General features: G+C 58.5%; 93 protein-coding genes (1 of these 93 only partly in view). 43 read left to right on the top strand and 50 right to left on the bottom strand.

The features are described 5' to 3' along the window. The 9 genes from HCG46_RS25270 to HCG46_RS25230 all read right to left on the bottom strand — a co-directional run. Nucleotides 1–181, bottom strand: partial view of a sugar ABC transporter permease gene (locus HCG46_RS25270; RefSeq protein ID WP_022999582.1) — the start only. Its footprint begins 680 nt before the window's first position; the window shows 181 of its 861 coding nt (coding positions 1–181); it begins with the start codon at nucleotides 179–181; its stop codon lies off the left edge, out of view. Nucleotides 182–238: 57 nt separating this feature from the next. Further along, nucleotides 239–1,567 (bottom strand): extracellular solute-binding protein, encoded by a 1,329-nt coding sequence (locus HCG46_RS25265; protein ID WP_077293872.1) that lies wholly within the window; start codon nucleotides 1,565–1,567, stop codon nucleotides 239–241. A 47-nt stretch (nucleotides 1,568–1,614) separates the two neighbouring features. Continuing rightward, on the bottom strand, nucleotides 1,615–2,679 hold the full coding sequence (ugpC, locus tag HCG46_RS25260) for a sn-glycerol-3-phosphate ABC transporter ATP-binding protein UgpC (RefSeq protein WP_168687807.1): 1,065 nt from the start codon (nucleotides 2,677–2,679) through the stop codon (nucleotides 1,615–1,617). Continuing rightward, on the bottom strand, nucleotides 2,679–4,175 hold the full coding sequence (locus HCG46_RS25255; RefSeq protein WP_205838681.1) for a xylulokinase: 1,497 nt from the start codon (nucleotides 4,173–4,175) through the stop codon (nucleotides 2,679–2,681). The genes ugpC (HCG46_RS25260) and HCG46_RS25255 overlap by 1 nt, the downstream gene beginning before the upstream one ends. Continuing rightward, the gene (locus HCG46_RS25250) at nucleotides 4,168–5,628 is read right to left on the bottom strand and encodes an FAD-binding oxidoreductase (protein WP_161633227.1); all 1,461 of its coding nucleotides are present in this window, start codon (nucleotides 5,626–5,628) and stop codon (nucleotides 4,168–4,170) included. The genes HCG46_RS25255 and HCG46_RS25250 overlap by 8 nt, the downstream gene beginning before the upstream one ends. A 114-nt stretch (nucleotides 5,629–5,742) precedes the next feature. Beyond that, complete coding sequence (locus HCG46_RS25245; protein ID WP_168687805.1) at nucleotides 5,743–6,759, bottom strand: LacI family DNA-binding transcriptional regulator; 1,017 nt, start codon at nucleotides 6,757–6,759, stop codon at nucleotides 5,743–5,745. Nucleotides 6,760–6,914: 155 nt separating this feature from the next. After that, the gene (locus HCG46_RS25240; protein ID WP_168687804.1) at nucleotides 6,915–8,255 is read right to left on the bottom strand and encodes a HAMP domain-containing sensor histidine kinase; all 1,341 of its coding nucleotides are present in this window, start codon (nucleotides 8,253–8,255) and stop codon (nucleotides 6,915–6,917) included. Then, nucleotides 8,252–8,740, bottom strand: coding sequence for a molybdopterin-dependent oxidoreductase (locus HCG46_RS25235; RefSeq protein ID WP_209009620.1), 489 nt, complete (start codon nucleotides 8,738–8,740; stop codon nucleotides 8,252–8,254). The genes HCG46_RS25240 and HCG46_RS25235 overlap by 4 nt, the downstream gene beginning before the upstream one ends. 374 nt (nucleotides 8,741–9,114) lie before the next feature. Then, a complete protein-coding gene (locus HCG46_RS25230; protein ID WP_168687802.1) occupies nucleotides 9,115–10,095 on the bottom strand; it encodes a hypothetical protein in 981 nt (326 codons plus the stop codon). Between the two features lie 201 nt (nucleotides 10,096–10,296). Here HCG46_RS25230 and HCG46_RS25225 point away from each other — a divergent pair, with 201 nt between their 5' ends. The 3 genes from HCG46_RS25225 (at nucleotide 10,297) to HCG46_RS25215 (ending at nucleotide 13,394) form a co-directional block, all read left to right on the top strand. Next, on the top strand, nucleotides 10,297–11,418 hold the full coding sequence (locus HCG46_RS25225; RefSeq protein ID WP_168687801.1) for a response regulator: 1,122 nt from the start codon (nucleotides 10,297–10,299) through the stop codon (nucleotides 11,416–11,418). 203 nt (nucleotides 11,419–11,621) lie between these two features. Further along, entirely contained in the window at nucleotides 11,622–12,593 is a 972-nt protein-coding gene (locus HCG46_RS25220; RefSeq protein WP_353621839.1) for an ATP-grasp domain-containing protein, read from the top strand. Between the two features lie 129 nt (nucleotides 12,594–12,722). Continuing rightward, entirely contained in the window at nucleotides 12,723–13,394 is a 672-nt protein-coding gene (locus HCG46_RS25215; protein WP_168687800.1) for an HAD family hydrolase, read from the top strand. A 25-nt stretch (nucleotides 13,395–13,419) separates the two neighbouring features. On the opposite strand, the gene HCG46_RS25210 is transcribed toward HCG46_RS25215, so the two are convergent. The 20 genes from HCG46_RS25210 to HCG46_RS25115 form a co-directional block, all read right to left on the bottom strand. Continuing rightward, nucleotides 13,420–14,565: a glycosyltransferase gene (locus HCG46_RS25210; protein ID WP_205838680.1), complete on the bottom strand. Its 1,146-nt coding sequence runs from the start codon at nucleotides 14,563–14,565 to the stop codon at nucleotides 13,420–13,422. A gap of 4 nt (nucleotides 14,566–14,569) precedes the next feature. After that, on the bottom strand, nucleotides 14,570–15,400 hold the full coding sequence (locus HCG46_RS25205; RefSeq protein WP_075283062.1) for a sulfotransferase: 831 nt from the start codon (nucleotides 15,398–15,400) through the stop codon (nucleotides 14,570–14,572). Continuing rightward, on the bottom strand, nucleotides 15,393–16,586 hold the full coding sequence (locus HCG46_RS25200; RefSeq protein ID WP_168687799.1) for a glycosyltransferase family 4 protein: 1,194 nt from the start codon (nucleotides 16,584–16,586) through the stop codon (nucleotides 15,393–15,395). The genes HCG46_RS25205 and HCG46_RS25200 overlap by 8 nt, the downstream gene beginning before the upstream one ends. A 13-nt stretch (nucleotides 16,587–16,599) precedes the next feature. Next, nucleotides 16,600–17,769 carry a polysaccharide biosynthesis/export family protein gene (locus HCG46_RS25195; RefSeq protein ID WP_168687798.1) on the bottom strand — a complete coding sequence of 390 codons (1,170 nt, stop codon included), beginning with the start codon at nucleotides 17,767–17,769 and terminating at the stop codon, nucleotides 16,600–16,602. A 240-nt stretch (nucleotides 17,770–18,009) separates the two neighbouring features. Then, entirely contained in the window at nucleotides 18,010–19,269 is a 1,260-nt protein-coding gene (locus tag HCG46_RS25190; RefSeq protein ID WP_168687797.1) for an O-antigen ligase family protein, read from the bottom strand. Next, on the bottom strand, nucleotides 19,266–20,603 hold the full coding sequence (locus HCG46_RS25185) for a lipopolysaccharide biosynthesis protein (protein WP_168687796.1): 1,338 nt from the start codon (nucleotides 20,601–20,603) through the stop codon (nucleotides 19,266–19,268). Before HCG46_RS25185 ends, HCG46_RS25190 begins: the two co-directional genes overlap by 4 nt. Further along, nucleotides 20,603–22,006 carry a hypothetical protein gene (locus HCG46_RS25180; protein ID WP_168687795.1) on the bottom strand — a complete coding sequence of 468 codons (1,404 nt, stop codon included), beginning with the start codon at nucleotides 22,004–22,006 and terminating at the stop codon, nucleotides 20,603–20,605. Before HCG46_RS25180 ends, HCG46_RS25185 begins: the two co-directional genes overlap by 1 nt. Then, complete coding sequence (locus HCG46_RS28715) at nucleotides 21,999–23,771, bottom strand: hypothetical protein (protein ID WP_168687794.1); 1,773 nt, start codon at nucleotides 23,769–23,771, stop codon at nucleotides 21,999–22,001. The genes HCG46_RS25180 and HCG46_RS28715 overlap by 8 nt, the downstream gene beginning before the upstream one ends. A 293-nt stretch (nucleotides 23,772–24,064) precedes the next feature. Further along, a complete protein-coding gene (locus HCG46_RS25170; protein ID WP_022999561.1) occupies nucleotides 24,065–25,975 on the bottom strand; it encodes a polysaccharide biosynthesis tyrosine autokinase in 1,911 nt (636 codons plus the stop codon). Nucleotides 25,976–26,107: 132 nt separating this feature from the next. Then, nucleotides 26,108–27,235 carry a glycosyltransferase family 4 protein gene (locus tag HCG46_RS25165; protein WP_168687793.1) on the bottom strand — a complete coding sequence of 376 codons (1,128 nt, stop codon included), beginning with the start codon at nucleotides 27,233–27,235 and terminating at the stop codon, nucleotides 26,108–26,110. 3 nt (nucleotides 27,236–27,238) lie between these two features. Next, nucleotides 27,239–28,228: a glycosyltransferase family 2 protein gene (locus tag HCG46_RS25160; RefSeq protein WP_022999559.1), complete on the bottom strand. Its 990-nt coding sequence runs from the start codon at nucleotides 28,226–28,228 to the stop codon at nucleotides 27,239–27,241. Next, on the bottom strand, nucleotides 28,225–29,187 hold the full coding sequence (locus HCG46_RS25155) for an NAD(P)-dependent oxidoreductase (protein WP_168687792.1): 963 nt from the start codon (nucleotides 29,185–29,187) through the stop codon (nucleotides 28,225–28,227). The genes HCG46_RS25160 and HCG46_RS25155 overlap by 4 nt, the downstream gene beginning before the upstream one ends. A gap of 9 nt (nucleotides 29,188–29,196) precedes the next feature. Continuing rightward, entirely contained in the window at nucleotides 29,197–30,441 is a 1,245-nt protein-coding gene (locus tag HCG46_RS25150) for a class I SAM-dependent methyltransferase (protein WP_022999557.1), read from the bottom strand. Nucleotides 30,442–30,605: 164 nt separating this feature from the next. Beyond that, the gene (locus HCG46_RS25145) at nucleotides 30,606–31,838 is read right to left on the bottom strand and encodes a DegT/DnrJ/EryC1/StrS family aminotransferase (RefSeq protein ID WP_022999556.1); all 1,233 of its coding nucleotides are present in this window, start codon (nucleotides 31,836–31,838) and stop codon (nucleotides 30,606–30,608) included. A 30-nt stretch (nucleotides 31,839–31,868) separates the two neighbouring features. Next, nucleotides 31,869–33,005 (bottom strand): CDP-glucose 4,6-dehydratase, encoded by a 1,137-nt coding sequence (rfbG, locus tag HCG46_RS25140; protein WP_168687791.1) that lies wholly within the window; start codon nucleotides 33,003–33,005, stop codon nucleotides 31,869–31,871. Nucleotides 33,006–33,015: 10 nt separating this feature from the next. After that, the gene (gene rfbF, locus HCG46_RS25135) at nucleotides 33,016–33,822 is read right to left on the bottom strand and encodes a glucose-1-phosphate cytidylyltransferase (RefSeq protein WP_022999554.1); all 807 of its coding nucleotides are present in this window, start codon (nucleotides 33,820–33,822) and stop codon (nucleotides 33,016–33,018) included. A gap of 112 nt (nucleotides 33,823–33,934) precedes the next feature. Next, nucleotides 33,935–35,587, bottom strand: coding sequence for a hypothetical protein (locus HCG46_RS25130; RefSeq protein ID WP_168687790.1), 1,653 nt, complete (start codon nucleotides 35,585–35,587; stop codon nucleotides 33,935–33,937). After that, the gene (locus HCG46_RS25125) at nucleotides 35,584–36,012 is read right to left on the bottom strand and encodes a GtrA family protein (RefSeq protein WP_168687789.1); all 429 of its coding nucleotides are present in this window, start codon (nucleotides 36,010–36,012) and stop codon (nucleotides 35,584–35,586) included. The genes HCG46_RS25130 and HCG46_RS25125 overlap by 4 nt, the downstream gene beginning before the upstream one ends. Beyond that, complete coding sequence (locus HCG46_RS25120; protein ID WP_168687788.1) at nucleotides 36,009–37,298, bottom strand: glycosyltransferase family 4 protein; 1,290 nt, start codon at nucleotides 37,296–37,298, stop codon at nucleotides 36,009–36,011. The genes HCG46_RS25125 and HCG46_RS25120 overlap by 4 nt, the downstream gene beginning before the upstream one ends. Next, a complete protein-coding gene (locus HCG46_RS25115; RefSeq protein ID WP_168687787.1) occupies nucleotides 37,298–39,328 on the bottom strand; it encodes a nucleoside-diphosphate sugar epimerase/dehydratase in 2,031 nt (676 codons plus the stop codon). The genes HCG46_RS25120 and HCG46_RS25115 overlap by 1 nt, the downstream gene beginning before the upstream one ends. A gap of 1,053 nt (nucleotides 39,329–40,381) precedes the next feature. On the opposite strand from HCG46_RS25115, the gene HCG46_RS25110 reads away from it, so the two are divergent. The 4 genes from HCG46_RS25110 to HCG46_RS25095 are packed head-to-tail and all read left to right on the top strand — an operon-like array spanning nucleotide 40,382 to nucleotide 43,813. Next, nucleotides 40,382–41,002, top strand: a complete 621-nt coding sequence (locus HCG46_RS25110) for a sugar transferase (protein ID WP_168687786.1) — start codon at nucleotides 40,382–40,384, stop codon at nucleotides 41,000–41,002. Further along, nucleotides 40,999–41,919: a methionyl-tRNA formyltransferase gene (locus tag HCG46_RS25105; RefSeq protein ID WP_168687785.1), complete on the top strand. Its 921-nt coding sequence runs from the start codon at nucleotides 40,999–41,001 to the stop codon at nucleotides 41,917–41,919. The genes HCG46_RS25110 and HCG46_RS25105 overlap by 4 nt, the downstream gene beginning before the upstream one ends. Then, nucleotides 41,916–42,605, top strand: coding sequence for a PIG-L deacetylase family protein (locus HCG46_RS25100; protein WP_022999547.1), 690 nt, complete (start codon nucleotides 41,916–41,918; stop codon nucleotides 42,603–42,605). Before HCG46_RS25105 ends, HCG46_RS25100 begins: the two co-directional genes overlap by 4 nt. Nucleotides 42,606–42,616: 11 nt before the next feature. Beyond that, complete coding sequence (locus HCG46_RS25095) at nucleotides 42,617–43,813, top strand: DegT/DnrJ/EryC1/StrS aminotransferase family protein (RefSeq protein WP_168687784.1); 1,197 nt, start codon at nucleotides 42,617–42,619, stop codon at nucleotides 43,811–43,813. A gap of 102 nt (nucleotides 43,814–43,915) precedes the next feature. Here the strand turns inward: HCG46_RS25095 and HCG46_RS25090 are convergent, their stop codons facing one another. Continuing rightward, nucleotides 43,916–45,007 (bottom strand): acyltransferase, encoded by a 1,092-nt coding sequence (locus tag HCG46_RS25090; RefSeq protein WP_286185518.1) that lies wholly within the window; start codon nucleotides 45,005–45,007, stop codon nucleotides 43,916–43,918. Between the two features lie 1,120 nt (nucleotides 45,008–46,127). On the opposite strand from HCG46_RS25090, the gene HCG46_RS25085 reads away from it, so the two are divergent. From HCG46_RS25085 to HCG46_RS25075, 3 genes are all read left to right on the top strand, one after another. Further along, entirely contained in the window at nucleotides 46,128–46,784 is a 657-nt protein-coding gene (locus tag HCG46_RS25085; RefSeq protein WP_168687782.1) for a glutathione S-transferase family protein, read from the top strand. A gap of 135 nt (nucleotides 46,785–46,919) precedes the next feature. Beyond that, nucleotides 46,920–47,366: a VOC family protein gene (locus HCG46_RS25080; RefSeq protein ID WP_168687781.1), complete on the top strand. Its 447-nt coding sequence runs from the start codon at nucleotides 46,920–46,922 to the stop codon at nucleotides 47,364–47,366. Nucleotides 47,367–47,636: 270 nt separating this feature from the next. Continuing rightward, a complete protein-coding gene (locus tag HCG46_RS25075; RefSeq protein ID WP_168687780.1) occupies nucleotides 47,637–48,074 on the top strand; it encodes a PACE efflux transporter in 438 nt (145 codons plus the stop codon). 70 nt (nucleotides 48,075–48,144) lie between these two features. Here HCG46_RS25075 and HCG46_RS25070 read toward each other — a convergent pair whose 3' ends face one another. The 3 genes from HCG46_RS25070 to HCG46_RS25060 all read right to left on the bottom strand — a co-directional run bounded on the left by HCG46_RS25070 (nucleotide 48,145) and on the right by HCG46_RS25060 (nucleotide 51,645). After that, the gene (locus HCG46_RS25070; RefSeq protein WP_168687825.1) at nucleotides 48,145–48,765 is read right to left on the bottom strand and encodes a YdeI/OmpD-associated family protein; all 621 of its coding nucleotides are present in this window, start codon (nucleotides 48,763–48,765) and stop codon (nucleotides 48,145–48,147) included. A 289-nt stretch (nucleotides 48,766–49,054) separates the two neighbouring features. Continuing rightward, entirely contained in the window at nucleotides 49,055–50,380 is a 1,326-nt protein-coding gene (locus HCG46_RS25065) for a four-carbon acid sugar kinase family protein (protein WP_168687779.1), read from the bottom strand. After that, a complete protein-coding gene (locus tag HCG46_RS25060) occupies nucleotides 50,377–51,645 on the bottom strand; it encodes a ribulose-bisphosphate carboxylase large subunit family protein (protein ID WP_168687778.1) in 1,269 nt (422 codons plus the stop codon). The genes HCG46_RS25065 and HCG46_RS25060 overlap by 4 nt, the downstream gene beginning before the upstream one ends. 116 nt (nucleotides 51,646–51,761) lie before the next feature. Here HCG46_RS25060 and HCG46_RS25055 point away from each other — a divergent pair, with 116 nt between their 5' ends. From HCG46_RS25055 to HCG46_RS25020, 8 genes are all read left to right on the top strand, one after another. Beyond that, the gene (locus HCG46_RS25055; protein WP_168687777.1) at nucleotides 51,762–52,586 is read left to right on the top strand and encodes a phosphogluconate dehydrogenase C-terminal domain-containing protein; all 825 of its coding nucleotides are present in this window, start codon (nucleotides 51,762–51,764) and stop codon (nucleotides 52,584–52,586) included. 110 nt (nucleotides 52,587–52,696) lie between these two features. Next, on the top strand, nucleotides 52,697–53,635 hold the full coding sequence (locus HCG46_RS25050) for a D-ribose ABC transporter substrate-binding protein (RefSeq protein ID WP_022999528.1): 939 nt from the start codon (nucleotides 52,697–52,699) through the stop codon (nucleotides 53,633–53,635). Nucleotides 53,636–53,747: 112 nt separating this feature from the next. After that, nucleotides 53,748–54,416, top strand: a complete 669-nt coding sequence (locus HCG46_RS25045) for a DUF2291 domain-containing protein (RefSeq protein WP_168687776.1) — start codon at nucleotides 53,748–53,750, stop codon at nucleotides 54,414–54,416. Beyond that, complete coding sequence (locus HCG46_RS25040; RefSeq protein WP_168687775.1) at nucleotides 54,413–55,975, top strand: sugar ABC transporter ATP-binding protein; 1,563 nt, start codon at nucleotides 54,413–54,415, stop codon at nucleotides 55,973–55,975. Before HCG46_RS25045 ends, HCG46_RS25040 begins: the two co-directional genes overlap by 4 nt. Beyond that, entirely contained in the window at nucleotides 55,972–57,036 is a 1,065-nt protein-coding gene (locus HCG46_RS25035) for an ABC transporter permease (RefSeq protein WP_055660605.1), read from the top strand. The genes HCG46_RS25040 and HCG46_RS25035 overlap by 4 nt, the downstream gene beginning before the upstream one ends. Nucleotides 57,037–57,046: 10 nt before the next feature. Next, nucleotides 57,047–58,072, top strand: coding sequence for a Gfo/Idh/MocA family oxidoreductase (locus HCG46_RS25030; RefSeq protein WP_168687774.1), 1,026 nt, complete (start codon nucleotides 57,047–57,049; stop codon nucleotides 58,070–58,072). Nucleotide 58,073: 1 nt separating this feature from the next. Next, the gene (locus HCG46_RS25025; RefSeq protein ID WP_168687773.1) at nucleotides 58,074–59,903 is read left to right on the top strand and encodes a hypothetical protein; all 1,830 of its coding nucleotides are present in this window, start codon (nucleotides 58,074–58,076) and stop codon (nucleotides 59,901–59,903) included. 72 nt (nucleotides 59,904–59,975) lie between these two features. Further along, nucleotides 59,976–60,728 (top strand): transcriptional regulator NanR, encoded by a 753-nt coding sequence (locus HCG46_RS25020; protein ID WP_286185517.1) that lies wholly within the window; start codon nucleotides 59,976–59,978, stop codon nucleotides 60,726–60,728. Nucleotides 60,729–60,949: 221 nt separating this feature from the next. Here HCG46_RS25020 and HCG46_RS25015 read toward each other — a convergent pair whose 3' ends face one another. From HCG46_RS25015 to HCG46_RS25000, 4 genes are all read right to left on the bottom strand, one after another. Then, a complete protein-coding gene (locus tag HCG46_RS25015; RefSeq protein WP_022999521.1) occupies nucleotides 60,950–62,161 on the bottom strand; it encodes a biotin/lipoyl-binding protein in 1,212 nt (403 codons plus the stop codon). After that, nucleotides 62,158–62,640, bottom strand: coding sequence for a hypothetical protein (locus tag HCG46_RS25010; protein WP_168687772.1), 483 nt, complete (start codon nucleotides 62,638–62,640; stop codon nucleotides 62,158–62,160). The genes HCG46_RS25015 and HCG46_RS25010 overlap by 4 nt, the downstream gene beginning before the upstream one ends. A gap of 375 nt (nucleotides 62,641–63,015) precedes the next feature. Continuing rightward, nucleotides 63,016–63,708, bottom strand: coding sequence for a thioredoxin family protein (locus HCG46_RS25005; protein ID WP_168687771.1), 693 nt, complete (start codon nucleotides 63,706–63,708; stop codon nucleotides 63,016–63,018). 2 nt (nucleotides 63,709–63,710) lie between these two features. Continuing rightward, nucleotides 63,711–64,004, bottom strand: a complete 294-nt coding sequence (locus tag HCG46_RS25000) for a hypothetical protein (protein ID WP_168687770.1) — start codon at nucleotides 64,002–64,004, stop codon at nucleotides 63,711–63,713. A 104-nt stretch (nucleotides 64,005–64,108) separates the two neighbouring features. Between HCG46_RS25000 and HCG46_RS24995 the strand changes: the two genes are divergently transcribed. Both HCG46_RS24995 and HCG46_RS24990 read left to right on the top strand, forming a co-directional pair. Beyond that, entirely contained in the window at nucleotides 64,109–65,329 is a 1,221-nt protein-coding gene (locus tag HCG46_RS24995; protein ID WP_168687769.1) for a helix-turn-helix domain-containing protein, read from the top strand. Between the two features lie 9 nt (nucleotides 65,330–65,338). After that, entirely contained in the window at nucleotides 65,339–65,983 is a 645-nt protein-coding gene (locus HCG46_RS24990; protein WP_168687768.1) for a PQQ-binding-like beta-propeller repeat protein, read from the top strand. 106 nt (nucleotides 65,984–66,089) lie between these two features. On the opposite strand, the gene HCG46_RS24985 is transcribed toward HCG46_RS24990, so the two are convergent. After that, the gene (locus HCG46_RS24985) at nucleotides 66,090–66,797 is read right to left on the bottom strand and encodes a GntR family transcriptional regulator (RefSeq protein WP_022999515.1); all 708 of its coding nucleotides are present in this window, start codon (nucleotides 66,795–66,797) and stop codon (nucleotides 66,090–66,092) included. 175 nt (nucleotides 66,798–66,972) lie between these two features. On the opposite strand from HCG46_RS24985, the gene HCG46_RS24980 reads away from it, so the two are divergent. The 6 genes from HCG46_RS24980 (at nucleotide 66,973) to HCG46_RS24955 (ending at nucleotide 73,791) form a co-directional block, all read left to right on the top strand. Next, the gene (locus HCG46_RS24980) at nucleotides 66,973–68,010 is read left to right on the top strand and encodes a C-terminal binding protein (RefSeq protein ID WP_168687767.1); all 1,038 of its coding nucleotides are present in this window, start codon (nucleotides 66,973–66,975) and stop codon (nucleotides 68,008–68,010) included. An 84-nt stretch (nucleotides 68,011–68,094) separates the two neighbouring features. Then, nucleotides 68,095–69,111: a TRAP transporter substrate-binding protein gene (locus HCG46_RS24975; protein WP_022999513.1), complete on the top strand. Its 1,017-nt coding sequence runs from the start codon at nucleotides 68,095–68,097 to the stop codon at nucleotides 69,109–69,111. Nucleotides 69,112–69,342: 231 nt separating this feature from the next. Then, nucleotides 69,343–69,939, top strand: a complete 597-nt coding sequence (locus tag HCG46_RS24970; protein WP_168687766.1) for a TRAP transporter small permease subunit — start codon at nucleotides 69,343–69,345, stop codon at nucleotides 69,937–69,939. Next, nucleotides 69,932–71,260: a TRAP transporter large permease subunit gene (locus tag HCG46_RS24965; RefSeq protein WP_055660624.1), complete on the top strand. Its 1,329-nt coding sequence runs from the start codon at nucleotides 69,932–69,934 to the stop codon at nucleotides 71,258–71,260. Before HCG46_RS24970 ends, HCG46_RS24965 begins: the two co-directional genes overlap by 8 nt. A gap of 36 nt (nucleotides 71,261–71,296) precedes the next feature. Next, nucleotides 71,297–72,904, top strand: coding sequence for a GMC family oxidoreductase N-terminal domain-containing protein (locus tag HCG46_RS24960; RefSeq protein WP_168687765.1), 1,608 nt, complete (start codon nucleotides 71,297–71,299; stop codon nucleotides 72,902–72,904). A gap of 38 nt (nucleotides 72,905–72,942) precedes the next feature. Further along, nucleotides 72,943–73,791 carry a fumarylacetoacetate hydrolase family protein gene (locus tag HCG46_RS24955; protein ID WP_168687764.1) on the top strand — a complete coding sequence of 283 codons (849 nt, stop codon included), beginning with the start codon at nucleotides 72,943–72,945 and terminating at the stop codon, nucleotides 73,789–73,791. A 255-nt stretch (nucleotides 73,792–74,046) separates the two neighbouring features. On the opposite strand, the gene HCG46_RS28710 is transcribed toward HCG46_RS24955, so the two are convergent. The 3 genes from HCG46_RS28710 to HCG46_RS24940 all read right to left on the bottom strand — a co-directional run bounded on the left by HCG46_RS28710 (nucleotide 74,047) and on the right by HCG46_RS24940 (nucleotide 77,745). Next, on the bottom strand, nucleotides 74,047–74,295 hold the full coding sequence (locus tag HCG46_RS28710; RefSeq protein WP_168687763.1) for an integrase core domain-containing protein: 249 nt from the start codon (nucleotides 74,293–74,295) through the stop codon (nucleotides 74,047–74,049). Between the two features lie 13 nt (nucleotides 74,296–74,308). Beyond that, nucleotides 74,309–76,951, bottom strand: a complete 2,643-nt coding sequence (locus HCG46_RS24945) for an autotransporter domain-containing protein (RefSeq protein ID WP_168687762.1) — start codon at nucleotides 76,949–76,951, stop codon at nucleotides 74,309–74,311. Nucleotides 76,952–77,547: 596 nt separating this feature from the next. Further along, a complete protein-coding gene (locus HCG46_RS24940) occupies nucleotides 77,548–77,745 on the bottom strand; it encodes a hypothetical protein (RefSeq protein WP_168687761.1) in 198 nt (65 codons plus the stop codon). Nucleotides 77,746–77,845: 100 nt separating this feature from the next. Between HCG46_RS24940 and HCG46_RS24935 the strand changes: the two genes are divergently transcribed. Continuing rightward, on the top strand, nucleotides 77,846–78,088 hold the full coding sequence (locus HCG46_RS24935) for a WGR domain-containing protein (protein WP_055661078.1): 243 nt from the start codon (nucleotides 77,846–77,848) through the stop codon (nucleotides 78,086–78,088). 80 nt (nucleotides 78,089–78,168) lie between these two features. On the opposite strand, the gene HCG46_RS24930 is transcribed toward HCG46_RS24935, so the two are convergent. Then, nucleotides 78,169–79,326 carry an RHE_PE00001 family protein gene (locus HCG46_RS24930; protein ID WP_209009617.1) on the bottom strand — a complete coding sequence of 386 codons (1,158 nt, stop codon included), beginning with the start codon at nucleotides 79,324–79,326 and terminating at the stop codon, nucleotides 78,169–78,171. Between the two features lie 236 nt (nucleotides 79,327–79,562). Between HCG46_RS24930 and HCG46_RS24925 the strand changes: the two genes are divergently transcribed. Beyond that, entirely contained in the window at nucleotides 79,563–80,744 is a 1,182-nt protein-coding gene (locus HCG46_RS24925) for a tyrosine-type recombinase/integrase (protein ID WP_168687759.1), read from the top strand. 1,990 nt (nucleotides 80,745–82,734) lie between these two features. On the opposite strand, the gene HCG46_RS24920 is transcribed toward HCG46_RS24925, so the two are convergent. After that, nucleotides 82,735–83,529 (bottom strand): IclR family transcriptional regulator, encoded by a 795-nt coding sequence (locus HCG46_RS24920; RefSeq protein ID WP_168687758.1) that lies wholly within the window; start codon nucleotides 83,527–83,529, stop codon nucleotides 82,735–82,737. 372 nt (nucleotides 83,530–83,901) lie between these two features. On the opposite strand from HCG46_RS24920, the gene HCG46_RS24915 reads away from it, so the two are divergent. After that, the gene (locus HCG46_RS24915) at nucleotides 83,902–86,004 is read left to right on the top strand and encodes a TonB-dependent receptor (protein ID WP_168687757.1); all 2,103 of its coding nucleotides are present in this window, start codon (nucleotides 83,902–83,904) and stop codon (nucleotides 86,002–86,004) included. A 144-nt stretch (nucleotides 86,005–86,148) separates the two neighbouring features. On the opposite strand, the gene HCG46_RS24910 is transcribed toward HCG46_RS24915, so the two are convergent. The 5 genes from HCG46_RS24910 to HCG46_RS24890 all read right to left on the bottom strand — a co-directional run bounded on the left by HCG46_RS24910 (nucleotide 86,149) and on the right by HCG46_RS24890 (nucleotide 91,745). Continuing rightward, complete coding sequence (locus HCG46_RS24910) at nucleotides 86,149–87,192, bottom strand: methyltransferase (protein WP_168687756.1); 1,044 nt, start codon at nucleotides 87,190–87,192, stop codon at nucleotides 86,149–86,151. Nucleotides 87,193–87,265: 73 nt separating this feature from the next. After that, nucleotides 87,266–88,021, bottom strand: coding sequence for a 2,3-dihydro-2,3-dihydroxybenzoate dehydrogenase (gene dhbA / locus HCG46_RS24905; protein ID WP_168687755.1), 756 nt, complete (start codon nucleotides 88,019–88,021; stop codon nucleotides 87,266–87,268). A gap of 19 nt (nucleotides 88,022–88,040) precedes the next feature. Further along, entirely contained in the window at nucleotides 88,041–88,907 is an 867-nt protein-coding gene (locus HCG46_RS24900; RefSeq protein WP_168687754.1) for an isochorismatase family protein, read from the bottom strand. Nucleotides 88,908–88,916: 9 nt separating this feature from the next. Further along, a complete protein-coding gene (locus HCG46_RS24895) occupies nucleotides 88,917–90,551 on the bottom strand; it encodes a (2,3-dihydroxybenzoyl)adenylate synthase (protein ID WP_168687753.1) in 1,635 nt (544 codons plus the stop codon). Between the two features lie 33 nt (nucleotides 90,552–90,584). Then, nucleotides 90,585–91,745: an isochorismate synthase gene (locus HCG46_RS24890; RefSeq protein WP_286185528.1), complete on the bottom strand. Its 1,161-nt coding sequence runs from the start codon at nucleotides 91,743–91,745 to the stop codon at nucleotides 90,585–90,587. A 101-nt stretch (nucleotides 91,746–91,846) separates the two neighbouring features. Here HCG46_RS24890 and HCG46_RS24885 point away from each other — a divergent pair, with 101 nt between their 5' ends. The 3 genes from HCG46_RS24885 (at nucleotide 91,847) to HCG46_RS24875 (ending at nucleotide 98,074) form a co-directional block, all read left to right on the top strand. Next, nucleotides 91,847–93,505, top strand: coding sequence for a condensation domain-containing protein (locus HCG46_RS24885; RefSeq protein ID WP_168687751.1), 1,659 nt, complete (start codon nucleotides 91,847–91,849; stop codon nucleotides 93,503–93,505). A 16-nt stretch (nucleotides 93,506–93,521) separates the two neighbouring features. Then, entirely contained in the window at nucleotides 93,522–96,611 is a 3,090-nt protein-coding gene (locus HCG46_RS24880) for an AMP-binding protein (protein ID WP_168687750.1), read from the top strand. Between the two features lie 77 nt (nucleotides 96,612–96,688). After that, nucleotides 96,689–98,074: a condensation domain-containing protein gene (locus HCG46_RS24875; RefSeq protein WP_205838676.1), complete on the top strand. Its 1,386-nt coding sequence runs from the start codon at nucleotides 96,689–96,691 to the stop codon at nucleotides 98,072–98,074. Between the two features lie 88 nt (nucleotides 98,075–98,162). Here the strand turns inward: HCG46_RS24875 and HCG46_RS24870 are convergent, their stop codons facing one another. After that, on the bottom strand, nucleotides 98,163–99,182 hold the full coding sequence (locus HCG46_RS24870) for a LacI family DNA-binding transcriptional regulator (RefSeq protein WP_075281880.1): 1,020 nt from the start codon (nucleotides 99,180–99,182) through the stop codon (nucleotides 98,163–98,165). Nucleotides 99,183–99,322: 140 nt separating this feature from the next. Here HCG46_RS24870 and HCG46_RS24865 point away from each other — a divergent pair, with 140 nt between their 5' ends. The 11 genes from HCG46_RS24865 (at nucleotide 99,323) to HCG46_RS24815 (ending at nucleotide 108,481) form a co-directional block, all read left to right on the top strand. After that, nucleotides 99,323–100,354: a Gfo/Idh/MocA family oxidoreductase gene (locus HCG46_RS24865; RefSeq protein WP_152507769.1), complete on the top strand. Its 1,032-nt coding sequence runs from the start codon at nucleotides 99,323–99,325 to the stop codon at nucleotides 100,352–100,354. A gap of 17 nt (nucleotides 100,355–100,371) precedes the next feature. Then, nucleotides 100,372–101,304: a sugar phosphate isomerase/epimerase gene (locus HCG46_RS24860; protein WP_168687749.1), complete on the top strand. Its 933-nt coding sequence runs from the start codon at nucleotides 100,372–100,374 to the stop codon at nucleotides 101,302–101,304. Between the two features lie 47 nt (nucleotides 101,305–101,351). Next, on the top strand, nucleotides 101,352–102,560 hold the full coding sequence (locus HCG46_RS24855; protein ID WP_168687748.1) for a sugar ABC transporter substrate-binding protein: 1,209 nt from the start codon (nucleotides 101,352–101,354) through the stop codon (nucleotides 102,558–102,560). 115 nt (nucleotides 102,561–102,675) lie between these two features. Beyond that, nucleotides 102,676–103,578, top strand: a complete 903-nt coding sequence (locus tag HCG46_RS24850) for a sugar ABC transporter permease (RefSeq protein ID WP_168687747.1) — start codon at nucleotides 102,676–102,678, stop codon at nucleotides 103,576–103,578. Nucleotides 103,579–103,589: 11 nt separating this feature from the next. Further along, a complete protein-coding gene (locus HCG46_RS24845) occupies nucleotides 103,590–104,405 on the top strand; it encodes a carbohydrate ABC transporter permease (RefSeq protein WP_023001536.1) in 816 nt (271 codons plus the stop codon). After that, nucleotides 104,402–105,478 carry a sn-glycerol-3-phosphate ABC transporter ATP-binding protein UgpC gene (gene ugpC, locus HCG46_RS24840; RefSeq protein ID WP_168687746.1) on the top strand — a complete coding sequence of 359 codons (1,077 nt, stop codon included), beginning with the start codon at nucleotides 104,402–104,404 and terminating at the stop codon, nucleotides 105,476–105,478. Before HCG46_RS24845 ends, ugpC (HCG46_RS24840) begins: the two co-directional genes overlap by 4 nt. A 580-nt stretch (nucleotides 105,479–106,058) precedes the next feature. Beyond that, the gene (locus HCG46_RS24835; protein WP_168687745.1) at nucleotides 106,059–106,676 is read left to right on the top strand and encodes a DsbA family oxidoreductase; all 618 of its coding nucleotides are present in this window, start codon (nucleotides 106,059–106,061) and stop codon (nucleotides 106,674–106,676) included. Between the two features lie 64 nt (nucleotides 106,677–106,740). Then, nucleotides 106,741–107,061: an SMR family transporter gene (locus HCG46_RS24830; protein WP_168687744.1), complete on the top strand. Its 321-nt coding sequence runs from the start codon at nucleotides 106,741–106,743 to the stop codon at nucleotides 107,059–107,061. Between the two features lie 59 nt (nucleotides 107,062–107,120). After that, a complete protein-coding gene (locus HCG46_RS24825) occupies nucleotides 107,121–107,492 on the top strand; it encodes a multidrug efflux SMR transporter (protein ID WP_055660707.1) in 372 nt (123 codons plus the stop codon). Continuing rightward, nucleotides 107,492–107,980 (top strand): nucleoside deaminase, encoded by a 489-nt coding sequence (locus HCG46_RS24820; RefSeq protein WP_209009615.1) that lies wholly within the window; start codon nucleotides 107,492–107,494, stop codon nucleotides 107,978–107,980. Before HCG46_RS24825 ends, HCG46_RS24820 begins: the two co-directional genes overlap by 1 nt. Nucleotides 107,981–108,061: 81 nt before the next feature. Beyond that, nucleotides 108,062–108,481, top strand: coding sequence for a MarR family transcriptional regulator (locus HCG46_RS24815; protein ID WP_152507774.1), 420 nt, complete (start codon nucleotides 108,062–108,064; stop codon nucleotides 108,479–108,481). Between the two features lie 38 nt (nucleotides 108,482–108,519). Here the strand turns inward: HCG46_RS24815 and HCG46_RS24810 are convergent, their stop codons facing one another. Beyond that, the gene (locus HCG46_RS24810; protein ID WP_168687743.1) at nucleotides 108,520–115,236 is read right to left on the bottom strand and encodes an autotransporter outer membrane beta-barrel domain-containing protein; all 6,717 of its coding nucleotides are present in this window, start codon (nucleotides 115,234–115,236) and stop codon (nucleotides 108,520–108,522) included. Nucleotides 115,237–115,343: the final 107 nt, after the last annotated feature.

Below are 115,343 nucleotides of genomic sequence, written 5' to 3'. Positions count from 1 at the left end.
AGAACTCTGCGCTTGCAAGAACCTTGGCGTATTTTGCGAAACCGACCCAGACCGGATCGGCCGTAAGCGACGGCATGTCATAAAAGCTGAGCGAAACCGCATAAAGCGCAGGCCCGACGATCAGGACAAGGGTCGCAAGAAACCCGATACCGAGAAAACCCGGCAACAACCAGCGAGTCATTCACGAACTCCAGATGGTGTGAAAGTGAGGGGAGCTTCCACTCCCCTCTCCGTTTCGTCACTTGATCACTTCACGCATTTTGGCTGCGGCCTGATCCACGGCCTCTGCAGAATCCATCTCGCGAAGGATCTTGTTCTGCAGCATTTCAGGCATGACGAAGGACTCGAACACCTTGCCGGGTCTGACGTCAGGCGCCGGGCCTTGCGTATCAATTGAGGTGAGCACAACAGACTCGTCGGTCACAAGTTCTCGCATCTGCTCGACCACACCAGAGTATTTCTGGATCATTGCGTTGTCGCGCCAACGCTGGTCTTCATAGATATCAAGTCGCGTCGGCTGGAAGTGCACCGGTGCGGTGTGCAGGAAGTCGACCATGCGATCAGTCGTAAGCCACCGCATGAAATCCATCGCCGGACCAGTGTTGTCCGTCTTCAGGACCACCCAGCCGTCGTAGCCGTGGCTGACCGCCTTTTGCTTTCCGGACATATCCATGTAGGGCATGACGCCAAGGTTCTCGGCCAGGGTCGGGTTGTCCCGCTCTGCAGCTTCCAGAACACGTCCGGCATAGGCTCCGTGGGCCACGGCACCACCAACCAGGTTGGACAGGACATCGGAATAGCTGGCCTGAAGAGCACCTGGAGGCATCGTGCCGTAGAGCTTGGTCATGAAGTCGAGGTAGGCGGCTACCCGAGGCTTCATCTCGTCGTTGTCCAGGATCACGTTCCATTGGTCGTCGAACAGCTTGACGCCCTCGGCCCACAGGAAGGCAAACGACATCCAGTTGGTTGCCCCGTTCGATCCGATCGGGAACAGCGCGCCTTTCTGGCGGCCCTGGACAAGCGCCTCGCTGTTCTGGACGAACGCATCCCACGTGTTCGGCAGGGACAGACCGTTCGTCTCATAAAGATCCTTGCGGTAATAGATCAGCGCAAGGTTGTAGTCGAACGGGTACCAGTACACCTTGTTGTCGATGGGGAAGAGGATGTTGTTCCCCCACTGGTATTCGTCCGTCAGCTCGTTCAAGGGGACGATTTGTTCCTGCTCGGCCAATAGCAGCACGTGGCCGATGAAACCGACGTTTGCCACGTCATAAGGGGTTCCGGAGCGAATGCCATTGGTGATCTTGGTGAAGCTTTCGCCAAGCGGTACGGAATCGATGACGACCTCGACGCCTGTCTTTTCCTGGTATTCCTTGGCCACCTTCGAGAAAAAGGCGAGCGTGTCCTTGCCTGTTTCGCAGTTCAAAAATCGGATGGGCTTGTTGCCCTGGGCGCGGAGCGCCGGGGCCGCAAGGGACGAGGCTGCCAGCCCGGCGCCGGCGATACCCATGGTCTTGAGGGCCTGGCGTCTAGTCCAGAGACCTGTCTCGAATTTGCTCTTAGTCATGTTTCTCCTCCAATTGACCGCTTTCAGGTGCGGCTAAACCCTTTTGTTCAAGCTGCCCCTCCCGGCATCTCGAGGCGTTCACCGCTGGCGCGGTCAAACAGGTGGATTGCTGCTGCGGGAAGAGCGAGGTGAACGCTCTCACCAACCTTGATGTCGTCCCTGCGCTGGGTCATGACCCGCAGGCGATGACCAGCCGTCTCGCCGATGAAAAGCGTTTGCGAGCCGAGCTGTTCGATGCCCCGGACCGCGAACTCCGGACCTTCGTCGGAAATCGTGATGGCTTCGGGCCGAATGCCGGCAATCACCTCCCGCTCACCGGTATCGCTGCCGGCAGGAATGGAGACATCAGCCGACAGGCTGAGGAAACCGTTCTTTAGGTCAGCTTCAACGAGGTTCATTTCGGGCGAGCCGATGAAGCCCGCGACGAAGGCGTTTGCCGGCCGGTCGTATACCTCCAGCGGCGAGCCGATCTGCTGCACATGTCCGTCGCGCATGATGACGATCCGGTCGGCAAGGGTCATTGCCTCCGTTTGATCGTGCGTGACGTAAAGCATTGCCTTGCCGATGCGCCGCTGAAGAAGGGCGATTTCCTCTCGCATCCTGGAGCGAAGCTTCGCATCCAGGTTGGACAGCGGTTCATCGAGCAGAAACACCGCCGGGTCGCGAACAAGGGCACGACCGAGTGCGACACGCTGCATCTGTCCGCCTGAAAGCTGGCCGGGCTTGCGGTTGAGCAGGTGCGTGATGTCCAGCATTTCCGCTGCAGCGTCGACCCGCCTGGAGATCTCGTCCCCTTTCATGCCGCGCATCTTGAGACCAAACGACATGTTACCGCGAATGGTCTTGTGCGGATAAAGCGCGTAGTTCTGGAACACCATGGCGATGTCACGGTCCTTGGGCTCCAGCGTGGTCACGTTCCGGCCACCGATATGCAGTTCCCCGGCGCTGATCGTTTCCAACCCCGCGACCATGCGCAGGGTTGTCGATTTTCCGCACCCGGAAGGGCCAAGCAGAACGATGAGTTCGCCCTTGGCGATCTCAAGGTCGACGCCTTCCACCGCAACCACGGCTCCATAGGTCTTGCGCAGTTTGCGCAGACTGACTTCCGCCATTACTTGGCCTCCCCGGTTGCCCGCACGGTTTTGTGGTTGATCGGTGTGAGGGCTTCCTTTGCCTCCCGGAACCGAACGAAGCCTTCGTCGTAAGTCGCCGCGGCCCGGGCGTTGGGCGTCAAAGTCTCTGCCACGCGGATGACGCGGGCAGCGTCATCCGTGTCCGAGAAAACGCCCGCACCAATGCCCGCGATAAGCGCTGCACCGAAGGACGCGTCGCCTTCGGCGGGAACTTCGATCGTCAGTCCTGTGACATCCGCAATGATCTGCCGCCACAAGGCACTGCGTGTCCCCCCGCCGACGAGACGGGCGGTGGTGAAGCCCATGCCGCGCTGTTGCAGAACGGAGAGGCAATCGCGCAGCGTATAGGCAACGCCTTCATAGAGAGCCCGGCAGAAATGCGGTGCTCCATGCTGGAACCCCAGCCCTACGAAAGAGGCGCGCAAGTCGGGGTCCCAGTAGGGGCTCCGCTCGCCGTTGAGGTAGGGATGAAAGAGCAGACCTTCCGACCCTGCAGGGGCTTCGGCAGCTTTGGCATCCATGCCCTCGAAACCCATGTCCGAGAAAAGCGCGTCACGCAGCCAGCGATGGGCCGAGGCGCACGAGTTGGTTCCCAGGATCGAGTAGTGATGATCGGACACCAGGTGCGGGTAATGTATGACATCGTCGGAAAACCGGGGAGCGTCCGTCAATGTAGAGACCGTGCCTGCCGTGGCGAGCTTCAGGGCTCCGATGCCTTTGCGCGTCATGCCCGCTGCATAGGTTTCCGCATTGGTATCGGAGGTTCCGCAAATGACCGGTGTGCCTTCCTGCAAACCGGTTTCCTGAGCGGCCCCTGATGTCACGGTCCCCGTCGTCGCCGTCGATGCAACTATTTCCGGAAGAACATCGGATTCAAGCCCTCCCATCGCGCAGAGTTCAGACGACCAGCCCCCTGAACGTGCATCGGCAAGCATGAGCCCCCAGGCATCCGTGATGTCGGTTGCATCGCTGCCGTCGAGACGACGGCGCAGCCAATCCTTGGCCGGGCGAAGCCGGCGGATGCGGCTGTGTGTTTCCGGCTCTTCTTCCTGCAACCAGATCAATTGCGGCAGCGTCCAGGTGGGGCTGATGCGATTGCCCGAAAGGTCAAGGATCTGAGCCCCGCGTGCTGCTCTTTCCCGCACAACCTGAGAACCGGAACGCTGGTCATTCCACATGATCGCGGGCCGCAATGTGCTGCCTGACTCGTCTTCGAGCACGTGGGTGTGCGCTCCGGCCGTCACGGAAACCGCAACGATGCGATGCGGCTCCAGGCCGCCCTGCCAGATCTTCTGCAGGGATGTGACGAGTGCCGACCACCAGCCTTCCGGATCCTGTTCGCTGAATCCGGGTTTCGGTGTGAGTGTTTCGACCGGACAGGAGGCCGAAGCCACGACCTTCCCGTCCGTGGTGATGACCGTCGACTTGAGCGATCCTGCTCCGAGGTCGATCCCAAGCAAAAGGGCGTCAGACATTGGCACCCCTGTCCCGGTACGGATCGATGGAGCCGGCGCGCGGTGGAAAGCCGAGTTTGCCGGGATTGAAGAGGTTTTGCGGATCAACGGAGGCCTTGATACAGCGCAGAATATCCATTCCGACGCCGTGCTCTCCGTCCATCCAGGGGCCGCGGAAAAGGCCGCTTCCATGGTGGTGAGCGATCGAGCCGCCATGCGCGAGCGTTTCACCGTTGACGATGTCCCACATTTTTTCATGCAGCGGCAAGGCTGCAGACTGATCCATGGGAGGTAGGCGCAAGGTCATGTATTGGCACACGCCTTCCGGATAGACATGCGACCAGTGGGCACTGAAATGAGCGTCCTTGGAGACTTCCGCAGCAATCCGGGCTGCGATCGTGTCGTAAAGCGACGAAGCCTTGCTCCAGTTCACCGAGACTTCGAGCGTGTCGTTGTAGTAGCCTTTATCAAGCCACTGTTTCGTAATGGAGACGTAGCGCTTTGCCCGCCATTCGTCGAAGGGACGTGTTTCCGTTTCCACGGCATCGACGCTCTTTGCAAACTCGCGTACCAGTGCCGCTTCTGCAGCCACAATGGCTTCTTCGCCGCAAACCACGATGTTGGCCATCACTGGGCGCGTTTCAAAAGCACTGATGCCTTCGGTGCGCGAGGCGGTTTCCTTTTCGTCATAGAGACGAACGATGCGCGGATGCAGCCCCGCCTGCATGATGCGCTTGGCAAGCGAGAGGGCTGCGGTGCGATCGGGAAGTGCCAGCACGATCGCTTCTTCGGCGGGCGGCAGCGTCCAGATGCGCAGGGTCAGTTCCGTTATGACGGCAAGCGTGCCTTCACTGCCGACGATGATATCGAGAACCGATGGTCCGGAGGCCCGCTTGGGAAGCGGCCTGATTTCCAGCACGCGCCCATCCGGCATGACCGCCTTGAGACCAACGACAATGTTCTCGATTTTACCGAAGCGGCTCGATTCCTGACCACCGCCGCGGCAGGCGGCCCACCCGCCGACCGTCGAGATGGTCAGCGATTGCGGCAGATGACCGGATGTAAACCCTTCTGCGTTCAGCGCGTCTTCGAACACTTCGCCGTTCATGCCGGCTTCGACCGTCACCAGATGGTTGTCCCGGTCGATCTTCAGGATGCGGTTCATGCGCTGCATGTCGAGCATGACTTCGCCGCCCAGGGGAATGATCCCGCCGAGAACTCCGGAGCCGCTACCATAGGGAATGAGGGGGTGATCGGCCTTGCTTGCCTTCCCGACAATTGCCGAGACCTGTTCCGTTGTGGCGGGGCGCACGACGAGGCCTGGCAGCGTACCGACCAGGGCGCCTTCCCTTGCACGGAAGTTCGCATAGGGCAGACGGTCGTGTGCATAGCCGGCGCGCGAACCTTCGTCCACCAGGACGTTTTCCGCACCGACCAGCTCCGAAAGCTCGGAAACGAGATCACGATTACTCAAAGATTTTTCCTCCTCCATGCCCAATCGGATTGTTAGAAATCGCGTTGGGCAAACGTTTGCTCAAACACAAACAATTGCACTTTGGTCTGGATGTCAAGCCCGGTTTGCTGAATTTCAGATGGAGGCGACCGATGCGCGCACGATGAGATCGCCTGGAGGAAGAAGGAGACTTTCGAGCGCTGAGCCCTCGTCAGGCGCAGTTCCCTGGATCAGGTCGATGAGCCGGCTGGCTGCCGCGCGCCCCATTTCCTGGGAGGGTAAAGCCACTGTGGTCACCTGGGGATAAACGACCCGGGCAAGCAGGTCGTCATGCATCGTGACGACGGAAACATCTTCCGGCACACGGAGCTTGAGTTCGTGCAATCTGGCAATGGCCGCAGCTGCGGTCAGCAGTGTCGCGGCGTGAATTGCGGTCACGCTGCAGGCCAGCAGTTTGTCGACGGCCGCAGGTACGGCTGCAGGATCGTAGCCTGCCTGGGCAACGAATTCCTCGCCGTGGTCGAGGCCGGCGGCTTCAAGAGCCTGTTGCCATCCCTGACGCCGCATGTCGCCATTGAACCGGCCGAGCCGCCCGGCCAGATGCCCGATCCGGCGATGCCCCATGGCGATGAGGTGCTCAACCCCGATGCGGGCTGCCTCGCGGGTATCGATCGCAACGCAATTCCGGTCACCGGCCAGATGTCGGTTGAGGATCACATGCGGCAATCCCGTGCTGTTAAGCATCTGTCGCAACCGGTCATCCTCATCGAAACTCGCGATGATGACACCCTCGATGATGCTTGATCGAGAAATGTCCGTGATGATCTCGCGCCCATCCCCCTTGTCATAGGAGACCAGAAGGGCAAAACCATTCTCGCGTGCCTCGATTTCGGCTCCCACAATCGCCGACGCAAAGATCGGGTTTTCGATCTGGGGAACAACCATCAAAAGTGTCGAGGACTTTGCGGTTTTCAGGGCTCTCGCAACCGGGTTGCCGTGGTAACCGAGACGTTCGGCTGTTTCCAGAATATGGGTTCTGGTCTTTTGGGAAACACGTCCCTTGTTCTGAAGCACGCGCGAAACTGTCGACACGTTGACACCGGTTGCCTCTGCCACATCGCGCAGGGTTACAAGTGGTTTTTTGCGCTTCATTTCCCCTCCCCTGGAAACTGATGGATCGCGAGCTCAGAACCTGATTTCGCAAAATTTGCGCAAGTAGGTTTGTGCTCAGATCAATGTTCGCGCTTCACATGCGAACAAAAGCCGTGAATCCAGTCTCATAGCAGTTTTGGTGACAGGAACGCCATCTATTGCACACCCGGCCATTTCTCCGGCAGTTTCAAAGTAAAGGCCGATCCTATTCCCGCCTGACTTTCAAAAGACAACTCTCCCCCGAGCAACCTTGCAACCTGGGAAGAGATGTTCAGCCCGATACCTGTGCCGGGAGTTCCCGCCGTGCCCTGACCGCGAAAGAAGCGGCTGAACACGCGCTCCTGCTCCTCCGGCGGAATACCAACACCCCGATCGTGCACGGAGATGAAAATGGACCTGTTCTGCGCCCGGACACTCACTGAAACCGGCTCGGTAATCGGCGAATACTTCACCGCATTCGATAGAAGATTGTTGAGGATCTGTTCCGCCAGCAACCGGTCCGTCTCGATCGTTTGGGGAACCTTGTTGCCAATTTCCAGGGAAAAAGCCCGCTCCGGTGTCTCTTCACTCTGACGGGCGACAACCCGTTGAATGAGATCCTCGACATGGCAGTTTCCGGGTCTGGCCGTCACCTGTCTTTCTTCGAGGCGAACGACATCCAGCGTCGCTTCCAGCAGGCTTGTCAAACCCCGGACCTCGGAGCGCACCTGGCTTGCCCGTTGCCTGATTTCGTCGGTTGGCATCTGGCTCCCGCTTCGCAAGACGCGCTGCATCGCGGAATCGATGACGGCGAGCGGGGTTCGAAACTGGTGAGAAACCAGGGCAACGAAACTGCGATAGATCTCGGCGGTTTCGCGTTCACGCAAGAGCGACAACCGGATGCGTTGCTGTTCGGCCATCGCCCGCAACATCGTGAAGGACAGAAAGGCGCCGAGAACAATGATCGCCACGATGGAAATGATGACCTGCACGATTGCGGCACGTTGATTGTCGAGCCGCGCACCCGTTGCCTCCCATTGCCGGACCATGGACTGGTTTCCGGCGCGGCCGAGATCCTCAATCAAGGGCTGGAGAAGGTCGTGAACGGCAGACGCCGTCTGGACGTCGCCATATGACATGTCCAGGATTTTTGCCTCAAGCGCTCGTAGCGCCCCAGCCACCTTTTCCAGCTTTCCGTCCAGGCCAAGCTCTCGCATGTAGCGTCGTTGAGGCCCCTCCGATAACAGGTTCAAGCGGCTAAGCATCACGTTGTAACGCTTGTCCAGTTCAGCCGCCTTGCGGGAGATGGTCCCGACATGGCGGGAAACCTCGGCATCCAGCAGGAGCGCCGCGGATTGCGTTCGTGAGATCGCCCACAACATGTTGTCCCCCTCGTTGCGCCGCAATTCCGCTTCGGTATCGAGAAGCCGTGCGAGGGAAAATACGAGCAGCAAGACGAAGGCAACGGATGCAGTGCCTGCGACGATATAGGCGACAAGATCGCTTCTGCGCGTCATTTGATCTTCAGTTGGATTAACTGCCACACCCAGCGATAGTCGTAACGGATGTCCTGAAGGTCGGAATGCTCGTCCCGGGGATAGACGATCCAGAAAGGGCCCTTGTCCGAGGGCTGTAGCCGTTCGCCATCCATATGGGTTGCGACAAGAACATCGTACCGCACGAAGTCTTCCATCGGGATGTCGATGGTATAATCGTTGAGCGCACTGGCGGTAACCGTCTTGCCGTCGGCGCCGACGAATTCAAGCAGGTCTCGCATCAGGAAGCCGTCGAAGCGTTTTACGCCGTCCGTGACGACAGTTGAGGTCTCGAGGGTGTGACGGGGCAGTGCTTCCAGCATTGCATCGTCAAGAAGCGCGGCGCCCTCTGAGTTTGTCTTGCGGATTTTGCCGGTGACCGTCAGCCGGACCTCGCCTGCTGGGGCGGTCAATGACACGTTTTCCGATCGAGCTGTCGGAACGGATAAACCGACACCGATCAGCATGAGCATTGTCCCTGCAAATGCCTTTGACGGTTTGAGGGAAAAAAGCAGATTGGTGAACCTGAAGGAGCAGCGAAGGTGACTGCAACACCGGAACAGCGCCGCTGCCATGTCTTTTCGTCTCGTTGCCGGTAACGCTTGTTTTTCAAATGCTTCAATCAATGATCGGGCCCGCAAAGGTCAAAAAATCATTATGGCACCGGTTGTCGATGTTGCAAACATTCAACCGATGCCAGACCTCCGATGTTGCCCACGCCGAAAATTGTGCATTTCGCCCTGTCCCGAGTTCCCGCGACGCGAACAACAAGAAACAGGGCGCTGATTTGCCGGATGCCGGTGCAGACAGGACAAGGCAGTCCTGACTGCGTGAGTGATGATCAGCCAGCCGCCTTGACAGGATCGTTGATCCGGGGAGGCTGATAGGACGCCGCCTTTTCCTTCAGACTGGAAAATTTTGTCGAAAGCTGTTCGAGCTTGGCTTCCCAGGCCGGATCAGGCTGTTGCCCTTCAATTGTCCGGAAGTAGACCTCCATGATGCAGGTGACTGCAAAAGGCTCCAGCAAAGCGGACTTGACGGACCACGCGAACAAAATTGCAAACACGATGCCGCCCGCAGACCAGCTGCCTGGAACGAGATATGCGATCAGGGCGGCCGGAGCCAACATGACGAGGAAGACAAGAAACGACAGGCCGTAGACGATAAGAGTGAGCCAGGCGGCATTCTTGAGCATCGGTTTGTAATTCTGGGCGTAAAGCACCAGCCCGCTCCGGGACGAAGCCCACACGTTGTCCGAATTTGTCCGGATCGTATAGGCGAGGATGACTTCATCGATGAAACCGACGGCAATGCGCAGGAAGGCCTCGGCAATCGAGATCAGTTGCCGTGCACCGGGGATCGGCAGAAGCGTGAAGACGCCCCGCACCAGGCCCGTGATTGCGCGCAGCACACCCTTTATCAGCTGGTCCACGCCGAAAAGCACACTGGCCTGCATAAACCTTTGAGAGACTTCTTCGCGGGCGTAGGAAATCTGGGACCGCCCACCCGGCATCTCCTTGCCGTCGAGCAGCTTGACCAGAACGGCAATGTGCCCGGCCTTGACGACATAGAGAACGTATTCTCTCAGTAAGTACATCACGACGGCGACTGCACCGAACCCGATGACGCCGCCCCAGGTCGTGGTCGTTGCCTGGAAATCGGCATCGCCGAACCCGCCAATGCCCCAGCCGATGCCGGCCCCGACACCCGTTGCAAGAATGTAGGCAACGGCAGCTCCGAAATAGACCGCCATGCGCAAGATGATGAAAGGCAGTGTCTGAAACATCAGGCCTAATGCACGGCCAATAGAAAAATCCCACATATTTGGCGTCTCCTTGAACGCTCTGTTGCAATATGGCGGGAGAATATTGTCGAACGTGAGTGCTGTCCCCCTGCGTTTGAACGGGGACAGGAGAATGAAATCGCGTCAAGAAAGACCGCCCATTGACGCCGCCATCCATGGAACCGACTATCGGGCCCATCACGGTCAGATTTCAACGTGGTCTGGTTCAAAGAGCAGTTGATGCAATCGATGCCCAAATCCCGTTCGAAACTGACGGTTCTCTGTGTTGAGGACCAGTGCCATCTTCGCCAGGACATCATCGATGAACTTTCCGCTGCTGGCTATGACGCAGTCGGTGCAGCGGATGGCCGTGAAGCGCTGGACGTGCTGGAAACGGTCCGCCCACATCTCATCTTGTGCGATATCTCCATGCCCCGGCTCGACGGTTACGGCTTGCTCGAAACCGTCAGAGGCAGGCACACGCATCTCGCAGATGTTCCTTTCGTTTTCCTGACGGCTCTAAACCAGCGCGACGAGATCATTCATGGCAAGCGCGCGGGTGCGGACGATTATCTGGTCAAACCGATAGACTATGACCTGTTGCTGGCGACGATCGAGGCTCGCTTGCGCCAGGTCAGCCGGATCGATGACAGGCAAAAAAACGAACTGGAAACGCTTCGGCAGGCCCTGGCAGGCAGCAGATCGGACCGACCGCTTGGAATGAACGGCATGGAGAGCGTTCTCAACGTGCTTTCCTTCGGTATCGTGCTGGTGTCGTTGTCCGGTGTTGTCTTCGCAAATAGAGCAGCTCGGGAGATACATATGGCCAGGGACGGGCTGGTGATCGACCGGACGCTCCATACCGGTTCATCGCAGCTCGCCAACGATATCAGGAAACTGCTGGCGAATGCCTGTGAGGCTGCCTGCAAGGGCCAGGACCACCTTGCCAGCCTGACGGTGCAAAGACCGTCCGGACGCCGTGATTTTCTGCTTACGGTCTGTTCACTCCCGGACAGTACGGGACTGCCGAACGATGACGCGAAGGCGGTGATATTCATTTCGGATCTCGCGCATCGGCCAAGGATGCCGGACGAGATCCTGGCAGGCCTGTTCGATCTGACGCCGACTGAATCGGAGGTCGCCCGTGCGTTGGCGCAGGGTCGGCGAAAGGAAGACATTGCGCAGGAGCTTTCAATCGCACCGACGACAGTCGCTTTTCATTTGCGCAATCTCTTCGAAAAGACCGGAACCAATCGTCAGGCAGACCTCATCGCACTGCTTCTCACCGGCCTTGTCTCGATCAAGGAACCGCAGGGGGACGTTGAGAAACGTGGAAAGGCTGAAGCGCTTCCAACAACGTGATGACACCAAGATGAGCATGCCGGCAAATTTGTTACGCAGGTGAATTTCAACAATCAAAAAGATCACGCTGACTTCATTACGTTCGTGAAACTGAATTCACAAACTAGCCAAGGCTGGTTATATTCTCTCTGCGGTCGAAATTGCCGCGTATACTGAATTGATATTCCATTTGAATTGCCTCTCACATTTCCGGAGAATTTGTTGTGCCGGTCAAAAAATTACGATTGCTGCTTTGTTCTGCGGGACGCCGCGTTGGTTTGCTTCAATGTTTCCGATCTGCTGCCGACCATCTGGGAATCCAGCTGGAAATCCTCGCCTGTGACCTTGCTCCGGATTTAAGTGCAGCATGCGCAGCTGCGGATCGGGCGTTTGCCGTGCCGCGTTGCGACGACCCGAGTTATGCCAACGCCATTCTCGACATTGTGCGTGACAACCGGGTCGATCTGGTGGTCCCGACGATTGACACGGAGTTGATGGCGCTTGCCTGCGTATCCGACGCGTTCACCCGGCTGGGAGCGCGGGTGCATGTGGCGTCGACTGAAGTCATCGAAATTGTGAGGGACAAGCGGCTGACGTCGGAGATGCTCGAGGCGGCAGGCGTGCCGGTGCCGAAATCGCTGGGACATGAAGCGTTGCTGTCCGATCCGGATGCACTCGGCTGGCCGGTGTTTGCCAAGCCGAGCGGCGGTAGCGCCAGCCGGGGACTGCAGGTCTTTCAGGCAATCGAAGAGCTGCCCGGCCGGTTTGAGGAACCAATGGTCTTTCAGCAGTTTCTGCGTGGCCCGGAATACACGATCAACATGTTCGTCGATTCAGGCGGCAGCCTGCGAACGGTGGTTCCTCATCTGCGCATCCAGATCCGCGCGGGTGAAGTCGAGAAGGGAAGAACTGTTCGACGGGATGACTTCCGGCAAATCGCCGAGGGCGTGCACCGGGCTTTGCCGAGCCTGACCGGCGTCGCCTGTTTCCAGGTGATCGACGACCCGGAGCTGGGACCGCGTGTCATTGAAATCAATGCAAGATTTGGGGGCGGGTATCCCTTGGCCGACCATGCGGGTGCGCGTTTTGCACAATGGCTTCTTGAGGAAGTGTCGGGCCTCCCGTGCAGCGCAAACGATGACTGGCGAGAAAATGTCAAAATGCTCCGATACGACAGCGCGATCTACGACGGCTGATCGTCGCAGGTTTGCCGGAGCCGCAATGGTCTTTTGTCAGGACCTGCACCTCGGCTCTGTTCTGGCAGTAGAAGCCCTGGCCGGTAGCGTTGTCCGGTCGACCTCACATTCGTTAACTGGCGGATTGCGATGATTGTTTTTGATCTGGACGATACGCTCTATCTGGAGCGGGAGTTTGCGTTCAGCGGCTATCGTTTTCTCGACGGTTGGGTGAAAGAACGCGAAAGCCTGGAAGGCTTTGGCAACGCCTGCAGGGTGTTGTTCGAGGAAGGCGAGCGGCGTCAGATCTTCAACCGCGCGCTTGAAAGGCTCGGACACTGCGGCGACAGCCATTTGATCGCTGATCTTGTTGCGGCTTACCGTGGCCACCCGCCGCAGATTTCGCTGGCTCCGGATGCGGCGCGTTTTCTCGAGCGTCACCGCGGTCCGTTCGGCCTGATTACGGATGGACCGGCGGAAACTCAAAACGCCAAGATCGTTGCCCTTGGTCTTGACCGCTGGATTGAGAATATCCGCAAGACCGGAGACTGGCCTCAAGGATATGGCAAACCACATCCCCGCGCTTACGAGGAAATGGAAGGACTTGCGGCAGACGACGGGCCGATGGTCTACGTCGCCGACAATCCCGCCAAGGACTTCGTGACGCCAAAAGCGCGCGGCTGGATCACCGTTCAGATCCGGCGGGCGGGCGCCGTGCATCCGCCGCATGCGAAAGATGATGCACACGCGGCCCATGTCGAAATAACGTCGCTGGATGAACTCGACGGCGCGTTGATGGTCCAGCCGGTTTCGATGAAATAGCTAACTGCGGGCCGCAAGTGTGTCTTCAGGCTGGACCACGCTGCGACAGAACCTCCTGGTATTCACCGAGAATGTGCTTCACCTGGTAGTTCGCGACGATGCGCTGCCGAGCCTTTTTGCCGAGATCGGCAAGCTGATCGGGGGGCATTCGGGCAAATTCGGCCATCGCATCGCACAGCGCATCCGGATCGCCCGGTGAAACAACCTTGCCGGTATCCGCAACAACAAGTGCCGCGTCGCCGACGTTGGTGGTGACCACCGGACGGGCATGGCTCATGGCTTCGGCCACGACATTCGGGAACCCTTCCGTTCTGGACGACAGGACGAGAACATCTATCTGCGAATAGAAATCCCCCATGTCACGCAGCTCTCCCAGCATTTTCAGACGTGCCGGATCAAGCCCTGCGTCTTCAATCATGGCCATAACTTCGCTGTTGCGGTCATCAAGACCGAAACCTGCGGCAACAAAGCGTGCATCGGGAAATTGTGCGGCGATCTGCGCTGCGGCCCGAAAGAAGTTCAAGTGGTCCTTTTGAGGATGAAAACGCGCGGCTATACCGAACACACGGGCCTTGCGCGGCGTGGGGTCCGCCTGCTCGGGAACCACGACGCCGTTCGGGATGACCTTTCCGAACCGCGCGGCATAGCCATACTGTTCGTGCTGCTCTCTTGCCCGTGCCGAATTGTAAACGATGCCGGCAGCGCGAGACGATAGCATGCGAGCCCCTGCAACGGCGAGGCGCGTGCTTCGCGTCAGGCTGCGCGGATCGTCAAGTGCCTGGCGCACCGTCCAGAAGACGGGCGGCGCCCCAGCCAGGCGCGCCGACAAGGTGCCGACAACCATTGCATGATACATCCAGCACAGCACCGCTCGCGGGCGCTTCTCCCGCATCAGCCCTGTCAGTTTCATGATTGCACCCGGCATGTGCACCGCCCCGCGTGCGTTGAGCGGATGATATTCCACGTCCGGCCGTCCGGCCAAACTCAGGTTGCGCTCTGAAACGCCGATCAAAGGGACCACGATTGTCGGTTCGGATGTCGCTGCCAGGAGTCTTGCCAGCATCGTTTCCGCTCCGCCGCTGGCGGCGAAATTCGTAATCACATGCATGACCGGCGCGGCAGTGTCCGTTCCAACCTCCAGTCCAGCACCTTCGCTGCCAACGTAGTCCATCAGGTCATGCCTTTCGTGCACCCTGCCAGACGTCGAGCGGTCTGCCGATCCGCTGTTCAAGTTCACTGACTTCCGGAGCGAAAAAGTCCTGCAGCCTTTTTTCCAGATCGGGGCTCAACGGCGGGTATTCCTGTGGCCGGGCGACGGCATCGCGAAGCACCCTCATTGGCCTGGTATGCCGAACGCCGTCCAGGACGGGGCGAAACGGCTTCAGGACCTTGCGCAGGGGCAGTGGAACGATGGCGGCGTTCTTGTCTTTCACCTTGCTGTCCACCGGAGGAGCCAGCGGTGCCTCGTGACCGATATGCGTGGCGAGGCGGGCGAGCTGATTTTCAGGCTGTCGCCGGATATCCTCGAACAGCAGCAGCAGGATCTGCTCCGGCGGGAACAGATCGTAGAACCGGCGAAGATGCAGGGCATAACGGCCGTCGTTGATGAAACGCTGGCCCGCGGCCTTCGCCGGGTCGAGATGATCCTCGATGTTTCGAGACACCTCCCCGCGTCGCAAGAGCATGCAATAATCGGAGTAGGCACGCGCCGACGGTTCCCGCATCTGAACGATCAGCCGGACATCGGGAAGGTCCCGCCGGATGCGCTCTGCCGCCTCGGGCTGCGTGAGATAGGTATTCGACTTCTCTCCGACGATTGCGTCCGGTTTACTGAAGTCGAATTGAGACAGGTACCAGTCCGCTCCACGGTGATACTCATCGGAAAAGTAATGAAGCTCCGGGCTGGGCATCGATATCGTCGGACTGCGCTCCAGAGATCTTTGCAGCCAGGTTGTTGCGGACTTGGCCGCGCCGAAAATCAGAAATCGTATGTTTGAGTCAAGCATATGCGGTACCTGCTACCTGGGTGCCTTCGACGAGCTGTTCGTAAAGGCGGGAAATTTCGGAAACATGGCGTTCGGCGCCATACTTGGCCGCGGCATCTGCCTGCGCCGCGTCGGCAATCCGGGTTTGCAACAAAGGGTCACTGAGCAGTTTGCAAATAGGTTCGACAAAGCTCTCCGGATCGTCCGGCTCAACAAGGAACCCCGTCAGACCGTCCGAGATCGCTTCGATGTTGCCACCGTGCCGTGTCGCGACGACAGGCGTCCCCAGATACATGCTTTCGATCAGGGTCCGGCCGAATGGCTCGTTGACAGCCGGAACAAGCATGACATCGACACCGCTCATTGCCTCGAAAACCGGTGAGCGGAAGCCCATGAAATGAAAATTGTCGTTCAGTCCCAGGCTACTGACCAACGCCTTGCAGGTTTCGTCCAGGCCCCGGGTTGCATCGACGGTATCGCCGAACAGCAATCCGTGTACCTGACGCCCCGGCAAGGCGCGGCGAACCGCATCGACCACCCGAACAAAGCCGTCGGGACGTTTGCGTTTGATGATCGAGCCGAAATACCCGAGCAGCACCGCGTCCCTCGGCAGGCCGAGTTCGTCGCAAAGCTTGTCATGGGAATTTGTGCGATCGGGCCGTATGGCTGGAAAATCGAAAGGACTTCGGATCACGCTTGCACGGTCGCCAATCGGCCGGATCGGACGTGATGGCATGGCGTAATGTGAAACGCTCACGATATGGTCGGCAAGCAAGGGGGCGAGCGTGTTCGCCCCTTTCGCGGCCGGATCCTGGCGATGATGCCAGAGGTGGCGACAACCAGACAGTTTGCTCGGCATGATCCAGTTGGCGTGCATGCGTCCTTCGTTCGTATGCACGATATCGGGATCGATCTTTTTCAGCGTTCGTCGCAAGGCCGGCAGTGTTCGCGTCAGATAGCCAAGCCCGCCTACGCGGCCGGGCAGAGGCAGGCCGGGCGACGACATCAGTGGCGTGTCCTCTAGCACCTCGTAATCGAGCCCCAGCTCCCGCGCCTTTTGGCCAATGGCGCCAGGCTCGAAATGGACGAGGACACGCGCCTCGAAACGGTTCGGATCCAGGGCGGCGGCAAGGCTGAGCGCCGAAATGTGGCTGCCGCCCAGGACAGGTCCGCCTACGAACGGAAATAATACTCGAATGCGTCTCATCACTGCTCCGGACCTACTTGGACGCTGGTTCAGAAATCGTCAGGTTGATCGTCAGACTGTCGCCCGGACGCATGAAGGCGTTCAGGTCGACGTCCAGGCTCTGCATCTCGCCGTTCTCGAGCCGCGATATCCTGTAGGAAGGTGTGACAATGCTGTCCTGGGCGGTGGTATCAACCGAGTTCGCGGACAGCGTCTCGGCGTAGACCTTTCGGGCCAGCTCAAGACGGGATTCGACCTCGAAACGCTTTGATTTCACCTCCGTGAGTTCGGAGAGCTTTTCCCCGCGGGTCCGGTCGAACAGGGTCGCGGCGTCTCTCGATGCAAGATTGAGACGCTGCTGTGCGTCGAGACGGGCGACTTCGAGCTGCAGACGTTTTGCCTCCAGATCGTTGAGCGCCGTATTGGCAGAGGACACGCGGGTCGTCACGGCCAGCCCCTTGTCCTTCAGATGCTCCATCGATGCGAGATCCTTGCGGGCCAGTTCGATCTGGTTGTCACGCAGGACGATTTCTTCGGACAGTTGAGAGATTTTCTCGGTCAGCAGGACACGAAGATCCTTGAGGCTCTGGAGCTCGGCCTTGATCACCTTGATGTTGGCGGAAAGGATCTTCGACTGCACAGGGTCGGATGATTGCGACTCCACGGCGTCTGGCAATGTCTCTGCCGAAAAGAGCTGCACTTCCTGCTCGAGCCTTGTCTCCTGCTGCAACAGTTTGGATGCGGTTCCGCGAAGCTGATTGATCTCCCCCGTTACTCGGGTGAGCGAGGTCTGTTGTGTCCCCTCTTCGTTCGGCAGGCGATAATAGCCACCGGCAATTGCCAGGGCCTTTTCGACCGTCATGCCGGGGATGAAGTCGAATTGTCCGGGAGCCGTAACCGCTCCGCCCACGAACACCGGGGCATACCGGGATACTTCGACGGAGACCGCGGGTAATTCCGTCAAGCCGACGATGCGCTGCATGCGGCTGGCAATAGTATCCGCGACCTCGTCCAGGGTCTTGCCGACAACTTCCACGGCTCCCGCAATCGGGACATGAATTTTGCCGTCCGGTGCCATCTTGTAGGAACCGGCCACGCCATCCCAGTTGGCAAAGGTCTTGTTTCTGGCATCCCAGGCGCCAGCACGCAGCTCCAGTGTCTCACCGCCGGACAGCCTGTACTGTTCGGCCGAGAGACCCGACACAAGAAAAGTCGATAATGAAAGTACGGCAATTATAAACCGAATACTCAATGCGCGATCTCCCATCTTTTAACTTAAAGAAACAAAATTATTATCAATATATCCAAGATTATCACGGAAATCGGAAAACAACGAAAAAGAAATTTTTCCCGAAATAGCGTTCATGATTCTTTCGGGATGCTTTAGTTGCATCCGGTTTATTCGATGGTCTCGACGAACGTTGGTAAGGACATTTTTCATGGGTCATCTGTGCTCCCGTCTCTGGTGCCGGCGGACCCGGTAACCCGACAGACAGATCGCCGCCGGAAGCAAAAGGGGAACGGACAGGAACCTGCCGTAAACGTGGGTCACTCCGTTGAGGGCAACCGCGAACATGAGCAGTATCGTGAACATCAGGACCCCGGACCAGCGCGTGTCGGGATTGCTGAATGACCGCCAGCCGACGAATGCCAGTGTAAGCAGCAAGCAGACGAAGCCGAGCAGCGAAACGAGGCCGCCTTCGGAAAACAGCAACAGATAGGTATTGTGAACCGGCGCTCCGTACTGGCTGATCAACCGGTGCTGATCCACTCCGACCCCTAACCAGATCGACCGATCGATCAGGTAAATTGCCTCCTGGATGAGAAGCAGTCGCCCATCGAAGGTTCCCGCCTCACTGGAATCGCCGGTCGTCAATGCGCCGTAGACCCGCTCCTGAAACACCTCAGGCAGGAAATACTGTCCGAACAGGAACAGGGCCGCCAGTGCAAGCGCTCCAATCCCGATGAAAGCCAGGATATGTTTGGCGGAGCCGTGGAAAAAAGAGATTCCAAATATCCCGACAACCGCGACGATGAACCCTGAATTCGATGCGGACAACAACAGGCCGTAGGCAACGGGTGCCACCAGTGCCAGGAACACGATGCCGGATATCTGGGAGATGAAGTAAAGCCACATCACGTAGACGATCCCTACTCCAGCCAGGAGACCGACCCCGTTTTCCCGCTCGATCAGTCCGGTCAGTCGACCGTTTCTGGAAAAGAAACGCGCATCGTCCGGGCTGAACACCGAATAGAGCACTCCGTGCAACATCACGAACACAAGGGAAAACGCCATCACCTTGCAAAGGAACATCGTCTCCCGCGCAGGACGCCCCAGAAGCAGCAGCGGTATGCATACAAACGAAAAGACGTACTGGATGACGCCAACCGCACCCGTAAGCGGATCGCCGTTCAACAACGATCCGGCAATCAGGCCACTGCAAAGAAGCAATACCGAGAACAGCCAGAAAGACGTCATGTCCGCGAACGGGCGAAGCGGCACGCGCCTGTTTGCAATCATCACGACGAAAGCGGCGCTGGCGACGAGATCGGACAGCGTGAAGAACACGATGTCGGTTCGAAGATATGTCATTGGCGACAGGAACACCGCGGCGATGACAAGCAGGCGTTCGATTTCCTGGCTCGTCGTGCTCCGGACAGGGGAACCGCTGTGGGAAGAGATCGGTATCGCGCTTGGGGTCAAGCCGGCCTCCTCACGCTGGGCTGTCGGCGCGACCAGTAAAGGACAAACAAGGTGCCTGCCACGAGCGTGCCATTAAACAGAACATGAGCGACCGAAGCCCCGACCGGCCCCAGCATCCCGACCAGTGGGGCGAAACAGGCCAGGAACATGACGCTTCCGAGCAAGGTCACCCACAGAAGCTCGCGGTCGCGCCCCATGCTCAACATTGCCGGGTTGAGCACCATGGTTGCCAGGAGAAGTATGACCGCCAGCAACTGGACGTTGACCATGTTGGCGGCTTCGTTGAAGCCCGCGCCGAACATGACCGACAAGACGTATGGCATCAGGAAAGCGGCAGGAACCAGCACGACCATGCAAAGGCCAGCGATTGCCAGCAGCACGCCATTGACGAGCTTGTAAAACCCGCGTTCCTCGCCGGAACTCCATTTGCGGGCCAGTTCCGGAAAGATCGCCTGGTTCAGCGGCCGTCCCAGCTTGAGCGCGCTGTCGGCAACCCGGCGGGCTATATGGAAAAATCCGACGAATTTCTCGTCAACGAGAACCGACAGCAGGATCACGTCAAGACGCTGGACTGTCTGGCGGATGATGACATTGAAGTTCGAATTCCAGAGAAACCGCAGAATTCCGGGGTTCTCTTCGCGTATGCCCCTGATCGGCAATCGCATGAACTTGCCGTAGCCACGCTGATGGACATATCGGAGCGAATAGACGAACGGCAGCAGGCTGTTTGCCAGGCCTTCGATCACCGCAACGAGGACAAACCCCCAAAGGCCGTAGCCCATCAACCACACGCCGGCCGACAGCACCAGACGCAGCAGGGCGATACCGACATCGACCTTGGCAAGAACATCAAACCGGTCGAAAATCCTCAGGACCGCGACCGCGGTCGGCTTGAGGTTCAAGAGAAGCGCCAGGGAAAACAAAGCCAGATAAGCGGCACTGTCCTCCGGCCAGCCCATCATTCGGGCGGTCACCTGAGCGGCAAGGATCGAAACCCCGGCAGCCAGCGTGCTGCCTGCAAGGTTCACGTAAACCGAACCCTTCAGCAACCGCATGAACCTGTCGCCGTCATCATCTGACAGAGCGTCGACACCGTATTTGATCACGGCTTGCCAGGGCTCCAGCCGCAGCAGCCGGTCGACAATGCGAACATAAGCCTGGAATATCGCAAACAGGCCGAGGCCTGCCGGACCAAGCGACTGGGCCATGATGGCGAGGGTCCCGATGCTGATCACCCCGCTGACCGCCTGGGACGAGAAGACCCATGAAAAATTGCGCATGAGCCGGCCGGCGGTCTGGCTGTCTTCAGCAGAGAGGTTGATCAGGCGGGCCATCAGTCATCCAGCTCCCGGTCGCCGGCAAGCTCTGCCAGCCAAAGCTGTATGTAGGACTTGTCCGTTCCTGCAACGATCTGCCAGGGATCGTCCGGCTGGCCGGCATCAAGCCCCGTTGTTGACTGCTCCCAAGTGTCAGGAAACCCGTCGCCGTCACTGTCCACGACCCGTTCTTCCGGTTGGAGGTCCGGCCAACCGCCGACTTCGGATGGGGAATCGATCACCTTGCCTTTGCAATCGCGAACGGTTTCGACAAGTTGCTGGTCGAGCGAGTCCCGATGTTCGCCCGATGGCAGGCGGTCGCCGACCCCTTCAAGCACAAGGTCGAGCACTTCGCTTGCCTTCACGCGCGGGACGGACAGTGTGCCGGTCACACCCTCGATGATCTCCGCTCCGGGATCGGCATCGACTTGCCGAAAGGGGCGGTCTTGGTCGCAGCGTCCACGGTCGATTGCGAGAATGTCATCGACCTGAACTTCAAGTCTGTACTGGTCGCTTGCCATGATTGCTTCAACTGCTGCGGGCCGTCTGTCGACGGTGCTCGGGCCGGTCAGCGCAACATTGCCGGCATAGACGATAAACGCGTTGCCGTAGTAGTTTCGAAACTCTCCGAATTGACTGATCGGATTGTAGAATACGCTGTTCACGACCTCGACCGGCCCGTCATCATGGCCGTATATATCGGGATTTCGGTCCCGATTGTGAGCGAAGAGGTTTCGCCAGAGGCTCACGCGTCCGCAATCGAAATCCCGGCCGTCTCCAGAGCAGATCAAGGCCCCCTTGGAGTGGCGCCCTTTCGGGTGGTTGGCATGATCCAGAGCCCAGGCGGAAATGCTGTTGGCGACCGTAATGTCGCTGGATCGTTCGCGGGAAACGTGGATGCCGAGGTTCTCGTCGGTCGAAAACATCAGGGACAGATGATCAAGATAAACGCGCGTCGCGTTTTCAAGCGTCACCGCATCGACCGACGACGAAGGTTGCTCGCTCGGTCCCGGGCGTACCTTGAGAAACCTGACGACGACATCGCTGGCATTCTTGATGATGACGGGTGTGGCGCGGGATTTGCCCAGTCTGATCTGGATTCCCTGCCCGGGTGCCGTCTGACCTGCGACGTAGAGGTTTGAGCGAAAAAAGAGGGGGGTGTCGAGCGTGATCGTTCCGCTCACCTGAAAGACGCAGATCCGAGGCATTTCGCCCTTTTCCACACAGGCTCGCAGAGAGCCGGCGCCAGCATCTGCCAGCGTTGTGACGGGGATGACCTCCCCTCCGGTCCAGCCGGTTGCAGATGCTCCGAACCCGACCGCCCCCGGAAAAGCTCGAGGCGCGGCCTCGGCCGCCAGCGATTGCGACATCAAGAGGCCGAAGACGATAAGGACTGCAGCCTGTGTTCTGTTCCTAGCCATCATTCACCACGATCCCGACGTTTGAGGCGTTGTTCAGTTCGAGTTGCTGAGCGGCTTTCGAAAGGTCTTCGAAGTGAGTCTTCTTCATGCGCGCGACCAGCAGCACTGCCTGCGCGACACTGCCGAGGCGGCATGTCGTGTCGTCGTTCAGTACCGGTGGGCAATCGACCACAATTAACGAGTACTTGCGGCGTAGAACGCTGAGTGACGCTTCGACGCTGGACATGTTGTTGAACCGCATTGGTACAGGCCCCGGTGCAGGGGCGACTATTGACAGATGCGGATGGCCGGGCAGATGCCACGCGGCTGCATCGATCCGCAGAGGGTTGCTTAGAAGATCGAGAAATCCGTTCGCAGTGCGTTTGCGCGAGAGGGTCGAGATCAAGTCCCTCGGCGAAGGATCAAGATCGACCAGCAGAACATCTTCACCTCCCGCGGCTGCATATGCGGCAAGTGCGAAACTGAGTGTACTCCGGCCCTCCCGGCTCCCCGGTGAGGTGATCAGAACCATTGCACCGGTCCCATTCTCGGTCCTGTTGTCCGCCCCGGTGTTTGTTCGTACGGCGGTGTGCAGGGGTGCGATCTTGTGCAGCGCCCGCCGCAAGTTCCCGCTCCTGGTCGTCCATGCCATACGGTTTACGAATTTCCGTGAAAGGGGAGGCAATTGTCCCAGAACCGGTGCGCGGAACGCGGTTATCTGCTGCGGCCACCGCAGACGTCCGCGAAGGTTTTCCCGCAAGAGCGCCAGAAGGAAACCGAAAGTGAGCCCGCTGATCAGCGCGCCCACCATTTCGGTATTGGGAGAAGGCGAAACAGGTCTGGTCGTTGGGATAGCGATCGACACTTGCCGCGCGACCGGGGTCAGTAGCGCTTCCTGCAATGCGAGTGCTTCAAGCTGATCGAACAGAAGATCATCCTGTCTTCGCATCGATTCCAGTCTCCGTTCGAAGCCGGTTTTCTCAACTTCGGCCGCCGAACGTGCGTCGAGTTTTGCCAGCGTCGCATCCAGGTCGGCCTTGAGCTCTGCAGACTCTTGAAAGGGTACTCCGCGTTCTTCTGCCAGCGCCAATTGCGCCTGCAGGCGGCGAAGATTGTTGGTCAGGGTTTCCGTCTCGGTCAGATCGTCGAGATTGTTGGTTCTGGTGAATTCCAGAAGATTGGCTTCCGCATCTTTCAACGTCTCTTGCAGCGCGGATTGGCGCGACAAGATCGACATCTTGGTTCGTTCGACATCGGCGCGCTGTATCTCAAGCGTGTAGTCGACATAGTTCCGGGCGACAGCATTCGCGATGTCTGCTGCCAATTGCGGGCTGGCGTCCGTGGCGAGGATGTCCAGGGCGAAGGTCGTGGGATGCCAGATGATCTGATAGCTCTCCAGAATACGATCGATCGTGCTTTCCCTTCCGGACAAGACGTTCTGACCTGTTCCGGAAATCTCATCAGGAACGACCTCCTCCGCTACGCGAGCGGCGAATTCCCGTGACTTCATGACTTCGATTTCGGTGGCCAGTTGAAGCATCGACAAGGTTCTGGCCCGCAACCGGGCACCGAATGGATCGAGACGCAGGACCGCGTCATCAAGCACCAGCGTGGCCTGCGCACTGTAGGTCGGCACAACGGTGGTGAGCCGGAACCACATCAGGGCGCCAGAGGCCAGTATGCACAGGACGATCAGAACCGCATTTCTGAAGATCAGAGTCAGAATCTGGAGATTCTCTGGTCTGAAATCGGCAGCACCTTCGGCATGGCGATCACGTTTTGACACCTGATCAGCCACCTTGCCGGCGGTTTGAGAGCTGGTGTTGATCAAAAACAGGGATCGTCTCCTTCATTGTGTCGCGCGTGTGCGCCGAACCATGCGATCGCTTGAAAGTGCGGAACACCAGATCAGAACTTGAGCGGCGCCGCGGCACTTGATGCAATTTTCAATAAGCTGCGCGTGAAACACTGGTGCGCAGCGAAATGTCGATAAACTCCAGATAAAACAGCATGTCAGACACGGTTTTTTCGGTGGATCGTGTCGACTGAAAGGGTCGCGCCAACGCGACGGAAGCTGTTTCAACTTGGCGGTTTGTAGATGTAGCCGTTGTTATAGGCGTAGTATCCTCCTGCCCGGTGAGCTCCATAGTCGCGGAGCGAATATCGCCGCATGTCGATGTCGTTCAACACGACGCCAGCGAGTGGGATCTGATTGAACCGCAAGGCTTCTGCCGCCGTTCCAAGCGCATCTTCCGAGGTGCGTCCCCAGCGGGCGATGAGGATCACGAAGTCCGCAAGCGACGCCAGGCGGTTTGCTTCGTCGGCTGCCAAAACGGGGGCCGTATCAATCAGGATGACGTCATAGGACGCGCGCAATTTTCTCAAAATCGCCTTGCCACGAGGCGTATTGAACACGCGCCTCGGAATGATGGAATCCTGAGCGAACGACAGGAGATTGATCTGTCCGAAACGGGTGCAAGGCACTATCTGCGCGTCGAAGACGTTCTGATCCTCCCAGATTTCCTGAGGCGTTTCCTTTGGGATTTCGCAACCTGACATGCGTGTCAGGCCATGCCGGTGGATGTCGAGGTCGATCAACAGTACCCGGTGTCCTTCCTGGGCGGCGGAAACCGCGAGTGAGAACGTCAGGGTCGTCTTGCCTTCGTTGGCAAGTGCCGACGTTACGGCCATGACCATGCTGTCCTTTTTCCGGATCTGGTTGGAAAGCAGTGTGAGCAGGCTCCGCAACGCCAGCTGGTACGGTGAATTCTCCTGCCTGGAGGTTCTGCTCAGAAAGAGTTCCTGCTTGTCTCGCTTCCGCCAGTACCGGATCCGCGGAACGTAGCCGATGGTTCGCAGGCCCAGGTACTGCATCGTCTGGGTACCGGTCCAGACCCGGCGGTCGAACAATTCGCGCAACAGCACCAAGGCCAGACCGACAATCAGGCCGCCAGCAATCCCAAGCGCAAAAATGACGGGACGGTTGGGTGTCGCCGGTTTCAGCGGAGCGGAAGCCACCGTCACCTGCCGGGCATCGGGCTGAAGAAAGTCGATCTGTGTTTCCAGTGCGTTACGCCGGTCTACAAGTGCCTGGTACCTGGCAAGATCCGCATCCAGTGACCTCTGCAGCTTGGACTGTGTCAGTTCGGCGCGCGTTCGCTCCTCAAGCTTCGTTTCCACCTCGGCAAGACGCTGTTTGCTTTCATTGATCCGGATGGAAGACGCATTCTGGTCGCGCGCCAGATTGAGGATAGACGTCAATCTGTTCAGCTCTGCCCTCAACTCGTCGCCGAGGCTGGTGTCGTCCAGTTCGTTTTCGCGAATGAGTTCCGCAAGACGCGCTTCCATCTCGCTAAGGCGACCGCCGAGTAACGTTATCCGGTCCCACAATTCTGAGATTGAATACTGTACGGCTTTCTTCTTGTCCCGAAGAGAGTCATCGATGTAGGTGCTTGAGAGTGTATTGGCCAGTTGCGCAGCCATGACGGCATCAGGATGCCGCACACGAATATCGAGCGCCAGGCTCTCGCCTCGCCGTTCAACCGTGTAGCTGTTGAGCATGCGTACCAGGACCGCTTCGAATTGCTGTTCATCGGTGGGAACCGGTGTTTCGGTCGCCGAAAGGTACGGATTGAAATAGGTGTCTGAGATCAGGTTCAGTTCGCTGGCGACCTTGCGGGCGAATTCGACTGAGCGCAGAAAATCGATCTCGGTCTCGATGTGGATAAGCGACGTGTCGGAATTCTCGATTGTCGTCTCTGTCGGATTAATTCTCGTTTCGACCTTCGCCAGAATGATGGTCGACCGTGCGGCATATTTTGGCTGAATGACCTGAAGGGCAAGATAGGCGGCCCCCAGACCCAGCAACATGGCCAAGGTCAGCCAGATCCAGTTCCTTCGCAACACCTTGAAAATGGCAAAGAAACCGAACTGTATCGGACGTTCAGCGAATGCATATTGCTCCTGCTGCGAGTCAACAATACTGCTCATGAAGATCCCCCAAATGCCGACGAATTCCGCCGGATTGTCCTGGTATTGAAGTCGATTTTGCCGGGCGCTCCGATATCGGTTCGCGCCAGGTCCGTTGCCACGGACATCGCGGCACTTGCAGAGCTGAAAGGCTCACGCATTCGCATGTGAATAGCCCTCCCCTGCCGGTTTGCCGCGGTTGAATGCTTCCTTCCGAGCCGCGTCGGAAATCGTCCGGTCCCAGAGGGCTAGAATGGTCTCAGGTGCCAGCTTTTGCTGCAGGCGGACATTCGCATCCGCCATTGCGGCCCTCAGGGTCGGGTTGGACATCAGACGGCCAATCGCGTCGGCCAGTGCCCCGATATTGCCGTCCTGAACCAGAAGTCCGTTCACGCCATCGAAGACCAGTTCCCGTGGGCCGTAGGCGCAGTCGAACGCCACGACGGGAAGCCCGCTGACGACAGCTTCGGCAACAACGTTCGGAAATCCTTCGAAACGGGACGATAGAACCAAAATGTCGGAAGTCCGGATCCATTCTCCGTGCCTTGCGCTCTTGCCCGGCAGGGAAACAATATCCTGAAGACCAAGACGGTCACGCTGCGCTTCCAGGGAAGCACGGGCGGCGCCTTCTCCATAGATCGTCAGTCTTGCATCCGGCTGTTTTTCGCGCAGCAGAGACATGGCGTCGATGAGCAGATCAAAGCCTTTCTGGTGATCCAGTCGTCCAACGGCAACGAGCCTCTTTCCGCCAGGTGAAGGGGCCACACCGTCGATCGGCGCACAGGGGTTCGGGATCACCTGGGCACAGGGTTGTACTCGCGCCGGCAGGTCCTGCCGTGCCCGCTCGGTCTGCATGACCATCGCGGCGGCTCTGGGCATCAGGGCATTCTGGGCACGGCGCCAGAGCGGGTGGGCCTTTTGTGCCAGCGGATTGTTGCGCTCGGACGCGATCACAGGCACCGACGAACCGGTGGCCAGAAGGGTTAGAACGTTGACCTTGGTCAGGAACGAAAGGCACACATTCGGCGATAGAGCCCGCACCAGCTTGCGGATACTGGCAAGCCGGCGCAACGGCAGGGGAAGCAGCCCTCTGCCGTTCTCCCGATCGAGAACGTGCAGGACGACGTTGTCCGGATAGTCGAAATACGATCCTGCATCGGGGCAGGTCATTGCCGCGACGTGCACTTCATCGCCAAGCTCAGCACGATGTGCCGCCAGCATGGCAACGATCTTTTCCGTGCCGCCTGCGCCAAAACTAGCCTGAACGAAGAGCAGTTTCATGGTTTATTCCGCAGCCTCCACCATGGTACGTCGACCCTTCGGAACCGCATCATTCCGTTGTCCGTTGCCATTCAGTTCGATTTCAACCAGTGGCCGGTTCAGGTTCTTCGACTGCAGGAATATCCGTCCGACATATTCACCCAGAATGCCGAGAAACATCGCGTTCACCGTCATCGAAAGCAGGATCAGCGTCGTGGTCGTCGCAAAACCGGCCGGCCACTCCTGGCCGAAGACCAGTTTGCCGATGAGGTAGCCCGAAAGCAGCAGGAAGGCGCAGAGGCCGCCCAGAAGGCTGATCAGGGAAGCCAGCCGTAACGGCACAAGCGAATGGTTGATCAGGCCATCGACCGCGAGGGAAATCATCGCACGAAGCGGGAACTTGGAATCTCCAGCCACGCGAGCGTTTCGGTCGTACTCAAAACCGGTCTGGTTGAAACCCATACCGCTGATCAGACCGCGAACATAGGGCGAGCGGTCTTCCACACGGCGCAGCTCATCGAGAATGCGCCGGTCGGTCAGCCGGAATTCACCTGCGTTCCGGGGAAGGTCGTCCTCGCTGATCGCGTCGATCAGTGCATAGAAGGTTCTGCGCAGCCACGCGACGACTGGACCGTCCGGCAGGCTCCGCCGGATTCCGTAGACGACGTGGTAGCCCTTGCGCCAGGTATCGAGCATCTGCGGGATCAGTTCGGGCGGATCCTGGAGGTCGCAATCAAGCTGTATGGCGCAGGCGCCCTCGGCAGCCCGGTAGGCGGTCAGCACCGAAGCCTGGTATCCGACATTCCGAGAGAACCGTATCACGCGAACCCGTGGGTCCTCGGCAGCGATTTCCGTGAGAATGGAAAAGGTCTCATCACTGGAATGATTGTCGGTGAAGATGAGTTCCGGCTCATAGTCGGGAAGCTGCTCGAACACGTCCATGACACGTTTGTAGGTGTTGCGAACGTTGTCCTCTTCATTCAGTGCCGGGATCAGGATCGAGACGAGAGTCATGCCTGCATCTCCGTTGCAAGGTTTGGAATGATGTTCTCTCGTGCCCATTTCACGGTCCTTTCGAGGCCATCTTGAAGCTTGATTTCCGCTGACCAGCCAAGGCGTTCGCGGATGCGTTCGGCAGAGACGATCAATTCGACGGGATCGCGGACTTGATCGCTGAATTTCACGAGATCGAGGTCGGCGTCGGTCAATTTGATCAAGGTCTTCATGACCTCAGCGACCGTCGGGGAATCCCCTGTCCCCACATTGACCACCGGCCCGGCACCTTCGGGATTGTCGCCCAGCAACATGAGCGCCGTGGTCACGTCATCGACATGGATCAGGTCACGGCGATCCAGCGGGCTGCGGACACTCACTTTCTGGCCGACCAGCAACTGAGTGATGGCGCGCGGGATTAGGAAACTTTCCGACTGCCCGGGCCCATAGGTCAGGGCCAACCGTGCGGTAACGGCAAAAAACGGCAGTCGCGGTTGCGCCATCTCCAGATAATGCGTCCCGGCCAGAAGTGAGGCGGCATAGGATCCGCCCGGTCTTTCTCGCTCGGTTTCTGTAAAGGGTGTCGGACAGTCCCCGTATTCGGCGATCGTCCCCGTCCTGACGAAAGTCCGGGGCGGGCAATCGCAAGCGGCAAGGGCCGACAGGAGCGCGATCAGCGGCGAGACGTTCTCCTCGACACTGTCGGCGAGATCCTGCAAGTCCGGCCGGTTTTCGAAACGGGTACGCGCACCCACATGGAAAACGATCTCCGGCCTGGCTTTTGCCAGACAGCTGCGAAGAGCCCGAGCGTCGGTGACGTCGAGCCTGTAGAGGCCAACGCGCGACGCGATATCGGCGATCCGGCCCGTGGACGAACGGGGCCGCAAGATCACACTGACCTCGTCACCTCGCTTCAGGCAGGCCCGGGTCAGGTTTGATCCTATAAAACCGGAAGCTCCGGTTATGAGAACGCGCGCCATAGTTCTGCCTCAGGGAACGATTTTCGGCACCGGAAGGGGAACGATGAACTTGCCGCCCTTCGCTTCGAATTCGGCCATCTGTTCGCGGATTTCATCCAGGAAATTCCACGCAAGAACCAGCAGGTAATCGGGTTGCCTCTCGGCGACGGCATCCGGCGAGAGAACCGGAATATGCATGCCCGGAGAGAAGAGGCCCTGTTTCAGCGTGTTCCTGTCGACCAGGAAATCGAGTGTCTCCGTGCCGATCCCGAAAAAGTTGAGCAATGTATTGCCCTTGGCGGGAGCGCCGTAGCCGGCAATTGATTTGCCTTCTGCCTTCAACTCCGCCAGCAGCCCGGTCAGATCGTTGCGGATCTGGTGAACCCGCTCGGCGAAATCCTGATAGGTCGCGGCCTCCGTCATGCCGGCCTGGCGTTCATCTTCAAGCATCTCGTCGACGATTGCCGCGCGTTCCACCTTCAAGGCGGCCGGTTGCATGAATACGCGCATCGAGCCCCCGTGCACCGGAAGCTTGGTGACATCGACCACATCGAGGCCGACGCTTTCGCCCAAACGGACAATCGAAAGCAGGCTCAGTTCCGACAGATGCTCATGGTAGACATTGTCGAATTCATTGGTCTCGAGGATCTCCTTGCCCCACGGCACCTCGATGATGAAGACACCGTCGTCGTCAAGAAGCGTCAGCACGCCCTCGGTGAAGCCGTGCAAGTCATCGATATGGTTGAAGGTGTTCGAAGTCGTGATCACGGCGGCGGGACCTTCGGACGCCCTCAATTCCGCTGCCGTCTCGGGGTTGAAGAATGCCGTGTGCACCCTCACGCCGCGCTCCTGCGCAATTGTTGCAAGGTTCGCAGCCGGGTCCACACCGAGCGTCTTGCCGCCCAGCCGGTTGGCGTGGGACAGCATGAGCCCGTCGTTGCAGCCGATATCGACGATCAGCCCACCGTTCGCCTTGCCGACGGCAACCTCCGCAAGCTCCGCGAAATGGGAATGCATGGTCGCGGCGCCGGAAGGTACATAAAGGTAGTTGGTGAAGAAATCGGCCGGCACCTGATCCGCAACCTGGATCAAGCCGCAATCGAGGCAGGCTTGCGTGTTGAGCGGAAAGGCAACCTGGGGCTGGTCGCGATCAGCCGCGCTGGCAAACAAGTTGGCCGGCGGATGAGCTCCCATGGGAAGGAACAGCAAAAGATCCTCGGAACCGCAGGTTCTGCAGGTACGGCGAATGGACTTGTCTAGCTCGAACTTATTCATTTTTTTCAATCGCTCTTAAAATGACTTGCATTGTCAGGTTCAGGTTCATTGCGAACTCCACCAGGCAGAATTCGCGGCAATTCAAGCTTTCGGCGCCGCTCCTCCCCGAAAGTCCCTGCCCATCACCCGACAGACACCTCCTGAAGGGTGCGGTAGGCTCGGCGTCATCCCACCCTCTCGTTGCCCGCTGCCATGGCACCGAAGCCGGCGGAAAACCGGTTCAGGAAATCGGATACGCGCGCGTGCATGTATTCGACGTGATCGTCGTTGAGGCCGTGATGGCAGGCCAGAAGGATGCCGCCACGCATCACCTTGTCGGCAATCGGATAGCCGGACGGATCGACGCGGCAGTCGATGTTCTTCATTGCCGGCTGGCGCAGAATATTGCCGGTAAAGACCGGGCGGGTCTGGATGTCCGCCTTTTCGAGATAGATCTGAAGCTCGCGCCTGGTAAACGGCGCGTCGTCCCGAATTGTCAGCGGGAAAGCCAGCCATCCCGTCCTGGCACCTTCCAACTGGCGCGGCAGGACAAACCAGTCTTCATAGTCGGCGAAGAACCGCTTGTGGGCTTCAAAATGCCGTTCGCGCACTGCAATGTTGTGTTGCAGCTTACCGAGTTGCACGAGGCCGAACGCCGCGCTGATTTCCGAAGGCTCCAGATTGTACCCCAGCGCTTCGAAGACGAACTTCGCGTCATATTCGATGTCATCGAGGCGGACATTGAACCGGTTCTCGATTGCTTCCGATTCAACAAAGAGCGATGAACTGCGTCCCCACGAACGCAGCAACAAAGCCTTGCGCGCCAGCTCGGGGGTGTTGACGCAAAGCATGCCGCCGTTGCCGGCTCCGTTGATGACGTGCGAACCGTAAAAGCTCGTCGTCGAGACATCCGAGTAGATACCCGTGCTTTCACCGGAAATCGTCGCGCCCAGAGTATCGGCACTGTCTTCGATCACCTTGAGGCCGTGGGCATCGGCGATCTCGCGAATGCGCTTCCAGTTCGGCAGATTGCCGATCAGGGACGGGATCATCACTGCGGAGGTCGCAGGTGTGATCATGCGTTCGATGGCTGTCTCGTCGATGTTGTAGGTGCCTTCGGCAGCGTCGACAAATGCCGGCACAAGGCCCTGGCGCACAAGCGGGGCAACCGTGGTGGCAAAAGTCAGCGCCGGTGTGATGACCTCGCTGCCTTTGGGTAGATCGAGGATTTCCACGGCCAGGTAATTGGCCGAAGAACCCGAGTTGACCATGATCCCGAAGTTCTTGCTGAAAAGCTCGGCGACCTTCTGTTGCATGTCACGGACACGCGGACCCATCTGGGTCGAGGTCTTGAGCACTTCGACCACGGCGTCGATCTCTTCCTGTCCGTGTACTGTCTGACCGTAATTAACTCGCATGTGTCAATTTCTCCGGTGATCTCGCGCTGTCTATTCAGCGACCATCGCGTAGCGCGTGAGACTGCTGCCAGCCATCAGGGCGCTGTAGCCGGCAAGCTGCTGTTCGGTGCAGTCGCTCATGTCGTCGCCAAGCGCGTGTGCCTTGTACCAGTCGATTGTCATTCCGATTGCCTCGGCAAGCCTGAGCTGCGGCCGCCATCCGAGGCGGGTGCGGGCCTTGGTGCTGTCGAGGCGCAAAATGCCGGCCTCGTGCAGGGCCGATGACGTTCCCGTCTGTTGCTCCGGAAAACGAACCTCCGGGGCGCCTTGCCCCCAGGCTGTCCGCACCATCTGCATCAGCTCGCGTACATTGACCGTGCTTTCCAGCTCGGGACCAAAATTCCAGGCGCCAGCAAACTCGGAGCCGTCGTCAACAAGCCGAGCCGCAAGCTGGAGATAGCCCGAAAGCGGCTCCAGTACGTGTTGCCACGGGCGCACCGCCTCGGGGCTGCGGATCTCGAGCGGAACGCCGGTTGACGCTGCCCGCACGATGTCCGGCACCAGCCGCTCCTCACCCCAGTCACCGCCACCAATGACGTTGCCGGCCCTGGCCGTGGCCAGCTGCGGTCCGTTGCTATCGGCGAAGTAGGCGTGGCGGTAGGCTTGCGCCACAAGTTCGGTACACGCCTTCGACGCGCTGTAGGGGTCGTGGCCACCAAGCGGGTCGATCTCTCGGTAGCCCCAGGTCCATTCGCGGTTGTCGTAACACTTGTCGGTCGTGATCACGACGACAGCGCGCAGCGAAGGCATCTGGCGAACCGTATCCAGGACGTTGGCCGTTCCCGACACGTTGGTTGCAAAGGTTTCCGCCGGATGCCGGTACGAATGGCGCACCAGGGGCTGGGCAGCCAGATGGAATACGATCTCCGCATCCACGCCGCGCAGAGCTTCCTGCAACGCTCCCCGATCCCGGATGTCGGCAATCCGGCTGTCCATGCGATCGGCGAGACCGCAGGATTTGAAGACACCCGGTCCTTCACTGGGTGGCAGGGACAGGCCAACGACATCGGCTCCCAGGTGCAACAGCCAGGCCGAAAGCCAACCGCCCTTGAACCCTGTGTGGCCTGTGACGAGAACCCGGCGGCCGGCGAAAGCTCGGCCAATATGAGGATCGATAAACTCGGACATGGTCGTCGTCTCAGATCGCGAGTGCCGGCATATTGGCTGGCATTTCCTCATTAAACCGCAACCACGGCGGCGGAAGCTCATCGCACAGCGAATTGAGCGTGTCCCGATCGCGCACGGTATCCATCGGATGCCAGAAACCGTCGTGACGATACGCCATCAGTTCGCCGTCCTTGGCCATCTGGGTCAGGGGCGACTGCTCGAGCGGTTCGGCATCATCGACCATGTAATCCAGAACACCCGGTTCGAACACGAAGTAGCCGCCGTTGATCCAGGTGTCGCGCTTGCGAACCTTTTCCGTAAACGCGAAGACCCGATCACCCTTGAGTTCGATGTTGCCGAAGCGTGCAGGCGGCTGAACGGCGGTCACGGTGGCAAGCTTTCCATGTGACTTGTGGAAGTCGAGCAGGGCGTTGATGTCGATATTGCCCAGACCGTCCGAATAGGTGCACATGAAGGTTTCGTTGTTGAGCCAGTCACGCAGCCTGCGAATGCGGCCACTGGTCATCGTGTGGGAACCGGTGTCGACAACGCAGACGTTCCAGCCGCCCGGTTCCGACGGTACGAGACGCAGCTTTCCTGTATCCACCGAAACGGAAATATTGTTGGCAATAAGGTGGTAGTTGGCGAAGAACTGTTTAATCAGCAACGCCTTGTAACCGGCCGCAACAACGAAGTCGCGATGGCCGAAATGACTGTAAATATCCATCACGCGAGCGATGATCGGTCGACCACCGACCTCGACCATCGGCTTGGGAATGGTGACTGTTTCTTCAGCCAGGCGTGAGCCTAACCCTCCGGCAAGAAGTACGGTTTGCATTTTTCTTCTCCCTGATTGTCTAAACACTGAAAACAACATCTTGGTGTGAAACGAAGTCAGTCCGACTGAAACGATCGCACTGACAAAACATTGAGAGCCACAGACCGGCGGCTCAGTCCTGGCCTCCCGTTGTTCGAACAAAAAGTCGGCCTTCTCCGTAACGGTTGCTCAGTTCGGCAACCGGAACTTCCAGGTAATTGTTTGCCCGCACATACTCGAGCATCGGCGCTTCAAGGTCGGGGTCGTAGCCAATGAGGATGGCTGCCGGAGGCTGTTTGCCGAACAGATTTCCCAGACCGTCGGCGCCGACCATCCGATAGAAAGCGGCAAGTTCGGCGTCCGTGTAAGGCGCGATCCGGTATGCGAACTGACCGGAGGCAAATTCCGGATAGATGTCGAGACCGGCTTCCATCGGGTAAAGCGGCATGAAGGTTGCCACGGGGCCTTCAGGCACATTGTGCGAGGCCAGCGCCTGCTGCAATTCCTGGCCGCCGCGAACCAGGCGTGCGGAGGTAAAGTCATCAGGTTTGGCAAGGCTTGCGAGCCCGGGCATGAGCCGCGGAAGCGTGATGACGAGCATGACAAACATGCTGGCACAAAGAACCGGCACCACTTGCTGGCGGTCCCGTGTTCCGATCTGCCGGTAAAGCAACGCACCAAGGATCGGAAGGCAGACCAGCGGCTGAATGTAATACTGCGGAAAACCGGGTGTCGGAACGAAGCTTAGAACGGCAGCAAGAGCCGTGACTGCGAGGACGACAACAATCTGTCCGAGACATTTGCCGTCCTGCCGTTCACCTTTGTGCCCTGCCCGGAGCGACATCCAGAACAGGTAAACCAGCACTGTTGCAAGGATCAACGAACCACCTGCCAGCCAGGCTCCGAACGCGAGTTGCAACTTGCCGCCAAGCCCCATCGCCAGGCCGGGTTCGCTGGCGGCGTTCGCCGTCCAGTAGGCGATGTGCGGGCCGGTATGAAATGACAGAACATGAGCAAGAAAGAGCTGCGGATCGTCCAGCAGATACCAGAAGACGGGCAAGGCTCCGACCAGCCCGCCGGCGGCGAGCGGAAGAACAGTTCCGGTCAGGCGTGTGCGCAAGGAAATACGTGCCGGAAGCAGGAAGGCGGCAAGCGCGACCGGGGGAATGAAGACCACCGCACTGACCTTGCTGCCTGCTGCGAGCGAAAGGCACATTCCGGCAACGAAGATCAGGCTGGATCGCGGCCGCTGTTCCATGGTCTCGACCACGAAAAGGCCTAGTCCCAGCACCGCAAACGGCAGCGGCAGCAGGTTGTTGGTCGCAGCCATGCCGGCCTGACCGAGCAACGGATCCGCGGCAAGAATGGCTACGGCCGAGAACAGTGCCAGCAGCCAGGATCGCGAAATGCGCAGCGTGGTCCAGACAATCGCAAGGATCAGCAGCACCCAAAGAAGAAAGACGCCTGTCCTTGCCGCGCCCAGCAAACCCTGATCGCTAAAGACGATATGCATGGAGTGGAAGAACCAGGCGACATTCGGCACATGATTGAAGAAGACGTCCTGGTATAGCTGCCAGTCCGGCATATATTGCGCGGGGGGAACGAACATCATCTCGTCCCGCCGCAAACCGAAGGTCATCAGCCTGCCGTAAAGAGCGCCAAGCAGCAGCGCGACACCCGCAACCGACGCCACACTGACTGCAAGGCGCAGCCATTTCTGACGGTGTCCGGCATGTGAAGCCTGACCCGCCGCGGCGGCCAACTGGTTGGACTGCAGGACACTCATTGCTGTGCGTCCTTTCTGCCCGCCCGCACACCGAGGGCACGGGCAACAAGAATATAGGAAAGAGCCACGACAGGCGGCAGCGACAGGAGCTGGGCACCGAGCGCAGGTATCCCGGCGCCGGTCAGGACCGCAAGCAACAGCGCGTTGAATGCATAGGCCGCCACGTAGGCGAGGCCGTAGAGCGGAAGCCTGCCAAAGCCGCTGACGCCGAAAACAAACCGGGCATGGATGGAATAGTTCCAGATGACCCCGAGACCGAACTGCGCCACGAGAGCGACCTGCGGGTGCACACCTGCCAGGACGAGGATTGCGAAGACCCCGTATCCGAACGCTGTATTGATTATGCCGGCGCCAAGAAAACGAACGACCCGGGAAGTCATCAGGTCGGAGAATGCCGTGCGGGCCGTTGTGACGGACTGCGTCATGGGAGGGCTACCTCCGAGACCTGGCAGACCAGTTCGGCTTCGGCCGGAGAACCCAGGGTACGCGAGCCGGAAGCATATCGGACGGCTTCGATGCCCATGAGCTGCATCAGCCTGGCATTCACCCGGTGAATATCGTTCTTGGTGCAGACGAGTGCCCGCGCAGCCGCGCCCATCTTTGCAGCCTGCGCCGGTGTTTCGATGAAGCTTTTCATCGCTGCGGCGAGAGCCTGAACATCACCGCGCGGGACGACGAAGCCGGAAACACCGTGTTCTATGGTCTCTCCGCACCCCGGCGCATCGGTGGTGATGACAGCGCGCCCGCAGGACATGGCCTCAAGAATGGAACGTGGAATGCCTTCCCGCAGCGACGTCGGAAGAACCAGCACGCTGCTTGCCTGAAGGAAGGGGACGACATCGTTTGTCGCGCCGCGATATCGCAGCAATCCTTCGCTTTGCCAGGCGTCGAGCTGCTCTGGTTCGATCGCATCGGGATTACTGTCGGTCGGGCCCAGGATGTCGAGCTCGAATTCGAGCCCCTGCGTCTTGAGGAGCTTCGCGGCTTCGGCAAGAAGAGCAAGCCCCTTGGACCGAAGCAGCCGCCCCACGAACAGGAAGCGGACGGGTCCCTGTGGAACAGGTGTTGCCGAAAAGCGTGCGGTGTCTACGCCTGAACCGGGAATGTCGTGAAGAGGCACATGGTCCGGTATCAGCCGATAGTTCCGGACATCCCGGCGGTCCGCGCTGTTGTAGCAGAAAGCCGCGGTAAGCTTGCGCAGTGCGATCCGGTGCAGCAATACGGAGGCACTGCGGACATATCGCCTGCGTCCGGTTGGATTTTCTTCCATGAAGGCATATCCAAGCCCGGTGAACAGCGCGTAGCGGGACCGGATGCCGACCAGTTGTGCTGCAAGGCAGGCATAAACGATCGGCTTCATTGTATATGCGAGGACGAGTTCCGGCTTTTCCTCGCGAAGTGCACGAATGAGAGCCCAGAGGCTGACAAGATCGCTGAAGGGGTTCGTCCCTGTGCGTTTCATGGGAATTTCGCGATGAGCGATCCCGTTCTCGTCCAGAATTCTGGCGGTCTCGGCATCGATCTCGGCGGCGAAAGCGGTCACTTCATAGCCGTTTGCCTGGAAGCGCCGCATCAGATCCAGCCGGAAATTGACCAGCGAATACCCCAGGCTACCGACGACCACAGCTCGCCGGCGGCGCCCGGAAGACCCTGTCCCCGACTTGGAAGACACACTGACCGCGTAGTCCATATGGTTGGCAGAAGCGCTCATTAGCCAGTACTCAGCACTTCAGGTGCACCAACGGGCCGAAGAACGGCATGGGGCGGAATTGGCAACTTCACGGTCATTTCCTTCGCACCTGACCATGCAGCGCTTGCACCAACTTTGGCCGGTTCCACCGCACACGAGGTTTTTGTGCCGTAGCCAGGCACCAGGTCCCGAAGCAACTGGTTGACCAAGGACCCGTTCTGGCACCGTGCGGCAAGCTCCAGCTTCAGGATCATTGCCCGCAGCCGCGCAATCGGAACGCCTTCCGGACGTGCGGCGCTGACACCGGGAATTCCGCAATCGGCGCGGGCTTCCGATTTGTCGAACAGTTCCTCGAACAGCTTCTCGCCGGGACGCATGCCGATGAAATTGATCTTGATGTCCTGGTGAGGTGTCAGTCCGGCAAGACGGATCATGCGTTCTGCAAGATCGACGATCTTGACCGGCTTGCCCATGTCCAGGACGAAGATCTCACCCTGGCTGGTGTCGAACTTCAGGCCGCTCGCCGCAGATACCAGTGTCAACTGGACCGCTTCGCGGATCGTCATGAAGTACCGTTCCATCTTGGGATCGGTGATCGTGATCGGGCCACCGTTTGAGATCTGGCGCTGGAACAGCGGTATCAACGACCCTGAGGATCCCAGGACATTGCCAAATCGAACAGAGAAGAACCTGGTGCGTTCTTCCGTCTCGTTGGTGATACGGTCTTGCGCCTGGACGTAGAATTCCGCGACGCGTTTGGTTGCCCCCATGACGTTGGTCGTGTTGACGGCCTTGTCTGTCGAGATCTGTACCATTGCGAGAGCACCGATTTCACGGGCCGCATCGGCAACGTTTCTCGATCCGACAACATTCGTCAGAACGCCTTCGCACGGGTTGAGCTCGACGATCGGCACATGCTTCAGGGCTGCCGCGTTGAACACCAGTTCCGGACGGTGCTGCCGGAAGATCGAGTTGACGCGGTCCGCATCGACGATGGAGGCCACGTACATCCGCCGCGGCACATCGGGAAAATGCTGCGACAGATCCATATCGATCGAGTAGGCGTTGAATTCGCAGTTGTCGATGATCACGATCTCTGCCGGGTGGAAGGACGCGATCTGCCGTGTGAGTTCGCTGCCGATCGACCCGCCGGCACCTGTCACCAGGACGCGTCGCCCCTTGAAGACTTCGAACAGCAACGAGCGTTCCACTGCCTTTTGCGGCCGATCCAGAATGTCATCCGGATCCACGGTTCTCATGTTCTGCCCTTCGCCCAGGTCTGGGGAACCAAGATCCTCCAGCCCGTGCAGCCTCGAAACGGTCACCCCATGTCCACTGGCCCAGACAGTCAGTTTCTGGATGCCGTCGCTGTCGAAATGGGTCGTCGGTTCGGTCAGAAGCAGCCGCTGTGGCAGTACGTTCCAATGCGAAAGCCGTTCGATCACGTTTTCAGGATCTCTCAGCGTTCCGATGATCTGGACGTCGTGGAAGTAGAGCCCCTGGGTGTTGCGGGCATCATCGATAATTCCGACCGGAAGGTAGCGGGAGCCAGTATTGCGCAAGGAGCGCAGGAAGAGATCGCAACTTGCGCCGGTCCCCACCAGAAGTACCGGAATCCTCGAATCCACCTCTTTCTCCTTGAGGTGGCGGCTTTGACGGGTCAGCTCCCGGCCCCTGGCGATAACCCGCAACGCACCGAGCGCAGGCACGGCGAGGTAAAACTGAACGATTACGACAGGGATGGGAACGGAGGCTGTCACAAGGTTGAAACGTGACAGGATTGCAAGCGAAACGCTTGTGAGCAGGGCTCCCTTGAGCAGAACAACGATGTCTCTCAACGAAGTTGATCGCGTGTCCCGGCGGTAGAACCCGGCCAATGGGAAAATCACGAGACCGCAGACACATGCCAGCGCCGCAAATGGCAGTATCGCAGGCAATAACTGCTTTTGAGCCGATCCGGTCACCGTCAGGAGCACTGCAAGCGCTGCAGACAGTGTAATTGAAACGACGTCACCCAGGACAAGTCTGCGATTAGCTTTCAGCTCGGTCAATAATTGTTGGAACCACCGATTAATCTTCGGCTGGCTTTCCAAGACAGAGTGACCCGATGCTTTTATCCCAATCTTCGACGTCGTCTCAGAAGAATAAAAATCCGCCATAAGCAAACGCTCCGCTAAACACTTGAGGCACAAAAATAGCTGTGCCTCGCCGTCCGCTATTTTTTAACGGACTGATTATTCTTTGTTTTTTGTTGCTGCGACGGTGGCGTATTTACAAAATGGAAAATAAATAAAACGATTCCCACTTCGTGAATGTAGTTTCGACAAATATTTTCAGTTTTTCCGAAGATTAGTCCCTTAAAAGGACGTCGATCATCTAAAATAATGATCAGGTTTCAAAAATAAAATCTTCAGAGCATGAAAAAATGCCATACGTCACAGCATTTCATGTTAAATTTAGTCTTGCAATTTCAACCCAAGGTGTAACACATAACGCAAGGTTAATAAATAGTTTTTTTCCACAAATTTCTTGGACGGATTGATCCGATGGCCTTTTTAGAGTTTCCAAACCCCCAAAAAATACGGAAAAAACAATTAAAATCAGCCAGTTCAGGATGCAGCATTCTGACAGTGCAAAAAACGTCATCGCCACTATCGCGGAGCCTGATTTATGATGAATTTGGGCCCTTCATGTTGCCGTTCGAACCGCATTCGGACGACTCGTTTTCCCTTCGGTTAGACCTGCCGCCGGGGTGGCTGGAGCGAAGCGAGGGCGGCGGACAGACACTATCCATGGAGCTCTGTCAGGGGATTTCGAGGCACCTCTGTAAAGGTGTTGTCCAATTCTTTGCCGGCTTTGGAACGGGAAGTCCGTCCCTACCCTTCCGTTGCTGAATTGGCGGCTTCGGAAAGGAATTCCCAGGGCGCATTCGGTTTGTTGTCCAGGTGCTTAAACAGTGATGTGACTTCCACTTGTAAATTTTGGCTAGTGTGTCAATATTGCGAGGTAGATGCTTATCTTAGGTTCGTAGTTTTCTTTCTATTTTGGTTTTATTGGCCTTCAGAATCTTCTCTGTTTTTTAATTTCAGGAGCCAAGGATTCCGATGAACAGGTTTATTGAAATTTTATTGTGCCTCTGTGCGTTGGTTTTTGCATTTCCGTTTTTCGTGTTCGCGGCATTGCTCACACTGCTTACGTTGGGTCGGCCGGTTTTTTTCACGCAAACGCGAGCAGGAAAAGGCGGCACGGTGTTTATCCTCGCCAAGCTGCGCACCATGAGCGATGCGCGCGATGCCGGCGGGAACCTGCTGCCTGACGAAAGACGCGTTTCCACGTCCGGAATTTGGCTGAGACGCATGCGGCTCGATGAGTTTCCGCAGCTGCTGTCAATCCTTCGCGGTGAGATGGCCCTGGTCGGACCACGCCCCTTGAAGCCCGAGACAGTGGCGCAATTCGGGGCAGACGGGGTCCGGCGCGGAGCCGTGCGGCCCGGGCTGACCGGATGGGCCCAGGTGAGCGGTAACACGGTCTTGAGCAACGAGGAGAAATTGCGACTGGACCTTTGGTACATCGCGCATCGCTCCGCAGCGCTCGATCTTCAGATTATCTTTGAAACTATCGGGGTTGCACTTTTCGGTGAGCACAAGAATGCGAGCCGGCTCGATGCGGCAAGCTCCTGGAAAGGTCTCGATAACAGGGCCGACAACAAACAGGTTTCCGCATGAAGACCGTCTTTGTGGGTGCGGTCGAAGGGTCTCTTGAAGCTCTTGCCGCAATTTGCGCCGCCGGTCACGTTCCCGCCCTCGTGGTGACACTGCCGCCGCAGCTGTCCGGCCGGCACTCGGATTTTGCCGATCTCGCGCCGACGGCCGAAAAGTACGGCGTGCCCGTCCACCACACTTCAAGATCCGACAGCGAGGAGACGCTCAAGGTCCTTCGGGAAGTCGACCCTGACCTGATACTCGTTATCGGCTGGTCGCAGATCTGCGGGCCGGACTTTCGCGCCATACCACGGCTCGGCTGTATCGGGTTCCATCCCTCTGCCCTGCCGCGCCTGCGCGGCCGAGGTGTCATCCCCTGGACGATCCTCGTGGGTGAAACCGAAGCTGGCGCAACCCTGTTCTGGCTTGGTGAGGGCGTGGACGATGGCCCGATCGCAGCTCAGATGCGGTACGACATCGACCCGGAAACGATCACCGCTCGTGAACTCTATGACCGTGTCAGGAACGCAGTGTCGCAGATGCTGCCGCCCTTGTTGACCCGGATTCAGTCCGGCGAGGTGCCGTCAGAACCGCAGTCTGAAAACGGCGTAAGCATATGTGCGCGGCGGCGGCCGGAAGATGGGCTTATCGACTGGTCCCGTTCCGCGGCGGAGATCGATCGGCTTATCCGTGCCGTCGGCCCCCCCTATCCCGGAGCTTTTACCGAAACCTCTGACGGGGCCATGCTGACCGTGACCCGCGCCAGGCATTGCCCCCACAAGGGTCGTTACATCGGTCTTCCTGGCCAGGTCCAGGCGGTTGACGGTTCGGTATTTACCGTCGCATGCGGCGACGGCCAATGTCTTGAAATTCTCGAATGGACCGGCCCCGACCGGTGCCCAGGTCTTCACTCCAAATTCAGCAGTCGTGCAAAATCATGAATTCTCCAATTTTCACCGGCGACGGCCCGGCACTTGTAATCGCGCCCCATCCCGATGACGAAGTTCTGGGTGCCGGAGGCACAATTGCCCGTCTTGCGGATCAAGGCAGAGCGGTGCATGTCGCCATTGTCACACGCGGACGTCCCCCCAGGTTCTCAGCCGAGCAGATCCACACGGTTCGCGAAGAAGCCGCAGCCGCGCATGCCCATCTGGGCATTTCGCAAACCCACTGGCTCGATTTTCCTGCCGCTGAATTGGCAGAGTATCCTCATGCCGACCTGAACGGCGGGCTGGGCGCGCTCGTTCGGGATCTCGACCCGACACTGGTCCTGGCACCTCATCCGGGCGACATTCATCTCGACCATCAGCTCTGCTTTCTGTCCACCCTGGTTGCCAGCCGGCCCCATCAGGCCCGGCATCCCTCTGTCATTGCGGCTTACGAAACTCTTTCGGAAACCAACTGGAATGCGCCGTACCTCACGCCGGCATTCGTTCCCAATGTGTTCGTGGACATTTCAGCAACGCTCGACCGCAAGCTCGAGGCTTTCCAGCTGTTCGCAAGTCAGGTTCGCGAGGCACCCCACGAAAGGTCGGTGGAGTCCCTGCGGGCGCTGGCCACCTTGCGCGGGGCGACCGTTCACCGTTCTGCCGCCGAGGGGTTCGTCCTTGTGCGTTATGTGGTCTGAGGAGAGAGGATATGGGCGGTTGGCCAGTCTACACTGACGAAGAGATCGATGCCGTTACCGGCGTCCTGCGGTCCGGCAAGGTGAATGCCTGGACCGGCCCGGACGTCTTTGCCTTCGAAGCGGAATATTGCGACTACACCGGCGCTGCTCACGCAATCGCAATGGCCAATGGTTCGGTAACACTGGACACCGCGCTGCGAATTCTCGACATTCAGCCGGGCGACGAAGTCATCGTGACCCCACGCAGCTTCGTTGCATCTGCCAGCTGTGTGCTCCTGGCCGGCGGCATTCCGGTGTTCGCCGACATTGATCCGAACAGCCAGAACATCACGCCGGAGACGATTGCCCCTCTCATCACCTCGCGCACGGTCGGCATCCTGCCAGTGCATCTGGCAGGCTGGCCCTGCGACATGGACGGCATCCTGGCTCTTGCCCGCGCCCACAATATCTGGGTGATCGAAGATTGCGCCCAGGCACATGGCGCGATGATCGGTGAACGGCATGTGGGTACACTGGGTGATTTCGGCTCCTATTCATTCTGTCAGGACAAGATAATCTCGACAGGGGGCGAAGGGGGGATGCTTCTCACCGACAATCCCGACCTTTGGTCTCGCGCCTGGAGTTTCAAGGATCATGGCAAGGGCTATGCGACGGTGTTTGAAAAAGACCATCTGCCCGGCTTTCGATGGCTGCATGATTCAGGCCCGGGCACCAACCTTCGCATGGCGGGACCTTCCGCCGCTATCGGGCGCATACAATTGTCGCGGCTTGCGGAAACCCGCGCCCACCGGACGCGCAATGCCTTGACGCTTGCCGAAATCCTCAGCGGATCGAATGCGTTACGGGTTCCCGTTCCGCCTCAGTCCCTCACCCATGCCTATTATCGCTTTTACGCCTTCGTACGCCCGGAGGCCATGGCCGACAGCTGGTCGCGCGACCGGATCCTTGCCGAAATTGCCGAAGCGGGTCTGCCCGCGTTTTCCGGAAGCTGTTCGGAGATCTACAAAGAGGCAATGTTTCGCGACCGCGGGCTGGGGCCCGACAAACCGCTTCCCGTTGCCAGGCAGCTGGGCGAGACAAGTCTCGCCTTCCTCGTGGATACCACGTGGGAACAGGAGCGGATCATCGAGCTGGCCGAAAAAGTCGTTTCGATCGCTGATCGATCGCTTGCGGTGCCGCAAAAGTCACCCGCAAAGGCCCCCGCCTGAAAGCAACCGCCAGCGTCATGCCGATCAACCCAGATTGGCCATAAGGCCATCAATGCCTCGGGTTCAAACGCGGTTCAGCGTTGATTGGCGTGCGCCACGTTATCAGGCGTTCTGAACCCTTCTGTTTCGGTAGATTTTCTGACCGAAGAAGATTTGGTACGGCAGTCTCTCGAGTATCAGATAGGAGAAGTGCGAGAAGATTGTTGTGAGAATAAATACGACCGTGCCAAAAATTAGAAGGGACACAAAGATATTGTCGCCAAACAGGCCGAGAGATGAGAATATTTGCCGTGTGGCAAAGTATATATACGGATGAACCAGGTAGAAGCTGTAGCTTATTGTTCCGAAGAAGAACATGATCCTGTTGTTCAGTAATTTCCCGGTCAGGCTGTCTCTCGAAGCCGCAAAAAAGAAGTAGGTCGCGGTGGCCAGGACCAGGAGCGCCGGGGCGGGTATGATGGTCGGATAGGCCTCATAGAACTCGTACGTCCGAAACTTGAAGTCCCACGTGGAAGCCAGATAGACCCAGACGAAAAACGAAATGGCCTCAAGCGTTTTCGTGTACTTCAAGCCGTTGGTGATTTCGCTCCTGTACATCCAGTAGATGGCGGCCCCGGACAGAAAAAACAGCGCCTTCGGATAGTAATAGGTAAACAGTACCGGTATCGCCAGGGATGCGATCTTCCAGACGATGTTCATTTTTCTTGTCAGGAAATAATACGTCATGCAGGCCAACGTATAAAACATCACTTCATAGGTCAGGCTCCAGGCGTTCGGGGCAACCTGCTTTGTTGTTGTGAACAAATCCAGGAAGGTCAGGGAAAACAGGACTGACTCAAGGTTGTTCAGTTCCGGGTACCTGTTTGTCGCGCCATTCAGGACGGCAAAAAACAAGGTCGACACGAGAAAGAGCGGATAGAGCCTCAGAAGGCGCCTGAGGGCAAACTCTGACGGAGAATACCTCATCACACTCGGCAGGATGACAAACCCGCTGATTACGAAAAACAGCATGACGCCGGATGTGCCGAAGTTGTGAAACGGCACAATCCCTTCAACATATCCCGGCCTGTCATTGTAGATGTGTTCGGCTGTTCCACCGAGAATATGAGCGACCAGCACCATGATCGACGCAACGCCGCGCAGACCGTGTACGGAATAGTTGAATTGCGAACTTTGCGGCGAAGTGGAATTCATAGCGGACCATATTCAATTTTCGAAAACAAAGGTGATTAACGTCCATTGTCAGCCCTGTTTGGTCTGAAATGACGTGGCTGCTCGACATTCAAAAAGTGCAATCAGAAGTCTTGTATCGAGCCTGCTCGGCATGTTTGGTCGCAGGTATCTCTTCGTTATCAACGACCGTGCGACTGCTAACGTTATTTTCAATTTCAAATTAGTATTTCAAAAATATTATCGAAAACAATAGCGTTGTCAATTTCGATTTGCCGGATGGTAGATCTCATCAAAGGCAGTTCAGTCTCCTCTTCAAAATTGCTTGAGGAGACGTCTCTTTCAATTTTGTTGACTTTAGAGCATTTTGCGCTGAATCGGTTCGTATGGGGCACTCTTGAGCAAGCCGGTACATTGCGCCGCTATTTTCCGATCAATCACGGTGTTCTCTACTATATGGGTTATGTTGTCCCTCCACCTCTCGTGGTTCATCGCGTTGACCGGTCGCGGACAGCGGGTTCGAGCCGGTGGCAAAGTGGTAAGGGGGGGAAGGATGCAGGCGCGGTATTAGGTCCCGCCGCTCCCTTGCCGCTTGCAAAGTGCAGGCGATTGCCTGACCCCCAGCATACTGCTTCACGCTCACTTGGGCGATGAACAAGCGAACGGCTTCTCTCTTTATTTGAACAATGAAGAGCCTGGCCTTGCAGCTCTCAACGCCAAGGAAACGCCAGCCACCGTTTGAGGTGACAAGTCAGCGGAAGTGTTTGCAATTTGAACAGTTTCGGCTGCTTGATAGCTTTTTAATACTGTCAGTTGTTTTTTAATACTAAATCTGTCATCCTTCGCTGGCGCACGATAGTCCTCCTACTTTGACTGGCGAAACAATCGCGGAGTGGGGAGCCAAAAGAGTGATCTTCACAGGGAAAAAGATCTGCTTGAGGTAGAGCCAAGGTCGGGGAAAACACCTGCGAGCAGTGCCAAGGTCGACGGTTTGTTGCCTGGCAGATTACTTTTTGTCTGCGGAAAGAATGCCTCTGCAAAGGCGATGTTGGAAATGTCTGGATTGATATTACTGCTAACGAAAAGGCCGCCGGGTGCAGTCAGCATTTCGCTTGGAATGGACGAACACCGGGAGTGAAATGGAATGAAACTGTTCTTCAGCCGAAATCCCAATCCTCGACTGGCGGTCGCGGTGGCTCGCTATCTCGACGCAAATATCGAGTTCGAATTTGCCTCGCCCCTCGCCCCTGGTGAGGCTGAGCGATTTCTACCGCTAAATCCCAATCTGTTGTTACCCATACTCTCAGACTCGGGAAAAAGCCTTTGGGAGACCGATGCAATTGCCTGCCGGCTTTCGCGCCGCGGACGTTCGAATTTCTGGCGCACCGGCGACGACGAACCGGAGATGATCCGTTGGCTGAGCTGGAGCAAGGAGAACTTCGAGAAAGCTTGCGATATTGTTCATTTCGAACGGGGGACCAAACAGCGCTACCGGCTTGGTCCGATTGACCCGAAGAAAATCGAGGAAGGTCTACGCCTCTTCCGCAGGTCCGCGGCAATTCTCGAAGTCGAACTTTCTCAACGCGATTGGCTCGTCGGAAATTCGGTTTCCTATGCCGACTTCCGAATGGCGGCGTATCTGCCCTTCAATGACGTCGCAGGACTGCCGATCGAAGACTATTCTTCCATCGCTCGTTGGTATCACCAGCTCGAACAGATCGCTGCCTGGCGTGACCCCTTCAACGGCCTGGATGCGCCCCCATTGCCGTCTATCGATCTGGCAGTGCATGCAGACGCCTGAAAATGAACCTCTTCCGCGATACCAACGACCGTGCCGCCGTTGCGCTTCTTGAAAGACAGGAGCAGCTCAGTTTCGCAATTCCGGGCTCGGCGTCTCGCGGGGAGCACCTGCAACACCAATCGAAAGGAGACAACCGTGAAAATCGTTACCAGCCTAAGCTTCCGGGGCCAGTGTCGTGAGGCTTTTGAGTATTATGCGAAGGTACTCAACGGGAAGATTACAGCCGCCATGCCTTATGCCGACGCACCTCCAGGCATGCCCATCACCGATGAGGCGTACAAGACCTGGCTGATGCACTGCTGGTTGGAAGTTGGTGACCAGGCGCTGATGGGTGCCGATATGGACACCGGATGGGCGCCTGGCATCGATAAACCCAAAAACGGCTTCGATGTCACGCTGCATACCGAAGACAAGGCAGAAGCGGAACGTTGGTTCGAACAACTGTCCGAAGGCGGCAAGACGGTGATGCCGTTTGCAGAAACCTTCTGGTCTCCAGGTTTCGGCTCTCTGGTCGACCGTTTCGGCATTCCATGGATGATCAACGTCATTCCGACAGCTGACTGGCGCCCGCAGCAGGGTTGACCTGGAACGCCCTCCGTCGAAGTGACGTGCCGTTTGGACCAGGGCTCTTGGCTTCCAAACTTGCTGCGGCACATTTTGGTGTCGCTTTTGCCCGAGAAGCCGCATTATGAGGCCGAATTTGATGGGTGGCCCTCTCCGGTCCAGACACTTTCAGGCTTCATCGATCCAACTTGAAAAGATCGTGCAGGATTTCTATATCGGCGCGTTGAGGACGACCTCATATGTGGAAATAACAAAGCGGGACGACCCGCTACCATTGTTGAGGTTTCAATGCGGTCCCCGCTCGATCGTCTTCGCCAAGCACTAAGCTTCGAAATTATCGCACTCGTCCTGGCCGTCCCGCTCGGAACGGTCGCCTTTGGCGTGCCAATGCATGATGTTGGCGTCGTCAGTGTGGTCAGCGCAACCATCGCGACGCTCTGGAACGTCGTCTACAATTTCGTTTTCGACGTGACCTACAAGCGCCTTACGGGCAAGACCCTGAAGACGCTCATTGTGCGCATCATCCATTCGATTTTCTTCGAGATTGGTCTGCTGATCGTTCTGATGCCATTCATCGCCTGGTATCTGGATGTGTCCCTTTGGCAGGCTCTGGTAATGGATCTTTTTTTCGTAGCGTTCTACCTGGTCTACGCTTTTGCCTTTAACTGGGCTTACGACAAACTCTTCCCGTTGCCCGAGTGGAGAAATCGGCCCGTTACTAGGTAGCGGCAATCGAGAAAAAACGTCTGGATAGACTTGGACGTCCTCAACGGTTCCAGAGCTGTGGCCGCATATTCTAACGTTCCATGGCGCCCTTGCCGGCAATGATCTTGTGGCGGAACTTCTCGATTCGAGCGACACGTGTTGCGGACTGTTTGGCCTGGTTAAGATTGAACATGTAGCTTCTTTGCCGACCCGGCGTGAGCGCATAAAATGCATCGGCCAGCTCCCGGTCCGTTTGCAGGGCCTCAGCCAATTCATCCGGCATGTCAATTTCCGTTCGTACCTTTGGTGGCTTCGTGCCTTTTTCCGCATGCTCCATAAGTTGCCGAAGGTACGCGCGGATCACTGGTTCCATCTCTTCAACCAGGGCCACATCGGCAAAGCGGATTATGCTCGGTGTACGAGCGTTCGGTCCCTGTGGTTCAAGCACATTTTCCGTGTCATTCAGGAGACCGGCGTTCATGAAACTCAGACGAAAATCGCTGCGAAACGCCCCAAAAATCGCTATGTTTCGGCCAGCGTGCATATAGGTTGGATGCCCCCACTTGACGGTTTCCTCCAGTTCCATGTCAAGGCAGATACGGCGCAGATGCCTCAGACCGTCGATCCAGGGACGGGTTGAACAGTCAGGCGTTTCAAAGCGTTCACAACGACCACAGCCCTTGGTGAAAAAATCTTCCGGATCCGTGATCATCGGCATCGGTCGCCAGCCCTCTTGCTTGCATTCTTCATTTTGGGTTTGCGGCCAGCGTTAGCCCGTGACCTGTTGATATGGTCGGGAACTCTCCACGGGGGCATATCAAAGGTTGTGGCCATGAAAAGACCATACGGCTTTTCATGGCAGGTTGGCACCGCTTGCCTGGTGTCAGGGAGGCGTAATTCCACCGACATACCACCCTTGGAAACTCCACCGTGAGTGGGGCTTCATTTGGGCGGATTTCAGCCCGGAGAGCCTTCAGGTGATTGCTTTCCCACCTTGGGCGTCAGGACTTGAACGTGCCGTCTCGAAGATCTGCAAAATAGCTGTCATTTCCGATCTGGCCGCCCTTTAGCGCAATTTCGAGTTCTGATCCTCCGCGGGTATGGGCGGTGCACACGGGCGAACCGGGTGTGGTCGGGATGGCTTGGCGGAGTGTCAGGGCGAAAATGTCCAGTTCCGCCAGAGCGTGGCTTGATGTGTCACCGCCGGCTACGGCAACACGCTCGAGACCATGCCGGTCCTTGAGGGTAGCCAGAAGGCGGCCGAGGGTTTTGCCGACTTGATCGAGGTTCAAGGATCCTGTTACCTGTTCGGTGGTCTTACCTTTGGCGGTGTACAGGATCGGACTTTGGCCGGTTTCGAGTGCCTCGGAAGCGATCTGCAGCATGCGTTCGAATTCCTGCTTGATGCCGTTGCCGGTTGCCATTGCATTGAAATCGACTTCGATGCCCCTGAAGCCCAAATGTTCCGCGGTTTCGATTTGGCGCGCGGTTGTTGGTGAACAGCTTCCCGAGACAACTGCGATACGGGACTTGGTCGTCAGGGGCGGAGATGGTTTCGGCGGCTGCAGCAGGCCAAGTTCGCGCCATTTGTGCAAGAGGGCGTATTCAACGCCGGACGAGCCGGCAATGAATGGACCCAGGTCCTGCCTGCTTTCTTCGAGATAACTTCCCGCGGCCACCTGGGACAGGCTGTCGTAAACATCTATCAGGAGATTGGGGTTGCCCGCCTGGCCGATATCCGGGACATAGCCGGGCTTGGCGGCGATGGAACCATCCAGCGGGGTCAGGCATTCAAAGGGCAGGTTCGTCTGTCCTGACAGGTGTTTTACCAGGTCAGCTTCGTGCATCGGCGTTGCCGGGTGCCTGCTCATCACGGGATGTCTGTCTATTCTGTAAACTTCATCCCGGTAAGCCGCGAACAAATTCCCGAAATAGGTGTAGCGCCGAAGCTGGGGAGCCCCGACCACAACTGCTGTCCGTTTCTGGCTGAACGTTTCCAGGCCGATTTCCAGGGCACGGCCGATGGAGCCCTTCTGCGGCGAACTGTCGAAGGTCGAGCAGGTCTTGTAGTGGCAGAAACGCGCATCGAGCGTCCACAGCCAGGAGAAAATCGCCGGTAGGTGCTCCGACATCCACTCGGGTGTCTGGCTACGGCTGATGCCTGCCAGGCCGACCGCTCGACAATGCTTGAACTTTTCGAGCTGTTTTTCACCCGGGATTGACGTGAACAGGACGGTTTCGACGCCTCCGGTTGTCAGGGCTTCCATCACGTCCGTCGATCCGGTGAAATCGTCACCGTAATAGGAAATGAAAAGATCGCCGGTCATTTCCTTGCTCCGGTGCCGTCTTTTTTGCCGAACAGGTCCAGGGCCTCGGAAAGTTCCTTGTGATCTTTCGCGAAAACATGTGCCGGAATTCCGCCAACGGCAGCCTCTGCAGCCTGCTTCAGGCTGGCGACACCGCCGGCAACACCGCCGGGATGTCCCATGATCCCGCCCCCGGCACAATAAATGAAGTCGGTGTGCCCTACGGCCCGGCAGGTGTCTTCCATTTGAACCGCTGTCTGACCCGACGAGAATACCGGCATCGCCTGATATCCGCGTTCTCCTGACAAGGGATCATCGAGAGAGCGGGCGTTTTCGATAACCGTGGTGTCGGCCTCTGTAAACTTGTTCGCGATCCCGTTGACATGCAGATGATCCGCTCCGGCGAGCCTCCAGAACTTCTGCCAGACACGAAACGAGATGCCGATATCCGGCGATCTGGAATAAATGCCCCAACCGTTTCTGTGGCAATGAAGTGGAAGATCAATGTGCCGCCGGATGGCGGTCAGGCCCGTAAGGCCAAGTGAAAACAGGCTGACCATCGCACAGGTGCCGCCGGCTTGTTGCAGGAGGTCGGCATTACGGCGCATCACGTCCAGCTCGTCGGTGATGTTGAAGGCGTACATCACCTTCCTGCCGGTGCGGTCCGCATGCGAATTGATGACTTTCATGACTTCGTTCAGGCGGTCCTCGAACAGGCAGTGAGGCCCGTTCGCCTGCAATTCATCATCCTTGATGAAATCGATTCCACCCTCGGCGAGTTTTGCGACAAGAGACGCTGTTTCGGCAGGTGAGAGACCGACGCTTGGTTTGATGATCGTGCCGATCATCGGCCGGTCCCTGACACCGGCAAGCGCCAGAGTTCCCTGCCGGCCGTAGGCCGGACCCGGATACGCGATGGCGAATTCTTCAGGAAAGGAAATGTCCGTCAGGCGAAGCGCGGACACGTCTGCCAGTTCGAAAAGGTTGCCGGCAACGGTTGCCAGGACGTTGGGAAGGGATGTGCCCATGTTCTCAAGCGGCCAGGAAAGAACGACCTCGCCGCGCGTGTAGGTCTCCGCGCTGATCCGGCACGGCAGCGAGGGAACCCTGCTGCTCGATGTTGCCGTGACCCGCTCGACCCTTGCCCCGGAGAGCTCTTTTAACCGGTCTGTTTCACCCGGCAGCTTCAGGAATGTTCCCGAGGATTGTTCACCTGCGATTACCTCGGCGGCCCGCTCCAGAGTTGTCGGTGTTTCAAGATCATATGTTGCAAAGAGCCTCCCCATTCCCGTCCTCTGTCCTGTTCCAAGTTGCGCATTGCTTATATGACTATCAGCTTATCATACCAGTTGACAACATGATTTGTATGTGAATTTATTTGCGCAACAAATTTGGAGGACACATGAAAATCGCTCTCATCGGTGCGGGGGGGAAAATGGGAGTGCGGCTCTCCCAGAACCTGAAAGGCTCCCGTTTCAACGTTGCCCATGTGGAAGTCAGCGATGCAGGCAGAGACCGGCTGAAGGCGGAAGTCGGCGTCGACTGTGTCGATGTCGACGCCGCGCTTGAAGACGCACGTGCGGTTATTCTTGCTGTGCCGGACACTGCGATCCGGGCGGTGGCGAAAAGCATCATCGACAAGCTTGCGCCAGGCACGATGCTGATCGCACTGGACGCAGCTGCCCCCTTTGCAGGGCACTTTCCAGAGCGTAAGGACGTGACCTATTTCGTCACCCATCCCTGCCATCCGCCGATATTCAACGATGAAACGCGGTTGCCTGCGAAACGCGACTATTTCGGCGGTATTGCTGCCAAACAGGCGATCGTGAACGCCCTCATGCAGGGTCCGGAAGAGGACTATGCAATCGGGGAGGAGATCGCGAAAACCATTTTTCAGCCGATCCTGCGTTCGCACCGGGTCTCGGTGGAACAAATGGCGCTCCTGGAGCCGGGCCTGTCCGAAACCGTCTGCGCGACCCTTCTCGTTGTGATGAAGGAAGCAATGGATGAAGTCATTCGGCGAGGGGTCGACCCCGTGGCGGCCCGGGACTTTCTTCTGGGTCACATGAACATTCTTGGGGCGGTCGTCATGGAAGAAGTCGACGGCGTCTTCTCCGATGCCTGCAACAAGGCCATCACCAATGGCAAGAAACGTCTCATGCGAGACGACTGGATCGGCGTGTTCAAGCCGGACGAAATCAGGGAAAGCATCCGGCAGATCACCTGATTGAGCGGTCCGCCATCTCGTATGGCGAACGTTCAGATTGGTGCCGTCGGGGTCTTGGAGGGACCCCGCGGGACCTGGCACGAGATTGAACCTATTGTTGGGAGGACAACATGAAATTCACGAGACGAATCCTGCTTGCCAGCGCTGCTGTTGCAGCTACCCTGCTTGCACCCGCTTACGCTTCCGCAGCCGACCTCATTGCAATCATCACACCGTCGCATGACAACCCGTTTTTCAAGGCGGAAGCTGAAGGCGCGCAGAAACGTGCCGAAGACCTCGGCTATGACACACTCGTTCTGGTCCACGATGACGATCCGAACAAGCAGAACCAGCTCTTCGATACGGCAATTGCCCGTGGTGCGAAGGCGATCATCCTGGACAATGCCGGTGCGGATGCCACTGTCGCTCCAGTCCGCCGCGCGAAAGAAGCCGGCATTCCGTCGTTCCTGATCGATCGCGAAATCAAGGAAACAGGCATTGCCGTTTCCCAGATCGTCTCCAACAACTACCAGGGAGCCCAGCTCGGCGCGGAGGAGTTCGTCAAGCTGATGGGTGAAGAAGGCAAGTATGCCGAGCTGCTGGGCCGCGAAGCCGACACCAATGCCGGAATTCGCTCCGCAGGCTATCATGATGTGATTGACCAGTACCCCGATCTGGAGATGGTTGCCCAGCAATCAGCCAACTGGAGCCAGACCGAAGCCTACGAAAAGATGGAAACCATCCTTCAGGCCAACCCCGAGATCAAGGGTGTCATTTCAGGCAATGACACCATGGCCATGGGAGCCTGGGCGGCTCTCAAGGCAGCCGGGCGGACAGATGTGATCGTTGTCGGTTTTGATGGCAGCAACGACGTACGCGACTCCATCCTGGAAGGCGGCATCAAGGCAACCGTGCTGCAACCAGCCTACCGGCAGGCTCAGATCGCAGTGGAGCAGGCAGACCAGTACCTGAAGACGGGATCGACCGGTCAGGACGAAAAGCAATTGATGGATTGCGTCCTGATCAATGGCTCGAATGCAGGTAACCTTGAGACCTTCGCGCTGAACTAGGCCCTGTGTCACACCGCGGCGGATGCTCCGCGGCGGTGTGATCCTTCCCACGAAAACCTGAAAAAATCCTGCCGGATACCGCCGGAAGGGTTCTGTTCAAGGAGGTTGCACAGTGGATCGCGGCGCAGTTCCTTCCCTGTTGTTAGTTTTTGCGGCTGTCGCCAGCCTGGGCGGCTGCAAACTCGAAAAGCATGTTGCCACGAATGATGGCGACGGTCAGGCCCAGCAAGTCGTTTCAAGCGATCCGGGCGGCGACATGGATGCCCTTGTCGCCGACATCTGGTCCAAACAGGTTTTGCCACATCTTGAGCAAACGGCGACCGACATGGCCGTTCTCGGCGATGCGATCGCAGGAGATGTTGACGTCGCCGGCGAAGCACATGGTTATCGTCCGTCCAGCGAGGGAAGTCCCTGGAACTTTGCAGCCCGGGTACAGGGCACAATCTTGGCGGCCAAGACCGATACGCGTGCTGCCACCGCGGAAGTGGACGTCACCGCTGATGGCAAGGCAGATGTTATCCTGCAGCTTGGTCCGGTGATCCGCGGAACAGCACTCCGGGACATCCTTCCCTTTGTAGATTTCTCCTCATTTACCGATCAGATAGAGTTCGCCCAGCTCTCCCGCTCCCTGAATACACGCGCTTACGAAAGCGCTCTGAAAGATTTGCCCCGCGACGATCTCGTGGGCAAGGCGGTTGACGTGCTTGGTGCCTTTACGGTGCGCGGTGATGGTCCGCCGTACCTGATCACACCCGTTGAGACAAAAATTGGTGGGTCATGACAGAAGCAAAGCACCAGATCGGCTTGTCCGTGCGCGCCGCAAACAAGGTCTATCCAGGTACACACGCGCTGAAGGACGTGGACTTCGATGTCCGGCTTGGCGCAGTGAATGTGCTCGTTGGCGAAAACGGCGCTGGCAAATCCACCTTGATGAAAGTGATCGCCGGCGTCGAGCAGCTGACCTCGGGTGATATTCTGATGGGAGAGAAAAAGGTCTCTTTCCCCGATACGCGCACGGCCGCGGCACACGGGATCGGCATTGTCTTCCAGGAACTCAACCTGTTTCCCAACATGTCGGTTGCCGACAATATCTTTATCGCACGGGAAAAGACCCGCGCCGGAGTGGATATCGCCGCCAGCGACCAGAGGTTGGAAGCCGCAGCGCTGATGAAGCGTCTCGAGCACGACATTTCGCCGGATGCGATGGTGTCCGACCTTCGCATCGGGGAGCAGCAGATTGTCGAGATCGCCAAGGCGCTGGCCCAGGATGCCCGGATCCTGATCATGGACGAACCGACATCCGCCCTCAGTGCGGCAGAAGTCGAAATCCTCTTCCGGGTTATCGCGGACCTCAAGAAACGCGGTGTCGGCATCGTCTACATTTCGCACCGCCTGGAGGAACTGATCCGGATCGGCGACTACATCACGGTGCTGAGGGACGGTGCACGAACCGGTGCCAGGAGCATGGACGGCGTCGATGTGCCCTGGATCGTGCAGAACATGATCGGTGCAGCCTCAAAGGACTTCGCCAAGACGGTCGATCATGACTTCGGCGACGAAGTGTTTCGCTGCGAGAACATCAGCCTGATGGGCCGGACAGGAAAGTTCGTTGTCGATGACGTGTCGTTGTCCCTGCGGGCTGGCGAGATTGTCGGCATCTACGGCCTTATGGGCGCGGGGCGCTCCGAATTGTTCGAGTGCATCATGGCTCAGCACCCCCATTGCACGGGGGACTTCTACGTCGAGGGACGCCATCTGAACGAACCGGACGTCGCTGGGCGTATCGGACGTGGACTGGCGCTAATCCCCGAAGACAGGAAGTCGGAAGGTCTGATCCAGATCCTGCCGATCCGGGAGAACATGTCTTTGTCGAGCCTCGGCAGGTTCGTGAAGGGCATTCACCTCAGCCTCAAGGCAGAGCGGGAGACGGTGAAGCGGTTCGTGAAAGACCTCGCCATCAAGATTGCCAGCATGGAAAACCCGGTCAGCTCTCTTTCGGGAGGCAACCAGCAGAAAGTCGTGATCGGCAAGGCGCTGATGACCTCGCCAAAGGTCCTGCTCATGGACGAGCCGAGCCGCGGTATCGACATTGGCGCAAAGGCCGAGGTCTTTCGCACCATGCGGCGGCTTGCGGCTGAAGGACTGGGAATTCTCTTCGTCACCTCGGATCTTGAGGAGGTCATGTCCCTGTCCGACCGGATCATCGTGATGTCGAACGGCAGCATTACGGGCGAGTTTGAGGGCGCCGACGTGCGGGAAGAACAGATAATCGCGGCGTCTGCGATCGGGCACGCTCCTGCCTCCGAAGCAGGTCATTTCATTGGGAGAAGTAACGGATGACATCAGTCACCACCATGCAGCCTTCAGGCACCTCCGGCGGACAACCGATGATCCTGCTGCTCCTGAAGCTCAGGACCTTCATCGCCCTGATTGCGGTGTTTGCGTTCTTCTCGTTTGCGGCTCCGAATTTCCTCAGCACCGCGAATTTCGTCATCATGTCCAAGCACGTGGCGCTGAACGCGTTTCTGGCGATCGGCATGACCTTCGTTATCATTACCGGCGGGATCGATCTCTCGGTCGGGTCGATTGTCGGCCTTTGCGGAATGGTGGCCGGCTATCTCATTCTCAACGGTGTCGATCTGGGGATTGGGTACTCGCTCTATTTCAATATCTTCGAGATCATTCTCATCACGCTTGCCGTCGGTGTTTTCGTGGGAGCGATAAATGGGGTGCTGATAACGCGTCTCAATGTGGCACCTTTCATCGCGACGCTCGGAACGCTTTACGTGGCTCGCGGGCTGGCCCTGCTTTCCTCTGACGGGGCGACGTTTCCAAACCTTGTCGGCAAGGAGGCCTATGGATCTACGGGTTTCGACATGCTCGGCACTGGTAGCTTTCTCGGTATCCCGGTGTCCATCTGGCTCTTGATAGCTGTTGGATTGATCGCCGCGTATATAGCAGGCCGAACACCACTGGGACGACACATCTATGCGGTGGGCGGCAACGAGAAGGCAGCCGCCCTGTCAGGTGTGAAGGTCAACCGCGTCAAGATGTTCGTCTACATGTTCTCGGGCTTTTGCGCGGCCATTGTCGGCCTTGTCATCTCGTCACAGCTGGTGGCTTCGCATCCGGCAACGGGAGAGACCTTCGAACTCAACGCGATTGCCGCGGCGGTCCTCGGCGGCACATCCATGTCGGGTGGACGCGGACGGATCGGCGGAACGATTGTCGGCGCATTCGTGATAGGCGTTCTGTCCGACGGACTTGTGATGATGGGTGTCAGTTCCTTCTGGCAGACCGTTATCAAGGGCCTGGTGATCATCGCCGCCGTAGTTGTCGACCAGGCGCAGCAAAAGTTGCAGGCCCGTGTGGCACTACAGCAGCAGGCCGCGGCAGCTTGAGGAGAATTTCATGAAGAAAGGCGCATTGATCGGCTGCGGTTTTTTCGCCCAAAATCACATGCATGCATGGGCCGATGTCGACGGAGCAGCCATCATCGCGCTGTGTGATCGCGACGACAAACGCCTGCAGGAAACGGCCGAACGCTTTGGCATTGAAAGGACTTATTCCGACGCGGTCGAGCTCATGAAGTCGGAAGAGCTCGACTTTGTCGACATCGCGACGACAGTTCAGACCCACCGGCCGCTGGTGGAACTCGCGGCGAGGTCGAAAGTGCACATCATCTGCCAGAAGCCTTTTGCGGACACACTGGAAGACGCCACAGCAATGGTCGATGCTACTGCTGCGGCCGGCGTGACCCTGATGGTGCACGAGAACTTTCGCTGGCAGTCAGCAATCCGTGCGGCGAAAGCCGAAATCGAAAAGGGAAGTATCGGAACGCCGTTCTGGGGGCGGGTCAGTTTCCGCTCGGCCTATGATGTCTATTCCAGCCAGCCGTATCTTGCGACGGATGACCGTTTCATCATCCAGGACCTCGGGATTCATATCCTGGATATCGCACGATTTCTGTTCGGTGATGCGCGTACCATCTCGGCAAGCACCAAGCGGGTCAATCCGGCAATAAAGGCGGAAGACGTTGCCACCATGATGCTGGTTCACGACAGCGGCGTCACCAGTGTTGTCGACTGCAGCTACGCATCACGGCTGTCCCGGGAAAGCTTTCCGGAAAGCCTTCTTGAAGTGGATGGCAGTGAAGGGACGCTGAGGCTGATGCCTGATTACAGGCTGGTGCTGCACAATGCGTCCGGCACCAGGGAACTGGACGTTTCGCCCCCATTGCTTTCCTGGGCGGAGCGCCCCTGGCACAACATTCAGGAAAGTGTCTACAACATTCAACGGCACTTCATCGATTGCCTAAATGCTGCCAGCACGCCAGAGACATCTGGAACGGACAACCTGAAGACGCTGGAACTGGTCGAGGCTGCGTATCTTTCCGCCGCCGGGAACAGCCGAACAATCATACTGGGCAGCGCCTGAGATGAGCACCATGAGCCGCATGCGCCTGTATGGAACGGAAAGTGCGCCGGAGCCTTTCCGGATATTGCGCGCAGGACCGTTGGAAGTACGGCTGGAAAACGGAAACCTGCGCTACGTCCGTTTCGAGGGCCACGAAGTACTGCGCGCTATTTCCTACGTGGTGCGTGACAAGGACTGGGGCACGCTGGCCGGAGCCATCTCCGATCTCGTTATCCTGGAAGAGCCTGGGAAGTTCGAGATTTCCTATGTTTCCCGCTACAAAAACCAGGGGGCGGGTCTCAGCGTCACGGCACGCATCACCGGCACGGAAACCGGTTCCTTGAGATTTGCCTCCTCCGCTGTTGCCGACAGCGCCTTCGAAACCAACCGCTGTGGTTTCACGGTGCTGCATCCGATCAATGGAGTAGCCGGTGAACCTGTCGAAGTGGAGCATTGTGATGGTTCGGTCGTCCAAACCAGGTTTCCAGACCTCATAGATCCCTGGCAACCGTTCAAGTCGATCCGGTCGCTGACCCACGCACCTGCGCCGCACTTGAAGGCCCGATGCCAGATGGACGGCGACACGTTCGAAATGGAGGACCAGCGCAACTGGTCAGACGCTTCCTACAAGACCTATGTGAGACCCCTGGCGCTTCCGTGGCCATATGTCATTGAAGCGGGCAAGGAGGTCGAACAGTCGATTACCCTTCAGATAGAAAATCTTGCAAACGAGACTGCCCCATCGACCATAACACCGCTAAGCACCTCCACCGGGAGTGTCGAACTTAAGGCGGGAAAGAAAATAAAAAGCCGGTTTCCGCGCATCGGTTTGTTGATCAGCCCGGAAGACCTAAAGTCTGCCATCAGTCACATTGACCTCCTGAGGAAAGTGAACCCTCCAGCAATCCTGTGTCACCTTGATCCCACTGCTTTGCATGGGCAGGAGGCGCTCGAGGGTTTCAGGGAGCTGCAAGTTCTTTTCCCGGCGTCTTATGAACTTGAATATGTGGTTTCCTGCAAGGGAGACCTCTTGGCCGAGTTTCAAAACCTTGCGGACATGATTGATCGAAGCGGGCTCGAGTTGGCTTCCATTGCGGTCTGTCCTTCCGTTGACCGACAATCGACACCACCTGGAAGCGAATGGCCGCAATGCCCTCCCCTGGCGGACATCTATGCGGCCGCAAGGCACTGTTTCCCCGGCATGAGGCTCGGGGGCGGCATGTTCAGCTATTTCACCGAGTTGAACCGCAAGCGACCTCCGGTGTCGTTGCTTGACTTCGTGACCCACGCGACCAATCCGATTGTCCATGCTGCTGATGACGAGAGTGTTCTCGAAACACTTGAGACCCTGCCGCACATCACGCGCACTGCCCGTGCGATCATCGGCAAGGACAAGGAATACAGACTGGGACCGACAACCATCGGCATGCGCCAGAATCCTTACGGTTCGCAGACATTCGCCAATCCCGGAAACGAGCGCATCTGCATGACCCACGACGATCCGCGTCAGCGCGGCCTTTTCGCAGCTGCCTGGACCATGGGGTATGCGTCCGCAATTGCCAACGCTGATATCCGCCAATGGATCCCGGCCAGTTTCACAGGCCCGAGAGGAATCGTGGACACAGAAAGCGGATCTCTTCTGCCTGTCGGTGAAGTTGTCTCGCTCCTTGCTGGGCTAAGCGAAGGGGCTGTCATCGATTGCAACGATGAAACACCAGCCAGCGTAGCTGCCCTTTGTGTGGAGAAGGACGATGAGGTCTTGCGGTTTGCTGCAAATCTGACAAATCGGGAACTGGAAATTGGCTTTGGGGAACGCAGGACGTTTGGCCCATTTGAAGTTATCCGGCTATAAGTCTTTCCAAGGGTGTTGAAACGGCTGGCGAATTTGACGCCGTGCTTGTCGCGACGTTCAGACACCCCAACAATGAAGAGATCAGATTGGCGGGTCATGGAAAACTGGAACGGCTTGGGGACCGGTGACGACAAGATTGTCCGGCGAAAACTCTCCGATCAGGTTTTCGATCGATTGCGTGAAATGATTGTACGGGGTGAGCTTGGACCCGGTGACCCCATGCCGTCTGAGCGTGAACTGATGCAACGTTTCGGCGTCGGCCGGCCTGCGGTGCGCGAGGCCATGCAGACGATGCACACCCAGGGACTCATTTCGATCTCGCAGGGTGAGCGCTCCAGGGTCAGTGAGCTTTCGGCCGATCTTGCGTTTCGGCAGATGGATATGGTGGCGCGCATGCTGCTGTCTGCTTCTTCGGACAATCTGGAGCACCTGAAGCAGGCGCGTAGACTGTTTGAAGTCGGCATGGTCAGGATCGCGACGGAAATGGCAACGCCCGAAGACATTTCCGAGCTCAAACACCTCATAAGCCATCAAGAGGACATGCTCGACAGTCCGTCCGACTTCATCAAGGCCGACATCGCGTTTCACAGCAAGATCGCCTCGATCTCGGGCAATCCGATTTTTGCAGCAGTGAGTGACGCCATGCTCAACTGGCTGTTCAATTATCATACGGACCTGTTGATCTGGTCGGGACGGGAGAACGTCACGCTTGCCGAGCATTCGAAAATCGTCGAGTGCATCGAAGGCGGCGTTGCTGAAGAGGCCGAAAGCGCAATGCGCTCGCACCTGAACAGATCCCAGGACCTTTACCGGCATCACATTTGACACCGCACTAACGGTTTCGTTGCGCGCGCGGTTGGTGCCATCGGTGCCTGCCAGCCGGCAAAGCGTCCCCATATCAGTCTTTCGGCGGCTCTCGTCAGGATCCGGAAACCGGACGCAATCATCAGCGGGGAATGCCCGCAGTTGGCCAACAAGTTCAATTTGCGCTGTCGTTGCGGATGACATCGATCATCGCGTCACGGATCTGACGATTTTCTGCCGACTCAATCCCCGCCGATCAGTCCCGTTCCAGCGAAGAGCATGATCCAGACCTTCATCCGCATGATCAGCGCCTTTTCCAGCGCCCAGGCCTGGATGATGCCACCCATGAAGGTGCCCTGAAGCGAGCCGGAAATATGGGTGGTATAGGCCTGTACCAGACATCTGGCACCATCAACCAGCAGAGCGTTCTGTTCGGGATATTCGAGCCGAACATGTACGACCAGGTCACCGGGGCCGCGACGGTCTGACGGCTGCATCAGCACGCCGGTCGGACCGAGTTGGCCGGTCGCGATAACGTCCTGGATGCGGACGATGCGCGCTGCCAGCACCGTGTTCGCCATGCCGCTGTTGATGTTGTTCTCGCAGGCGACCTCCGCAGGCATGCCGACATGCAGAACCGCGCTGTTTGTCTGGCTGAAACCAGCGACGATTTCGATAGGATCGGACTCGTCGCGATCCGGCACGATGACCATCGCCGGGTTAACCGAGAACTGCGCGGCGCGAGCACCGACATTCAGGGTTAGCTGCTCGATCTTGCCGGAAACCGACGAATACACCTTGGTCTTGGCAAGATTGACTTTGGCCTGGTCAAGGGCGGCTTCTGCGGACTTCAGTTCTGCAGGCAGGACCTGATCGAGCTGCACTTGCAGCGCTTCCATCTTGGAGTTTGCGGCGTTCACATTGGCGGCCGCCTGCTCCTGCGCGGCCTTTGCATTTTCATACCTGTTCAGCGTGTAGGCGGGCGAGTTCTTGTCCTTGAGGTCCTGCTGCTCCGACAGGGTCAGATTGGCCGTGTCGAGAACCGCTTTCGTCCGGGCGAGGTCGGCCGCGGCTGCCTTGATCTGTGCCTTGACGACATCGATCTGGCTGTTGACCTCGCCAACCGCGGTCTGGGCGGTCGCGACCGCCGCCTTTTCGCTGCTGTCATCGACCGTGAAAAGCAGATCGCCGACCTTGACGGTTTGACCGGCCTTGACCGGCACCTCGGTGACCGTGCCGCCGCGTTCGGTGACGATCGGCACGACACGGTAGGGGATCAGCGCATTTGGGGTGTCCGGATGATAATACTCGACCGTGAAGATCAGTGCGACGAACAATACAATCCAGACGAACAGTGCGCGGTGGACGTTGTAGAGCGTCACGGGGCGTCCCCGCCAGCGCAGATAGGCCATGCGCAGCAACAGCGGAAAGCAGGTGATGAGGAGCTCGATCATGCGTTGGCTCCTTTTCCTTCGACCGGTGCCTGCAGATCCGCTACTGGCTGCTCTGCTATCGGTTGTTCTTTGGCAGGGGTCGTTCCATTGGCAGGCGACGCGTTCTCGACGGCTGCTGTTTCCTCTTCCTGCAACGTCTCGTCCGCGACCGGTTCCGGCTTCATCCAGAGAACGACGTCATAGGCGAAGGCGGCAAAAATCAGGGTCAACGGCAACAGAAGGCTCACGTCCCGCAAGGGCGGCACCAGGTCATAGGCAAGGCCGATCACCAGCATGGTCGGGATCGTGGTGCGGATCGGCGTCCTCGACCCCTTGTGCTCCGCGTAGCGGTCGAAAACCGCATAGAGGTAGATCACCAGGAAAAGGAGCAGCAGCAATGTGATCAACCCGGCCGTGGCAAAGCCGTCGCTGGCGCCGGGCGCGACCCAGGAATCCGGCGGTGGATCCAGCGTCTGCGCCGTCGTTGCCGTTGTGCTCATGAATGTTCCCCCGCCCAATGTGCTGTGACGCAACGTCACCAGGCACATAATGTCTGCTGGAATTACCAATTGAAACAGGAAATTGCGTTTCTGGCCGAGGACACGTCAGGTCGGTCTGATCCGCAGTCGGAATGACACGCACCTTCCGAGGCCGAAGCGACGTGTTTCAGGCAATGTCTTTCCGGAATGACGAGATGGTTGGAGTAGACGTCCCAAGCGAGCAGTCTCAGATAGCTGTTCGTCCTGGTCGCTGCCGTCCGAAAAGGTTCCGGCGGGCCTAGAGGCAAATTTGCAATTTGCCGGGCCTTTGCAGGCCCGGCGATCTTACCTTTTCCGGCGCTGCCGGCATGCATTGCGCACTCAATTCCCAGGTGCTTATTCGTAGCGATCGTGTCGGCGCACCCAGTCCATTCCCCTCGCCTCATTACGCCCCTTGGGCGTCAGGTCGAGCATGGCATAAGTGCCCATCATCACTTCGACGCCGCGTCCGTAGGTCGAATATGTGCGAAAAACTTCGCCGGCCTCGTTCTTGATGAAGGCGCTGACGCCAGGCCATTCCTCGCCCGTCATGTTCCAGCCACCGAAATTGTAGTCGATGTGCCCGGTGGCAACTTCCTCGGGGGTGAAACTGACCCGGAAGTCGTAGTTGAAGTCGCTACCGAAGGACGAGACCCATCCGAACGTCCAGCCCATGCGCTTGCGGTAGCGCTCAATGTCGGCCAGGGGCGCGCGGGAGACCGCAATCATGGTCACGTCATGGTTGGCAAGATGCAGGTTCATGCCGTCTGCGTGGTCGGCCATGAAAGAACAGCTCGGGCAGCCTTCCTTCCATCCCGGCGCAAACATGAAATGCTGCACCACGAGTTGAGACCGTCCCTCGAAAAGCCCGGCAAGCGAGCGCGGGCCGTCAAGTGTATCGAAGACGTAGTCCTTCTCGATGCGTTCCCACGGCAAGGCAAGGCGCTTGCTGGCGACACTGTCGCGCAGGTGCGTGAGTTCCTTTTCCTTTTGCAGCAAGTCCCGCCGGGCGGCGAGCCAGTCTTCATGTGAAACAACAGCGTTTTGCATGATCATTCTCCTTCAGTTTGGGTGGTGGGGATATCGAAGCGCCGCGAGCGGGCGGACATCAGCTTGAGCCAGGGCGGCAGGTGGAACACGCCCATCAGGACGTACATCAGGGTCATGTCATTCACAGGCAGGAAGCCTGGAACGGATGAACAGATCTCCCACCCCTGCACTCCGGTTACGGAAATCCATGCCATTGAGCCAAAGGTTGGCGCGGCGGCCAGCCGAAGGCACTCTGCTGAGTCGCGGCAGTGCCCAGAGGGTGCTTGTGTCTTCCCTGTACCTGCAAACATCGTCATTATCGGTCCTCCGTATGATCCGGCGTTTGCGACCATCGCCCGGTGAGCAAAGACATAGATGCGGAGACGGGGCGGGTGAGAGTTACAAGTTTGGCGGGATTTCCATGGACATGCTGATCGCCGCGGCGGCGCGCTCCCTTTCGTTCGGAGATCCCCTGGCGGTATTGAAACGGGTGGCACTGCGCAACGACGCGCCCGCATTGGCGTTGCGCGGCATTGCCATGGCCCAGCTCGGCGACCTTGCGCGCGCCAGAGAGCTGCTGAAGGATGCGGCCCGCGCCTTCGGGCCGGATGAGCCGATGGCGCGTGCACGCTGCATGGTTGCCGAAGCAGAGATCGCTTTGGTCTGCCGCGACCTCGGCCGTTCGTTTCAAACGCTCGGTGCAACACGCGCGACGCTCGAAGCCGGTGGTGACCAGGTGAATGCCGCACATGCCGGCTATCTCGAAGCCCGCCAGCTTCTGCTCATCGGCCGGCTCGAAGATGCCCAGAGGACACTCGACAGCATCGACATCGACGTCTTGCCGCCTGCGTCTCGAGCCGGCTACGGTCTTGTGGTCGCCGGCATAGCCATGCGGCAAATCCGGACGGGGCCTGCACGAGCCGCACTCGAGCAGGCAGCGCGTGCTGCCCGGGATGCCGGTATTCCCTCCCTCAAGGCCGAGGTTGAAAAGGCCAGGCATGCGCTGGAGGCACCGGCCGCCCGTCTTGTCTCTCGCGACAGGCAAGACTTGCTGCAGCTTGACGGGGTCGAGGCTCTGGTCGCTTCCGATACGTTTATTGTAGATACCTGCCGAAATGCTGTGCGGCTTGGGGAAAAGTTGATCTCACTCGACCGCCGTCCAGTCCTGCTTGCTCTGGCCCGGGCGTTGGCAGAGGTCTGGCCGGAAGATGTTTCGCGCGAAAACCTTCTCATGCACGCCTTCGGGGCAAAGCATGTGGACGATTCGCACCGGGCGAGGCTGCGTGTCGAGATTGCCCGCCTTCGCAAGGTCATCAAACCCGTCGCCGGGGTAAGGTCAACGAGCCTGGGTTTTGCGCTGAAGCCGTACGGCGCTCGCCAGGTCGCCGTGCTGGCGCCGCCGATGGAAAGCGACCACCCTGAGGTGCTGGCGCTGCTCGCGGACGGCGAGGCCTGGTCGAGTTCTGCGCTGGCCTTGGCACTCGGCACAAGTCCACGCACGGTTCAAAGGAAGCTTGAAGACCTTGCTCTTGCCGGGAAAGTTCGTTCCTTCGGACGAGGCCGGGCCTGCCGCTGGATCCTATCGAGCGTTCCCGGATTCCCGACAAGTTTGTTACTCCCCCTTGCAATCGCCACCGGTTAGAATTGCCACATGAAACACAGAACAGCAGAGATCATCCGGGAGTTCGGCCCCTTCCCCGGCATCGAAGACATTGCCGGGGTCAGCTTTGATCGCGAGCGGGTCTGGTTCGCGTCCGGAGACAGGCTAAATGCTCTTGATCCGGAAAGTGGAGAGATTACGGGATCGATCGCGACTGCCGCCGATGCCGGTACCGCCTTCGATGGAACTCATCTGTTCCAGATTGCCGATGATGCAATCAACAAGATCGACCCCAATACCGGAGAAGTGCTGGCCACGATACCGGCCCCCGGTGACGGCGGGCATTCGGGACTGGCTTGGGCCGAGGGGTTCCTTTGGGTTGGACAGCATCGGGGCCGCAAGATCCACCAGGTGGATCCAGAAAGCGGCAAGGTTCATCGTACAATTGAATCGGATCGCTTCGTCACTGGCGTCACATGGGTGGATGGCGAGCTTTGGCACGGCACCTGGCAGGACGGCGAAAGCGATATCCGGCACATCAATGCCGCGACTGGAGATGTGCTGGAGCGTTTGCAAATGCCATGGGGTTCCGGCGTCTCGGGACTTGAATCCGATGGCGGTGATCGCTTTTTCTGCGGCAGCGGAGGTGCCGGAAAACTGTTGGTCGTCCGACGGCCGGGGTCAGATTCTGAATGATCTGTTCCCCAAAAGACCCTCGCTATTAAGGTCATGGCGCCGCGACTATCGCCGGGCTTGTCGCAAGCGCTTAGCCGCAAAAATTGCGGCTACTCACCGAAGGCAGTCATCCCTGACTTTGAAGAAGCAATTCCTGACACTCCTGGTCCGAGCGCAGCTGTGCCTTCTGGCGGATCTGGGTGTTGGTATCCGGTAGGGCCAGGGATCGATTGATGATCAGGATATGCTCTTGCAGGAGTGCGTGAGCGGCGTCGAATTCGCCTTGATCGATCAGGTCGCGCATGCGGGTGTGCTCGGCGTAGGAGCGGTGCCAGTAGTCGCCTTCGCCTGACTGAAGGCGTGCTCTCAGCGCAGCAAGAGCAGTTGCAGTCAGATCATAGGCCTTTTCAAGATACCTGTTTCCGGCAATCTGAAGAATGACCCGATGAAACGCGCTGTCGGCCGTGCTGTAACGAAGCCGGTCGCCAATTTGTATCGCGTGGTCCATCTGGGAAATGGCGGCGGACAACTGTTGCACTAGCCCACTTCGGTTCCGCTCCAGCGCCATCTGGAGAGCTTCCTTTTCAAGCATGGCCCGGAATTGGCTCATTTCCTCGACGTCTTTTCGCGAAGGCGTAAACACGTAGGTTCCAGCCTGTGGGACAATGGTCACCAGACCCATGTCACGCAATTCCATGAAGGCGGCTCGAACCGGTGCCTTGCTCATCCCGAGCGCTCTTGCGATTTGCTCTTCCGAGAGCCGCTCACCGAATTCAAATTTACCGGACACGATCGCATCGCGAATGCGCTCGCTGGCTTCCTGGGTTAGCGACACTCTCTTCTCCTCGCATCCACCTGGCTCACTACACCACGGTCTAGCAGACCTGTAATCGCCAAAAACCTTGCTTTTTTCATAGTTTCAAAAATTTGTTTGACATTCGAATAAATTCTAGAATTCTAGAAGCGCCAATGCAAACACAAAATGCACTTTGAAGTTCAAGAGGTATTTCATGTCCCGCCTGCGTCTCCTGACCCCTGATGCCCAATACCCAGACGATGCCTTGATCGAACGGGCCACGGCGGGTGACGATGTGGACTGGGATATTTACCGCGAGCGCTCTCCCGAGCAGTTGCCTGAAGAGGTTCTGCGGTCGTGTGATGCGATGGTGGTCTGGCATGAAATGCCGGTTTCACCCCAGCTCATTTCAAAGCTGGACCGGTGCAAGATCATTGTGAGAGCCGGTGTCGGATTTGACCACATCGACCTTCATGCAGCCGCCAATGCAGGCATTCCGGTGTGCAATACACCGGACTACGGCACCAGCGAAGTTGCTGATCATGCCATTGCCCTGATGCTCACCATGCGGCGCGGTATCGCCAGCTACCACCGCAACCTCATGCAATCGCCCCAAGACGGGTTTGACCATGCCCGGGCGCCACTGCTGGCGCGCTTGCGCGGCAAGACGTTCGGCGTGATCGGCCTCGGACGGATCGGCATTGCCACGGCGCTTCGGGCCAAGGCCTTCGGCATGCGCGTTCTGGCATATGATCCGCTGGTGTCCCGGGGTACCGAGATCGCCGCAGGCGTGGACCGGTGCGACCATCTCGAAGAGCTGCTGTCCCAAAGCGATGTCGTCAGCCTGCATTGTCCGCTGACAGCGGAAACCCGCAACATGATCAACGCCGAGCGATTGTCGATGATGCAGCCGCACGCAATTCTGATCAACACGGCGCGCGGCGCGATCATCGACGTGAACGCGCTTCTGGACGCCTTGCGACGGCAAACGATCGCAGGTGCCGGGATCGACGTGCTTCCGGTCGAGCCGCCTTCCAAGTCCGATGAAATCGCCCTTGCCTATGCCAATGGCGCCGATCCGATCGTCGGTGAGCGCTTGTTCGTGACGCCCCATGCGGCCTGGTCCAGCCCGGAAAGCGTCGCCGACGCGCGGCGCCTTTCGGTGGAAACGGCCATGCAGTTCCTGCGCGAGGGCCGCCTTCGCAACCTCGTCAATTCACCGGTCACGCCAGCACTTAGCGGGGCGGCCTGACGCAAAGCTCCTGCGGGACCAGCAACCCGCAACATGATCCGAGGACATGGGATCACCAAACATGTCCAATTCAGGGAGGAAAGTATGAAAGTGACGTTTTTCAAGACGTTCATCGCAGCGTGCATGCTCAGCAGCACCTCGGTCGTCGCACAGGATTTCGAATTGACATTCCAGTCGGTCGATCCGGCCGGAAACCCGAACTTCGCCATCCAGCAGGCCTGGACAGAACGTGTAAAACTCATGTCAGGCGGCCGGTTGTCGATCGAGCTTCTGCCGGTTGGCTCGGTTGTCGAATACAATGAAACCCAGGACGCAGTCGGCAATGGCATTCTGGACGGCCACATTACCGACGTCAGCTATTTCTCCGGCAAGGATCCTGCGTTCGGGCTGATCGCTAACCCCATCGGTGCCTGGGCGGCACCCGACGAAATGTTCCGCTTCATCAACTACGGCGGTGGCTATGAGCTGATGAACGCACTTGAGGAGCCCTATGGTCTTCATTTCATCGGCGCCACCACCACGGGGCTTGAAGGTTTCGTCTCCAAACGTCCTCTGGACGGGGTCGATGACCTGAAAGGCCTGAAGGTACGGGCCCCGGAAGGCCTCATTCAGGAAGTCTTCGCGGCCGCCGGCGCGGTTCCGGTCAACCTGCCCTATTCCGAGGTTTACACAGCGCTCGACAAGGGCGTTATCGACGCTGCGGATTCCACCGTCTTTTCAACCAACCACCAGCAGGGCCTGCACAAGGTTGCCGAACATCCTGTCTATCCGGGGTTCCATTCCATGCCTCTGGTGGAAGTTTCCATGAACCTCGACAAATGGAACGCCCTTCCCTCTGATCTTCAGGAAATCCTGACAGTCTCCGTTCGTGACTTTGCGCAGGATGCGGTTGCCATCTTGTCGATGAACGACCTGAAGACCTATGCGGAAGCGACCGCAGACCCGAACATCACCGTTCACAACTGGTCGGCAGAAGAACGGGCGAAGTTCCGCAGGATCGCGATGGACCAGTGGGCCAAGGTGGCAGCGCGCTCCGACAATGCCCAGAACGTCTATGAGACCCTGACCTCCTATCTCGACAGTCAGGGCATGTTGAAGTGACACATGTTTTCGGGCGCTGCCTCAGCGCCCGAATTCCTCCTTCGAACTTTTGATAAGCCACAACCGGCAAGCAGCCTTTTGAAGGCGTTGGCTCGGACATATGCGTCCGGGAACCGGGCAACCGCATCTGGCCCCGACACGCTGCCACCTGCCGACCGGTTTCAGGGGACGAACGGTAACGTCCCTCGTCGTTGTGGTCGATCCCCCATTCTCAGACTGGAGTGGCTGTCCATGCCTCTGCCGCCAGAACGTGCCTCAGTGCCGGATCAGGCCGAACCTCTTGTGCCGGCTCAGGAATATTTGCCTGAATCTGGCCGATTGGGTTGGGCCATCACCCGCCTTGCCCGATTGTTCGCGGTTGGAATCATCATCGCCATGGCGGTGCTGGTCGTCGAAATCTTCCTTCGATATGTCTTCAACTCGCCCACTATCTGGGCGCATGAAACAACCACCTTCCTCAGTGCCGTCACCTTCATCTTCGGTGGTCTTTTCTGTGTCGCTCGCAATTCGCACATCCGGGTCGTGCTGATTTACGACGTGGTCAGCCGGCGTGCACGCAGGGTTCTGGATGTGCTGATTTCCATGGCCAGTCTGCTGGCGTGCCTGTTCTTTGCCTGGGCATCCTGGCTCATGGTCAAGAAGGCGATGTTCCGTCCGGATGGGTCCTTCTTCCTGGAAACCAGCGGCAGCGCCTGGAACTCACCCGCGCCGGCCCTCCTGAAGATCTTCCTGCTCGTGGTGATGGTCACCATGAGCATCCAGTTCCTGATCCTGACGGTGAATTACCTGCGCCGACCACTCCGGACAGGGGGAGACAGCGATGCTTGACCTTCTCGATTTCGGTCTGAACCTCAAGGCACTCGGCATCGGTTGGGGCACATTGGTGATGTTCGCCCTACTGGTCGGTCTTCTTCTGACCGGCATGCCTCTTGCCATGGTGACCTTGCTGGTTGCCCTTCTTTTTGCAGTTGGCTGGTTCGGACCGATGGCCGTTCCGTTGATCACCAGCCGCGTCTACAGTTTTGTCTCGTCCTTCGTCTTCATTTCAGTGCCCATGTTCGTGCTGATGGCAGCGATCCTCGACCGGTCGGGCATTGCCAGGGATCTGTTCGATGCGATGAAACTCGTCGGCGGACGGCTGCGTGGGGGCGTGGCGGTCCAGACCATATTCGTGGCTGTTATCCTGGCTGCAATGAGCGGCATTATCGGCGGGGAAATCGTGCTCCTGGGTCTCGTTGCCCTGCCGCAGATGCTGAGGCTTGGCTATGACCGCCGCCTGGCCATCGGTGTTGTCTGCGCCGGTGGTGCGCTCGGCACAATGGTGCCTCCGTCCATCGTTCTCATCATCTACGGACTGACAGCAAACGTCTCTGTCGGAGACCTGTTCACAGCGGCGTTCGTCCCGGGCTTCATGCTGGCGGGGCTTTATATCGCCTATATCCTGTTCCGTTCGTACACCGATCCCAAGGTCGCGCCTCCCCCGCCCGAAAAACGGATTTCGCTTTCAGAACATCTGCCCCTGCTGCGTGGCCTGGTCTTGCCGATGGCGGTGGTGTTCGTGGTCCTGGGTTCGATCTATGGCGGCATCGCCTCGGTGACGGAAGCCTCGGCCATCGGGGTCGCCGGCGTGATCGTGTCAACCATCCTGCGGCGGGAGTTTTCCTTCTCCATGTTGCTGGATGCGTCGATGCACACATTGGCAACCGTCGGCATGATCATGTGGATCGGCATCGGTGCCAGCGCCCTGGTGGGCGTCTACAACCTGATGGGCGGCATCCGTTTCATCTCCCAGCTCATCACCGGCATATCCGACAATCCGACAGTCATCATCCTGTTCATGATGCTCATTCTCTTCATACTCGGAATGTTTCTGGATTGGGTCGGGATCGCACTTCTGACGATGCCGATCTTCGTGCCGATCATCAAGGAACTCGGCTATGACCCCGTCTGGTTCGGCGTCTTGTTTGCCATGAACATGCAGGTGTCTTTCCTGACGCCACCTTTCGGACCAGCCGCATTCTATCTGAAGAGCGTGACACCACCCGAGATTTCCCTTGGAGAGATCTTCCGGTCCCTGGTTCCGTTCATCGCTCTTCAGGTCATTGCGGTAGGGCTTTTGGTGATGTTCCCGGCCCTCGCACTGCACTGACGCACTTCCCTCAAGAATGGCAATCGAGACGACCTCATGAGACGCAGGTTAGACGGCGAATACGACTACATCATCATAGGAGCCGGAACGGCCGGATGCGTGCTTGCCAATCGCCTTTCGGCAGATCCGGCCAACAGGGTTCTGCTTCTGGAAGCGGGTGGCAAGGATAGCTACCCCTGGATCCATGTTCCTGTCGGGTATCTCTACTGCATGGGCAATCCGCGTACGGACTGGATGCTTCGCACGGAGGCCGATCCGGGGCTGAACGGCAGGTCCCTCGCCTACCCGCGGGGGAAGGTCCTCGGCGGATGCAGCTCCATCAACGGCATGATCTACATGCGCGGTCAGGCAGCCGACTACGACGGCTGGGCGCAGATGGGAAACACCGGCTGGAGCTGGCAAGACGTGCTGCCCTACTTCGTGCGGTCCGAGGACAGACCGGATGCGGATGGCAGGCTGCATGGTGCGGGCGGAGAGTGGAAGGTCGCGCGGCAGCGGTTGAGATGGGACCTCCTGGATGATTTCCAGAGTGCCGCAAGCGAAATGGGCATTCCCCGAACGACCGATTTCAACGCAGGAGACAACGAAGGCGCAGGCTATTTCGAGGTCAACCAGAAAGGCGGCCGCCGCTGGAGTTCGGCACGGGGCTTCCTGAAACCGGCGCTGAAACGCGGCAATCTGCGGCTTTTGACCGGTGCAACAGTGAAGCGGATCATCCTGGACGGCCGCCGCGCGACGGGCGTTGCCTTCAGTTGCGCAGGACAGGAGCTTATAGCCACGGCCGGAAAAGAAGTCCTCCTTGCGGCGGGGGCCGTTCATTCTCCCGCGCTGCTTGAACTGTCAGGCATCGGCCGGCCGGAGGTCATCAGGAAGGCCGGCATAGATGTGGTGCATGCCCTGGATGACGTCGGTGAGAACCTCCAGGACCACCTTCAACTGCGCATGGTTTTCCGGGTCCGCAATGCCCGGACCTTGAACCAGGTCGTCAATTCGCTCTCAGGCAAAGTGTCGATGGCTGCCCAATATCTTTGGTCGCGGTCGGGTCCGCTTTCCATGGCGCCCAGCCAATTCGGCATTTTCACCCGCAGCAGCCCGGACGTGGCGACGCCCGATCTGGAGTATCACATTCAACCCCTGTCGACCGACCGGCTCGGCGAGCCTCTGCATCCCTATCCGGCCGTCACCGTCTCGGTCTGCAATCTCCGGCCGGAAAGCCGCGGCACGGTGCATATCGCTTCCGACAGCCCTGAAACGCCACCGAAAATAACACCGCGCTATCTGTCCGCTTCTGGTGACAGGACGGTTGCACTCAGGTCCCTGCGTCATGCACGCGTTTTGCTGTCCATGCCTTCCTTGAAAAAATACGAGCCGGAAGAAGCTCTGCCCGGCCTCGACGTCTGGTCCGATGATGCGCTCATGCGTGCTGCGGGCGACATCGGGACAACCATTTTTCATCCTGTCGGAACCTGCAGGATGGGTGTCGATGACAAAGCCGTCGTCGACCCGGAACTGCGGGTGCGCGGCATCGATGGACTGCGTGTCGTGGATGCTTCGATCATGCCGCGCATTGTTTCCGGCAACACGGCATCACCCGTCGTGATGATCGCCGAGAAGGCCGCAGACATGATCCTGCTCTCTGCCTGACAAAAACTCCCCAAGAAACAGAACCACGAGGATTTCACATGAAGTTTCTTCGCTTTGGCCCGTTGGGCCAGGAAAAACCGGGCTGTGTTGATGCCGAAGGCCGCATCCGGGACCTGTCCGCTCACATAAGCGACCTGACGCCCGAAACACTCACAAAAAGCACCCTTTCTGCCCTGAGTGCCCTGGACACTGAAAAGCTGCCGGTCGTGGATCCGGACGTGCGCCTTGGCGCTTGTGTGGGGGGCGTCCGGAATTTCTACGCAGTCGGGCTGAACTATGCCCGGCACGCAAAGGAAACAGGCAATCCAAATCCCTCCGAACCGGTGCTGTTTTCCAAATCCACCTCATGCATCAGCGGTCCGAACGATCCGATCATTTTGCCGAAGGGATCGGAAAAAACCGACTGGGAAGTCGAATTGGGTGTCGTGATCGGCAGCGAATGCCAATACGTTCCAGAGTGGGACGCGCTGGAGATGGTCGCCGGCTATTGTCTCATCAACGACGTCAGTGAGCGGTCTTATCAGATCGAGCGCGGTGGCCAGTGGATCAAGGGCAAATCCGCACCAAACTTTGGCCCGATTGGTCCCTGGCTGGTTACACGGGACGAGATCCGGGACCCGCAGGACCTTCGATTGACGCTCTCGGTGAACGGAGTGGTTCGCCAGGACAGCTCAACCGACGACATGATTTTCACCGTGGCGAAAATCATCTCCTACATGTCCAATTTCATGCGTCTGATGCCCGGTGATGTCATTGCCACAGGAACGCCGGAAGGCGTAGGCCTTGGGCTCGATCCCCCGCAGTTTCTCAAGCTTGGTGACGTTGTCGATCTAAGCATCTCCGGCCTCGGAAGCCAGCGACAAACCGTTGTCTCCCAGCCGGCTTGATTGACCGGCTTCCTATCAAGTCTTGTCAGGCGCAATCCCGTCGTGATGTCACCCTTGGCCAGATTAAGGCATGTTGGACGCCATCCGAATGTGGCTGAGAGCCTCCGCCTTTGGCGGTGTTCGTCCCAGCCACTCATCATCGATATGAATCCGTTCCTTCGCATCGATTCCAATCATTCATTGGACCGCTGTTCGGAGACCTTTGAAAATGAGGTCATGGGACCCGGTGACGATTTTCTTCTCCCAGCCGGCAGCCTAGCGCGGAAAACTCCAGTCAAAAACAATCCAGTTTTCGGGGATCAGAGCATGATATTTTTGGCCATATGTCGCCCGTGTTTGCAGTGTCATTTTCAGTGCACATTCGCAGGACGCGAGATTGTCCGGGGATGAGTGGTGTCTGTTTCGGTTGTGGTCACCCTGCCACGAGGTGATTTGAGATCGGTATTCGGAGAGCGATGTGAAGAGTGTGTCTTCGAGGCATTCGTCCCCGAACGCTTTCGTCAAGAAGGTGACCGACCTAGAAACGGAACGTCAGGTTAGCCTTTAAATCATGCAAAGCACTCTCTCCGGAGAGATGGCCGCCATAGGCAACACCGAACGTGGTGTTTTCAGCGAGATCGATGTCTAGCCCGGCATCGACGGTCAAGACATCGCGTGCGATAGGCGCACCCCAAACCGTAAAGTCCGCGCCGCCTGCAAAACTATTTTGGACCGACGGGTTCAAAGGTCCAATGGCGTGCTGCCAGCCGAGGCCACCATGAAAATTCACCGCCGTCTGGTCGAAGTTGACAACACCAGCTGCACGCAAGCCAAGGGTCGTGAAGGTAGCTGAAGAGGTCGCGGCATTGACCGTCAGGGCGGCTGCGCCGCCGCTCTCGGTGAAACCGTCCGTGTGCAGGTTGACATGGGCCAGCCCCGCAAAGGGCTCGAGCGAATAGGCACCCAGACCAATCTCGTACCCGGCTTCGGCGAAGGCCTGCAGGGTTCGTCCGGTATAGTCGGCAGACAGGCTGTCGGTGAAGCTGCCGACAGTGACATCGCGGTCACTGTCGATGCCATGCCAGGAATAGGAGCCGCCGAAGCGCAGGGCCAGCGCGTTCACGCTAGTGGAGCCGTAGGCCCCGAATAGATAGCTGTCCACTTTCGACGTGGACGAGCGCGCCTTCACATCGACATTTGCCCTCTGGTATCCGCCCATCAGGCCGAGATGTACGGCATCGCCCAGAACACCGTCGGCCCCAGCCAGGAAGCCGCCGCTTGAGCTGGAAAGACCCGCTGTGTTTCCTGTCGAGGACCAGTCCCCGAAACCGCCGATCGCGGTCATCCAGAGGGCGCTGCCCGCAGCGGAAAAGCTGTCCCCATAGGTGGCGGTTTGCGCTGTGGCACCCCCCGGTTCCAGGTCTACCGCGCCCATATGGGTCCTGACGGCACGGCTTCGGTCATAGGCGGCATTGCGCAGGAACCGTGCTTCCTCGATCACAACCGTTGAAAGAGACGCGTGGATTTCGCCCGACAGGTCATCAAAAGCGGCGCGTGCACCAGAAGCACTTTGCGAGATGACGGCGTCATAAAGGCTGGACCCGCTGCCGAGATCCCCGATTGCAGACGCCGTCTTTGTCTGGTTGAGGGTCTGCGCGACACTTGTCAGGCCTGCGGCGTTACGGGTCAGCGTAAGGTAGACATTCAGCGTGTCGTAGCTGAGCGCTCCGTCCAGGAAGGCGAAGTTTTCGCTCAAGGACCCGAAGGTTCCGGTAATCCCACCAGACGCGGTCAGGATGGTGTAGGTCGATACAGCGGCATAACTGGAACCATTGTCAGTGCCGTTTTCGGCCAACACGGTGACGGAGGCGCCACTATCGAGAGTTGCTGTGCCCGTAGCGGAAATCAGGTCGTTGTTCGTTCCAGCCGTAGTGCCGCCGTCATTGACCTCGACCTCGTAAACCGAGCCACTCGCGAAATTGACATCGCCGGAAACTGTTGTCGTGCCGATGGAATTACCCGGTGCGAATGTGCCGCCAGATTGCACAACGACAGACCCGACTGTGCCGGAACCGCCGAGCTTGCCACCGCTGACGGTCACACTGGCATTCGTGATCGTGCCATTCACGGACAAGGTCCCCGCATCAAGGGTCCATGACTGTGCGGCAGTGTTGCTCCCGGTCAGTGTCCAGGTGCTGCCGCCGGTTTTCTGAAATATGCCAAAACCCTGATACTGCGCACTGGCGCCGATCTGCGATACGTCAAAGCTGCTGTTGGTGCCCCCGCCAAGACGCAAGGTGTCGGCGGAACTGAACGCACTCACGTTGCCAAGGATGTTGGACCCGGCCTGCAATTCCAGGGTGTTGGTCCCGCCGGTGAAACTGATGGCATCGGCGCGTGTCGCTCCATCGCCCGAGAGACCACCGGCGATGGTGCCGCTATTGTAGATAGTGAGACTGGATCCAGAAACGCCCGCTCCGCCAACGCCGGCTTGACCCGCCGTACCAACTTTTGTTGCGCCCGCGGCACCACCATTGCCGCCGGTAATCGAACCCGTGTTCGTGACAACGAGGTCGGATGCCACGATGCCTGCGCCACCATTGCCACCATCGCCACCGTTGCCATAAAAAAATTTGTCACCTTGCCCTGCGCCTCCACTCCCGCCAGCGCCTCCCGCAATAGTATGCCCATTCAGGAAGACGTTGGACGTAGTGACAAAATCCAGCCCGATCCCACCACTGCCGCCATCGCCACCCCTGCCGCCGCCCTGTCCCCCTCGACCGCCTGCACCACCAGTGCCTCCGGTCAAGGTAGCATTGTTGGTCAGCGAAAGACTGGATCCCGTGATGACCGTGCCGTAGCCACCTGCACCACCGCCGCCACCGCCACCGATATTCCCGGTCGGACCCCCTACCGGAAAGCCCCCGCCGTTCCCACCGTTTCCACCGTTCCCGCCGGAAAGTGTGCCGGAGACCGAGACAACTGCACCATGTGCGCCGCCACCACCGCCGCCACTGCCCGTTCCTCCGCTATTCACGTTGCCGCCAGCAACCCCATCCGCTCCCGGGGTTAAGCCGCCAGCACCGCCAGCACCGCCAGCACCGCCAGCACCAGCTCCACCAGCACCGCCTGTCACACCAGCACCGCCACCGCCACCACCAGTGACGACGCTAATGTCCACGACTCCGTTGCTGCCGCTGTCACCCGCAGCCGTCGCACTGTCGCTTCCTCCAGGAACCCCCGTTGCAGCGCCCCCGCCTCTGCCACCGTCCGCGAATGCGGGCGTTGTTACCAAGACCAACGCCAGGGCCAGTCCGACTGGCATAGCCATTCTTGTGCTGCAGGGCGCGGACCGCATGGCAAGCTGGCTCACCTGTGAGCGCAGGATTCCGAGTTGAGCCGAAATGGAGGATGCTCGGCCTGCAGCAGGGGCCACACACTGATCTGAACTCTTTACACAGCCCATGGATTGGTCCTTGTAGTCGGCACTTCTGCACGATTCAAAAGGTGAGAAAACGATATATTCAACGTTACAGTGCTGGCTCCTGCGAGCTGTCGTAACTGACGGTCACATCGATCGGCTAGTCTCCGACGGAAATGATTGTCATGTGTACGCCGGCGTCATCGCCTTTGAAATTCGGAGCGTGCAGGAGCAAACTGTCATCAATTATCTCTCCAGAAAATGCCGGGATCAGAATGAAATGAAGCTATTTATTGAGACGCACAATTCGGCATTAAGATATCAGTAATTGAGTTTGTGACAATCGTCGCGTGTAATTATTTTGTACTTTTCGCTGCCGTTTGAGCGCGTTCAGTTGGTCTGCCTTCACACCACATTACTGTTTGGGCCACCGCCAGCAGCTTTTTTCGTTTATAGCGTTCGCGCAATGGCACAATGGGAAGCCGTGGCTGCTGCATGCGTTCAAAAGAAATGTGCTTCAGGCATTTTCGGTCAAACAACATGACAAAGCCCATTTAAGGTTCTCCATCTCCCATCATCCATTTGAATCCGTTCCTTCGCATCGATTCCAATCATTCATTGGACCGCTGTTCGGAGATCTTCGACACTGCGGTCATGGAACCAGATGACGATCTCCTTCTCCTCAAACGCGTGGACCCGGGCCGGAACATGAACCGGTTCTACCACCTGTCGGTCGAGCCCACCCTGTTCGGCGGATTTGCCGTTCGCCGGACATGGGGACGCCTGGGCACCTGGGGTCGAACGCGGCTTGATCTGTTTGCGGATGTGTCATCGGCTCTGGCGCATCAGCAGAAGCTGGCGGCACAAAAGCATAAGCGCGGGTATCGCCCGGAATGAGGCTGTGGCGTTGTTCCTGATCCCAGACCCCAGACCCCTGTGTCACGGGATCTTCCTCGGGCAGATCACTCAATCAGACGTCACAGGATACCCCAGGCCCTGTATCTGTCTCGGCCTGTAAGCTCGCGGGGGAGCGCGGGGCCGAGTTGGCGGATCATGCGGTCGACGGCAGCGGCGGTGACACCGAGGTCCTGACGGGCCATGGGAATGGTCACCAGGGGGCGGGACAGGAACATCCGGGCAAACTCCGGCAGCCTCGAGTGGCTTCGGCAAGACTGGCAATGGCGTGCTAGTTGCTCCTGGGCAATCGAGAGCCGGTCGAGCTGATCCATGGTTTCCTGGGCGGCTTTTTCGAAACCGGACAGGAAGCCGGCGATGCGCACCTGGAACGTGTCCTTGCGGCGCCAGCGAAAGGGCGACTTTCGCAATCCCGCTGACAGGCTTGGCAAATGAGACATGGTCACCTGTGTTTTCAGGAAGACAGCCGACAGCAGGCGGCCAAGTTCCGGCCATCCGTCCAGCGGCTGCAGCACCTGCCATGCATCAAGCAAAATCGCCGCCGCCAGAACGGGCGGTAATTTCAGGGCTTCAGCTTCCTTTTTGACAGTGAGCCAGTCGTCCAGACGGTCACCCCGTTCCGAAAACCGAGAGAAGTGTACGGAAGGTATGTCTCCGGATTGGCGGGACGAGACAGGTCTTTCCGGAACGGTTCCCTGCGCCAGCTGTCTGGAGCGTTCCAGAACGGCCTCGATCTCGGCAAAGAGATTTTTTTCCGTATCGGTAATGTCCTGTTGGGCCGAGGTTGAGGCGGCAGGTCCCCTCTCCTCCCCCGAGCTTCTGATTGTCGTTGTCTCTAACTCGGCGTCATCTGTCGGCCGACCCACAAGTACCAGTATACCGTCGCGGCTCAAGACAGTGTCCGGGGTTTGCCGGTCGACCCGTCTGCGGAGCGCCAGGAACCTGGCGGCCCGGGTCAATTCGTGGGTGGGTGCGCGTCTGTCGGTGCCGGCGTCGTGCAGGACAAGGTCCTCCAGATGAACGAGGTCTCCATCGAGGGCCATGGAGGCACAGGTCTCAAACAGGTGGGACCGGCTGCGCACGCCGTCTTCCAGCGCAGGTGTCCGGCGCAATCTCTCGTCGGCTCGGGTCAGCGACCGGCTGGCGCGATCGAGCGGGTCGGCCAGATCGAGCCAATCCAGTGATTTCAGGGACTTGTGAAGATCGTAAACCATTGACATCAGCTGATAATATTTCATTAACGATAATCAACAAGCAAAAAAGTATCATCACATGGATATCAGTCAACTAAGGATCATAAGCAATGATAATTAAAGCTTATCGATAGTTAGACTTTTTAGCGACCTCATGCTAGACTGTCCCGATCCGCAAAAGCCTGTCAGCCATGCCCGAAAGCCCCCTCCCCGCGCCCCGTCTCTCGTCGCAGCCCGCACGGAATGAGGCTGCGGATCAGGCAATGCGCGACAAGATAGAAACCCTCGACACGTTGTCCGCCATTCTGCCAGCCATCGCCGGGTCAGACCGGGCAGAGCAGCTGGCCCGGCTTTTGACCGATGAGGACATCGACACCCTGCGCCACCTTGCCAGGGAAGGCATGGGCGAGAATTCGCTGAGGGCTCTGACCTCCGACTTTTCCTATCTGGAAGGCTGGTGCCTGGCGGCAACCGGAAGCCCCCTGCCCTGGCCCGCACCGGCGCCGCTCATTCTCAAGTTCATCGCCCATCACCTGTGGGATCCGGACAAGAAGATGTCTGATCCCGGTCACGGGATGCCTGAAGACATTGCGAGGCAACTTGAGGCGCAAGGATTGCTTCGCAGCGCGAAAAATACGGCGGGCCAACGGCCCCCGCATGCACCGGCGACTGTGCAGCGGCGGTTGGCCTCCTGGTCGACCTTGCATCGCTGGCGGGGTCTGACGGGAGACTTCTCCGCGGCGGAAGTGCGCTCCGCCATGCGTCTGGCTGTCCGTGTCGCCGACCGGCCGCGCGCGCGGAAAAGCCGCAAGGCGATCACGGCCGATTGTCTGGAGCTGCTGCTCGCGACATGTAACGGCACGGACTACGCCGCACCAAGCCTGATGGACATTCGTGACAGGGCCTTGCTGCTGGTCGGGTTTGCCTCCGGTGGCCGTCGGCGCTCAGAGTTATCCGGAATGCGGTTTGGTCAGATCACCTGGGAGGACTTCTTGCCTCTGGATCCGAGTGACCCGGGGAGCGACCTCCTGCCTGCCGCCAGCCTGCGACTGGGGCGCACCAAGACGGAAGAATCTTCGGACGACAATTCGGTTCTTCTGATCGGACGGAGTGTCGACGCGCTGAAGGCCTGGCTGGAAGCGGCCCAGATTCAGGAAGGGGCCGTCTTCCGCGCGATCGATCAGTGGGGCAACCTGAAAACCCGTGCCCTCACCCCGCAATCGGTGAATGCCATCGTCAAGAAACGCTGTGCCCTTGCCGGTCTGGACCCGCAGGACTTTTCCGCGCATGGCTTGCGCTCAGGCTTTCTGACGGAAGCGGCCAACAGGGACATTCCGATCCAGGATGCCATGCTGCAGTCCCGGCACAGGTCTCTCGCCCAGGCGTCCAGCTATTACAGCGATGCCGGGCGCAGCAGACGGCGGTCAGCCAGATTGTTGGGGTGATGTTCAACGCGAGGGAAGCTCATGAGGGAGATCCGGGCAGGTCTTGAAAGTGGCCCGTCCGGATCATTTCTCCTCAATCATTAGCTGATCCATCAGTCGAGTTGAACTCCTTAAAAAACAGTTAATAAACTCTCATATTCCCTTGCGGTATACAAGCGACGAGAGGTTGTTGTCATGGCCAAGGTGCATCCATTTCGTGTTTTGCAGACTTCGGCAAGCTCTGTTTGCTGCGAGGTCGTTCCTGGGGCTGGCGTTTTGCATTGCACCGGACTGGCGCGCAATTTTCCGATGTTGTTAAGCGCGGCATGATCATTGAGCGTAATGATTGGTGTGCGCCGTTGCACGTAATGCCTCTCTTAGTTGTCGTTATAATTCTGTTCGCAGGGCCGGCGGTCAGGTCGAAGCCATCAAGTCTGTATTCATCTTTCAGAAAACAGGTCGTCCTGTTCCTGTCCGGCCGGTTGCACAATTTCAGCAGCTAGCGTTTGCAGGACATGTATCTGGCAGCTCCTAAATACGTGGCAACTGACTCCCCTCTTCATTCGGTCCATTCTCTTCAAGATTTCGTTCGGATCGGGGAAGGCTGATTGGGGAAGCAAACAGGAAACTAAAGTTTGGTCGCATAGCCACAGTGGGTTTCACCAACACGGGTTGAGCTATATTGAGCCAACAAGTAAGCCGTCGGCTTGGTCCATGCTTGTGATGCCGGTTCATTGGTTTCCGGTCTGAAAATACTTAGTTGGACGATGCCGGAGAGCTCGCGGACGGGCTCGGCTAATTGATTGTTTTTTGGGATTTGCTAGTTGTGTGCAGAGGCCTTTAGCGCAGAAGGGTTCGTTCTGTGGGTATAGCGCCCTCCCTAGATGCAATGCGCTTCTTAGCTTGAGGAAGTTTTCTTTAAGCGCCGCGTAATTTTCGTTGGTCTAATGAGCTCCGGTCGGGAGTCCGGTTGCTGCCATACAAGCGGTTTGTCGTTCAGCATCGAATTGAAGCTGCCGAATGATTGAGCTCTTTATTGACACGTGGTTTGCTGAAGGTGTTTCGGAGCACTCATTGGTGGATGGAGCGTTAGACGGGGTGGCGCTGGAGGGCCAGATGTTCCGGTCGTTTCGGCTGGACGCATTGTGAAAAGCGGTGGCGTGTGTCTCTGGCCAGATGTCTCGTTACTTTCATCGTTCGGCGTTACCTCCCTGCCCGCTCCATTTTTGTCCTGACGGGCCTCAAAGAACGAATATCGAGACAGCCCGCTCGAACCGACGCTCGTTATGCCAAGGATCAACTTTTCGTCCGATGCCTTGTTCAGCTTGAGGTGGTTTTTGATCTCTTTTTTCTTGCATTGGGTGGCGCGACGGTCTGGTTCTGAGAATGCTCGCCGGAAACCAGGCGGAGGCTCTGTGATAGGGCTTTCTTTTGAGCGTCCAAGGCCTGGCGAATATAGATAGCCATCTGCAATGTGTTGCCTGTGCAGAAATTTCGGAAGTGCCAGGTACACATGCGTCGACGCATCATTACGTTCGCATGCGTTTCAGACGTTGGCATGGGCAAAACTTGTGAATATAGCAATTGCTATATCAGCTGATTTTTCCGGGTGTGGGGTGTGGCCCTTCAGTGTTAAAAGTCGCTCCGCTAGAAATTATAGCAATTGCTATATTTGACTGGTGCCGCGCTGATCGTTCGTAGAGACACAAAGAGCCTGACGCAAATTTCGTCGATTGTCCGGCTATAATCGTGGTTTGCTATGCATGGGTTTCAGGCAAAATAGTCCTGCGATGCATGGCAAAAATACACGGCAAAAATTTGGGTGAACGCCCTATGAGGGCGGTTCGTCAGATGCCAGGGCCTGTCTTCACTCCCGAAGATTTTTCTGGCCGATTGGGCAACGAGTGCCAGGTGGGCTTTTAGATGGTCGCCGGCTTTTTAATTGGAGCCGATCTGGCCAAAAGCTTTTTGTGAGCCTGCTGTATTGCAAATCCCCAGAGAGGGGAGGGGCTTACAAACCCGTGAACGCATCCAAACCACCAGTTTCCCGCGCCGCTTGCCGGGCGCAGTCGAACAGAGCCTTTCTATCCTCGGGCTTGTGCATGAGACCGAGATTTGTGACCGTCGTCATGACGCAGGCAATCTCCTGCTGTGCATCAAACACCGGCACGGCCTGTCCCGTAATACCTGGTAGCAGGTGGTCGGTCAGTTCGGCCCAGCACTCGGCGCGAACGGTCTCGAGGATCTTGCGCGAGGGTGGTTTGCCTCGGAAATGAGGGGGCTGCAATTTCCTGGCAACGTTGATCTGGCTTTCGGGAAGGAATGCCTGGAAGACCAGACCGCATGCGGAATTGTCGACCGGAAGGACGTCACCAAGTCCAACGGAACTGATCGAAAAATGTGCGCTCCGATACCAGCGCACGACTGTTGGGCCACGCTCGGTCCAGATGGCGATGCCCGCACTTGCAGCGTAGCCACTGGCGAGTTGCTTCGTGTGCCTTGCCGCGATCTCTACAGGGTTTACACGTTTCAAGGCGCCAATGCCGATACTCAACGCGGTCGGGCCAAGATCGTAGTGCCCGGTCTGGGGGTCTTGCATGACGAGCCCCTCCTTCACCAGGCTTTGAAGGTATCGGTGTGCGGTCGGGCTGCCGGTGCCGGCCTGTTTGGCGATGACGCCAAGTGCCATGGCTTCGGAACCATTGGCCAGGATGTTCAAGAATCGCGTGGCAATGGAAACGGATTGAATGTTACCGGAGCGTTTGGGTGATTGTCCGGTCATTTCACCATCTGCGTCTTCACTCATTGCCTGGCACCTTAATCGACTGATGCCTGGATTCGTCGTGCAACCAATCTGAATATTTCGACAACGCACACCCCTCCCATCTCACCGACAGGGTATTTGGCAACCGTTGCAAGTTCAATCGTGATTGCAGCAGATTTTCCGTTCAAATTCAGTTTGTTGACTGAAGGTGTTGCCGGTTCGCCACATTTATTTATGAGTTTTATACTCATGTTGAAATGTGTAATGAGTTCTGTATAGTGAAATTCAGTTGATCCGGTCACCGGCGGCTGGGGCAAGCATGAGCCGCAACCGGTGACAGGGTCGTCTCTCCCCAACTGCTCGTGGGCAAGGCTTTTCCAGCTCGCGCAGTCATAAACTCATCAGGATCAAGAGATGAAACCGACTCGTATTGCGACGATGCTTGGCAGCACCGCCGTGCTCACCGTTTCACAGATGGTTACCAGCATCGCATGGGCTCAAGATGCAGGAACCGGAACTGCTGCTGACGTAACTGTCCTCGATACGATCCTCGTGAGCGGCGAAAAGATTTCGCGCAGCCTTCAGGAGACGGCCAGCTCGGTTGAAATCATTACGGGGGAGGATCTGGAAACACGGCCGGATGAGGAAAATGTCCAGAGCGCCATTCAGGACGTTCCCAACGTCTACTATCCCGGCACGGCAGGCGTTGCGCCGATTATCCGCGGGCAGGATACGCAAGGGCCGAACACTGGCGCGGTCGCGTTTTATTCAGGTACCGTTCCTCGGGCGTCCATCAACATTGACGGACACTACCAGACCTATTTCGAAACGGTGTTCGGTGCGACATCGATCTGGGATGTGGACCAGATCGAAGTGTTCCGGGGCCCACAGACAACGTCTCAAGGTGCGAACAGCATCGCCGGTGCGATCATCGTCAAGACCAAGGATCCCACGTTCACGCCGGAAGGTGCGCTGCAGGCTGAATACGGCAGCTACAACACTCACCGTGTGTCGGGCATGCTGAGCGGACCGCTGAGCAGCCAGCTCGCCGCCCGTGTCGCGCTGGACTACTACGGCCGTGACACGTTCATCGACTATATCAATTCAAGCTTCACGGATGACGAAACCAACCTCGACATCATGTCCTTTAATGGACGGGCGAAGTTGCTCTATACGCCTGACGCCATTCCGGGTCTGACGGCAAAGCTCACCTATGCGACAGCTCAGAACAATCAGCCGACATATGAAGCTGCGACGGTCCAGCCCTACGACCGGCTTGAAAACAGCCAGGCAAACGTGCCGAGCTTCTATTCCCGTTCACACACCGGGATCGCCGACCTTTCCTATGAGTTCGAAAACGGAATTGTCGTCAGCAACGTCACCCAATACACCGATCTGGAAGTGAAGCGGAGCGTCGAAACAGTCGGCAACGGCGATGCGACCATCGACCAGCAGAACTGGTCGAACGAGACCCTGGTGAACTTCGGAACGCAAGACAGCACTTTCAGTGGTGTTGCGGGCCTTTATGCAGCTCATACACAGTCAGACGAAACCCTGCTCTTGCCTTTCAACGGTTCGCCGGATTTCGAGGATTCCAAGACCAATCTGGGTGTATTCACCGAGATCGATTACCGGATCAGCGATGCCTGGACCCTGACGGGCGGCTTGAGGTTCGAGAGCGACCGGATCAAGCGCACCGGCCTGTCGTCGACGGTTGCGCCCAGGCCCGTGGATTTCGATTACGACGAGACCTTCAACGCGCTTCTGCCGAAGATTGCACTCGCCTACAACATCACGCCGGACGTTACCGTGGGCGGCCTTGTCAATCGGGGTTTCAATCCAGGTGGTGTTGCCTTCGACTTCCTGAACGGACAAGCCCTGCCGTTCAAGGCGGAGACGTCCTGGAACTATGAAGTTTTCGGCCGTGCCAATCTTCTGGACGACAAACTGTTTGTGTCCGCAAACCTGTTCTACACCGACTATCACGACTCCCAGCGTTACTTCCAAACGGTGTTGCCTGGCAGCAGCGTGACGCAGCTCCTCACGTTGAACGCGGAAAAGGCCCACGCCTATGGTCTTGAAGTGGCGATGAGCTACCAGGTCCTGGACAATCTGCGTGTGAACGCCAATGCCGGTGTGCTTCAGAGCGAGATCTCCGAATTCGATACGCTGCCGTCGGTCGAAGGCAATGAATTCGGCAAGGCTCCGGGCTATATGCTGGGCTTTGGTGTGGACTGGAGTGTGCTGGAAAACCTGACCCTCTCGGCAAATGTCGAGCATTTCGACGGGTACTATTCGGACGATCTCAACACGCCGGCTTTCCAGGTCGATCCCTATACAATCGCGAATGCACGGGCAACCTACCAGGTCCACGATCATTTCCAGCTTTATGGCTACGTGAACAATATCTTCGACGAGCGTGTTCCGACCTATCTCGAGAACCGGCCGGGAGTCGCTTCCTTCGCCACCATGACGGCACCGCGCATGTTCGGCATTGGTGCAAAGGCAACGTTCTAAATCAGGCTTCACGACACAATTCTGCCGGTGGCACGGGGTTCCCCCGCCGCCGGCAGAATATTGATTGCCTGAGAAACTTAGCCGTTTAAATATCTGTCTGGCGCGAACCGATTTTCTGCGCGAGAGGGGTGGGGAGTGGCTGCATCAGCCTGCCTGCCTGAATTCCAGAATGCTGACGGGGCTGGCCGTCGGAGTTATGGAAGAAGTCTCAAAACCTGCCTTCGCCAACAGTTCGATAAATTCGTCCGCCGTCCGCTCCCTGCCGCCGAGCTGCGTCATCATGAAGATATCCTGGGACGATCCGCGGGCGTCGGCAGCAGCGTCGCTGGTCATCATGTCGATCAGGTAAAGGCGTTCTTTTCCGCTCAGGGATTGGCTGGTGTTCTGCAGGATGGTGATCGCAGCTTCGTCGTCAAAGTCATGGAAGACCCGGCTGAACAGATAAACATCGGCATCACCTGGTACATGCTCGAAGAAGGATCCGTTTTGGGTAGTTGCCCGGCCGTTTGACCGCATCTGCTCGAACAGCGGATCGTGGTCTTCGACACCGCGCGGAAGCTCGAACAGAGTTCCCGTGGTTTCCGCGTTCCTGTCCAGAATTTGTGCCAGAAATGACCCGTTGCCGCCGCCGACATCCATGATCCTGGTTCCTGGTGCGAATGCCAGTTTGTCGACGACGACAGCACCGATGCCTTTTGAGGCCCCGTTCATCTGGTCGTCGAACCGTTTTTGCGCTGCCTCATCCTGTGCGTGCCAATCGAAAAACGCGGAGCCATGGGCCAGATCGAAGGCAGTCGTACCGGTTCGCAGTTGTTCGGGCAGGTTTTCCCAGCTTCGCCAGAGCAACGGGTCGAGTTCACAGGCCACCCAGTTGCGCAGGCTCTGCGGATGCCCCGACACGAGGTGGCGGGTGACAGGGGAGGGGAGGTAATGCCCCTGGGCATCCAGGGAAATCACCTCTTCATTGACCAGGTGCCTGAGCACTCGTTCCAGGAGACGGGGCTTTGTTCCTGTGATTTCCGCAAGCTCTCCCAGCGATCTCGCCCGCTCGACCAGAAGGGCGGGTATCCCGAGTTCGACAAGAGCACGAATACATTGAGACGTACGATATGCCGTGATCTGTGCCATCAGCTTGAAGGGCGGAACGGGGGCCGGGTGTTCGGAAGGTGTGGAAGCTGGTGCTGTCAATTTCGCAATCCTTGTAAATGAAAATTTGCCGGAGGGTCCGGCTCAATGGAGGGCAGGGGAGGGGCGCTGGCTGTCAGGCGCCCAGGGTTGCGCCTCCATCGACCACGATGTCCTGCAGCGTGATGTGCCCGGCCTTGTCGGATGCAAGAAACAACACGGTCTCGGCAATATCGTCGGTCGTGCCTACCTTTTGCAGCGGAATGCCGAGTTTGAACCGATCCGGTTGGCCCGCGACCAGCTGCCTGTAGCCGGATGCTCCACCCGCCATCTCGCGCAGCATCGGCGTATCGGTTGAACCCGGCGAGACAAGGTTGCAGCGGATGCCGAAGGGCGCGAGTTCCAGACCGATGCAGTGGCTGAGGCTCGCCATCGCCGCCTTGGACGCGCAATAGGCAGTCATGCCCGTGCGCGGCACATGCGCCGCGTTGGAGGCAATGTTCACGATCGCCCCGCTTTGCCGTTCCTTGAACACCGGTATCCATTGGCGCAGCAGGTAGAACGGTCCGCTGACGTTGACGTTCATACAGGCCTGCCAATCCTCTAGCGACAGATCCTCCGCCGCCCCGGTTCGCAGGACACCGGCGGCATTCACCAGGATGTCCGGGTACCACCGGTCCGTCATGAGCCCGCTAGAGATCTTTTCAACCTGACGGGCATCGGCAAGGTCGGCTGTGAGAATGCGAAATGGCAGGGTGTTGTCGCCGGCCTGTCTGTCGAGACCAAGGACCGTGGCACCCTCGTCACAAAACCTTTCGGCGATGCGCCGACCGATGCCGCTTGCGGCACCGGTTACGAACACGCGCTTGCCTGCGAACTGCCGAGTTGACATGTCGGAGCGCTCTGCTGTGTCAGGCTGCAAGGCGCTTGCTTTCAATGAGCGCCCACCAGCCGTTCAGGGTCGGGACACGCGCCAGTTCGTCAAAGCCGACCACAATGCCGCGTTCCTTCAGTTCACTGGCAAGTTTCATGACCTGAATGGAATCGAGGCCATAGAAAATCAGGTTTTCTTCCGGATCGAGATCGGCGTCGTCTTCGATGAGCTCCAACACGCGGCTGTGCAGCCAGTCCCGCATCGGCTCAGACTTCTGGGCTGCACCGGTGAGGCTTGCCGTATCTGTGACCGCACCACAGCGGGTTGCGACATATTTCAGGGCCATCTTGTGTTCGGCCTCGGAAAAATCGGCAACCGCATCGCCAATCATGAAGGCCTGAATGTCGTTCATGAACGCATCCGCAACAGTCATCAGGCAGCCGATGTGTGCGTAGATGCCACCGACGATCAGTTGATCGCGGCCAAGGGATGCCATGCGGGCCTTGAGGTCGGATCGTTGAAATGCACTGTAGCGCCATTTCGTCAGAACCACGTCGTTTTCGCCGGGCTCCAGTCCCTTGACCACCTGCTGCAGGGCCGGGTCGGCCACGGTCAGGCCGGGGCCCCACATGTCGTTCAGGAGTGCTCGGTCTTCCGGCGGCTGGTCATGAGGCTGAGCCGTGTAGATGACCGGGACGTTGTTGGCGTAGGCCCAGTTGCGAACACGCTGCAGGTTGGCGATCAACCGCGTCATCAGTTCGCCGTCGGCGTTGTAATACCGCAGGAAATAGTCCTGCATGTCGTGGATCAGGAAGACAGCGCGAGCGGCATCCGGTTTCCAGCCGGTCTTGTTCGCCGGAAAGTCCTTCGGCATCGGGTAGTCGGAAATTGTCGGGATGGTCATTGGGAACCTCTACTGTGTCAGAGCGGGAGTGAATTTCTGCGCGAGATCCGTGCGCAGTTTCTTCTTGTCGGGTTTGCCGAAGGCTGTGAGGGGGATGGCGTCCGCAAAAGTGAAGCGGTCAGGCAGCTTGTAGTCGGCAACTCCGTGCGACATCAGGTGCCTGCGAAGAGCAAGCGGCTTGATGCAGGAGTTGTCCGAGACAATGACAGCGCAGCTTTTCTCGCCGAGTGCCGGATCCTGGATGGCGACAAGGGCCGCTTCACGCACATCAGGATGAAGCAGAAGCAGGCTTTCCACTTCTTCCGCGGCTATCTTCTCGCCGCCCCGGTTGATCTGGTCCTTTACCCGTCCGACCACCCGCAGATAACCTTCACCGGTGCGGCACACCAGGTCACCGGAATAGTAGAACCCGTCCTCATCGAAGACGTCGGCATTGTGTTCCGGGCTTCGAAAGTAGCCGCGGAAGGTGTAGGGACCACGCGTCGCAAGTCTGCCCGTTTCGCCGTCGGAAACAGGTTGCCCGTCTTCTCCGACAATCTTGATTTCGTCATCAGGGCTGATCGGGCGTCCCTGGGTCGTGAAGACAAGCTCATCCGGATCATCCAGACGGGTGTAATTCACCAGTCCTTCCGCCATTCCGAAGACCTGTTGCAGCTTGCAGCCAAGTATCTGAGGAACCAGACGCGCGTGGGACTCGGGAAAATGTGCGCCGCCCACCTGCAGGAGTTTCAGGCTCTCCAGCGCATTGCGATGATCAGGCGCTGCCTGAAGCCAGAGATTGACGGCGGAAGGCACAAGACCGGCCATGGTCACCTTGTGTTTGCGAATAAGCTCGAAACAGGCAAGAGGTTCCGGATTGGGGGCGAGCACGACGCAGCCACCGGCATGGAACACTCCGAGTGCACCCGGTGAACTGAGCGGAAAGTTATGCCCGGCCGGCAACGCGCAAAGAAACCGCGTTTCGGGTGTCAGGTCGCAAATTTCCGCGCTGGCCCTGACGCTGTAGTCGTAGTCGTTGTGCGTGCGTGGGATCAGCTTCGGTGTACCCGTGCTGCCGCCGGACAGCTGGAAGAAGGCGACTTCGCCTGGGGGGGTCGGGCCGTAATCGGGGGCAACGCCGTCCGGAGCACTTTCGATCCAGTGTGACAGGCTGGAGGCGGGATCTGCTTCGTCCATAAGAAGAACAGTGAGAGCACCGTCCTGCATTTCCTGCAGGCTGCCGATGAAGTCTTCCGTCCTGAACAGCTCATGATGGCGGCTGGCGATCAGAAGTTTCGGCTCGATCTGCCGGGCATAGGCCGTCATCTCGTGACGTCGATGGCTGTAAAGCGCGTTGACCGGTGCAATGCCGGCCTTCAGCAACGCAAAAAAGGCGATGTAGAACTCGGCGAGGTTTGGCAGCTGCACCAGTGCGGTGTCACCGGGGCCCAACCCTTTTGCCGCCAATCTTGCAGCCAGATTGGAGGACAGCCGGTCGAGTGCGTCATAGGAAAGGGTTCGTTCGCCGCACACGATCGCCGGCGCGGCGGGACGCGTTTGCCTTTGTTGATCCAGAATTCGGGTCAATGGCTGATCGGTCCAGTAAGCACAGGAGCGGTAATGCGCTGCCAGTTCCTCTGGCCAGCGCTGAAATTCGACGTTCATTGGAAAACCTGATTGTTTGATAAGGTCAGGGGCTCAGGCGGCGAGGCCGCAAGCCTTGAGCATGGTGCTCAGTTTGGTCTGGACTTCGGCCCATTCGCAGTCCGGTTGAGAGGCCTCAACGATGCCGGCACCTGCGAAAAGCCGCACCACGTCACGCTCAACGATGCCGCAGCGGATGGTGATGGCCCATTCGCCGTTGCCCTCGGCGTCGCACCAGCCGACAATTCCGGTGAAAAGCCCGCGCTCGAACGGTTCGACAAACCGGATGAGACGGTGAGCCAGCTCTGTTGGATATCCGCAGACAGCAGGCGTCGGATGCAGGAGGCATGCTAGCTGCAACACGGTCATCGACGGGTCGTTCAGCTGTCCCTCGATCCTGGTGGACAAATGCCACAAAGCCGCTGTGCCAAGAAGCGACGGCTGATCCGGCACATCGATCTGTGAGCAATAGGGTTGCAGCAATCGGTGAATGTCCTCGACGACCAGCCTGTGCTCGTAGCGATCCTTTTCGGAGCGAAGCAATTCAGTGCCGGCGTCCCTGTCGGCGGCGAGTTCGGGCAGGCGTCTGGTCGACCCCGCTAGCGGGTTAGACGTGAACGAGCGGCCGTTCTTGCGAATGAGCAATTCCGGACTGACGCCGATCAGCTCGCTGCCATCCGGAAGTGGCACCTGGAACTGATAGCCGTCGCTGTTCTGGGCCCGCAGGCTTGTCATGAGCCGCTCGACATCGACAGGCTCTGCAAATTGCAGTTCCCGTATGACCGAAAGGACGGCCTTGCGGACATCACTGTGCTGGAAGTTGACGATGGCGTGTTGGACGGCCCGTTTGAAGCCGGCCTCATCCGGATAACTCCGCTGCGCGAGCAGCTCCGGCATGATGCGTTTCGTGACAGCGCCTCCGTTCGGCTCCTTGCAGGTGCGCCATTCATGGCGTTCAGGCACGTAGAGGCAGGACACCTCACCGAGATCGAACGGAATGGCACCAACGACAATCGGGTTTGCCTGGCCAGCATTGCGGGCGCGTTCCAGGGCTGCGCCAACCGTGGCCTGAAACAGGTCGCCCGAAGTTTTTCCGGTCCGGGCCGGGACGGCAATCCGCTCGCGAATTCCATCTGCATGCAGTTCGTTTCCGCCTGAAGTGAACAGAAATTTTCGCTTGGGATCAGGCTGGATGGCCACGTCTTCGTGACGCATCACTCTCGCTCCGGTTGCCATGGAGCATCTCCTATATGAATGGTTGACCTGCTTCAATACTTGAGTATGATACTCATGTTTTGTCAACACCAAAAGTCGCAATGAAAAATCTTACACCCATGCAGGCCGCTTACTGGACCGGGCGCGAAGCCAAGGGCTTCCTCGGAAATGTATCAGCTCATCTTTATGTGGAATTCGATGGCAGCAACATCGATCCGACCCGGCTGGAGGGCGCGCTTCGCAAACTCTATGAGACGCATGCCATGCTTCGCATGCAAATCACGGTGGATGGCCGACAAGTCATTGGAAAACCGGAAGAAAGCCTGTCTTTCGAGGTTGAGGACCTGAGCCGTCTCAAGCCGCAAGCACTCGCCCATCGACTGGCGGAAAAGCGGGAAAGCTGGACCAGTCGATCGCTGGACCTTGCCAGCGGAGAGACGTCCGCATTCGGACTTAGCCTGCTGCCCGATGGTGCAAGCCGTTTGCATGTCGACACGGATATGGCGGCGATCGACCCGCCGAGTTTCTGCCTCCTCATGGAGGACCTTGCCCGGTACTACGAAACGCCCTCATTGCCGGCCGAACCCGGGGTAAGCAGCTTTTTCGACTGGCTGGACGCCAAAGCCGATGATGCGGATTTGCACAGGCGTCAGCAGGAAGACAAGCGCTGGTGGCAAGAGCGTCTGGATGACATGCCGCCGGCTCCCGACCTGCCGGTCGTTGCCGCTGGCCAACGGGTCAAAAGCGGCAGGCTCGCCGCCTATCTGTCGCCTGCTGAACGCAGATCACTGGAAGAGACCGCGCGCCGGCTGCGCGTGACGGTGTCGGCGTTGATGCTGGGGTTGTTCGCCGCCGTTGTGGGCGGGGTCACCGGCAGCGGCCGTTTTCGTCTCAACGTGCCGATGTTCTGGCGTGCTCCTTACACCGCCGGTGTCGAGCGGCTTGTTGGAGACTTTTCCAGCACCCTCATTCTGGCGGTCGATCTACGGCCCGGGGAGACCTACGAAGAGGTTTGCAAATCTCTGGCCGGCAGTATGCTGGACCTGCTCGCCCATTCTGCCTATCCGGGTGTCAGCGTGATGCGTGATCTGTCGCGCCATCAACGGTCCCTGCAGTCTGCGCCCATCGTGTTTACCTCCGGCCTCGGTCTGCCGGGGCGAGGCCTCTTTTCCGAACGTGTCCGCGAGGTTTTCGGATCGATGAACTGGGCCGTGTCACAAGGGCCGCAAGTTGCCCTGGATGCCCAAGTTGCGGAACTGGACGGTGGTATCCTGGTCAACTGGGATATCCGCTATGATGCACTGCCCGAAGCCTGGGTCGATGCCGCGTTCAAGAGCTATGAGCGGCTCGCGAGGAAAGTTGCGGCCGACCCGCGGTCACTTGGCGAACTGGCTGTTTGCAACGTCATGACGTGCGGTTCTGCAAGACGGCCGGCCACATACACCGAAGACATGCTTCTGGAACTGTTGAACCGACTGGCGCCGGGCAGAGTGACTGGCAGTGATGCTGACATGCATCTCCCTATCCGGGATTTCGGACTGGGCGAGGGCGATCTTGCGGACTTCGTCACCTTTCTCAATCGTTACATTCCGTCTGCAGCCATTGCACCGGAGGACATTGGTCCTGCGAGCACAACGGCCGCCCTGGCATCCCTGATCAACGATCGCTCCGGCAAGGCGTCGGACAGCATCGCACGCGCTTTTCTGCAGGCGGTTGGCGCAAGCAGCCGGATTTCGCTTGCAGCTCAACCTGCCGAATAGATCCGCTGGAGACATCATGACATCCGAACTGACGTCGCTGCAGCGCGCGTACCTCCTTGGCAGAAGCGAATATGTGCCTCTAGGCGGCGTCGCGATGCAGGAGTTTCGCGAGTATCGCGGTCGTTTCAACCTCGCTCTTCTGGAGCGCCGACTGCTCCATCTGGCAGAGCGATATGACAGCCTGCGGACGGTTGTCGATGGCCAAAGCCAATCGAGGCACGTCCTGGCAACGCCGCAGGTCGATTTCCTCCGCATCGATCTGTCCGACCAGACGCCGGAAAGTGCTGAGCAAAAGATCGCCGAGTTGAAGCAGGGGTTTACCCATGAGCTGTTCGATCTGACTGCACCGCCCTGGCGGATCGTCGCGTTCCAGCTGCCCGAAACGGCCGGCAATACCGGAGATGACTGTGCAATCTTCTTCCGGTTCGATGCGCTGATCCTGGACGGTTTTTCCATAGCTGCGCTGATGGTTGAACTGTTCGAGGATCGACAGATCGAATCCGCGGCAAGCTTGCCTGTTCCTTCTGCCATACAGCCGATCAAGAGCCAGAACGAGGCTGATGCAAACTACTGGAGGGCCAAGCTCCGGTCTTACGAAGGCGTGCCGAAGCTTCCCTGGGCGAAATCTCTGGAGACCATCGGAACCTCTCGCTATGCGCGCGCCGGTTTGACAATCGATGTAGCGCGATTCCGCAAGCTCACGCGCATGGGGGCAAAGGCGGGCCTCTTTCGCAATACGGTGCTGTCAGCCGTGATCCTGGAAGTTCTGTCGCACTGGTTGAGCGAAGGGAGCCTTCATGTCGGTGTACCGGCGGCCCTGCGAACGGAAGGGGGCTACCTAAACGGGTCGACGTTCTTTGCCGCCGCTTGGGACGGGCAGGGAACAGACGATTTTATTGCCAGGGCAAGGGCCTTGCAGGACGACGTTCTGGAGGGGCTGGATCACCTGTCGTTTTCCGGCGTCGACATCAGCCGTTTCCTGATGGATCTCGGAGGTGGTGCAAGTGGTGTCGCCCTGCCGGTTGTCCTCACGAACGGGCTGTCCTGGCCAGTGCTCTCGTCCGATGCGCACGTTCGCCTGCATGACGGACTGACACAGACACCGCAGGTCGCATTGGACATTCGCCTGGGTGCGTTGGCCGACGGAGGCCTGGCGATCGATATCGATCATGCCGTCGAAGCTATCGAGCGCACCGTCGTTGATGACATTCTGGCAGCAATCGACAGGGCCGTAACCGCCATCTGCGAAAGCGATGAGCTTCAGGTCGAAGCGCGAAACGTGCTGGATTTCGACCACTATCAGTTCAACATGCCGGAGGAGACTTATGCCACCTGCGGGTTCCTGAGGCGCATTGCCGACAACATGTTTTCAGCACCGCCGGAAAACGACGCGCTCGTCTGCGGTGCCCATCGGGTCTCCTATGCAGAGCTCGGCAGGGGCGTGCACAAGGTGCTGGCGTCTCTCGCGGCCCGAAACCTTCAAAAGGGAAATGTTGCGGTTCTTGCGCTGCCGCGTTCTCCTGAACAGACGATGGTGACGCTGGCCTGTGCGCTGCGTGGGGTAACCTGGGTTCCCGTGGATGCTTCTGCCCCAGAAGAGCGCAGAAAATTTCTCTGCGACAATTGCAAGCCAAACCTTGTCGTCGGAACGCAGCCGGTTGAGGGCTACGACGTCGTTTCTGCCGAGACGCTGCTGCAGGGAGACCCCTCCGGCGACGTATTTGACTTCATGCCACCGCTTCAGGAGCTTTCGTCCAGTCCGGAGGCTGCGTACTATCTTTATACGTCAGGCACGACCGGGAAACCGAAATGCGTCGTGCTGTCCAACCGATCGACCGACAACGTCATCGGCAGCACCAATGCGGAGTGGGAAATCACTTCAGATGACATCTTCATTTCAGTCAGTCCATTGCATCACGACATGTCTGTCTACGAGGTCTTCGGGTGTCTGACCGCTGGCGGAACGCTGGTTCAACCCGCTGAAGGCGAGGAGAAGGATGCGGTTCGGTGGAACCAGCTGATTGACGCGCACGGCGTAACGATCTGGTCGTCGGTTCCGACAATCTTCGAGATGTTGCTTTCCTGCCGTCAAGAGCCGGAACTTGCCAAGCTGCGCCTGATCAACCAGGGCGGCGACTACCTCAAACCGGCGGTGATCGCAGAAGTAAGGCGCAGCAACCCGGCTATCCGACTGAGTTCAATCGGCGGACCGACCGAAACCACGATCTGGAGTATCTGGCACAGGATCTGTCCGGAAGATACAGGCAACATACCTTATGGCCGACCGCTGCCGGCAAACCGGTATTTCGTGCTCAACGAGAAAGGCGAGCACTGCCCTGTCGGTGTTGTTGGCCGTATCCATTCTTCGGGTGTGAACACGGCGCTCGGATATCTGGAAGACGGCGAGTTGCGGCAGCATGACTTCGTCATGATCCGGGATGAGCACGGAGAGCCGGTTCGCGCATTCCGGTCTGGAGACCGGGGGCGATACAGGCGCGACGGACTGATCCTGTTCGACAGCCGCGTTCAGGGCTACGTCAAGGTGCGCGGCGTCCGCATTTCCATGCCTGACGTCGAGAATGAACTTGTAAAACACCCTGACGTCGCCCGCGTTCTATTGACGGATCTTGGAGACGAACGTCGTGGGGAAACCGAATTGGGCGCCCTTTATGAACCGGTTCCAGGAAGCGGACTTTCCGATGCGGACCTTCGGCATTTTGCAAGACAGCACCTGCAGGAATCCCACGTTCCCGCGTACTTTTTAAAGGTGGATAGCATTCCGCTTTCTGCCAATGGAAAACCGGATCGAAGGGCTGCGAGGCAATTGCTTGCAGATTTCCCTTCCAGACAACCGGTGCCGCAAAGGAAAACATCCACGGCAAACCGTCGGCTTCTCGACATCTATCTGGAGGTCGTCGGCTGCGGATCAACGTCAGCCGTAAATGGGGCTACCGACTTCCTGTCGATGGGGCTGTTACCGTCGCATCTCAAGACGATCGCTCAGCGCATCTCCGACGAATTCGGCGTCGCTTTGCCGCCAAAGCAACTTCTCATGTGCCGAAACGCGAACCAGGTGGAGGAACTCGTTTCCCGAGAGCTGCCTTGATTGGCCTCAAGACGTTCCGTTTTCCAACCTTGCGAATAATTCCGTCGTCATTTGACATCGAAAAAGGAGTTTCGTTCATGCCGGACATCGGTCCAACCGGTGAGATGCCGCTGACGCTGCCACAGCTCGACTTCTGGGAAGAATTCACCTTTCATCCCGACCAGCCCGTGTCGACGGTCGCGCATTACATCGAGCTTGAAGGCGACATTGACGAGCTTGCGTTGACCAGGGCGATCACACGCACCATCCGGGAGGCCGAGATCCTGTCGGCACGGTTTCGGGTGAGCCCGGATGGTGGAGCGCCGGTTCAGGTCTGTGATCCGGAATTTCTGCCCGCGCTTGTACAGGTGGACTTGCGCGAGGAAGCCGAGCCAATGGAAGTCGCCAGAAAGCGGATGGAAACCGATCTGGCCGCAAAACTGGATTTGCGGCACGATAAACTGTCGGCGCATGCGCTTTACCGCGTCGGGGAGAGAAAGTACCTCTGGTACATCCGCGCTCACCATATCATCGTCGATGGCTATGGTCTGGCGCTGATCGAACAGCGTTGTGCCGAGCTTTACAACTATTATCGCGGCCAGGGCGATGCCGGTCTGCCTTTCCATCCGCTGGCAAGTTTCCTGTCCGAAGAGGCTCGATATCAGGAGAGCCGGCAGTGGAACGACGACAAGGCGTTCTGGTCGGAGTATTTCGCAAGAGCCTCCGACATCGAAGTTCTGGAGCGGGGAGATGAAGACTATGGTGGCCCCGGGTATCACGCTCAGGTTTCTCTAACTTCGGAGTTCACGCGAAACCTGCAGGCAACCGCTGCGACGGTTGAAATTGGCTGGCCGGATCTCCTGACGCTGCTCTGCGGTCTCTATCTTCTGGCCGAACGGCCCGGTCGGCAGATGCCGCCCGAGAATGCGTTGACACTCTGGCTTCCATTCATGAGCCGGTGGGGCAGTGTGGGGGCGCATTTGCCGGCGCTGCTGGTCAACATTCTGCCGTTCCGGATGGAGGTGAACAGAACCGACACCCTGGCAGATTTTCTGAAAGGCTCGGCTGCTGAGCTGAAACGCCAAAGGCGGTACAGCCGCTACCGTATCGAGCAGATATCACAAGACCAGAGGCTGACGGATGGCAGCCGGTACTTCTTCTCTCCCCTGATCAACGTACTGCCCTTCAATGCACCGGCTTTCACCGGTTGCAGGTCTCGCCGCCATATTCTTGGCAGTGGACCCGCTGACGGCTTCAATCTCACTTTCCGAGGAGAGGATGACGCAAGCAACCTGACCCTGTGCCTGGACGCCGATCCCAGCCTGATGAGCAAACAGGCTTTCAGCGAACACGAAAAGAAACTGCCGTCATTCCTGTCAGATGCACTTCAGCCGGAATGGCTGACACGACCGGTCGGCGATGTCCTTGGAACGACCTGCTCGTCCGCTCTGTTTGACGCAGCTGTACAGCGATTTCCGATGTAGTGACGCGTCATCGAGACTGACTGCCTTTGGGAGGGGAGGGCAGCGTCCGCTGAAAAACAAGTGGCAAGCCGGTCGGATACGAATTGGACTACCGGCCAGGTGGGGGCGCGAAACTCTCTGTTATGGCCATTGTGGCAGGCCAGACAATCCTGGTCTTGTGGCTGTTGTCGCGCAGCACTTGCAGAACTTCCCTCGCGATTGTTCGCCCGAGCTGCTCCAGATCGATCTCGAATGCCGTTACCGGCGGGTTGAGGAAGCGAAGGAGCTTGCTTCTGCGGAGTGTTGCAACCGACAGGTCCTTGCCCGGTGAGAGCCCGGCTTCCTGAAGGGCCGAGTAAACGCCAAAGGCCATCAGTTCGTAGTTCAGCAGCAGCGCTGTCGCCCGGTTGGGCATTTCCAGGATCTGGCGGGTCACCTGATTGCCGCCGGACTCGCTGACTTCACACTCGAAGATCAGACCGGGATCGAATTCCAGCCCCGTTTCGGCAACTGCGGTTTCATAGGCTTCGCGCAACACACTGGCGATGTTGGATCGGGTCGGCGGCACGGTAATGGCAATGCGTTTGTGCCCGAGGGCCACCAGCTTGCGGATTGTCTGATCGACATATCCTTCGAAATCGAGATCGATCCAGGGGTGCTGGTCTTCCAGGCGTGACCGTCCGAGTGTCAGGAACGGGAGCCGTGACTTGAGCAGGAACTCGATCCGCGGATCGTTCTTCATGGTCGCGGTTACAACAATGGCATCCGCCGTGCCACGCGCGATAACGCGTTTCAGAAACTCCGTCGGATCATTGGCGGAATGGCAAGGCAGGATGATGAGATCATAGCCCTGGTCGTCGAGTTCGGCCTGCATGGCGTCAATCACGCGCATGAAGAAGTTGTCGCCGCTCCTGAGTTCCGACTGCCCGGTTTCAAGCATGAAGGCGATTGTCTGCGTTGTTCCACGACGCAGCGAGCGGCCCGAAGCGTTCGCACTGTAGCCGAGTTCAACTGCGGCATTGAGCACACGCTCTCGGGTCTTTGCGTTTACATCCGGCTTGTCGTTCAGCGCTCGCGAAACGGTTCCGATAGAGATCCCAAGATGTTGCGCGAGGTCTTTTATGTTCAAGGACAGGGGCTCCTGAAAAGATTTCCGAAAACGTTTACGAAACTTCTTGACACAAAGTTCCATCGTAATCTAGCGTCGTAAACGTTTACGGAGCCCGGAAAGACGAAAGGTCACAACCGCGCCCGATGGGAGGAAATCACATGCAGACCGCCGTCATGGTGGGGTGCGGAGCCATGTCCGAGGGCTGGCTACGTGCACTTCAGGACATCAACTCTTCCGGCAAGAGGGTCGAGATTGTCGGCTTTGTCGACCTTGACACGGACCTTGCGCAAAAACGTGCTCAGACTTCCGGCTTCGGCAATGCAGAGGCCGGAAACGATCTGACGGAACTGCTGTCCAGGCTGAAGCCTGACCTCCTGTTCGACATCGTCGTGCCATCCGCCCGCAACGAGGTGGTGACCCAGGGCTTTGCTGCCGGCTGCGATGTGCTTTCCGAAAAACCGATGGCGAACTCGCTGGATGAGGCAAAAGCGCTGCTCGACGTGCGACGGGATCAGGGCAGGTTGCATGCGGTAATTCAGAACCGCCGGTTTCTGCCCGGCATCCGGCGTGCAAAACAGTTTCTGGACCAGGGTGGCATTGGGCGGATTGCGGAGGTCCATTGCGACTTCTTCATCGCACCGCATTTCGGTGGGTTCCGGGAGGAGATGGATCATGTGCTGTTGCACGACATGGCAATCCACACTTTCGACGCGGCCCGTTTCGTCGCCGGGCTGGAACCGCGCCGGGTCTTCTGTCACGAGAGCAATCCGTCCCATTCCTGGTACCGCCACGGAGCCAGTGCCGCCGCCATCTTCGACTGCCATGACAATGTGACCATGACCTATCGCGGTTCGTGGTGTGCGGAAGGTGCGCGCACGGACTGGGAAGCCTCCTGGCGGATCATCGGATCGCGCGGAACTCTTTTGTGGGACGGCAACGAAGGCTTCCGAGCCGAAATCGTGAAAGCGGCCGAAGGCTTTCTGTATCCGCTGGAAGAGGTCGAAGTGCCCGAATTGCCCGCATCGCTGGAGGCCACCGGCCATGCAGGCGTCATCGCCGATTTCCTGGATGCGCGCGAGACCGGCAGGGCCGCTCTCACGGATTCCGCCGACAACATCCGCTCACTCGCCATGACATTTGCTGCAATCCGGAGCGCCGAGGAAGAGCGCTTCGTTGAGATAGATATCTGACCCGAGGACATTCATTCATGAGCAATCCTGCAAAATCCATTCGCATCGGAACGATGATCGCCGCCACGGGCGGAGACGCTGCGAAGCGGATCGATGAAATCGCCGATCTCGGATTTGAAAGCTTCGAGCCGTTCTTCTGGCAGACGACCAAAGGGCAGGACCTGGCCGAGCTCGGCAAACGCTGTGTCGAGGCGATCGGCGACCGGGACATCACCATCTCGACCCTGGGCATGTTCGGGAACCCGCTGGAAGATCAGCCGCTGGACCGGGACACCCTGCAGGGATGGAAGGACTGTATCGATAACGCCCATCACTTCGGCGCCACTTGCGTCGCCGGCTTTACCGGCAGGATCCGTGGCAAGCCCCTGGAAGACAGCCTGCCCAAATACAAGGAAGTCTGGTCGGAGCTGGCAAAACGTGCCGCTGACAAGGGCGTGAAAATTGCCTTTGAAAACTGCGCCATGGACGGCAACTGGCAGACCGGCGATTGGAACATCGCCCATAATCCGGATGCCTGGGAACTGATGTTCAACGAAACGACGGACGACAATCTCGGCCTGGAATGGGAGCCTTGCCACCAGCTTGTCTATCTGATCGATCCGTTGCCGCAGATCCGCAAGTGGGCCGACAAGATCTTTCACGTGCACGGCAAGGACGCCACGGTCCGCCATGATGTCATCCGGGAACACGGCATCTTCGGAAAACATCCGTTCGTCTTCATGCGTACGCCGGGTTTTGGCGATAGCAACTGGACAGACATCATCAGCGAGCTGCGTCTTGCGGGTTATTCAGGCTCAATCGACATCGAGGGCTGGCACGATCCGGTCTATCGCGACGAGCTCGAAATGACCGGCCAGGTGCATGCGCTCAACCATCTGAAAACTAGCCGGGGCGGTGCCTTCATACCGGGAACCGGCAAATACGAAGGCGGCGATCCCTCACTGACCTAGGGCAACGCCGTCCGTCATTCATGTCGCATACAGGGAGGAGACCCAACATGGACTTGAAATCAATAGCATTGGCAACATCCGGGCTGATCGCGCTGGCTTCAACCGCCGTTGCCGATCCGGTCGAGCTGGATCTGTGGACCATCGACGACCCGGGCGAATATCACTACGTCATGGCCGACGAGTTCATGGCCAAGCATCCCGACATCAAGATCAACGTGCGGACCGTACAGTTCGAGGACATGGTCAATGACCTCGCACGCGGCGTGGCGACTGGCGATGCTCCCGACATCACCTATATCGACAATCCGGAAGTGGCGCTGTTTGCTTCTCGCGGACTGTTGCTCGATTTGAAACCCTATATCGAGCAGTCCGATATCGTGAATGCCGACAACATCTTCCCGGGACCGCTGTCATCGGTCAGCTACGAGGGGGGCATCTATGGCATTCCGCGTGGGGCGAATACGATCGCTCTCTATTACAATGCCGACATGTACCGTGCGGCCGGGCTCGACCCCGACAACCCGCCACGCACCTGGGACGAGCTTTACGAAGCAGCCAAGGCGCTGACCAAGCCGGAAGAGAATATCTACGGCCTCGCTTTTTCTGCGGTTGCGACCGAAGAGGGCACTTTCCAGTTTCTGCCCTGGCTGCAGATGACCGGTGGGGATTACGACAACGTCGACACGGACGGGGCGGTACGAGCGCTTTCACTCTGGAAGAAAATCCTCGACGAAGGACTGGCCTCGCCGGACACGCTCATCCGCGGTCAGTGGGACAGCACCGGTACTTTCAATGCCGGGACCGCCGCAATGTCGATCTCAGGACCCTGGGAACTGCCCCGGATGAGCTCGGAAGCCAAGTTCGATTTCAGGGCTGCGCTCCTGCCCGCACCGGACGAGGGGGCAGACCGTGCCTCGGCGCTGGGGGAGGGCGACAACGTCATTCTGGCCAGCACCGACAATCCGGACGAAGCCTTCCTGTTCCTGGAGTTTCTCTATGACAACATGGACCGCGTCTGGAATGAATTTGGCTACCTGCCGGCTTCCAAGGTCGAGGTGAAGGATCCCAAGTATCCGGAAATCTATGCGGTCTTCGAAGAATCGATGAAATATGCCCGCAACCGCGGACCTCATCCGCAGTGGCCGCGCATCAGCAAGGCGATCCAGACCGCAATCCAGTCGACACTGACCGGTCAGGCAACGCCTGAAGATGCTCTCGCTGCCGCGCAGACCAGCATCGACAAGGTCCTGAAGTAGGGTCTGTTCAGGCGGGGTTTTGCGATGTTCGCCCTGCCTTGGGGTGTGTGCTCGCGAGCCGTCCGACCGGACGGGAGCGCACACCCTTTTTCATCCGCCATGGAGGAGGAGACGGATGCTCAACTTTACCAGACCGTTCCGGGACGGGGCCGGTTTCGACACGATCCTCGTGACGCTGGCACTCGGGTACTTGGTTCTGTTTTCCGGTTTTCCGCTCGTTTACAACCTCGTCATGTCGTTTCAGGAAGTGGATCTGTTTTCACTCGGAACCTTCGACAGGCCCTATGTCGGTCTCGACAATTACGTTGATGTGCTGTCACGTCCCGAGGCCTGGGGCATCTTCCTCAACACCGTGAAATTCGTCGGCATCTCGGTCGCAGCGCAATTGTCCATCGGATTTGCCCTGGCAATGTTCTTTCAGCAGAATTTTCCGGGAAGCACCTGGCTGCGCGGGTTGTTTCTGGCAGGCTGGATCATGCCGGCTCTTGTTGTCGGCGCTGTCTGGAGCTGGATCCTGGCAGGGGATTTTGGCGTTCTCAACCATGTCCTGTTGTCTCTCGGCCTGACCGGTGAGCGTATCTTCTGGCTGTCCGACCCGAACGTGGCCCTTTATTCGGTCATCCTCGCCAATATCTGGCTGGGTGTTCCGTTCAACATGATCCTGTTGTCCGTCGGACTGGCGGGAATTCCGGAGGATATCTACGAAGCCGCCGAAATGGATGGTGCGAATGCCATCCAACGGTTTTTCACCATCACCTTGCCAATGATGCGCGCCCAACTCGGAGCGGTGATCTCACTGGGTGTCATTTTCACCCTTCAGCAGTTCGACCTGTTTGCAGCCCTCACGCAGGGCGGTCCGTCGAATGCTTCCAATGTCTTCCAGTACTGGAGCTGGCAATTGTCATTTCAGTACTACGAGATTGGCGTCGGTTCGGTGATTTCGGTTCTGATGATCCTGTTCGTGATTTTCGTTGCCGCGGTCTACGTGCGGTCCACGCGCCACGAACAGCTAGCTTGAGGCGTCGAGCGATGATGAAAAAATATGGCCTGACCGCGATCGCGCTCTGTCTGGTGAGCTTCTATCTCTTCCCGCTTTACTGGATGTACATCACGGCCCTGAAAAGCGGCACGGAAATCTTCGCCAATCCGCCGACCTTCTGGCCGGAAAATCCGCAATGGATGGTTGGCGAAGTCTGGACGCGCCTGAAGATGGACGTCTACCTCTGGAACTCGCTTCTGATTGCCTCGGGTGTGACGATTATCGTCGCCATTTGCGGCACGGGCTGTGCCTATGTTCTCTCTCGCATCCGAAACCGCTGGATGGACGTGGTGCTCTTCATCGTTCTGATGATGCAGGTCTTGCCATCTTCCCTGATGATCACGCCGATTTTCGTTGCCTTCAACCAGGTTGGCCTCAACGAGGTGCCAAGAACATCGGTGATACTGGCGCAGGCGGCGAAGGTTCTGCCGCTCTATATCGTGCTGTGCCGCGCAACCTTTCTGCAGGTTCCAAGGGAGCTGGAAGAAGCCGCGCTGGTCGACGGCAACTCGCGGATCGGTGCGTTCCTGTCCATCATCGTCCCGCTTGCAAGAAACGGCATTCTGGTGACGTCGGTGCTCATCTTCCTGCAGTCCTTCGGGGAATATGTCTATTCGCGCTCCCTGATCACGCAGCGAGCGCTACAGCCGGCGACCGTCGGTCTGCAGTCCTTCATGGGCCCCAACACGTCCGACTGGTCCGGTGTGATGACCTACTCCGCGATCTACGTGACGCCGGTTCTCATCATATTTGTGTTGCTGCAACGCCAGATCGTCAGCGGCCTGACCTCCGGAGCCCTCAAATGAGCTATCAGATCGAGCTGGAAAACATCCAGAAATACTACGGTGCCTATCACGCGCTCCGCGACGTCTGCCTGCAGATCCCCAAGGGACAATTCGTTGCTCTGGTCGGGCCTTCGGGATGCGGCAAGTCCACCTTGTTGCGCACCATCGCCGGACTGGAAAAAATCACCAGCGGCACGATGCGGATCGCGGGGGATGCGGTCAATGATAAGGCTCCACGCGAGCGGGACCTGGCGATGGTGTTCCAGTCCTACGCCCTTTATCCGCACATGACCGTTCGCCAGAATCTGACCTATTCCATGCGGCTTCGGAGACGCCCCAAGTCCGAAATCGAAAAGGCGGTGGAGGAAATTGCCCGCGTGACCGGGTTGGGCGAACTTCTCGACAGATATCCGCGGCAACTCTCCGGTGGGCAGCGCCAGCGCGTTGCCATGGGCCGGGCCATCATCCGCAACCCGAAGGCGTTCCTGTTCGACGAACCGCTTTCCAATCTGGATGCGGCGCTCCGGGTGCACATGCGCTCCGAAATCCGGCAGCTGCACAATCGCCTCGGTGCGACGTCCGTCTATGTGACCCACGACCAGATCGAGGCGATGACAATGGCCGATCAGGTGGTGGTCATGCGAAGCGGGGTAATTGAACAGAAAGGCGCGCCACTCGACCTTTACGACAGGCCAGTGAACAAGTTCGTTGCGGGCTTTATCGGCTCCCCGGCGATGAATTTTGTCGATGGCGTCGTAGCGGAGGGGGGCAAGAGTGTTGGTCTTGCTCTTCCCGGGACACCGGAGATCGCATTTGAAGGACTGCAACTGCCCGGTCAAAAGGTAACGGTCGGACTGCGGCCGGAACACCTGATGGTCGGGCAGGGGGATACCGGAAATGAAATGACGCTTCCGGTATCGCTCGTTGAGAGAACGGGGGCAGTCTCCTACGTGCTCACCGACACGGATCCCGGGCTCTTGATTACTGCTCCGGTTCGTGTCGAAGATGGCGTTCGGTCGGTCTCCGTTTCGATCAAACCGGAACACATCCACCTGTTCGACAGGGAAACCGGCAACGCCCTCCTGCACGCGTGATATCCCAGCCGTCCAATTGAGTGTCTGCGGATCGGAAACTCCTGGCAAAGGGGCTCCTGTCCGCTGGCGACCGTCGTGAAAATCGATGTTGCGGCGGCTGGGAAAATGATCATTTAAACAGATCATTCTGATAGAAATTATATCACTTAAATAAAACGTTCGATCGGTGCTATTTCAGGGCCACCCATTGACCTGAAGTGTTGCAGTGTTAATGACCCGGCTAAATTGCTCTTCCATTCCTTTTGCGCTCCCAATGAGGGATGGCGCCGCCGCAGGGCCCTGGCCTTGCGGGCATTTCCGTCGCGCTGTTTGCCCCGCGGATTGAGCCTTTGAGCAAAATCCCTTTGTAACAACGTTAGGCGAACCACCGCGACTGCGAAACCTCTCAAAGGGTTGCCAGTCTCACCATCGCCTTTTGGCAGTGCCGCACGGTCTCTCCGTGAGGCTTTGGCAGCGGCAACAAGAAGAGACCTTTTCACTCGTAAGCAAAAATAAACATGCATGCGCATGCAAATATATTGACGATGGCGAGGCTCTAACTATATTGCATGCACATACAAATAAAATGAGAGCCAACTTGATGAGTGCCGTTACAGTTTACACCGACTACGTCTGTCCCTTTTGCCTGCTCGCAGAACAGGTCGTGACGACAGCGATCGGTGACAGGAAGATCCCGATATCCTGGCGAGCCCATGAATTGCGGCCCGACCCGGTGCCAACGCTGAAGCCCGAGGATCCTTACCTTCCGGCGATCTGGAACCGGTCGGTTTATCCGCTTGCGGAAAGCCTTCAGATGCCAATCAAGCTGCCGTCGATTTCGCCTCAGCCACGCACCAACAAGGCTTTCGAGCTGCTGGCCCTGGCGCAGGATCGAGGACTGGATCATCCGTATTCGATGCGGATCTTGCGCGCCTTCTTCCAGGAGGATCGCGACATCGGCGATCCCGAGGTTCTTGTCGCATTGGCTGCGGAAGCGGGGATCGACCCGGATGAAGCCCGGCAGGCTCTCGAAAGCGGGGCCTATCGCGAACGTCACCGTGAAGCACTGCGCCACGCCCGCGAAGACATGGCGATCACGTCGGTTCCCACGATCGTGGTCGGGGATCAGATTTTCCGGGGAGTGCCCCCGCTGGACGAGTTGCTTCAGGTAATCGACCGGTTGGAAAGCGCCCCCGGCAATAGCGGCCGCTCCTGTTAATCGACGCGGCCAGGTCTAAAGGCATCCGCCTTCACACACTCTCAATCTACGAAAGGAACATGCAATGAGTTGGGTTTATCTCGGAATCGCCGTGATCTTTGAGATCGCGGTCGCAATAAGTGCCGGAAATGCAAAAGGGTTCACACGGTTCGGGTGGACCGCCGCAACCCTCGTGAGCGGCGCTATCGCCACCTTCTTCCTGAGCCTTGCGCTCCTCACCTTCGATGTCGGTGTCGGGTACGCAATCTGGACCTCCGTCTCAGGTGTCGGGATCGTCGTCCTGGGGGCGCTGTTCTTTGGTCAGCAGCTCAACTGGAAGAAAGGCCTCGGCATTGTCTTCGTCATTGGCGGCGTTGTCGGCCTGCGCCTGAGTGGTGCTGCCTGAGCACCTGAAACACAAAATATCTCTTCCAATTCTCTTCTGATCAAAAGGAACAGCAAATCATGGATACGCTCCAGAAAACCCAGGGCAATGGCGGTGCATGGGGCATGCTGATGCTCGCCAGCGCGTTCGAAATCGGCTATGCGCTCAGCGTCGGCGGCAGTCAGGCCTTCACCATTCCGAGCTGGTCGATTGCCGCCGTCGTTTTCTTCCTGCTCACGCTTTACTTCCTCAGTGCCGCGCTGAGAACCATCGACGTGGGGATCGGCTATGCCGTATGGGCAGGGATCGGCTCGGTCGGGGCTGCCGTCTTCGGTAGCTTCTTGCTCGACCAGCCGTTGACGCTGATCCAGGCAGTCTGGCTGGGTGTCATTATCGCAGGTGTCGTCTGGCTGAAGCTGGCCGACAGCCCGAAGCTTGCGGCGACAGCCTGATGGGGACGGATCGTTCAGAACGCCTTGACCAGCTCATGGAGGAGGCCGTGGCCTTCTCCGTGGATCATGTCCACAAAGGCGGCATTCCCTTCACCGCTCTTGTCGTTGACGGAAATGGCACAGTAATCGGGCGCGGTGTCAACCGCGTTCGGGATCATCATGATCCGACCGCGCATGCGGAAGTCGATGCGATCCGCGACGCTTGCCGCACGCTTAAAACTCCACATCTGCACGGGACCATTCTGCTTGCGTCAGGCGAACCTTGCGCGATGTGTTACATGAGCGCGCTTTATGCAGGCATCTCGCAGGTATTCTTTGCCGCCGATCGTGATGAAGTGGCAAGGCACGGCTTTGATTATCGAGGTTCCTATGGGCTGTTTGCCAGTGATCCGTTGGCCTGGCAGTCGCCTCGCGTGGCCAAGCTGGCCGTTCCCAAAGCCATGCGGCCTTTCCAGAACTTTGCCGCGATGAGCCGCATTTCCGACTAATGGCAGTTACTTGTTTCTGCGCTTGCATGAGCATACAAATGCTCAACGTAAGCGCAGAACACTCGAAGGTCCAGATTGATCATGTCCAATAGCAGTGGTTCGTGGCTCAGGCTGATCCACGCGGTCGCCAACGTCGAAGCAGACCTCGCAAAAGTCCTGCAAGACCGGCATGGCCTTGGTCTGTCGGATTATCGCGCCCTCGAGATCCTCTCCAAATCGCCCACCTCCGAATTGCGAATGCAAGAACTGGCTGCCCATCTGCAGCTGAACCAGAGTTCCGTATCACGCATGGTCGAGCGTCTGGAGCGGGGTGGCTTCACGGTTCGTGATCTTTGTCCGGACGACAAGCGCGGTGTCTACACCGTTCTCACCGACAAGGGACGTGCACATTTTGAAAGCGCGAAGCCCGATTACGAAAACGCATTGGAAAATGCCCTCAAGGAGCACGGTGGTGCCGAGTTGCTGCTTGCGCGATTTGGAAATGCGGAAGACGTGGTCTGATTGGCCATTTGCGGTTGCGTTGCCGATCAATGGCAAACTTAAAACGGAATGCTGAGCCTGAGCGAGCCGCTGTTGGTGGCCAGATTTTCGGAGAATCGGCCATTGTATTCCAGGCGCAGGTCGACCCCTTCAATGGATGTGAGCTGAAGGCCGGCCCCGATCGAGGCAAACAGATCCTCATGTTCGAGAGACGTCTTGAACGACCCGGTTCCCCCGGCGCGGTTGGTGAAGCGTGCATCTGTTTCCCATTGGTCACTGGACAGGAACGACACACCGAGTTTTCCATATACACGCAGGTCCTTGCCGTCCTTGTAGCGCAGGCGGCTTCCGATCTCGATAGAAGGCGTTGCGGCAAAATTCCAGTGGCCGGTGGAGTCGAATTCAAGTCCGTAATCACCGCTTTCCCGGTAGTCGCCGACCCTGGAATAGATAGCGTCGAAGTCGACATAAGGTTTAACGTAGACGTTGGTTGCCGCGAAGGTGCGTGCGATCCGTGCTCTGACGGACCCTGCCAGCACGTCGGGTGAGCTGGAGATCGTCTCGGAAAGATCGGAGATCGACAGGTTACGGTCGAACCTGGTTGCTCCGTAACTGCCAGCGGCAGCGGCCGAAAGGGTCCAGGCCCCTATCTCCCGCTTCAGGCTTGCCCCGAGATACCCCGCCTTGCCGTCTCCTTTCACGGTTCCGGAGGCCTGTGAAATCCATGTTTGCTGAAAGGCAGCAGCGCCACCGATGAACCAGCCGGGCGCTATTTCCCGTTGTCCTCCCAGCTGGTAGGTCAGCGCGTTAGCGTTATAGCTCGGTGAATTGCCGATGGCTGAGCGGTGGCCCGTTCCGCCGGTTGCGCGTGCCCAGCCACAGGAGCCTTCGGTTATGCCTGCGCCATCGCCTTCGAAGACAGGACAACTCATCAGGCTGTCGCCGAAGGACAGCATTTCGAAGGTCTGTTCGACGACGGCAGCAAGCCCGGTGCGCGGCAGAAGCTGGTTCAGGGTGTCTGCATAGCTTCCGGATTGATTGTCGACCTCGTCGGCAATGGCCCCGAACAGTGTTCCGAATGTGTTGTTGCCGCCGCGATCCCAGATATTCTGCAGGTTTTCCGCAACGGCCTTCTGATCCCGGTTTAGTTTCACCTTGCCGTTGGGGGTAAAGTCGGCGCCGGTTACCTGGAAATAATAGTCGGAGCCTTCCGGACTGAACAGGTAATCGAAGATGAGAGAGTCCTGCGGGGTGAGGGTGCCTGTAACAGATCCGCCGACCGACAGAACTTTCGTCTTCCTGTCCGGAAGAAGGCTGATGGTCTTGAGGCCGAGTGTTCCTGCAAGCGTCGCGTCGCCGCGTACTTCCAGCCAATCGGAATCGAAATTGTTCAGGTCGATGTCCGCGACCAGAAACCCTTGTGCGCTTTGCTTGAAGTTGCCGGTAATCACTGTCTTGCCGGGGTCGCGTGCGCGCCCCAATACGAAGCGGCCGTTGTTGACCACATTTGCATCGTACAGATAGCCGTCAGCAAGGGTGTTGGGTGAGTTGTTGGTGACTGTACCGGCGCTGCCGCCGTCGGCATTGGTCAGGACGACATCCCCGTAAAGAGACGCAGTGTCGTTGACGGTTACATTGAGGATTGCCCCGTCAGCCGTCGTGCCCGTTCCGGTATACCAGACCGCATAGGAGCCGGTGTCGTCGGTGCCGTTGCGAGATGCGCCCGACTGGACGATAGCATTGTCGTTCAGAACCAGCGTGTTGTTGAGCCCGTTGGAGACCCTGATGGCGGCCGCGTCCGTATCCGTGCCCCCCTGGACGTTGCCTTGTCCGTCAACCGTGATCCCGATTGTGCCGTTGCCGTCAGCGCCCTGGCTTTGCGCAAAGACACCCGACGAACGCGATCCGGAGGCATAGACCTGACTTGCGATTTCCAGATCGATAGCGCCCGCGGTTCCCGTGCTGTCTGTTGACATGAGGCCAGCCACGCCGCCGGTGCCGGTTCCGGATATACCGCCGCCGCCGCCGATGGACTGAGCGATAATACCGATGGACTCGTCACCCGTGACGGTGATCGGCGCGTCGATATCCAGTGTGATCTGGCCACCATTGCCGCTGGCGCCGCCGGAGGTCAGGTTCGCGGTGGCGTTGGTCATGGAACCGCCGGTCGCATCGCCCGCCAATCCACCGCCACCACCGATGGATTGTGCCACCAGGCCGAAAGCGCCGTCGCCGCGGGTCTGGATGCCGGCGCCTCCGGTTAGCTGGAACGTCACCGCGTCACCGTTGCCTGCCGCACCGCCCGTGCCGCCAATTGCCAGATCAAGCCCGCCTTCTACGCTACCGGTGACGCCATAACCACCGCCGCCGCCGATGGACTGGAGCAGAACGCCATGAGAGCGGTTGCCGTAGGTGGCAATCGTCGTGTCCATCGTCAGATCGATTGTGCCGCCATTACCGGCCACACCGCCAGAACCGCCAACAGAGACGCTCAGCTCACTGCCGTCGACGCGGGTTGTCTCTGCGCTGCTGCCGACCCCGCCTGTGCCGCCGCCACCGCCGATTGACTGGGCAACCAGGGCAGCAGCATCATTGCCGCTGGTGGTGATCGTTACCGCGCTGGTGTCATAGGTGTGAACCTGGCCGCCATCGCCGCCTGCACCACCTGTGCCGCCGCCGTCGCCACCGATCGCCAGTGTGCCGGTCTGGTTGTCCGAGCCGTCGCCACCCTGGCCGCCACCGCCACCGATGGACTGCATCGTCATGCCGGTGGCTGCAAAACCTGCCGTGTTGATGAAATTGCTGTTGCCGTCTGCCAGCCAGACGGCGACTTCACCGCCGTCCCCGCCCGAGCCGCCCCTGCCGCCGACGGCAAGTTCGATGGAGGCACTGACTTCGCTGCCGCTGGCGGTGGACGAGCCACCCTGACCGCCGCCGCCGCCAATTGATTGCAGCACGACCCCGTCCGCCCAGGCACCTTGCGTGATGATCTGGCCATCATGGTAATATTTGACCTGATTGCCGTCACCGCCAGACCCGCCGCCGCCACCGACATCGACCGTGAACGAATAGGAAGCTCCCGCATCCGACAGGCGCTTGATCTGTTTCTTCAAGGCCCCAATGGCGTCAAGAACCTTGTGAGACGACGCGTCATTGCCGAGCGATCCGCCGATCCCGCCGCCGCCGCCGATGGATTGCAGCACGACACCGTCCGAGTCGCCGCCGAAGGTTTCGATGCGGCCGTATTGTTCGGCGTAGATGGTACCGCCGTTGCCGCCGCTGCCGCCAATGGCTCCAACACCCAGGGACATGCTGCCGGAAACGCTGCTGGCGCCAACGCCAAGGTAGACGGTGCCACCCTGCGAATTGCCGCCACCGCCACCGATGGACTGCCCGACCAGGCCCTTGGAACCCGATCCCTGCGTCTGGACCGTGTAGCCGGCAAAGTTATGGATCTCGACGGAGGAGCCGTCACCGCCCGAACCACCCTGGCCACCCAGGGAAATCTTCGCTTCCAGCGACGCGATACCGCCTTGCGAATAGGCGTTGCTGTTGCCCAGGCCGCCGTTACCGCCGCCTCCGCCAATCGATTGCGCCAGTACGCCATGAGCCCCGTCGCCGAAAGTGAAAAGCGTGCTTTCCGGGGCCAGGCTTGTCAGTTTCGTTGCGGTGGTGCTACCTGAATTGGAAGACGAGCCGTAGCTTCCCAGAGTTACGTTGACTTCCCCGCCATTGCCGCCGCCGGATGTCGTGAACGCATAATCCGAATTGAAGTCGCTCAGGACATTGCCCGTGCCGCCGCCCAGAGCAACGGTAGCGGTGGATTCCACAGTGTCCTTGTCGCCAAGCGTGGCTGTCAGCGCGGACGCATCGCCGCCGTTGCCGCCGCCGCCGCCAACCGATTGAGCAAGGATCCCGTGAGAGGCGTCGCCGATTGTCGTGAGCCTGGAGGGTTGGTCATAGGTGACGGTCACGTCGCCGCCGGCTCCCGCATTGCCGCCGTTGCCGCCAACGGTTGCCACATAGTTGAAGGCGAGGGGAACGCCGGTGCCGGTTGGAGCGGCTACCAGAAAATCGCCGGCGGATGTCGAGCCGCCATTGCCGCCACCACCACCGATGGACTGGGCCAGAATGCCGGTGGCATTGTTGGGGGCGTATTTGGAGGTGGAAGACGCGGAAAGTCCGGTGGCGATGGTGCCGCTTGAAAGATCGATTGTGACGTCGTCCCCGTCGCCTCCGTCGCCGCCACTGCCGCCGAGGACAAAGGCGGCGTTGAAGCCGATGGTCGCGTCAAAGTAATTGGCGCTGCCACCCGTGCCCCCACCACCACCGATGGACTGTGCGAGGACAGCTGTCGACTGAGCGCCGGAGGTCGCGGCGTAAAACTGGTTCTGGGTCAGGGAAACGGTTCCACCGTCACCGCCATCGCCGCCGCTGCCCCCCATCTGGAAGGCGAGGAACGAAAGGACGCTGAAATTCTTGACGCTGCCGCCGTTGCCGCCGCCGCCGCCGATGGACTGGGCGATCAGCCCCGGTGCGAATACGCCGGTTGTGGTGATGTGCGCGTTGCCGTTGCTTGTGGCAGCCAGAAGTGAGGGAAGGTCGGAGTAAACGCATCCGCCGGTGTTGTCGACGCAGACCTCGCCGCCGTCACCACCGAGGTCGGCGGAACCGCCGACGCCGATGGAGGCGATGGTCGACAGGGTTTGCACGCTGCCGCCGTTGCCGCCACCGCCGCCAACAGACTGGAAGATGGCGCCCGGCGAATAGCCGCCGGAGGTGACGATGGTTCCGATGTTCGGAATGGCGACCGTTCCGCCCTTTCCGCCAGCCGACCCCTGACCGCCTACGCCGACAGTGCCGGTGGCATCGCCACCCGAGCCACCGCCGCCGCCAATCGATTGCGCAAGGATTCCGGTAGAGGAGTCGCCTTTGGTCGTGACCTTCTGCGTATTCGAAACGCCGACGTAACTTCCGTTGGACGTTGTCGATCCGGCAGCGCTGCCGCCAACGCTGACAAACCCGCTGGAAGATCCCGCGGCTCCGCCGCCACCGCCAATGGATTGGGCGATGATGCCGAGCGAGTTGAAGCCGTTGGTCGTGATGTCCGCGCTTGAGTTGACCGTTACGGTACCGGCTGCGCCTCCACCGGCGCCATCGCCGCCCAGTCCAACCAGGGTTGAGGCATCGATCCCGCCGGTTCCGCCACTTCCTGCGATCGACTGCGCGACGACACCGAAGGCATGGTCTGCTGCCGTTGAGACTGTCGCATTGCCAAGCGAAAGGGTGACGTTTCCGGCATTGCCGCCATTGCCGCCGTTGCCGCTCTGACCGCCGAGAACACTCTGAAAATCGCTCCCCGTTCCGCCGCCGCCGCCGATGGAGTGCAGCGCGATGGCTGCGGAAAAAGCGCCGCTTGTCTCAATACTGGTATCGCCTGAGACAGTGACGGAAACCGCGCCGGCATCGCCGCCGAAACCGCCGCCGCCACCGGTGCCGGCGAGAGCCGTGCCGTCGCCGCCGTCTCCGCCTTCACCGCCGATACTCTGTGCCAGCACGCCATACACATTAGCGCCACTTGTCTCGATGGATTTTCCGTCTTGAAGAGATACCGACACGGATCCTGCCGTACCGCCATCGCCGCCGCTATGATCCTTGGTGGGGCCGGTGCCACCCTTGCCGCCGAGGCTTTTTGCGCCGATTGCTGCGCTCGGTTCGTAGCTGCCGCCGGTAACATCGAGGACGAGCCTGGCTGAGTTGGTGATCGAGACGTTGCCGCCGTTGCCGCCATCGCCGCCGTCGTCGCTGTTGTCAGTCGAGGCGGTCCCGGCGCCGCCTTCGCTTAACCCATAGAGAACGAACAGGCCGTCGCCCCCGGCCGTGGTGACATCCCAGTAGATGTCGCCGTTCATGGCGTTGTTGATCGTGACTGTTCCACCAGCACCGGCATTGCCGTTGTTATCGCCGCCTCTGCCGCCAAAGGATCTGGCGATGAATCCGCCGCCTTCTCCAAGCCCCTGAAAACGGTTGCTGCTCGAACCGACGGTGAAGCTGCTCGGAGCGGTGTTGTTGACGGTGACGCTGCCGCCGTCACCGCCCTTGCCGCCATATTGGTCGGACAGGACGCTGTTGTTCTGGTTGCCTCCTGTTCCGCCGTTGCTTTCGGCAACGAAAATAGCAAATCCGAAATTGGCGTAACCAATGGCGGTATAGCTTGCAAGGCCGTTGTTGGTAACCTGCACCGAGCCACCGTTGCCGCCTGCGCCGCCGTTCGAATTGTTATCTCCGTTGGATTGATCGCCTTCGCCGCCGCTGGATTGGGCGAAGATGCCCATTGCAAATTGGCTGACTTCCGACACGCTGATATCGATATTTGACTGATTGACGATTGTAACTGTTCCGCCAGCTCCGGCTGCGCCGGAGTCCTCGCCTGCCGACCCTCTGGACTCGACATACCAGTTTGCATAGATGCCCTTGCTGGTTGGGATAACCATATTCTGCTGGGCGTAATTCTGGATCGTGATGCCAGGGGCCTGGGCGCCAGCGGATGCACCCGTTGCGGTCAGATCGACGTAACTGACATCCGTGCCGGTATTGAAGGTGCAAACCCACGGGTCGCCGGAATCGTCACACAGGGAATCCGCCAGGGCGGGGGATGAAAGGCACAGGCTCGCAACGGATGCGGTGGACAACAGCAGCGATTTCACGCGAATGTTTTTTCTGACCGAAGGATGGGAGACCTGGTCTTTTCCTTCGGTTGTAAGGCCGAGGCCCATTTTCTTATCCCTGAAACAATTGGCTTGAAAAGTTTTGAGACGGAACTTTTTGCTCTTCCTCGTCAGGAATAACTATGGTTGCAGGGCAGCGGGTTTCACTGCAAATT

Origin of the sequence: Labrenzia sp. PO1, assembly GCF_012273635.1 — a bacterium.
Classification (GTDB): Bacteria; Pseudomonadota; Alphaproteobacteria; order Rhizobiales; family Stappiaceae; genus Roseibium; species Roseibium algicola.
Note: the sequence above shows the minus strand (reverse complement) of the source record. Positions and strands in the feature narration are given on the sequence as shown.

Bases quoted from the DNA above. Each gene is read 5' to 3' on its own strand.
- HCG46_RS25265 (WP_077293872.1), bottom strand. From the start codon at position 1,567: ATGACTAAGAGCAAATTCGAGACAGGTCTCTGGACTAGACGCCAGGCC.
- ugpC (WP_168687807.1), bottom strand. From the start codon at position 2,679: ATGGCGGAAGTCAGTCTGCGCAAACTGCGCAAGACCTATGGAGCCGTG.
- HCG46_RS25255 (WP_205838681.1), bottom strand. From the start codon at position 4,175: ATGTCTGACGCCCTTTTGCTTGGGATCGACCTCGGAGCAGGATCGCTC.
- HCG46_RS25245 (WP_168687805.1), bottom strand. From the start codon at position 6,759: ATGAAGCGCAAAAAACCACTTGTAACCCTGCGCGATGTGGCAGAGGCA.
- HCG46_RS25240 (WP_168687804.1), bottom strand. From the start codon at position 8,255: ATGACGCGCAGAAGCGATCTTGTCGCCTATATCGTCGCAGGCACTGCA.
- HCG46_RS25235 (WP_209009620.1), bottom strand. From the start codon at position 8,740: ATGCTGATCGGTGTCGGTTTATCCGTTCCGACAGCTCGATCGGAAAAC.
- HCG46_RS25230 (WP_168687802.1), bottom strand. From the start codon at position 10,095: ATGTGGGATTTTTCTATTGGCCGTGCATTAGGCCTGATGTTTCAGACA.
- HCG46_RS25225 (WP_168687801.1), top strand. From the start codon at position 10,297: ATGCAATCGATGCCCAAATCCCGTTCGAAACTGACGGTTCTCTGTGTT.
- HCG46_RS25215 (WP_168687800.1), top strand. From the start codon at position 12,723: ATGATTGTTTTTGATCTGGACGATACGCTCTATCTGGAGCGGGAGTTT.
- HCG46_RS25210 (WP_205838680.1), bottom strand. From the start codon at position 14,565: ATGGACTACGTTGGCAGCGAAGGTGCTGGACTGGAGGTTGGAACGGAC.
- HCG46_RS25205 (WP_075283062.1), bottom strand. From the start codon at position 15,400: ATGCTTGACTCAAACATACGATTTCTGATTTTCGGCGCGGCCAAGTCC.
- HCG46_RS25200 (WP_168687799.1), bottom strand. From the start codon at position 16,586: ATGAGACGCATTCGAGTATTATTTCCGTTCGTAGGCGGACCTGTCCTG.
- HCG46_RS25185 (WP_168687796.1), bottom strand. From the start codon at position 20,603: ATGGCCCGCCTGATCAACCTCTCTGCTGAAGACAGCCAGACCGCCGGC.
- HCG46_RS25180 (WP_168687795.1), bottom strand. From the start codon at position 22,006: ATGGCTAGGAACAGAACACAGGCTGCAGTCCTTATCGTCTTCGGCCTC.
- HCG46_RS25170 (WP_022999561.1), bottom strand. From the start codon at position 25,975: ATGAGCAGTATTGTTGACTCGCAGCAGGAGCAATATGCATTCGCTGAA.
- HCG46_RS25165 (WP_168687793.1), bottom strand. From the start codon at position 27,235: ATGAAACTGCTCTTCGTTCAGGCTAGTTTTGGCGCAGGCGGCACGGAA.
- HCG46_RS25160 (WP_022999559.1), bottom strand. From the start codon at position 28,228: ATGACTCTCGTCTCGATCCTGATCCCGGCACTGAATGAAGAGGACAAC.
- HCG46_RS25155 (WP_168687792.1), bottom strand. From the start codon at position 29,187: ATGGCGCGCGTTCTCATAACCGGAGCTTCCGGTTTTATAGGATCAAAC.
- HCG46_RS25150 (WP_022999557.1), bottom strand. From the start codon at position 30,441: ATGAATAAGTTCGAGCTAGACAAGTCCATTCGCCGTACCTGCAGAACC.
- HCG46_RS25145 (WP_022999556.1), bottom strand. From the start codon at position 31,838: ATGCGAGTTAATTACGGTCAGACAGTACACGGACAGGAAGAGATCGAC.
- rfbG (WP_168687791.1), bottom strand. From the start codon at position 33,005: ATGTCCGAGTTTATCGATCCTCATATTGGCCGAGCTTTCGCCGGCCGC.
- rfbF (WP_022999554.1), bottom strand. From the start codon at position 33,822: ATGCAAACCGTACTTCTTGCCGGAGGGTTAGGCTCACGCCTGGCTGAA.
- HCG46_RS25130 (WP_168687790.1), bottom strand. From the start codon at position 35,587: ATGAGTGTCCTGCAGTCCAACCAGTTGGCCGCCGCGGCGGGTCAGGCT.
- HCG46_RS25125 (WP_168687789.1), bottom strand. From the start codon at position 36,012: ATGACGCAGTCCGTCACAACGGCCCGCACGGCATTCTCCGACCTGATG.
- HCG46_RS25120 (WP_168687788.1), bottom strand. From the start codon at position 37,298: ATGAGCGCTTCTGCCAACCATATGGACTACGCGGTCAGTGTGTCTTCC.
- HCG46_RS25110 (WP_168687786.1), top strand. From the start codon at position 40,382: ATGAACAGGTTTATTGAAATTTTATTGTGCCTCTGTGCGTTGGTTTTT.
- HCG46_RS25105 (WP_168687785.1), top strand. From the start codon at position 40,999: ATGAAGACCGTCTTTGTGGGTGCGGTCGAAGGGTCTCTTGAAGCTCTT.
- HCG46_RS25100 (WP_022999547.1), top strand. From the start codon at position 41,916: ATGAATTCTCCAATTTTCACCGGCGACGGCCCGGCACTTGTAATCGCG.
- HCG46_RS25095 (WP_168687784.1), top strand. From the start codon at position 42,617: ATGGGCGGTTGGCCAGTCTACACTGACGAAGAGATCGATGCCGTTACC.
- HCG46_RS25090 (WP_286185518.1), bottom strand. From the start codon at position 45,007: ATGAATTCCACTTCGCCGCAAAGTTCGCAATTCAACTATTCCGTACAC.
- HCG46_RS25085 (WP_168687782.1), top strand. From the start codon at position 46,128: ATGAAACTGTTCTTCAGCCGAAATCCCAATCCTCGACTGGCGGTCGCG.
- HCG46_RS25075 (WP_168687780.1), top strand. From the start codon at position 47,637: ATGCGGTCCCCGCTCGATCGTCTTCGCCAAGCACTAAGCTTCGAAATT.
- HCG46_RS25070 (WP_168687825.1), bottom strand. From the start codon at position 48,765: ATGATCACGGATCCGGAAGATTTTTTCACCAAGGGCTGTGGTCGTTGT.
- HCG46_RS25065 (WP_168687779.1), bottom strand. From the start codon at position 50,380: ATGACCGGCGATCTTTTCATTTCCTATTACGGTGACGATTTCACCGGA.
- HCG46_RS25060 (WP_168687778.1), bottom strand. From the start codon at position 51,645: ATGGGGAGGCTCTTTGCAACATATGATCTTGAAACACCGACAACTCTG.
- HCG46_RS25055 (WP_168687777.1), top strand. From the start codon at position 51,762: ATGAAAATCGCTCTCATCGGTGCGGGGGGGAAAATGGGAGTGCGGCTC.
- HCG46_RS25050 (WP_022999528.1), top strand. From the start codon at position 52,697: ATGAAATTCACGAGACGAATCCTGCTTGCCAGCGCTGCTGTTGCAGCT.
- HCG46_RS25040 (WP_168687775.1), top strand. From the start codon at position 54,413: ATGACAGAAGCAAAGCACCAGATCGGCTTGTCCGTGCGCGCCGCAAAC.
- HCG46_RS25035 (WP_055660605.1), top strand. From the start codon at position 55,972: ATGACATCAGTCACCACCATGCAGCCTTCAGGCACCTCCGGCGGACAA.
- HCG46_RS25030 (WP_168687774.1), top strand. From the start codon at position 57,047: ATGAAGAAAGGCGCATTGATCGGCTGCGGTTTTTTCGCCCAAAATCAC.
- HCG46_RS25025 (WP_168687773.1), top strand. From the start codon at position 58,074: ATGAGCACCATGAGCCGCATGCGCCTGTATGGAACGGAAAGTGCGCCG.
- HCG46_RS25020 (WP_286185517.1), top strand. From the start codon at position 59,976: ATGAAGAGATCAGATTGGCGGGTCATGGAAAACTGGAACGGCTTGGGG.
- HCG46_RS25015 (WP_022999521.1), bottom strand. From the start codon at position 62,161: ATGATCGAGCTCCTCATCACCTGCTTTCCGCTGTTGCTGCGCATGGCC.
- HCG46_RS25010 (WP_168687772.1), bottom strand. From the start codon at position 62,640: ATGAGCACAACGGCAACGACGGCGCAGACGCTGGATCCACCGCCGGAT.
- HCG46_RS25005 (WP_168687771.1), bottom strand. From the start codon at position 63,708: ATGCAAAACGCTGTTGTTTCACATGAAGACTGGCTCGCCGCCCGGCGG.
- HCG46_RS25000 (WP_168687770.1), bottom strand. From the start codon at position 64,004: ATGACGATGTTTGCAGGTACAGGGAAGACACAAGCACCCTCTGGGCAC.
- HCG46_RS24995 (WP_168687769.1), top strand. From the start codon at position 64,109: ATGGACATGCTGATCGCCGCGGCGGCGCGCTCCCTTTCGTTCGGAGAT.
- HCG46_RS24990 (WP_168687768.1), top strand. From the start codon at position 65,339: ATGAAACACAGAACAGCAGAGATCATCCGGGAGTTCGGCCCCTTCCCC.
- HCG46_RS24980 (WP_168687767.1), top strand. From the start codon at position 66,973: ATGTCCCGCCTGCGTCTCCTGACCCCTGATGCCCAATACCCAGACGAT.
- HCG46_RS24975 (WP_022999513.1), top strand. From the start codon at position 68,095: ATGAAAGTGACGTTTTTCAAGACGTTCATCGCAGCGTGCATGCTCAGC.
- HCG46_RS24970 (WP_168687766.1), top strand. From the start codon at position 69,343: ATGCCTCTGCCGCCAGAACGTGCCTCAGTGCCGGATCAGGCCGAACCT.
- HCG46_RS24965 (WP_055660624.1), top strand. From the start codon at position 69,932: ATGCTTGACCTTCTCGATTTCGGTCTGAACCTCAAGGCACTCGGCATC.
- HCG46_RS24960 (WP_168687765.1), top strand. From the start codon at position 71,297: ATGAGACGCAGGTTAGACGGCGAATACGACTACATCATCATAGGAGCC.
- HCG46_RS24955 (WP_168687764.1), top strand. From the start codon at position 72,943: ATGAAGTTTCTTCGCTTTGGCCCGTTGGGCCAGGAAAAACCGGGCTGT.
- HCG46_RS24940 (WP_168687761.1), bottom strand. From the start codon at position 77,745: ATGGGCTTTGTCATGTTGTTTGACCGAAAATGCCTGAAGCACATTTCT.
- HCG46_RS24935 (WP_055661078.1), top strand. From the start codon at position 77,846: ATGGAACCAGATGACGATCTCCTTCTCCTCAAACGCGTGGACCCGGGC.
- HCG46_RS24930 (WP_209009617.1), bottom strand. From the start codon at position 79,326: ATGTCAATGGTTTACGATCTTCACAAGTCCCTGAAATCACTGGATTGG.
- HCG46_RS24925 (WP_168687759.1), top strand. From the start codon at position 79,563: ATGCGCGACAAGATAGAAACCCTCGACACGTTGTCCGCCATTCTGCCA.
- HCG46_RS24920 (WP_168687758.1), bottom strand. From the start codon at position 83,529: ATGAGTGAAGACGCAGATGGTGAAATGACCGGACAATCACCCAAACGC.
- HCG46_RS24915 (WP_168687757.1), top strand. From the start codon at position 83,902: ATGAAACCGACTCGTATTGCGACGATGCTTGGCAGCACCGCCGTGCTC.
- dhbA (WP_168687755.1), bottom strand. From the start codon at position 88,021: ATGTCAACTCGGCAGTTCGCAGGCAAGCGCGTGTTCGTAACCGGTGCC.
- HCG46_RS24900 (WP_168687754.1), bottom strand. From the start codon at position 88,907: ATGACCATCCCGACAATTTCCGACTACCCGATGCCGAAGGACTTTCCG.
- HCG46_RS24895 (WP_168687753.1), bottom strand. From the start codon at position 90,551: ATGAACGTCGAATTTCAGCGCTGGCCAGAGGAACTGGCAGCGCATTAC.
- HCG46_RS24890 (WP_286185528.1), bottom strand. From the start codon at position 91,745: ATGCGTCACGAAGACGTGGCCATCCAGCCTGATCCCAAGCGAAAATTT.
- HCG46_RS24885 (WP_168687751.1), top strand. From the start codon at position 91,847: ATGAAAAATCTTACACCCATGCAGGCCGCTTACTGGACCGGGCGCGAA.
- HCG46_RS24880 (WP_168687750.1), top strand. From the start codon at position 93,522: ATGACATCCGAACTGACGTCGCTGCAGCGCGCGTACCTCCTTGGCAGA.
- HCG46_RS24875 (WP_205838676.1), top strand. From the start codon at position 96,689: ATGCCGGACATCGGTCCAACCGGTGAGATGCCGCTGACGCTGCCACAG.
- HCG46_RS24865 (WP_152507769.1), top strand. From the start codon at position 99,323: ATGCAGACCGCCGTCATGGTGGGGTGCGGAGCCATGTCCGAGGGCTGG.
- HCG46_RS24860 (WP_168687749.1), top strand. From the start codon at position 100,372: ATGAGCAATCCTGCAAAATCCATTCGCATCGGAACGATGATCGCCGCC.
- HCG46_RS24855 (WP_168687748.1), top strand. From the start codon at position 101,352: ATGGACTTGAAATCAATAGCATTGGCAACATCCGGGCTGATCGCGCTG.
- HCG46_RS24850 (WP_168687747.1), top strand. From the start codon at position 102,676: ATGCTCAACTTTACCAGACCGTTCCGGGACGGGGCCGGTTTCGACACG.
- HCG46_RS24845 (WP_023001536.1), top strand. From the start codon at position 103,590: ATGATGAAAAAATATGGCCTGACCGCGATCGCGCTCTGTCTGGTGAGC.
- ugpC (WP_168687746.1), top strand. From the start codon at position 104,402: ATGAGCTATCAGATCGAGCTGGAAAACATCCAGAAATACTACGGTGCC.
- HCG46_RS24835 (WP_168687745.1), top strand. From the start codon at position 106,059: ATGAGTGCCGTTACAGTTTACACCGACTACGTCTGTCCCTTTTGCCTG.
- HCG46_RS24830 (WP_168687744.1), top strand. From the start codon at position 106,741: ATGAGTTGGGTTTATCTCGGAATCGCCGTGATCTTTGAGATCGCGGTC.
- HCG46_RS24825 (WP_055660707.1), top strand. From the start codon at position 107,121: ATGGATACGCTCCAGAAAACCCAGGGCAATGGCGGTGCATGGGGCATG.
- HCG46_RS24820 (WP_209009615.1), top strand. From the start codon at position 107,492: ATGGGGACGGATCGTTCAGAACGCCTTGACCAGCTCATGGAGGAGGCC.
- HCG46_RS24815 (WP_152507774.1), top strand. From the start codon at position 108,062: ATGTCCAATAGCAGTGGTTCGTGGCTCAGGCTGATCCACGCGGTCGCC.
- HCG46_RS24810 (WP_168687743.1), bottom strand. From the start codon at position 115,236: ATGGGCCTCGGCCTTACAACCGAAGGAAAAGACCAGGTCTCCCATCCT.